This is a genomic window from Methylobacterium guangdongense (genome assembly GCF_038442355.1).
In the GTDB taxonomy this organism is placed as follows: domain Bacteria; phylum Pseudomonadota; class Alphaproteobacteria; order Rhizobiales; family Beijerinckiaceae; genus Methylobacterium; species Methylobacterium guangdongense.
The window spans coordinates 111,524-221,495 of sequence record NZ_JBBXMX010000008.1; the positions used below are offsets into that span (position 1 = coordinate 111,524).

109 protein-coding genes and 2 pseudogenes (1 of these 111 only partly in view) are annotated in these 109,972 nt (G+C 71.3%); 43 read left to right on the forward strand and 68 right to left on the reverse strand.

Translation table 11 applies throughout. The features are described 5' to 3' along the window. Positions 1 to 103 precede the first annotated feature (103 nt). Positions 104 to 667, forward strand: a complete 564-nt coding sequence (locus AAHG09_RS16685; protein WP_342108573.1) for a hypothetical protein — start codon at positions 104 to 106, stop codon at positions 665 to 667. Beyond that, entirely contained in the window at positions 664 to 1,125 is a 462-nt protein-coding gene (locus AAHG09_RS16690) for a hypothetical protein (RefSeq protein WP_342108574.1), read from the forward strand. The genes AAHG09_RS16685 and AAHG09_RS16690 overlap by 4 nt, the downstream gene beginning before the upstream one ends. 150 nt (positions 1,126 to 1,275) lie before the next feature. Here AAHG09_RS16690 and AAHG09_RS16695 read toward each other — a convergent pair whose 3' ends face one another. The 4 genes from AAHG09_RS16695 to AAHG09_RS16710 all read right to left on the reverse strand — a co-directional run bounded on the left by AAHG09_RS16695 (position 1,276) and on the right by AAHG09_RS16710 (position 4,372). Further along, on the reverse strand, positions 1,276 to 2,133 hold the full coding sequence (locus AAHG09_RS16695; RefSeq protein ID WP_342108740.1) for an alpha/beta fold hydrolase: 858 nt from the start codon (positions 2,131 to 2,133) through the stop codon (positions 1,276 to 1,278). Positions 2,134 to 2,218: 85 nt separating this feature from the next. Further along, complete coding sequence (gene dapD, locus AAHG09_RS16700) at positions 2,219 to 3,094, reverse strand: 2,3,4,5-tetrahydropyridine-2,6-dicarboxylate N-succinyltransferase (protein WP_342108575.1); 876 nt, start codon at positions 3,092 to 3,094, stop codon at positions 2,219 to 2,221. A 35-nt stretch (positions 3,095 to 3,129) separates the two neighbouring features. Beyond that, the gene (locus AAHG09_RS16705; protein ID WP_342108576.1) at positions 3,130 to 3,621 is read right to left on the reverse strand and encodes a cyclic nucleotide-binding domain-containing protein; all 492 of its coding nucleotides are present in this window, start codon (positions 3,619 to 3,621) and stop codon (positions 3,130 to 3,132) included. Positions 3,622 to 3,685: 64 nt separating this feature from the next. Beyond that, positions 3,686 to 4,372, reverse strand: coding sequence for a response regulator transcription factor (locus tag AAHG09_RS16710; protein WP_342108577.1), 687 nt, complete (start codon positions 4,370 to 4,372; stop codon positions 3,686 to 3,688). 444 nt (positions 4,373 to 4,816) lie between these two features. On the opposite strand from AAHG09_RS16710, the gene AAHG09_RS16715 reads away from it, so the two are divergent. The 4 genes from AAHG09_RS16715 (at position 4,817) to AAHG09_RS16730 (ending at position 9,042) form a co-directional block, all read left to right on the forward strand. Beyond that, on the forward strand, positions 4,817 to 5,344 hold the full coding sequence (locus tag AAHG09_RS16715; protein WP_342108741.1) for a L,D-transpeptidase family protein: 528 nt from the start codon (positions 4,817 to 4,819) through the stop codon (positions 5,342 to 5,344). 358 nt (positions 5,345 to 5,702) lie between these two features. Continuing rightward, positions 5,703 to 6,644 carry a glycosyltransferase family 8 protein gene (locus AAHG09_RS16720; protein WP_342108578.1) on the forward strand — a complete coding sequence of 314 codons (942 nt, stop codon included), beginning with the start codon at positions 5,703 to 5,705 and terminating at the stop codon, positions 6,642 to 6,644. 76 nt (positions 6,645 to 6,720) lie between these two features. Beyond that, entirely contained in the window at positions 6,721 to 8,049 is a 1,329-nt protein-coding gene (locus AAHG09_RS16725) for a UDP-glucose dehydrogenase family protein (RefSeq protein WP_342108579.1), read from the forward strand. Positions 8,050 to 8,094: 45 nt separating this feature from the next. Continuing rightward, positions 8,095 to 9,042, forward strand: a complete 948-nt coding sequence (locus AAHG09_RS16730) for a UDP-glucuronic acid decarboxylase family protein (RefSeq protein ID WP_342108580.1) — start codon at positions 8,095 to 8,097, stop codon at positions 9,040 to 9,042. 103 nt (positions 9,043 to 9,145) lie between these two features. On the opposite strand, the gene AAHG09_RS16735 is transcribed toward AAHG09_RS16730, so the two are convergent. Further along, complete coding sequence (locus AAHG09_RS16735) at positions 9,146 to 9,853, reverse strand: YggS family pyridoxal phosphate-dependent enzyme (RefSeq protein ID WP_342108742.1); 708 nt, start codon at positions 9,851 to 9,853, stop codon at positions 9,146 to 9,148. A 221-nt stretch (positions 9,854 to 10,074) separates the two neighbouring features. Here AAHG09_RS16735 and leuS point away from each other — a divergent pair, with 221 nt between their 5' ends. Beyond that, positions 10,075 to 12,657: a leucine--tRNA ligase gene (gene leuS, locus AAHG09_RS16740; protein ID WP_342108581.1), complete on the forward strand. Its 2,583-nt coding sequence runs from the start codon at positions 10,075 to 10,077 to the stop codon at positions 12,655 to 12,657. A 271-nt stretch (positions 12,658 to 12,928) separates the two neighbouring features. Continuing rightward, positions 12,929 to 13,126: a DUF2283 domain-containing protein gene (locus AAHG09_RS16745; RefSeq protein WP_342108582.1), complete on the forward strand. Its 198-nt coding sequence runs from the start codon at positions 12,929 to 12,931 to the stop codon at positions 13,124 to 13,126. Between the two features lie 6 nt (positions 13,127 to 13,132). Here the strand turns inward: AAHG09_RS16745 and AAHG09_RS16750 are convergent, their stop codons facing one another. Genes AAHG09_RS16750 through AAHG09_RS16760 form a run of 3 tightly spaced genes read right to left on the reverse strand, consistent with a single transcriptional unit; the run spans position 13,133 to position 15,638 of the window. Further along, on the reverse strand, positions 13,133 to 13,918 hold the full coding sequence (locus AAHG09_RS16750) for an ABC transporter substrate-binding protein (protein ID WP_342108583.1): 786 nt from the start codon (positions 13,916 to 13,918) through the stop codon (positions 13,133 to 13,135). Continuing rightward, positions 13,918 to 14,676, reverse strand: a complete 759-nt coding sequence (locus AAHG09_RS16755) for a TerC family protein (RefSeq protein ID WP_342108584.1) — start codon at positions 14,674 to 14,676, stop codon at positions 13,918 to 13,920. The genes AAHG09_RS16750 and AAHG09_RS16755 overlap by 1 nt, the downstream gene beginning before the upstream one ends. Then, positions 14,673 to 15,638 (reverse strand): lipid kinase, encoded by a 966-nt coding sequence (locus AAHG09_RS16760; RefSeq protein WP_342108585.1) that lies wholly within the window; start codon positions 15,636 to 15,638, stop codon positions 14,673 to 14,675. The genes AAHG09_RS16755 and AAHG09_RS16760 overlap by 4 nt, the downstream gene beginning before the upstream one ends. A 294-nt stretch (positions 15,639 to 15,932) precedes the next feature. Here AAHG09_RS16760 and AAHG09_RS16765 point away from each other — a divergent pair, with 294 nt between their 5' ends. From AAHG09_RS16765 to AAHG09_RS16775, 3 genes are all read left to right on the forward strand, one after another. Next, positions 15,933 to 16,835, forward strand: coding sequence for a hypothetical protein (locus AAHG09_RS16765; protein ID WP_342108586.1), 903 nt, complete (start codon positions 15,933 to 15,935; stop codon positions 16,833 to 16,835). A 148-nt stretch (positions 16,836 to 16,983) separates the two neighbouring features. Beyond that, positions 16,984 to 18,252, forward strand: coding sequence for a nuclease (locus tag AAHG09_RS16770; RefSeq protein ID WP_342108587.1), 1,269 nt, complete (start codon positions 16,984 to 16,986; stop codon positions 18,250 to 18,252). Positions 18,253 to 18,254: 2 nt separating this feature from the next. Next, the gene (locus AAHG09_RS16775) at positions 18,255 to 19,295 is read left to right on the forward strand and encodes an aldose epimerase family protein (protein ID WP_342108588.1); all 1,041 of its coding nucleotides are present in this window, start codon (positions 18,255 to 18,257) and stop codon (positions 19,293 to 19,295) included. A gap of 43 nt (positions 19,296 to 19,338) precedes the next feature. On the opposite strand, the gene AAHG09_RS16780 is transcribed toward AAHG09_RS16775, so the two are convergent. The 6 genes from AAHG09_RS16780 to AAHG09_RS16805 all read right to left on the reverse strand — a co-directional run bounded on the left by AAHG09_RS16780 (position 19,339) and on the right by AAHG09_RS16805 (position 25,424). Next, positions 19,339 to 20,079: an NADH dehydrogenase ubiquinone Fe-S protein 4 gene (locus AAHG09_RS16780; protein WP_342108589.1), complete on the reverse strand. Its 741-nt coding sequence runs from the start codon at positions 20,077 to 20,079 to the stop codon at positions 19,339 to 19,341. Positions 20,080 to 20,204: 125 nt separating this feature from the next. Beyond that, the gene (locus tag AAHG09_RS16785) at positions 20,205 to 20,549 is read right to left on the reverse strand and encodes a hypothetical protein (protein WP_342108590.1); all 345 of its coding nucleotides are present in this window, start codon (positions 20,547 to 20,549) and stop codon (positions 20,205 to 20,207) included. Between the two features lie 14 nt (positions 20,550 to 20,563). After that, complete coding sequence (locus tag AAHG09_RS16790) at positions 20,564 to 20,992, reverse strand: hypothetical protein (RefSeq protein ID WP_342108591.1); 429 nt, start codon at positions 20,990 to 20,992, stop codon at positions 20,564 to 20,566. Positions 20,993 to 21,107: 115 nt separating this feature from the next. Beyond that, positions 21,108 to 21,644, reverse strand: coding sequence for an Hsp20/alpha crystallin family protein (locus tag AAHG09_RS16795; RefSeq protein WP_342108592.1), 537 nt, complete (start codon positions 21,642 to 21,644; stop codon positions 21,108 to 21,110). A gap of 138 nt (positions 21,645 to 21,782) precedes the next feature. Continuing rightward, complete coding sequence (locus AAHG09_RS16800) at positions 21,783 to 22,271, reverse strand: Hsp20 family protein (protein ID WP_342108593.1); 489 nt, start codon at positions 22,269 to 22,271, stop codon at positions 21,783 to 21,785. 501 nt (positions 22,272 to 22,772) lie between these two features. Beyond that, positions 22,773 to 25,424, reverse strand: a complete 2,652-nt coding sequence (locus AAHG09_RS16805) for a DNA translocase FtsK (protein ID WP_342108743.1) — start codon at positions 25,422 to 25,424, stop codon at positions 22,773 to 22,775. Between the two features lie 168 nt (positions 25,425 to 25,592). Here AAHG09_RS16805 and mtnA point away from each other — a divergent pair, with 168 nt between their 5' ends. Further along, a complete protein-coding gene (gene mtnA / locus AAHG09_RS16810) occupies positions 25,593 to 26,696 on the forward strand; it encodes an S-methyl-5-thioribose-1-phosphate isomerase (RefSeq protein WP_342108594.1) in 1,104 nt (367 codons plus the stop codon). A 6-nt stretch (positions 26,697 to 26,702) separates the two neighbouring features. On the opposite strand, the gene AAHG09_RS16815 is transcribed toward mtnA, so the two are convergent. Genes AAHG09_RS16815 through pth form a run of 6 tightly spaced genes read right to left on the reverse strand, consistent with a single transcriptional unit; the run spans position 26,703 to position 31,249 of the window. After that, positions 26,703 to 27,746, reverse strand: coding sequence for an aldo/keto reductase (locus AAHG09_RS16815; RefSeq protein ID WP_342108595.1), 1,044 nt, complete (start codon positions 27,744 to 27,746; stop codon positions 26,703 to 26,705). A gap of 58 nt (positions 27,747 to 27,804) precedes the next feature. Continuing rightward, positions 27,805 to 28,794 carry a MaoC/PaaZ C-terminal domain-containing protein gene (locus AAHG09_RS16820; RefSeq protein ID WP_342108596.1) on the reverse strand — a complete coding sequence of 330 codons (990 nt, stop codon included), beginning with the start codon at positions 28,792 to 28,794 and terminating at the stop codon, positions 27,805 to 27,807. A 21-nt stretch (positions 28,795 to 28,815) separates the two neighbouring features. After that, a complete protein-coding gene (gene ychF / locus AAHG09_RS16825) occupies positions 28,816 to 29,913 on the reverse strand; it encodes a redox-regulated ATPase YchF (RefSeq protein WP_342108597.1) in 1,098 nt (365 codons plus the stop codon). Positions 29,914 to 29,922: 9 nt separating this feature from the next. Further along, entirely contained in the window at positions 29,923 to 30,372 is a 450-nt protein-coding gene (locus AAHG09_RS16830; protein ID WP_342108598.1) for a PIN domain-containing protein, read from the reverse strand. Then, complete coding sequence (locus AAHG09_RS16835; protein ID WP_342108599.1) at positions 30,362 to 30,595, reverse strand: hypothetical protein; 234 nt, start codon at positions 30,593 to 30,595, stop codon at positions 30,362 to 30,364. The genes AAHG09_RS16830 and AAHG09_RS16835 overlap by 11 nt, the downstream gene beginning before the upstream one ends. 45 nt (positions 30,596 to 30,640) lie before the next feature. After that, complete coding sequence (gene pth, locus AAHG09_RS16840; protein ID WP_342108600.1) at positions 30,641 to 31,249, reverse strand: aminoacyl-tRNA hydrolase; 609 nt, start codon at positions 31,247 to 31,249, stop codon at positions 30,641 to 30,643. A gap of 271 nt (positions 31,250 to 31,520) precedes the next feature. On the opposite strand from pth, the gene AAHG09_RS16845 reads away from it, so the two are divergent. Further along, on the forward strand, positions 31,521 to 31,748 hold the full coding sequence (locus AAHG09_RS16845) for a hypothetical protein (protein WP_342108601.1): 228 nt from the start codon (positions 31,521 to 31,523) through the stop codon (positions 31,746 to 31,748). Positions 31,749 to 31,868: 120 nt separating this feature from the next. Here the strand turns inward: AAHG09_RS16845 and AAHG09_RS16850 are convergent, their stop codons facing one another. Further along, a complete protein-coding gene (locus AAHG09_RS16850) occupies positions 31,869 to 34,061 on the reverse strand; it encodes an FUSC family protein (RefSeq protein WP_342108602.1) in 2,193 nt (730 codons plus the stop codon). Positions 34,062 to 34,652: 591 nt separating this feature from the next. Between AAHG09_RS16850 and AAHG09_RS16855 the strand changes: the two genes are divergently transcribed. From AAHG09_RS16855 to AAHG09_RS16895, 9 genes and pseudogenes are all read left to right on the forward strand, one after another. Then, positions 34,653 to 34,817, forward strand: a complete 165-nt coding sequence (locus AAHG09_RS16855; RefSeq protein ID WP_342108603.1) for a hypothetical protein — start codon at positions 34,653 to 34,655, stop codon at positions 34,815 to 34,817. A gap of 47 nt (positions 34,818 to 34,864) precedes the next feature. Then, positions 34,865 to 35,131, forward strand: coding sequence for a hypothetical protein (locus tag AAHG09_RS16860; protein ID WP_342108604.1), 267 nt, complete (start codon positions 34,865 to 34,867; stop codon positions 35,129 to 35,131). Between the two features lie 194 nt (positions 35,132 to 35,325). Next, a pseudogene (locus AAHG09_RS31950) lies at positions 35,326 to 35,598 on the forward strand (class I SAM-dependent methyltransferase); the annotation flags it as partial. A gap of 62 nt (positions 35,599 to 35,660) precedes the next feature. Then, positions 35,661 to 36,014: a hypothetical protein gene (locus AAHG09_RS16870; protein WP_342108606.1), complete on the forward strand. Its 354-nt coding sequence runs from the start codon at positions 35,661 to 35,663 to the stop codon at positions 36,012 to 36,014. 175 nt (positions 36,015 to 36,189) lie between these two features. Continuing rightward, on the forward strand, positions 36,190 to 37,593 hold the full coding sequence (locus AAHG09_RS16875; protein WP_342108607.1) for an ethanolamine ammonia-lyase subunit EutB: 1,404 nt from the start codon (positions 36,190 to 36,192) through the stop codon (positions 37,591 to 37,593). Continuing rightward, complete coding sequence (gene eutC, locus AAHG09_RS16880; protein ID WP_342108608.1) at positions 37,590 to 38,372, forward strand: ethanolamine ammonia-lyase subunit EutC; 783 nt, start codon at positions 37,590 to 37,592, stop codon at positions 38,370 to 38,372. Before AAHG09_RS16875 ends, eutC begins: the two co-directional genes overlap by 4 nt. Before the next feature lie 285 nt (positions 38,373 to 38,657). Beyond that, positions 38,658 to 38,918 carry a hypothetical protein gene (locus AAHG09_RS16885; protein WP_342108609.1) on the forward strand — a complete coding sequence of 87 codons (261 nt, stop codon included), beginning with the start codon at positions 38,658 to 38,660 and terminating at the stop codon, positions 38,916 to 38,918. Between the two features lie 61 nt (positions 38,919 to 38,979). Continuing rightward, positions 38,980 to 39,168, forward strand: a complete 189-nt coding sequence (locus tag AAHG09_RS16890; protein ID WP_342108610.1) for a hypothetical protein — start codon at positions 38,980 to 38,982, stop codon at positions 39,166 to 39,168. Positions 39,169 to 39,248: 80 nt separating this feature from the next. After that, positions 39,249 to 39,884: a class I SAM-dependent methyltransferase gene (locus tag AAHG09_RS16895; RefSeq protein WP_342108611.1), complete on the forward strand. Its 636-nt coding sequence runs from the start codon at positions 39,249 to 39,251 to the stop codon at positions 39,882 to 39,884. Between the two features lie 20 nt (positions 39,885 to 39,904). Here AAHG09_RS16895 and AAHG09_RS16900 read toward each other — a convergent pair whose 3' ends face one another. Beyond that, entirely contained in the window at positions 39,905 to 41,281 is a 1,377-nt protein-coding gene (locus tag AAHG09_RS16900) for a cytochrome P450 (protein WP_342108612.1), read from the reverse strand. A 186-nt stretch (positions 41,282 to 41,467) separates the two neighbouring features. On the opposite strand from AAHG09_RS16900, the gene AAHG09_RS31955 reads away from it, so the two are divergent. From AAHG09_RS31955 to AAHG09_RS16915, 4 genes are all read left to right on the forward strand, one after another. Beyond that, positions 41,468 to 41,866 carry a lysozyme inhibitor LprI family protein gene (locus AAHG09_RS31955; protein WP_412760051.1) on the forward strand — a complete coding sequence of 133 codons (399 nt, stop codon included), beginning with the start codon at positions 41,468 to 41,470 and terminating at the stop codon, positions 41,864 to 41,866. A 273-nt stretch (positions 41,867 to 42,139) separates the two neighbouring features. Beyond that, a complete protein-coding gene (locus tag AAHG09_RS16905) occupies positions 42,140 to 42,409 on the forward strand; it encodes a hypothetical protein (protein WP_342108744.1) in 270 nt (89 codons plus the stop codon). Positions 42,410 to 42,618: 209 nt separating this feature from the next. Then, entirely contained in the window at positions 42,619 to 43,269 is a 651-nt protein-coding gene (locus AAHG09_RS16910; RefSeq protein ID WP_342108613.1) for an NAD(P)-dependent oxidoreductase, read from the forward strand. A 27-nt stretch (positions 43,270 to 43,296) separates the two neighbouring features. After that, positions 43,297 to 43,902, forward strand: a complete 606-nt coding sequence (locus tag AAHG09_RS16915; RefSeq protein WP_342108614.1) for an SOUL family heme-binding protein — start codon at positions 43,297 to 43,299, stop codon at positions 43,900 to 43,902. 207 nt (positions 43,903 to 44,109) lie between these two features. On the opposite strand, the gene AAHG09_RS16920 is transcribed toward AAHG09_RS16915, so the two are convergent. The 9 genes from AAHG09_RS16920 to AAHG09_RS16960 all read right to left on the reverse strand — a co-directional run bounded on the left by AAHG09_RS16920 (position 44,110) and on the right by AAHG09_RS16960 (position 53,940). Continuing rightward, a complete protein-coding gene (locus AAHG09_RS16920; protein ID WP_342108615.1) occupies positions 44,110 to 45,399 on the reverse strand; it encodes a D-serine ammonia-lyase in 1,290 nt (429 codons plus the stop codon). A gap of 97 nt (positions 45,400 to 45,496) precedes the next feature. Then, positions 45,497 to 46,780, reverse strand: coding sequence for a TRAP transporter large permease (locus tag AAHG09_RS16925; RefSeq protein ID WP_342108616.1), 1,284 nt, complete (start codon positions 46,778 to 46,780; stop codon positions 45,497 to 45,499). Continuing rightward, positions 46,777 to 47,364, reverse strand: coding sequence for a TRAP transporter small permease (locus tag AAHG09_RS16930; protein ID WP_342108617.1), 588 nt, complete (start codon positions 47,362 to 47,364; stop codon positions 46,777 to 46,779). Before AAHG09_RS16930 ends, AAHG09_RS16925 begins: the two co-directional genes overlap by 4 nt. Before the next feature lie 28 nt (positions 47,365 to 47,392). Continuing rightward, entirely contained in the window at positions 47,393 to 48,394 is a 1,002-nt protein-coding gene (locus AAHG09_RS16935; protein WP_342108618.1) for a TRAP transporter substrate-binding protein, read from the reverse strand. Positions 48,395 to 48,522: 128 nt separating this feature from the next. After that, positions 48,523 to 49,320 (reverse strand): enoyl-CoA hydratase/isomerase family protein, encoded by a 798-nt coding sequence (locus AAHG09_RS16940; protein WP_342108619.1) that lies wholly within the window; start codon positions 49,318 to 49,320, stop codon positions 48,523 to 48,525. Further along, entirely contained in the window at positions 49,317 to 50,573 is a 1,257-nt protein-coding gene (locus AAHG09_RS16945) for a CaiB/BaiF CoA transferase family protein (protein ID WP_342108620.1), read from the reverse strand. Before AAHG09_RS16945 ends, AAHG09_RS16940 begins: the two co-directional genes overlap by 4 nt. A gap of 14 nt (positions 50,574 to 50,587) precedes the next feature. Then, entirely contained in the window at positions 50,588 to 51,730 is a 1,143-nt protein-coding gene (locus tag AAHG09_RS16950; protein WP_342108621.1) for an acyl-CoA dehydrogenase family protein, read from the reverse strand. Further along, on the reverse strand, positions 51,727 to 52,878 hold the full coding sequence (locus AAHG09_RS16955; protein ID WP_342108622.1) for an acyl-CoA dehydrogenase family protein: 1,152 nt from the start codon (positions 52,876 to 52,878) through the stop codon (positions 51,727 to 51,729). The genes AAHG09_RS16950 and AAHG09_RS16955 overlap by 4 nt, the downstream gene beginning before the upstream one ends. 51 nt (positions 52,879 to 52,929) lie before the next feature. Next, on the reverse strand, positions 52,930 to 53,940 hold the full coding sequence (locus tag AAHG09_RS16960; protein WP_342108623.1) for an ABC transporter substrate-binding protein: 1,011 nt from the start codon (positions 53,938 to 53,940) through the stop codon (positions 52,930 to 52,932). A 314-nt stretch (positions 53,941 to 54,254) separates the two neighbouring features. On the opposite strand from AAHG09_RS16960, the gene AAHG09_RS16965 reads away from it, so the two are divergent. Next, the gene (locus AAHG09_RS16965) at positions 54,255 to 55,091 is read left to right on the forward strand and encodes an IclR family transcriptional regulator (RefSeq protein ID WP_342108624.1); all 837 of its coding nucleotides are present in this window, start codon (positions 54,255 to 54,257) and stop codon (positions 55,089 to 55,091) included. 162 nt (positions 55,092 to 55,253) lie between these two features. On the opposite strand, the gene AAHG09_RS16970 is transcribed toward AAHG09_RS16965, so the two are convergent. Both AAHG09_RS16970 and AAHG09_RS16975 read right to left on the reverse strand, forming a co-directional pair. After that, positions 55,254 to 55,511, reverse strand: a complete 258-nt coding sequence (locus tag AAHG09_RS16970) for a hypothetical protein (RefSeq protein ID WP_342108625.1) — start codon at positions 55,509 to 55,511, stop codon at positions 55,254 to 55,256. Positions 55,512 to 55,847: 336 nt separating this feature from the next. Next, a complete protein-coding gene (locus AAHG09_RS16975; protein ID WP_342108626.1) occupies positions 55,848 to 57,287 on the reverse strand; it encodes a phosphatase PAP2 family protein in 1,440 nt (479 codons plus the stop codon). Positions 57,288 to 57,529: 242 nt separating this feature from the next. Between AAHG09_RS16975 and AAHG09_RS16980 the strand changes: the two genes are divergently transcribed. Further along, a complete protein-coding gene (locus AAHG09_RS16980) occupies positions 57,530 to 58,171 on the forward strand; it encodes a DUF47 domain-containing protein (protein ID WP_342108627.1) in 642 nt (213 codons plus the stop codon). A gap of 17 nt (positions 58,172 to 58,188) precedes the next feature. Next, entirely contained in the window at positions 58,189 to 59,178 is a 990-nt protein-coding gene (locus tag AAHG09_RS16985) for an inorganic phosphate transporter (protein WP_342108628.1), read from the forward strand. A gap of 330 nt (positions 59,179 to 59,508) precedes the next feature. On the opposite strand, the gene AAHG09_RS16990 is transcribed toward AAHG09_RS16985, so the two are convergent. Genes AAHG09_RS16990 through ugpB form a run of 4 tightly spaced genes read right to left on the reverse strand, consistent with a single transcriptional unit; the run spans position 59,509 to position 63,656 of the window. Further along, positions 59,509 to 60,570, reverse strand: a complete 1,062-nt coding sequence (locus tag AAHG09_RS16990; protein WP_342108629.1) for an ABC transporter ATP-binding protein — start codon at positions 60,568 to 60,570, stop codon at positions 59,509 to 59,511. After that, positions 60,570 to 61,406, reverse strand: coding sequence for a sn-glycerol-3-phosphate ABC transporter permease UgpE (ugpE, locus tag AAHG09_RS16995; RefSeq protein ID WP_243999974.1), 837 nt, complete (start codon positions 61,404 to 61,406; stop codon positions 60,570 to 60,572). The genes AAHG09_RS16990 and ugpE overlap by 1 nt, the downstream gene beginning before the upstream one ends. Then, positions 61,403 to 62,284: an ABC transporter permease subunit gene (locus AAHG09_RS17000; RefSeq protein ID WP_342108630.1), complete on the reverse strand. Its 882-nt coding sequence runs from the start codon at positions 62,282 to 62,284 to the stop codon at positions 61,403 to 61,405. The genes ugpE and AAHG09_RS17000 overlap by 4 nt, the downstream gene beginning before the upstream one ends. A gap of 28 nt (positions 62,285 to 62,312) precedes the next feature. Further along, positions 62,313 to 63,656: a sn-glycerol-3-phosphate ABC transporter substrate-binding protein UgpB gene (gene ugpB / locus AAHG09_RS17005; RefSeq protein ID WP_342108631.1), complete on the reverse strand. Its 1,344-nt coding sequence runs from the start codon at positions 63,654 to 63,656 to the stop codon at positions 62,313 to 62,315. Between the two features lie 475 nt (positions 63,657 to 64,131). Between ugpB and AAHG09_RS17010 the strand changes: the two genes are divergently transcribed. Beyond that, positions 64,132 to 64,392, forward strand: coding sequence for a hypothetical protein (locus AAHG09_RS17010; RefSeq protein WP_342108632.1), 261 nt, complete (start codon positions 64,132 to 64,134; stop codon positions 64,390 to 64,392). Between the two features lie 23 nt (positions 64,393 to 64,415). Here the strand turns inward: AAHG09_RS17010 and AAHG09_RS17015 are convergent, their stop codons facing one another. From AAHG09_RS17015 to AAHG09_RS17035, 5 genes are read right to left on the reverse strand one after another with little or no spacing between them, the layout of a single operon-like run. Then, positions 64,416 to 65,165: an aspartate/glutamate racemase family protein gene (locus tag AAHG09_RS17015; RefSeq protein WP_342108633.1), complete on the reverse strand. Its 750-nt coding sequence runs from the start codon at positions 65,163 to 65,165 to the stop codon at positions 64,416 to 64,418. A 6-nt stretch (positions 65,166 to 65,171) separates the two neighbouring features. After that, the gene (locus tag AAHG09_RS17020; protein ID WP_342108634.1) at positions 65,172 to 66,713 is read right to left on the reverse strand and encodes an amidohydrolase family protein; all 1,542 of its coding nucleotides are present in this window, start codon (positions 66,711 to 66,713) and stop codon (positions 65,172 to 65,174) included. Positions 66,714 to 66,741: 28 nt separating this feature from the next. Continuing rightward, on the reverse strand, positions 66,742 to 67,548 hold the full coding sequence (locus AAHG09_RS17025) for an ABC transporter ATP-binding protein (protein WP_342108635.1): 807 nt from the start codon (positions 67,546 to 67,548) through the stop codon (positions 66,742 to 66,744). After that, a complete protein-coding gene (locus AAHG09_RS17030; protein ID WP_342108636.1) occupies positions 67,538 to 68,464 on the reverse strand; it encodes an ABC transporter permease in 927 nt (308 codons plus the stop codon). The genes AAHG09_RS17025 and AAHG09_RS17030 overlap by 11 nt, the downstream gene beginning before the upstream one ends. Before the next feature lie 4 nt (positions 68,465 to 68,468). Continuing rightward, entirely contained in the window at positions 68,469 to 69,533 is a 1,065-nt protein-coding gene (locus AAHG09_RS17035) for an ABC transporter substrate-binding protein (protein WP_342108637.1), read from the reverse strand. Between the two features lie 487 nt (positions 69,534 to 70,020). On the opposite strand from AAHG09_RS17035, the gene AAHG09_RS17040 reads away from it, so the two are divergent. The 6 genes from AAHG09_RS17040 to AAHG09_RS17065 are packed head-to-tail and all read left to right on the forward strand — an operon-like array spanning position 70,021 to position 76,347. Continuing rightward, on the forward strand, positions 70,021 to 71,247 hold the full coding sequence (locus AAHG09_RS17040) for a transporter substrate-binding protein (RefSeq protein ID WP_342108638.1): 1,227 nt from the start codon (positions 70,021 to 70,023) through the stop codon (positions 71,245 to 71,247). Continuing rightward, entirely contained in the window at positions 71,240 to 72,859 is a 1,620-nt protein-coding gene (urtB, locus tag AAHG09_RS17045) for an urea ABC transporter permease subunit UrtB (protein ID WP_342108639.1), read from the forward strand. Before AAHG09_RS17040 ends, urtB begins: the two co-directional genes overlap by 8 nt. Beyond that, entirely contained in the window at positions 72,856 to 73,956 is a 1,101-nt protein-coding gene (gene urtC, locus AAHG09_RS17050; RefSeq protein ID WP_342108640.1) for an urea ABC transporter permease subunit UrtC, read from the forward strand. The genes urtB and urtC overlap by 4 nt, the downstream gene beginning before the upstream one ends. Further along, a complete protein-coding gene (locus tag AAHG09_RS17055) occupies positions 73,953 to 74,663 on the forward strand; it encodes an ATP-binding cassette domain-containing protein (RefSeq protein ID WP_342108641.1) in 711 nt (236 codons plus the stop codon). Before urtC ends, AAHG09_RS17055 begins: the two co-directional genes overlap by 4 nt. Next, positions 74,660 to 75,373 (forward strand): urea ABC transporter ATP-binding subunit UrtE, encoded by a 714-nt coding sequence (gene urtE, locus AAHG09_RS17060; protein WP_342108642.1) that lies wholly within the window; start codon positions 74,660 to 74,662, stop codon positions 75,371 to 75,373. Before AAHG09_RS17055 ends, urtE begins: the two co-directional genes overlap by 4 nt. 20 nt (positions 75,374 to 75,393) lie before the next feature. Continuing rightward, positions 75,394 to 76,347, forward strand: a complete 954-nt coding sequence (locus tag AAHG09_RS17065; protein WP_342108643.1) for an acetamidase/formamidase family protein — start codon at positions 75,394 to 75,396, stop codon at positions 76,345 to 76,347. Positions 76,348 to 76,392: 45 nt separating this feature from the next. On the opposite strand, the gene AAHG09_RS17070 is transcribed toward AAHG09_RS17065, so the two are convergent. From AAHG09_RS17070 to AAHG09_RS17110, 9 genes are all read right to left on the reverse strand, one after another. Continuing rightward, the gene (locus AAHG09_RS17070) at positions 76,393 to 76,755 is read right to left on the reverse strand and encodes a transposase (RefSeq protein WP_342108644.1); all 363 of its coding nucleotides are present in this window, start codon (positions 76,753 to 76,755) and stop codon (positions 76,393 to 76,395) included. 279 nt (positions 76,756 to 77,034) lie between these two features. After that, positions 77,035 to 78,720 carry a thiol reductant ABC exporter subunit CydC gene (cydC, locus tag AAHG09_RS17075; RefSeq protein ID WP_342108645.1) on the reverse strand — a complete coding sequence of 562 codons (1,686 nt, stop codon included), beginning with the start codon at positions 78,718 to 78,720 and terminating at the stop codon, positions 77,035 to 77,037. Then, a complete protein-coding gene (gene cydD, locus AAHG09_RS17080; protein ID WP_342108646.1) occupies positions 78,717 to 80,471 on the reverse strand; it encodes a thiol reductant ABC exporter subunit CydD in 1,755 nt (584 codons plus the stop codon). Before cydD ends, cydC begins: the two co-directional genes overlap by 4 nt. Further along, complete coding sequence (locus tag AAHG09_RS17085; RefSeq protein ID WP_342108647.1) at positions 80,468 to 80,737, reverse strand: hypothetical protein; 270 nt, start codon at positions 80,735 to 80,737, stop codon at positions 80,468 to 80,470. The genes cydD and AAHG09_RS17085 overlap by 4 nt, the downstream gene beginning before the upstream one ends. Next, positions 80,730 to 81,776 carry a cytochrome d ubiquinol oxidase subunit II gene (locus AAHG09_RS17090; RefSeq protein ID WP_342108648.1) on the reverse strand — a complete coding sequence of 349 codons (1,047 nt, stop codon included), beginning with the start codon at positions 81,774 to 81,776 and terminating at the stop codon, positions 80,730 to 80,732. Before AAHG09_RS17090 ends, AAHG09_RS17085 begins: the two co-directional genes overlap by 8 nt. A 4-nt stretch (positions 81,777 to 81,780) precedes the next feature. Beyond that, entirely contained in the window at positions 81,781 to 83,253 is a 1,473-nt protein-coding gene (locus AAHG09_RS17095; protein ID WP_342108649.1) for a cytochrome ubiquinol oxidase subunit I, read from the reverse strand. A gap of 147 nt (positions 83,254 to 83,400) precedes the next feature. Continuing rightward, positions 83,401 to 84,651 carry an NAD(P)/FAD-dependent oxidoreductase gene (locus AAHG09_RS17100; protein WP_342108650.1) on the reverse strand — a complete coding sequence of 417 codons (1,251 nt, stop codon included), beginning with the start codon at positions 84,649 to 84,651 and terminating at the stop codon, positions 83,401 to 83,403. After that, the gene (locus AAHG09_RS17105) at positions 84,648 to 85,523 is read right to left on the reverse strand and encodes an SDR family oxidoreductase (protein WP_342108651.1); all 876 of its coding nucleotides are present in this window, start codon (positions 85,521 to 85,523) and stop codon (positions 84,648 to 84,650) included. Before AAHG09_RS17105 ends, AAHG09_RS17100 begins: the two co-directional genes overlap by 4 nt. Positions 85,524 to 85,604: 81 nt before the next feature. After that, a complete protein-coding gene (locus AAHG09_RS17110; protein ID WP_342108652.1) occupies positions 85,605 to 86,015 on the reverse strand; it encodes a trehalase-like domain-containing protein in 411 nt (136 codons plus the stop codon). A 453-nt stretch (positions 86,016 to 86,468) separates the two neighbouring features. Here AAHG09_RS17110 and AAHG09_RS17115 point away from each other — a divergent pair, with 453 nt between their 5' ends. After that, positions 86,469 to 86,924 carry a DoxX family membrane protein gene (locus tag AAHG09_RS17115; protein ID WP_342108653.1) on the forward strand — a complete coding sequence of 152 codons (456 nt, stop codon included), beginning with the start codon at positions 86,469 to 86,471 and terminating at the stop codon, positions 86,922 to 86,924. A gap of 195 nt (positions 86,925 to 87,119) precedes the next feature. Here the strand turns inward: AAHG09_RS17115 and AAHG09_RS17120 are convergent, their stop codons facing one another. The 5 genes from AAHG09_RS17120 to solA form a co-directional block, all read right to left on the reverse strand. Then, a complete protein-coding gene (locus AAHG09_RS17120) occupies positions 87,120 to 87,896 on the reverse strand; it encodes an amino acid ABC transporter ATP-binding protein (RefSeq protein ID WP_342108654.1) in 777 nt (258 codons plus the stop codon). Positions 87,897 to 87,900: 4 nt separating this feature from the next. Then, on the reverse strand, positions 87,901 to 88,746 hold the full coding sequence (locus AAHG09_RS17125; protein WP_342108655.1) for an amino acid ABC transporter permease: 846 nt from the start codon (positions 88,744 to 88,746) through the stop codon (positions 87,901 to 87,903). After that, entirely contained in the window at positions 88,743 to 89,492 is a 750-nt protein-coding gene (locus tag AAHG09_RS17130) for an amino acid ABC transporter permease (RefSeq protein ID WP_342108656.1), read from the reverse strand. The genes AAHG09_RS17125 and AAHG09_RS17130 overlap by 4 nt, the downstream gene beginning before the upstream one ends. 37 nt (positions 89,493 to 89,529) lie before the next feature. Next, positions 89,530 to 90,372 (reverse strand): transporter substrate-binding domain-containing protein, encoded by an 843-nt coding sequence (locus AAHG09_RS17135; RefSeq protein WP_342108657.1) that lies wholly within the window; start codon positions 90,370 to 90,372, stop codon positions 89,530 to 89,532. A gap of 71 nt (positions 90,373 to 90,443) precedes the next feature. Continuing rightward, positions 90,444 to 91,607 (reverse strand): N-methyl-L-tryptophan oxidase, encoded by a 1,164-nt coding sequence (solA, locus tag AAHG09_RS17140; RefSeq protein ID WP_342108658.1) that lies wholly within the window; start codon positions 91,605 to 91,607, stop codon positions 90,444 to 90,446. 203 nt (positions 91,608 to 91,810) lie between these two features. Between solA and AAHG09_RS17145 the strand changes: the two genes are divergently transcribed. After that, positions 91,811 to 92,776 carry a GlxA family transcriptional regulator gene (locus AAHG09_RS17145; RefSeq protein ID WP_342108659.1) on the forward strand — a complete coding sequence of 322 codons (966 nt, stop codon included), beginning with the start codon at positions 91,811 to 91,813 and terminating at the stop codon, positions 92,774 to 92,776. A gap of 354 nt (positions 92,777 to 93,130) precedes the next feature. Here the strand turns inward: AAHG09_RS17145 and AAHG09_RS17150 are convergent, their stop codons facing one another. The 7 genes from AAHG09_RS17150 to AAHG09_RS17180 all read right to left on the reverse strand — a co-directional run bounded on the left by AAHG09_RS17150 (position 93,131) and on the right by AAHG09_RS17180 (position 100,595). Further along, positions 93,131 to 93,490: a hypothetical protein gene (locus AAHG09_RS17150; RefSeq protein WP_342108660.1), complete on the reverse strand. Its 360-nt coding sequence runs from the start codon at positions 93,488 to 93,490 to the stop codon at positions 93,131 to 93,133. Between the two features lie 232 nt (positions 93,491 to 93,722). Further along, complete coding sequence (locus tag AAHG09_RS17155) at positions 93,723 to 94,391, reverse strand: class I SAM-dependent methyltransferase (protein ID WP_342108661.1); 669 nt, start codon at positions 94,389 to 94,391, stop codon at positions 93,723 to 93,725. A 66-nt stretch (positions 94,392 to 94,457) separates the two neighbouring features. Then, positions 94,458 to 95,516: a glycosyltransferase gene (locus AAHG09_RS17160; protein WP_342108662.1), complete on the reverse strand. Its 1,059-nt coding sequence runs from the start codon at positions 95,514 to 95,516 to the stop codon at positions 94,458 to 94,460. Beyond that, on the reverse strand, positions 95,513 to 96,436 hold the full coding sequence (locus AAHG09_RS17165; protein ID WP_342108663.1) for a glycosyltransferase family 2 protein: 924 nt from the start codon (positions 96,434 to 96,436) through the stop codon (positions 95,513 to 95,515). The genes AAHG09_RS17160 and AAHG09_RS17165 overlap by 4 nt, the downstream gene beginning before the upstream one ends. Before the next feature lie 41 nt (positions 96,437 to 96,477). After that, complete coding sequence (locus AAHG09_RS17170; RefSeq protein WP_342108664.1) at positions 96,478 to 97,623, reverse strand: glycosyltransferase; 1,146 nt, start codon at positions 97,621 to 97,623, stop codon at positions 96,478 to 96,480. Between the two features lie 22 nt (positions 97,624 to 97,645). Continuing rightward, complete coding sequence (locus tag AAHG09_RS17175) at positions 97,646 to 98,554, reverse strand: glycosyltransferase family 2 protein (protein WP_342108665.1); 909 nt, start codon at positions 98,552 to 98,554, stop codon at positions 97,646 to 97,648. Then, on the reverse strand, positions 98,544 to 100,595 hold the full coding sequence (locus AAHG09_RS17180; protein WP_342108666.1) for an HAD-IIB family hydrolase: 2,052 nt from the start codon (positions 100,593 to 100,595) through the stop codon (positions 98,544 to 98,546). The genes AAHG09_RS17175 and AAHG09_RS17180 overlap by 11 nt, the downstream gene beginning before the upstream one ends. Positions 100,596 to 100,688: 93 nt before the next feature. On the opposite strand from AAHG09_RS17180, the gene AAHG09_RS17185 reads away from it, so the two are divergent. Together AAHG09_RS17185 and AAHG09_RS17190 are read left to right on the forward strand one after the other, a co-directional pair. Next, positions 100,689 to 101,729, forward strand: coding sequence for a glycosyltransferase family 4 protein (locus tag AAHG09_RS17185; protein WP_342108667.1), 1,041 nt, complete (start codon positions 100,689 to 100,691; stop codon positions 101,727 to 101,729). Beyond that, the gene (locus tag AAHG09_RS17190; protein WP_342108668.1) at positions 101,729 to 102,937 is read left to right on the forward strand and encodes a glycosyltransferase family 4 protein; all 1,209 of its coding nucleotides are present in this window, start codon (positions 101,729 to 101,731) and stop codon (positions 102,935 to 102,937) included. Before AAHG09_RS17185 ends, AAHG09_RS17190 begins: the two co-directional genes overlap by 1 nt. Here the strand turns inward: AAHG09_RS17190 and AAHG09_RS17195 are convergent. Further along, positions 102,925 to 103,908: a glycosyltransferase family protein gene (locus AAHG09_RS17195; protein WP_342108669.1), complete on the reverse strand. Its 984-nt coding sequence runs from the start codon at positions 103,906 to 103,908 to the stop codon at positions 102,925 to 102,927. The genes AAHG09_RS17190 and AAHG09_RS17195 overlap by 13 nt on opposite strands. A 91-nt stretch (positions 103,909 to 103,999) precedes the next feature. Here AAHG09_RS17195 and AAHG09_RS17200 point away from each other — a divergent pair, with 91 nt between their 5' ends. From AAHG09_RS17200 to AAHG09_RS17210, 3 genes and pseudogenes are all read left to right on the forward strand, one after another. After that, positions 104,000 to 104,644, forward strand: coding sequence for a hypothetical protein (locus AAHG09_RS17200; RefSeq protein ID WP_342108670.1), 645 nt, complete (start codon positions 104,000 to 104,002; stop codon positions 104,642 to 104,644). 4 nt (positions 104,645 to 104,648) lie between these two features. Further along, on the forward strand, positions 104,649 to 105,293 hold the full coding sequence (locus tag AAHG09_RS17205; protein WP_342108671.1) for a hypothetical protein: 645 nt from the start codon (positions 104,649 to 104,651) through the stop codon (positions 105,291 to 105,293). A 179-nt stretch (positions 105,294 to 105,472) separates the two neighbouring features. Next, positions 105,473 to 105,559: pseudogene (locus AAHG09_RS17210) on the forward strand (VIT1/CCC1 transporter family protein); the annotation flags it as partial. A gap of 10 nt (positions 105,560 to 105,569) precedes the next feature. Here the strand turns inward: AAHG09_RS17210 and AAHG09_RS17215 are convergent. The 4 genes from AAHG09_RS17215 to AAHG09_RS17230 all read right to left on the reverse strand — a co-directional run. Next, positions 105,570 to 106,685: an alpha/beta fold hydrolase gene (locus AAHG09_RS17215; protein WP_342108672.1), complete on the reverse strand. Its 1,116-nt coding sequence runs from the start codon at positions 106,683 to 106,685 to the stop codon at positions 105,570 to 105,572. A 95-nt stretch (positions 106,686 to 106,780) separates the two neighbouring features. Next, positions 106,781 to 108,187, reverse strand: a complete 1,407-nt coding sequence (locus AAHG09_RS17220) for an MFS transporter (RefSeq protein WP_342108673.1) — start codon at positions 108,185 to 108,187, stop codon at positions 106,781 to 106,783. A gap of 81 nt (positions 108,188 to 108,268) precedes the next feature. Then, on the reverse strand, positions 108,269 to 109,792 hold the full coding sequence (locus tag AAHG09_RS17225; protein WP_342108674.1) for an aldehyde dehydrogenase: 1,524 nt from the start codon (positions 109,790 to 109,792) through the stop codon (positions 108,269 to 108,271). A 59-nt stretch (positions 109,793 to 109,851) separates the two neighbouring features. Next, positions 109,852 to 109,972, reverse strand: partial view of a GntR family transcriptional regulator gene (locus AAHG09_RS17230; protein ID WP_342108675.1) — the final stretch only. Its footprint extends 512 nt past the window's final position; only the last 121 of its 633 coding nucleotides appear in the window; the start codon falls outside the window, past its right edge; it ends in the stop codon at positions 109,852 to 109,854.

The following is a 109,972-nucleotide window of genomic DNA, read 5'->3' on the forward strand; positions in this document are numbered from 1 at the left end:
GTCCGTGCATAGGCGGAGGATCGTGTCCAGGGGCGGGATTCCCGCTGTTGACCCCGGCGGCCGAAGGCGCGAACCCTGCGCGAACCGTTTCCGGCACCCCCCGATGGCTCAGCAGCTCGACCGCGCCCGACTCCTCGAAGCCCTGGAGGCGCTGGGCGCAGACTTGGCCGACCATGGACGGTTCGTCGAACTCGCCATCTACGGCGGCGGGGCTCTGATGCTGCAATTCGCGTGGCGCCGGTCCACCGAAGATGTCGATGCCGTGGTGCGGGCCGGCTACGACGAGGCCGCCCTCGCCCCGTCGGTCCGGCGCGTCGCCGAGCGGATGGGCTTCGAGCGGGACTGGCTCAACGACGCGGTCGGCATGTTCACGCCGCTGGACGAGGACGAAACCCTGTTCGCGTTGGCCGGCACCTACCCGACGGGCGGCACGCCCGGTCTTCGGACCGTCCTCGCGACACCGTCCTATCTCCGCGCGATGAAGCTCCATGCGCTCGAAAGCCTCGACCGGGGCGACCGGGACCTGACCGATGCCCGGGCCCTGGCGGCCCACCTGGACATCGGCGACGTCGAGACCCTCGATCGGCTCTACCGCTCGATCTACGGCGAGGCACCGCCGCCGGGGGCCCGAGCCCGCTTCCGAAGCGTCGTGGGAGCAGGCCCGTGAGGCCCCGCAGCCTGTCCGACGTGGTCGCACGGGCGCGCCTCGACGGCGACTGGGAGCACCACCTGCGCGATTTCCTCGACGCCTTCTACGCGGCCGATGGCGACACGGCCCGGCAGGCGACCTTCGTCGCGCAGGATCCGGACCGGCTCGGGGTGCCCGAGGCCGATGCCTTCCTGGGCGGGGTCGGCGAGCATCTGGCCCGGCGCTGGGGCCTGCCGATCCCGGCCTGGGTCCGCGCCGGGGACCGCTATCTGACCAAGGCGCTGTTCGTTCCCGATGAGCGCGCGCTACGGGGCTACCTGATCTGCGTCAGCCCGGTGGCGTTCCGGACCCGGCTGATCTTCACGGGACCCGACCCGCTCCAGCGCGCCCGGTTCCCCTATCGTCGCGGCGTGATCACGATGCCGCCCGAGCATCCCCCGGGCGCCCTCCCCCGAGAAGCGGCAGAGCCTGTCTGACCCGAGCCCCCATCGATCCCGGTTTCGAAAGGTCGAGACCTTTCGCGGGTCCAGGGCGCGGGTCCAGGGCAGAGCCCTGGGGTCGTCCTCAGGGGCTCCGCCCCTGAACCCCGCCCAAGGGCTCGCCCCTGGGAAACCCCGGATATCCGATCAGGCAGGCTTCCGGATCGCGGCCGCGACGGCGTCCGGGTGCTCCTCGTGCGGGCTGAGCGCCCCGGGGATCGCGGCGCCCGTCACCCGGCCGGAGGCGATGAGCGCGTCCATCTCGGCGCCCGAGCGGCGCGGGGCGCCTTCCGGGCGCAGCACCAGGACCGGCGGCAGGTCGTTCGCGAACAGCTCCAGGAACGCCGCGCGGCTGCCCACCGGGTCGAGGCCGCCGGTGACGAAGGCCGCGGTGCCGAACCGGCCGTTGCGCTGGCGGGTGATGGCGTGCTTCTCGCGGATCAGGGCCGGCGTCACCCGGGCGGCATCGCCGTAGACGTGGGCGCGCATCATCCGGCCGATGATCGGCGGGCTGATGTTGATCCGGTAGAGCGCCTCGCCGAGGAGCGGCGCCTCCACGGCCCGGCGGATCCGCGGGAACCAGTGGGCGCGGCCCGGCATCGCGGTGGGCAGCGGCCCCCGCCAGGTCGGCGCCACCAGCACCAGCCGGCCGAAGGTTCTGGGATGGCGTCGCGCTGCCGCGACCAGATAGCCGGCGGCGTGGCCGGCCGCGACCCCGAGGGCGTAGGGGCCCGGGGCGGCCGCGAGCAGCGCGTCCAGGAAGGCGTGGAACGTCTCCGGGGCCAGCGGCACCCGTGCCCGTTCCCGGGCGCCGAAGCCCGGCCAGTCGGGGATGCGGCAGCGGTAGTCGGCCCCGAGCGCGCGGGCGAGGGCCTGCATCTCGGCCCGGGCCGAGATGGTCGAGAGGGCCGGGAGCAGCAGCGCCTCGGGCCCCTGCCCGATCACGTCGCAGGGCGTGGGCGCGGCCCGGCCCGCCACGGTGAGGTTCAGCGCCTGCGTGTCCATCCGGCGGTCCACCGATCGGGGATCCCAAGGGGCGGTGCCCTTGGGTGGGTCGCCAGGGCAAAGCCCTGGCTGATGGCACCGCGCCTCAGGTGCGCAGCAGCTCGTTGATGGCGGTCTTCGACCGGGTGCCGGCATCGACGCGCTTGACGATCACCGCGCAGTACAGGCCCGGGCCGGGCGAACCGTCCGGCAGGGCCTTGCCGGGCATCGTGCCCGAGACCACCACCGAGTAGGGCGGCACGCGGCCATACATCACCTCGCCGGTGGTGCGGTCCACGATCTTGGTCGAGGCGCCGATATAGACGCCCATCGACAGGACGCTGCCCTGGCCGACGATCACGCCCTCGGCCACCTCGGCGCGGGCGCCGATGAAGCAATCGTCCTCGATGATCACCGGGTTGGCCTGGAGCGGCTCCAGCACGCCCGCGATGCCGGCGCCGCCGGAGATGTGGCAGTTCTTGCCCACCTGCGCGCAGGAGCCGATCGTCACCCAGGTGTCGACCATGGTGCCCTCGCCCACATGGGCGCCGAGGTTGACGAAGCTCGGCATCAGCACGGCGCCCGGCGCGATGTAGGAGCCGCGGCGCACGAAGCAGCCCGGCACGGCGCGCAGGCCCGCGGCGCGGAACTCGGCCTCGCCCCAGCCTGCGAACTTGGAGGCGACCTTGTCCCACCAGGGCGCGCCGCCGGGGCCGCCCGCGATGGTCGCCATGTCGTTGAGGCGGAAGGAGAGCAGCACCGCCTTCTTCAGCCACTGGTTGACGACCCAATCTTGGTTGCCGGATTTCTCGGCGACCCGGGCCTTGCCGGAATCGAGCAGGTCGAGCGCCGCCTCGACGGCCTCGCGCACCGCGCCCTGCGTGGCGGTCGAGATCGTGGCGCGGTCCTCCCAGGCGGCTTCGATGGTCTGGGCGAGATCGGAATGGGCGTGGTCGGAAAGGGGCTTGCCGGCCTGGGACATGGAGATCGAAACACTCTCGTGGCGGGTGCCCGTGCTTACAAGCGGTCACCGGGGCTGTCACCTGAGGAGATGCCGTCGATCACGTCGAGGAGCGCGCGCACCTGATCGAGATCGGCCACCAGATCCGCGAGGTCGTCCGCCAGCGTGTCGTGCACGGCCTGCGCGGCCTCCGGGAATTCCTCCAGCACGCGGCGCATCAGGCTCGGGGTGATGCGCATGACCTCGGTGGCGCTCTCGGCCCGCGCCACGGTCGGGCGCGTCCCGCGCACGAACAGGGCGAGCCGCCCGATCAGGGCGGAGCGGCCGGCCCGCACCGGCTCGGTCCGGGCGTCCCGGGGGTCGAGCCGGATCGTGCCCGACAGCACCACGAAGCCGCCATCGGCCGGGTCGCCGCGGGCAAACAGCAGGTCGCCATCCGCGAGCTCGCGGCGCTCGGCCGCGAAGGTCAGCAGGCGCAGGGCATCCCGGTCGAGGAAGCCGAACAGGGGCGCGGCGGCGAGGATCGCGATATCGTCGTCGAGCCCCAAGAACGCCTCACCACCCTGCGCATACGCGAACCGATTGGTCGCCTATACGTAAAACGTCTTTTGGTCAGGGCAGCAACTTGTATCCGCCGCCCTCCGTCACGAGGATCGCGGCGGTGGCGGGGTTCGGCTCGATCTTCTGGCGCAGCCGGTAGATATGCGTCTCCAGCGTGTGGGTGGTGACGTGGGCGTTGTAGCCCCAGACCTCCGCGAGCAGCGTATCGCGGTTCACCACGGCCCGGCCGGCCCGGTAGAGGAAGCGCAGGATCGCGGTCTCCTTCTCGGTGAGCTTGAGCTTCGAGCCGCGCTCGCCGACCAGCAGCTTGGCGCCGGGCCGGAACGTGTAGGGGCCGATCTGGAACACCGCGTCCTCGGAGGCCTCGTGGCTGCGCAGGTGGGCGCGGATCCGGGCCAGGAGGATGCCGAACTTGAACGGCTTGGTGACGTAGTCGTTGGCGCCGGCCTCCAGCCCCTCGACATGGTCGGCCTCGGAATCCTGGGCGGTGAGCATGATCACGGGCCCGCGATAGCCGCCGGCGCGCATCCGGCGCACGGCCTCGCGCCCGTCGAGGTCGGGCAGGCCGACATCCATCACGGCGAGGTCGATGCGCTCCGTGGCCACCCGCCGGATCGCGTCCGCGGCGTTCGCCTCGGTGAAGACCGTGAACTCGTCGCAGAGATCGAGCTGCTCGGTGAGGGTGTCGCGCAGGATCGCGTCGTCGTCGCAGATCAGCAGGCGGTAGGCATTCGGCATCGTCCGGGCCCCAGGACAGGCCGCCGGCGGGGGAGGGTGATCCTCCCGGGGGGCAGCACGCAAGACTAACGGTTCTCGGCAGGATCACGGCGATTCTGCGGAGGCTTTCGTTTCCACACCAGATGCGCCGTCGAGGCGCAGGACGCCCCGGCGAACGGGCTGGTTGCGGCGCCGGGCCGCGCGGCGGGACTCCGAAGGTGCCCGCCCGCGCTGGCGAGGGGCCGCGTTCCTCCCGAGTCCCGGTTGGCATCCCGGGTTCCAGCCAAGAGTAGAGCACACTTTGTGGCCGGAAATTGCCTTGTGCGCAATTTTCATCCAGCCGGCTGCGGATATCGGGCATAAGGCGCGCCGGTTCGGCCCGGCCGGCGTGGCGTTGAGGGGAGGGCGGAGATGCGGCGACGGGCCGAGAACGGCGTGCGCATGACCGTGGACATGACCGTGCGCATGACCGTGCGCGAGATCCGCGTGCGGGCGGTGATCGGCGACCGGTGCCGGGGCCACCTGCTGGTCGGCCCCGCGGTGATCCGTTGCGCGCTCGGCGCCGGCGGCATCGTCGTCGACAAGCGGGAGGGCGACGGCGGCTCGCCCCGCGGACGGTTCCGGCTGCGGGGCGGCGCCTACCGGCCCGACCATCTCGGGCTCCGCCCGCGCACGGCGCTGCCGCTCCGGCCGTCGCGGCCCGGCGACGGCTGGTGCGACGACCGCCGGGATCGCCGCTACAACCGCCCGATCCGCCTGCCGGCGCCCGGCATCAGCGCCGAGACGCTCTGGCGGGACGACGGGCTCTACGACGTGGTGATCGACCTCGATTACAACCGCGGCCCGATCCGGAAGGGGCGGGGCTCGGCGATCTTCCTGCACCTCGCCCGGGACGGCTACCGCCCCACGGAGGGCTGCGTCGCGCTCGCCCGGGCCGATCTGATGCGGCTGCTGCGGCGGCTCGGGCCGCGGACGCACCTGCGGATCGGGTGAGCGCGGCTCTCGGGGCTTCGCGGACGAGGCGTAGGCCGATCGGAATAAAAGCCGGTCTCTCTGAATATGGATTTCGAATCATCAGAAGGACGACGTAGAGCCTCGGCGGCTTCGGTCCACGCTGGGCATGCGGTGTTGGATTTTACTGACATTCGATTAGGCAGTCGGTCGAAAGGTCGAATTTAGACTTTCTCGTCCTGCGCTTTGATTCGAGAACCATTTCGTCGCGTGCGCAGAAAATGCTTCCGAACTATAGCTATTCGAGTAAATTTATCCGATCAATATTTTATTTACGTTCAAGAATTCCGCATGATAATCAGTTAATAACTAATAATTTCGGTCATCGCGGGAGGCGGCAATGCAGGAAAATTGCGTTTGCTACGCTGTCGACTCAAATTACCTGTTTCCGGCAACCTTGAGCGCCCTTCAGGTCCGGAGCAAGACGCCGCGAGATTGCGCGGATGTCGCCATCGTGTGCTTCGACGCGCCGAACACGAACACCCGACGGGCCGCGGATATATCCGAATCCCATGGGATTAAGTTCATCTCCGTGCCCCAAGCCGAGCTCGAGGGCGTGCCCCTGGCCTATGCCAGGTTGTTTCTCGACAAGGCCCTGCCGACGCAATACAAAAACCTCGTCTACATTGATGGCGATACACAGGTCCCCAATTCTCTCGAAGACCTGTTCGGCCCCAGTTTGGCGCACTACGACTTCATGGCGGCGCGTGATGCCATGACGTTGATCGTCAACGACAACACGCGATTGGCAAAAAAGATTAAAAGATATTTTCAGTCCCTCGACATCAATGATTCTGATCACGAGAGGTATTTTAATTCCGGTGTCATGAAACTGAAGAGAAGTGTCATCGGTGATCTGCGTTCGGAGATCAAAATCCTGCTCGACCGGAAGGCGAACGATTTTACGTTCTTCGACCAGGATGCGCTGAATATAATACTGTCCGGCAACAAGAACCTGATGTCGATGAAGTGGAATTTTCCCACGTTCCTCATGAACTACAGCCACTTCCGCGAGGTGCCGGCTCATCTGCTGCACTTCTGCTCGAATCCGCGTCCCTGGCATGGGCCCTTCCGCCCGTGGGGAGAGGCATATTTTCAAGTCTATACCGAATTCGCCAAATCGTTTCCCAACACCAATCACAGGACGCAGCCGCTCACGGGCCTGCGAAAGGTAAAATACATCTTGCAGACTCAGTACAAGAGCCTCGTTGAGCCGTATCTCTGGGACAATGCTTATTCGCGCGCCAAGCGCGTGGAGCAGGAGCGGGATACGATCATCTGACACGGATGATCCACATGGGCGTTCGGGAAATATTCGATCGTCTACGTCTTGTCGGCCAAGGTCCCAGGAGGAACGCATGCGTCTCGCCGTGATCGGATCGGGCTATGTCGGTCTGGTGACCGGGGTTTGCCTCGCGGATTTCGGCCATTCGGTCGTCTGCGTCGACAAGGATCCCGCGAAGATCGCGGCCCTCAACGCGGGCCGGATGCCGATCTACGAGCCGGGCCTGAGCGACCTCGTCGCCGAGAACGTCGCCCAAGGCCGGCTGGCCTTCGTGACGGAACTCGGCCCGGTGGTGGCGCAGGCGGAGGCCGTCTTCATCGCGGTCGGCACGCCCTCGCGCCGCGGGGACGGCTTCGCCGACATGACCTATGTCCGCGAGGCCGCGCAGGAGATCGGCCGATCCTTGAAGGGCTTCACCGTCATCGTGACCAAGTCCACCGTCCCGGTGGGGGAGGGCGATGTGGTCGAGCGGATCGTGCGCGAGATCGCCCCCGGGGCGGATTTCGCCGTGGTGTCGAACCCGGAATTCCTGCGCGAGGGCGCCGCCATCTCCGATTTCAAGCGGCCCGACCGGATCGTCATCGGCGTGGACGATCCCCGCGCCGAGGCGGTGATGCGCGAGATCTACCGCCCCCTGTACCTCAACGCGGCGCCGATCCTCGTGATGGGGCGGCGGACGGCCGAACTGACCAAGTATGCCGCCAACGCGTTCCTGGCGACCAAGATCACATTCATCAACGAGATCGCCGAACTGTGCGAGTCCGTCGGCGCGGACGTGCAGGCCGTGGCGCGGGGGATCGGCCTCGACGGACGGATCGGGTCGAAATTCCTCCACGCGGGTCCGGGCTACGGCGGATCCTGCTTCCCGAAGGACACCCTGGCGCTGGTGAAGACCGCGCAGGACCACGAGGTGCCGCTGCGGATCGTCGAGACCGTGGTGGCGGTCAACGACAGCCGCAAGCGCGCGATGGCCCGCAAGGTGATCCGCGCCTGCGGCGGGTCGGTGCGGGGCAAGACGGTGGCCATGCTCGGCCTTACCTTCAAGCCGGATACCGACGACATGCGCGAGGCCCCGTCGCTGGCGATCGCCACCGGCCTCCAGGACGCGGGGGCGAAGGTGCGCGCCTACGATCCGGAGGGCCTGGAACAGGCCCGCCCGCTGATGCCGGGCGTGGACTTCGCCGCCGACGCCTATGCCTGCGCGGAGGGCGCCGACGCGGTGGTGATCGTGACCGAGTGGAATGCCTTCCGGGCCCTCGATCTCGCCCGGCTGCGCGCGATCATGGCAACACCGGTCCTGATCGATTTACGGAACATCTACGAACCGGAAACGGCGCGTCGCCACGGGTTTTGCTACACGAGTGTCGGTCGACCGGGGGACGGTCCGGCCCTCAGCGCGTGAGGCAGCCGCACCCGGACGGGGCGTTGGGCGGAGGAGGGCTCGGGATTGCGCTACGACGATACGAAGAAGATCCTTGTGACGGGCGGTGCCGGCTTCCTCGGCTCGCACCTCTGCGAGCGGCTGCTCGCCGACGGCCACGAAGTCCTGTGCGTCGACAACTTCTACACGGGCACGCGGCGCAACATCGCGCATCTGCTGGGCAATCCGCGCTTCGAGATCCTGCGCCACGACGTGACGTTCCCGCTCTACGTCGAGGTCGACGAGATCTACAACCTCGCCTGTCCGGCCTCCCCGGTGCATTACCAGTTCGATCCGGTCCAGACGACGAAGACGAGCGTCATCGGCGCGATCAACATGCTGGGCTTGGCCAAGCGCCTGCGCATCAAGGTGTTCCAGGCCTCCACGTCGGAGGTCTACGGCGACCCGGAGGTGCATCCGCAGGTCGAGGAATACGTCGGCCACGTCAATCCGATCGGCTTCCGCTCGTGCTACGACGAGGGCAAGCGCTGCGCGGAGACCCTGTTCTTCGATTACCGGCGCCAGCACAACCTGCCGATCAAGGTCGTGCGCATCTTCAACACCTACGGCCCGCGCATGCACCCGAACGACGGCCGCGTCGTGTCGAACCTGATCATGCAGGCGCTCCGGGGCGACGAGATCACGCTCTACGGCGACGGGGAGCAGACGCGCTCGTTCTGCTACGTGAGCGACCTGATCGAGGGCTTCGTCCGCCTGATGGACAGCGGGCCGGAGGTGACGGGACCGATCAACATCGGCAATCCGAACGAGTTCACCATCCGGGATCTCGCCCACATGGTGATCGAGCTGACGGATTCGCGCTCGCGGATCACCCATCGTCCCCTGCCGCCGGACGATCCGCGGCAGCGCCGGCCCGATATCGGGAAGGCGAAGGCCCTCCTGGATTGGGAGCCGACCGTGCAGCTCCGCGAGGGCCTGGAGCGGACGATCGCGTATTTCCGCACGACGCTTTAGGGCGGATCGGACAAGGACGGGTTCCCCAAGGGCGAGCCCTTGGGCGGGTTCTTAGGGCAGAGCCCTGAGAGCGGACGAAGTCCGGCAACGGGGCCGGGCGCCGCTACCCTTTCGGCTTGCGCGCCCCGAAAATGGCGGTCCCGACCCGGACATGGGTGGCGCCGAGCTGGATCGCCGCCGGGAAGTCAGCGCTCATGCCCATGGAGAGGATCGGCAGGTTGTGCTCCTTGGCGAGCCGGGCCAGCAGCGCGAAATGGGCCGAGGGCGGGTCCTCCGCCGGGGGGATGCACATCAACCCCTGGATCGCCAGCCCGTGCGTGTCGCGGCACGCGGCGAGCAGGGGGGCGAGCTGGTCCGGCAGGACGCCGCCCTTCTGCGGCTCGGCGCCGGTATTGACCTGAACCAGCAGCTTCGGGGTCCGGCCGGACCGGTGAATCTCCTTGGCGAGCGCGGCGGCGAGCGACAGCCGGTCCAGGGCGTGGATCACGTCGAACAAGGCCACCGCCTCGCGGGCCTTGTTGGATTGCAGCGGCCCGACGAGGTGCAGCTCCACATCCCGATAACGGCCGCGCAAAGCCGGCCATTTGGCCGTGGATTCCTGCACGTAGTTCTCGCCGAACACCCGCTGCCCCGCCTCGAGCGCCGGCAGGATGCCCTCGGCCGGCACGGTCTTGGAGATGGCCACGAGCTGGACCCCGGCCGGATCGCGCGCGTTGTCCTCGGCCGCCTGGGCGATGGCCGCCCGCACCTCGGCGAGGCCGGCCGCCACGTCGGCCTGCCCGACCGGAGGTTTTTCCGTTCGGTGCCCCATCCCGTCCGCCGCGGGGGCTTCCGAATCGGTGGTCGCGTCGTCCATCACGTGCCTGTCCTGTCGCTGCCGGGCGCCGGTCCGGACCTATGCGCTCGCGCGCCCCGCGCAAGCCCGAATCGCGCGCCGCGTTGACCGGCTCCGGCGCAGATATGCTATCGCGGCGCGACTGTGCCGTCGTCAGTCCGCAGACTTGCCGACGCGCCCCTGACCCCGCCGGATCCATGACCAGCAGCACCGCCCAACCCGTCGAGCGTTACAACGCCAAGGATGCCGAGCCGCGCTGGCAGGAGGCCTGGGCCGAGCAGCGCCTGTTCGAGACCGACAATTCCGATTCGCGCCCGAAATACTACGTGCTGGAGATGTTCCCCTACCCGTCGGGGCGCATCCACATGGGCCATGTCCGCAACTACGCGATGGGCGACGTGGTGGCCCGCTACAAGCGCGCCCGCGGCTTCAACGTGCTGCACCCGATGGGCTGGGACGCCTTCGGGTTGCCGGCCGAGAACGCCGCCATGGAGCGCAAGGTCAACCCGCGGGACTGGACCTACGCCAACATCGCCTCCATGCGCGACCAGCTGAAGGCCATGGGCCTGTCGCTCGACTGGAGCCGGGAGATCGCGACCTGCGATCCCGACTACTACAAGCACCAGCAGCGCATGTTCCTGGACTTCCTGGGCAAGGGCCTCGTCACCCGCCGCACCGCCAAGGTGAACTGGGACCCGGTGGACCACACGGTCCTGGCCAACGAGCAGGTGATCGACGGGCGCGGCTGGCGCTCCGGCGCGCTGGTGGAGAGCCGCGAGCTGACCCAGTGGTTCTTCAAGATCACCGATTTCGCCGAGGATCTGCTGACCGCCCTCGACGGGCTGGACCGCTGGCCGGAAAAAGTCCGGCTGATGCAGAAGAACTGGATCGGCCGCTCGGAGGGGCTGGAGGTCCGGTTCGCCCTGGCCCGGCCGGTGGCGGGCACCGCCGATTCAGTGACCGTCTACACGACCCGGCCCGACACGCTGTTCGGCGCCAAGTTCCTGGCGATCGCCGCGGACCATCCCCTCGCCGCCGCTCTGGCCGCGGACCGGCCGGACCTGCAGACCTTCATCGAGGAGTGCCGCCGCACCGGCACCGCGCAGGCCGCGATCGACACCGCCGAGAAGCACGGCTTCGACACCGGCCTCACCGTGCGCCATCCCCTCGACCCGTCCTGGGAGCTGCCGGTCTACGTGGCGAATTTCGTGCTGATGGAATACGGCACCGGCGCGGTGTTCGGCTGCCCGGCGCACGACCAGCGCGACCTCGATTTCGCCAACAAGTACGGGCTCGGCAACACGCCGGTGGTCTGCCCGGAGGGGCAGGACCCGGCGAGCTTCGTGATCACCGACACCGCCTATGTCGAGGACGGGCGGATGATCCATTCCCGCTTCCTCGACGGGCTGAGCACGGACGAAGCCTTCGAGGCCGTGGCCCGGCGGCTCGAAGGGGAGGGGGTCGCGACCCGCAAGGTGCAGTTCCGCCTGCGCGACTGGGGCGTCTCGCGCCAGCGCTACTGGGGCTGCCCGATCCCGATCATCCACTGCGAGTCCTGCGGCCCGGTGGCCGTGCCGGTGGCCGACCTGCCGGTGAAGCTCCCCGAGGAGGTCTCCTTCGACCAGCCCGGCAACCCGCTGGAGCGCGACACCGCGTGGCGGAACGTCCCGTGCCCGCAATGCGGCGCCCCGGCCCGGCGCGAGACCGACACGATGGACACCTTCGTCGACTCGTCCTGGTACTACGCCCGCTTCACCGCTCCCTGGCTCGCCGACGCCCCGACGGACCGCGCCGTGGTCGATCACTGGCTGGCGGTGGACCAGTATATCGGCGGCATCGAGCACGCGATCCTGCATCTACTCTACGCCCGGTTCTTCATGCGGGCGATGCGCGAGACCGGCTGGGCCGGGGTCGCGGAGCCCTTCGCCGGCCTGTTCACGCAGGGCATGGTGGTCCACGAGACCTACAAAGATTCCGCCGGCGCCTGGGTGCCCCCGGCCGAGATCCGCTTCGCCACCGAAGAGGGCGAGCGCCGCGCGTTTCACGTGAAAACTCAGGCGCCGATCGCGATCGGCCCGATCGAGAAGATGTCGAAGTCGAAGAAGAACGTGGTCGACCCCGACGACATCATCGCGAGCTACGGGGCCGACACGGCGCGCTGGTTCATGCTGTCCGATTCGCCGCCCGAGCGCGACGTGATCTGGACCGAGGAGGGCGTGCAGGGCGCGGCGCGGTTCGTCCAGAAGGTCTGGCGGCTGGTGAACGCCGCCGGGCAGGCGACCGGCGACGGCGCGGCGGACCTCGCCCTGCGCAAGGCCGCCCACCGGGCGCTGGCCTCGGTGCAGGACGATATCGAGCGCCTGCGCTTCAACCGCTGCGTGGCCCACATCTACACCCTGGCCAACGCCTTGGAGGACGGGTTGCGCGGCCCGGTCTCGCCGGCAGCCGCCGAGGAGGCGGCCGGGATCCTGGTGCAGCTCATCGCCCCGATGATGCCGCATCTGGCGGAGGCGTGCTGGGCGGTTCTGGGCCGCCCGGGGCTCGTCGCGCAGGCGCCCTGGCCGGAGGCGGAGGCCGGTCTTCTGGTCGAGGACGAGATCACCCTGCCGGTCCAGATCAACGGCAAGAAGCGGGCGGATGTCACCGTGAAGCGAGACGCCGACGCCAAGGCCGTGGAGGCCGCGGCCCTGGCGCTGGAGGCGGTCCAGACGATCCTGGAAGGGCGGGCGCCTCGCAAGGTGATCGTGGTGCCGGGGCGGATCGTGAATCTGGTGGTGTGAGGCGTCGGGCGGCCCGATCCCGCCCGCGATCAATCCCACCCACCCCCTCATCCTGAGGTGCTGCGCAGCAGCCTCGAAGGAGGCTCCAGGGATCGCGCGGCCGGCTGGAGGGCTCCTTCGAGGCCTCCGCTACGCTCCGGCACCTCAAGATGAGGGAGCGGATGGGATAAGCGGACTGAAGGCGATGATAGCCGTGCTGCCTACGTAATAGTGCTGGGGTCGCCGGGGACCATCATCACGCTCTTCCTCGATCGTGGCTGGAGGCGCAAACATGAAAGTCAGATACGATCCGGAAGCTGACGCCCTCTACCTGCGCTTGGCCGATACGTCGATCAGCGAGAGTGAGGAGGTGCGTCCCGGTATCATCCTCGATTTCGATGCGGAGGGCCGCGTCGTCGCCATCGAGATCCTAGACACCAAGGCGCATCTCTCGGCCGGTGTGGACCTCGCGCGTTTAAGCGCGGCGTAAGGCCAGTTAAGGCGCCGCCAGCCCCGGATCCTGCCCGCTGACCTCCAGGCCGCGGCGCACGAGACCGTCGCGCTTGGCCTGCGCCAGGAAGTCAGCGAGGTAGGCGGCCCCCGCCGGGCGGCCGACCGGCAGGCCCATCGCCTGCGGGATCTCCATGAAGTGCCCCGGCAGCAGCCGCACCTCCGGATGCGCCGCCGCGTAGACGGCCAGCGGCTGCGCCACCCCGGCCGCCGCCTCCAGCCCGTCCTGCGCAAAGGCCGTGATCGCCTCGGCGGAGGTCGGCGCCCGCACCAGGGTCGCGTGTTTGAGGCTCCGGCTCAGAAAGAGGTCGTAGGCACTGCCGCGCCCCACCGAGACCCGCACGCCGTCGCGGTCGACCGCCTCCGGGGACCGGATCGGGGACGACTCGGGCACGAGGTAGCTGCCGGCGATCAGCACGTAGGGGGCCGTGAAGGCGATGCCCTCGGCCCGCTTCGGGTCGATCGCCAGGAAGCAGATGTCCCAGGTGCCTGACCCCGCCGAGCCCGAGACTGCACCGGCCCCCGGGAAGGTCACGAACGCCACGGGCACGCCGAGCCGTGCGGCGAGCGCCCGGGCGAGATCCACCGAGACCCCCGCCGGGCCGCCCGGACCCGCCTGCGCCAGCACCGGGTTGCCGAGGTTGATCGCCGCCCGGAGCGTGCCGGTGGGGGCGAGGTCGTGCAGGACCGCTGGATCGGGAACCACGGGCTTCGTCTCCGCGTGCGCGAGCGCCGGGGCGAGAAGCCAGCAGAGCGCCGCGAGGATCCGCATCAGGCCCGCTCCACGCGGCCGGGCACCGCCCCTTGAGCGCCCCGCCGCCGCCGCCGGGCCAGCATGTTGAGGCCCTCCACGCCCGCCGAGAACGCCATGGCGGTGTAGATGTAACCCTTCGGCACGTGCGCCCCGAAGCCCTCGGCGATCAGCACCATGCCGATCATGATCAGGAAGCCGAGCGCCAGCATCACCACGGTGGGGTTGCGGGCGATGAAGGCCGAGAGCGGCTCCGCGGCGATCAGCATCACCGCCACCGCGATGATCACCGCCACCATCATCACCGGCACGTGCTCGGTCATGCCGACCGCCGTGATGATCGAGTCGATCGAGAACACGAGGTCGAGGAGCAGGATCTGGCCGATCGCCGCGCCGAAGCCCAGGCTGCCGCCGGCCTCCTGGGTCTCCGGATCGGGATCCACGCTGTGGTGAATCTCCTTGGTGGCCTTCCAGAGCAGGAACAGGCCGCCGCCGATCAGGATCAGGTCGCGCCAGGAGAAATCCTGGCCGAACATCGAGAAGACCGGCTCGGTCAGGTGGACGATGAACGCCACCGTGCCGAGGAGACCGAGGCGCAGGATCAGCGCCAGCCCGATGCCGATGCGCCGGGCCCGGGTCTGCTGCTCGGCCGGCAGCTTGTTGGTCAGGATCGAGATGAAGATCAGGTTGTCGACACCGAGCACCACCTCCATCACCACGAGGGTGGCGAGGGCGGCCCAGACGGCGGGCTGGCTGGCGAGCTGGATCAGGTCGGTCACGGGTCAGGTGCCTCGCTGGTCGGGAACAGGCGGCTGCCGAGGGAACTGCCCAGCGCTGCCAGGTCGAACGAACTCGGGCCCCGCACCGGCTCCGGCGCGAAGACCTGCAGGATCTTCGGGACAACCTTGAAATGGGCGGGCGTGTGCGTGGTCAATTCGCCGTCGGTGTTCACCGGACGGGGTCGGCGGGTCGAGATCCGCAGGTTCTGGGTTTCGAAGGCGCGCACGTCGGCGGCCCGTCCGTGCGTGCCCCGCCGGAGGGCGGGCAGCAGCGCGATCAGCCGCCACCAATGGTTGATCTCCAGGCTGTAGAAATCGAGCTTGCCGTCATCCACGGCGGCGCGCTCCGCCACCGTCATGCCGCCGCCGTAGTGCCGGCCGTTGCCCACCGAGACCTGGATGGTGGTGACCTTCTCGACCACGCCGTCGTGCTCGATCGTGACCGTGAACGGCCGGACCCGGCGCAGCACCCGGATCGCCGCCACCGCGTAGCCCAGCACGCCGAACGTCTTCTTCGATTCCGCCGTCAGCTCGCCCGCGAGTTCCGCCGAGAAGCCGATGCTCGCCACGTTGAAATAGTAGTGCCCGTTGACCCAGCCGAGATCCACCGGCCGCGCCTGCGCGGTCGGGATGAAGCGGGCCGCCTCCAGGGGATCGAGCGGCAGGTTGAGGGAGCGGGCGAGGTCGTTGGCGGTGCCGAGCGGCAGGATCGCGAGCGGCAGGCCGGTCTCCACCAGGGCCGGGGCCGCGAAGTTCATGGTGCCGTCGCCGCCGCCGAGGATCACGAGATCGACCGCGCCGGCTTGGCTGCGGATCTCGTCGCGGCAATCGGCGTCCGGCGGCGGCTCCACGGGCTCGATGCCGCCCGCGCGCAGAATGCGTCGGACCTCGTCGAGGTCGAGGCCGCCATTGCGGGCCTTGGCGTTGCAGATCAGCAGGGCCCGGCGCTGTACGTCGCTCATCGGGGGCTCCCGGATCGCGGGGTCGGGCAGGCCTCGGTTTCAGGTCGGACCACGGGACCCTCGGTGCGCAGTGGGGGAGCGGGCGGAACGGAACCCGGGAACAGCCAAAGCCAAGGCTGTCCCCGACTTGGTACCCAAACGCACGAACGCAACCCCATCATCCCCGCAATCCAGGGCTGGTCGCCGCCGCAGGATCAGGCAGGATGTCAGCCGCACCCGAGCCCCGCGTGGAACTCCCCACCCGTGCGGGCGCGTTCTCTCCAGATGTCCGCCCCGGCCGCCAGGAAGGCACCGATGTCCGCCACCCGCCCCGTCCGCCCGCAAACGCTCGCCCTCGGCCTGCTCCTGCCCCTCGCCCTCGCGGGCACCGCCGCGGCCCAGCAGCCGGCTGCGGGGAGCCGGGGCGGCTGGGTCGACCCGCCGTCGCGGGCCGCCGCGCCCACCGCCGGGGCCGCGAAGGAGACGATGAAAGAGCCGATGAAGGCCGCGGTTCCCCAGAACCAGGAGACGGTCGCCGCGAAGGCCCAGCCCGAGGCGCCGCGTGAGGCAGCCCCGGTCCGTCAGGCCGCCAAGCCGGAACCGGGTGAGGATGCCCTGCCGAAGGCCTCCGCGACGCGGGCGCCGGGTCCGAAGCGGGCGGCCGCCCTGGAGCGTCCGGCCGGGCGGGACAGCCTGCGCCACCGGGAACACCGCGAAGCCCGGCACGAAATCCACCGCCCGCACCGCCTCGCCGAGACGCCGGCCTCGGTCGCCCCGGCCCCGGCGGCTTCCGCCGAGCGCGCCGCCGCCGCCCGGGCGCTGACGGCGAGCTACCTCGCCACCGTCTCGGGGCCCGACGACACCATGGTGGGGGCGGCGACCCGGTACTACGCATCGCGCGTGCGCTTCTACGGCCGGCCGATCACCACGGCGGGGCTCGTCGCCGAGAAGCGCAGCTTCGTGCAGCGCTGGCCCGAGCGGCGCTACGAGCCGCGGGCGATGCGCACCGCCTGCGATGCCGAGACCTGTACGATCCGCACGCTGGTGGATTTCCGGACCGCCAATCCGGGGCGGGGCGCCGTCTCCAGCGGCGAGGCCGAGCTGATCCTGGAGGTGGGCTTTGCCGGCACGCGCCCCTACATCCTGGGTGAGACCGGCCGTGTCCTGCGGCGGAGCATCCAGGCCGGGACCCTGGCCGCCTCGCCCGGCAAGGCGTAAGGAGCCTCGCGCCGTCGTCCCCCTGCGCCGCGTGCGGCGGATGGCCGGGGGGACGAATCCCGGCGATCGAACGTTGTGTGAGGCGCTCCCGCGCGGGCCCGGGCAGGCAGGCTCCGGGCTGCGCCTGGGTGGTGCCGGGATCGGGTGAATGACGTCTTCAACATCGGTGGGGCAACAGGAGGCGGAACCGTCCCGTCCGGCCCTCGACGATCCCGGCCGCCACGCCCTGCGCGCGGCGATCCGGGATGTGCTCGCCCAGGCCCGCCCGCGCCCCGTGGCGGTGCGGACCCTCGAACTCCTGGCCGAGGCCGCCTGCGTGCCCGACGCGGGCGGGACCGGCATCCGGGTGCTCGACCGGCAGGGCGCCGTGCGTCTCCGGGACGACTCCGACGCGCCGATGGATCTGGCGGATCTCGTCGCGGACCTGCGCGCGCGGCATCCCGCCCTGTTCCTGCCCCCCGAACCCGAGGTCGAGCCGGACCCGCCCGTCGCCGACGAGGCCCGGGAATCCGCGCTGCTGAGCGGTGCCTACGAGATGAAGGCCGCCACCGCGCGCTTCGTCGGCACGCAGTCCGAGCGGGCGCGCTCCCTGGCGGAACGCTCCTCCGAGCAGGGGCGGGTCATGGCCCAGAACGCCGCCGGCCGGTTCGCGACGTTGCGGACGCACCTGCGCGACCGGTTCGCCCGCCCGACCGAGGCGGGGGGCGGGACGGCCCCTGGAGCGGTCTCCGGAGGGGATCCGGCCACGGCCTGGAACAGCGGGCCCGGCCGGTTCGGAGAGTCGCTCCGGGACGGTCTGAGCCGCCTGCGCGACCGGTTCGGTGCCGGCGGTGTCGCGGATGAGGGAACCCAGCGGCAGCGCCGCCTGCTCCTGGGCGCAGCCGCCGGCACCCTGGCGGCGGTGATCGTCGCCGGGCTTGTCCTGCAGGCCAGCGGTCCCGACGCACCGCGCCGCGCCGCTCCGGCGACACCCCGGACGGAGGCTCCGAACGGCACCGCGCCGAACGCCGCAGCCCCGAGCGCACCATCCGCCGCGCCCGATACGGTCACGCCGCCCCCCGAGACGGCCGGCGATCCCGAGCCCGACACGCCGCTGCCGCCGAACGCGGTGGCGGGGCAGGCCCAGGTGATCGACACCGCCACCCTCAAGGTCGGCGGCAAGGTGGTGCACCTGTTCGGCGTCGAATGGGTACGGGGCGGCCAGGCGGAGGAGCTGGCCCGCTACATCGGCAGCCGGCCGGTGACCTGCCAGCCCGCCCCCGGCAGCGCCACCATGAACTGCCTCGTGGACGGGCGCGACCTCTCCGAGGTGGTGCTGTTCAACGGCGGCGGCCGCGCCTCCCCGGAGGCGAGCCCCGAACTGGTCGCGGCCGAGGATCACGCCCGGAGCGAGCGGCTCGGCGTGTGGAAGCGCTAGGCGTGCCGGCCGAATTCTTCGGACGGACCGCCGAGGGTCATCCGGTCGCCCGACACCTCTTGAGCCGGGGCGCCTTGAGCGTCGCGATCATCGAGTTCGGCGCCGCCGTCACGGCGATCGCGGTGCCCGACCGGGACGGCCGCGTGGCCAACGTGGTCCTCGGCCTCGCGACGCTCGCGGGCTACGAGACCGTGAGCCCGAGCTTCGGCGCGATCGTCGGCCGCTACGCCAACCGCATCGCGAACGGGCGCTTCAGCCTCGACGGACACAGCTACCAGCTGCCGGTGAACGAGGGGCCCAATACCCTGCACGGCGGCCCGAAGAATTTCGGCACGCAGCTGTGGCGGGCCGAATCCTCGGAGGCGACGCGCCTCGTCCTGACCCGCCGCTCGCCGGACGGGGAGGAGGGGTTTCCGGGCAATCTCGACGTCCGCGTCACCTACAGCCTGCCGGCAGACGGCGTGCTGCGCATCGACTTTGCCGCCGTCACCGACCGGCCCACGATCCTGAACCTCACCAACCACAGCTACTTCAACCTCGCCGGGGAGGGGGCCGGCAGCGTCCTCGGCCACGCGGTGCAGGTCGAGGCCGACGCCTTCGCGCCGACGGACGCGACCCAGATCCCGACCGGCGTATTGCAATCGGTCGCCGGGACGCCGTTCGATTTCCGCACTCCCCGGACCCTGGAGGAGCGGATCCGCACCGGGGATCCGCAGCTCGCTTACGCCAAGGGCTACGACCACACCTTCGCGCTGCGCGGCCCCGCCGGGACCCTGCGGCCGGCGGCGACCTGCATCGATCCCGGCAGCGGGCGCCGGCTCGACGTCCGGACCACGCAGCCGGCGTTGCAGCTCTACAGCGGCAACAACCTCGATGGCACGCTGATCGGCCCGTCGGGCCGGATCTACCGCTCCGGCGACGGGGTCTGCTTCGAGACGCAAGCCTTCCCCGACGCCCCGAACCACCCGAATTTCCCCTCCGCGGTGCTGCGGCCGGGCGAGACCTTTGCAGCCGCCACGGAGTTCCGGTTCTCGGTGGTATGAGGCCTCGCTGGCCGCTTCGATCCGGCTGCAGAAGCCCCTGGCCTCATGCGGCCATGCGATCGGGCTCCCATGATTCGAGATCCCCTGACACGGGCACCGCGGCGGCCGGCGCGGCCGGGTGGGGGTGCCACGTCTCGCCAAGCGCCAGCAACGCGGTTTTCACGGCGTCGAGCTGCGACGGCTCGCCCTCGGCCATGCCCTCGGCGGCCGCCACCTCCTTCAGGTGCTCGTCCCAGGCCCAGCGCCGCAGGATCTCCCGCTTGCAGCCGGGCAGCAGCCGGGGATGGTCGAGCACGTGCCTGGGCGTGGCGAACACCGCCGCGGGGTTGACCAACGCGCGGTCCAGATCCGGGAGCGCGGGCGCAGTCCTGCGGCCCCCCGAAGAACGCCGGACCGGCGGGTACGGGGGCCGCGGCCGCGGGCCGGGCCGCCAGGACGGGATCGTCGGCTTGACCGGCGTCGGCCCGGTGACCCCGGTCTCGGGCTCGGCCGTGTAGGCCAGCCCCTGGCGCTCGGCATAGGCGATCGCCTGCGCCCGGGTGGGGAAGACGAGCTGGATCTGTGTGGCGAGGGGATCGTCGCCCGCCGTCCAGCCCATCAGGGGCTCGATCTCGGGCGGCGTCTCGCGCTCGACAGTGAGGAGCCACGTCCCCGTCCGGGCGCGGCCCGCTGTGTCGACCGGGCGCCCGCGGCGCCGGATCCGGGCCGTGCGGCCGGCGAGCCAGCGCGGCGGCACCGCCACGGGCGGGGTGTTGTGGCCGATTCCGATCGTCCGTTCCTCCATGGTGACCTCCCGATAGATCTCGGCATTTCAATCGGGATCGGAGCGCCGGGGCCCCGATCCCGCCGCGTCCCGGGGGGCCTGTGGCACCCGCCGGGACGCGGCGCATGGGCCTCCCTCACTGCGGGTCAGGCCCCGAGGAGCCCGAGCCGCGCGGCCGCCTGGACGCCAAAGCTCGCCGCGAAGGACAGCAGCGCGGCGTCCCAGGCCGTCAGGGTCGGGGACGCGGCAGGCTCGACGCCCCGGACCAGGGCGATGCCGAGCCACGCGAAGCCCGACAGGCTCAGGAGCCCGGCCGCGACCCAGGGGAGGGCGGCGGGCGGGCAGGGCGCCGCCAGGGCGAGGCACATCACGGCGGTCAGCAGCCAGCTGACCAGCACGGATTCGGTGGCCGCGCCCGCGGGGTCGCGGGCGCGGTGCCGCCGCCGGCGCCAGAGGTCGCTCCGGTGATTCCTCAGGTCGAACGTCGTCATGGTTCCCTCCCGGCTCAGTTCAGGACGGAGCCCGGCGCGCCCCGCCCGCGGTTCCAGCGGCGGGTGAAGGCTGCCGGGAACAGCGGCCGGCGCGGTGCGGCGGGTTCCGGAGACGCCGCGTCGAGGGCCTGGAGCGCCTCCAGGATCTCATCGATCGGCACGGGCTCGGCCCGGCAGCCCGGCAGGCAGCGCAGGGTCGGGCAGGACTCGACCGCCCGGGCGTCGGAGGCCCAGGAGGCCAGCACCGCCCGCTTCTCGGCCTGGGACAGGCCCGGATAGGACAGCACCTCGTGGGGGTGCCGGAAGACGTCGCCCGGGGCCACGAAGGCCTCGAACGGGTCGACCGCCGGTGGCCGGAGATGGGCCGACGCCACCGGGCCCAGATGATCGATACCGGTCTCGACCGGACCGGCCTTATGGGAATGGGTGTCGATCTGCTGCATGAAACCCTCCTCGGAATCCTCCGCGTGCGGGTAAGGGCGGGGGCGGCCGGCGCGCCCTGTCGATGCGCGCCGGCCGCCAGGTCATGCGGTCCGTCTCACGGCAGTCCGGCGGCGCTCAGTGCTTGGCCGCCGACGCGCCGCTGCCGTTGATCGCGATGCGGCGCCGACGCTCCGGCGCATCGGCCGAGCGCGGCAGCGTCACGGTCAGCACGCCGTTGCGGAAGGTCGCCTCGGCCTTGTCCTCCTGCACCGCGAAGGGCAGGGCGATCGACCGCTCGAAGCGGCCGTAGCTGCGCTCGGAATAGCCGCGCTTCGTGTCGGTGGTCTCGGCGCGCTTCTCGCCCTTCAGGGTGAGCACGCCGTCCTCGATCAGGAGCTCGACATCCTTCTCCTCCAGGCCGGGCAGCTCGGCGGAGACGCGCAGGGCGCCGCCATCCGCCTCCACCACCTCGACGTTCGGCCAGCCGAAGCTCCGGACCGCCGGATTCGCGCCCGCCAGGCTCGGCACGCCGAACCCGTTGAAGACATCGTCGAACAGGCGGTTCACCTCCCGGTGCAGCGCCAGGAACGGGCTCGTCGGCTCGTTCGACAGGCTGGCCGGCGCCGGGGCGCTGGTGCTGCGGTTCCAGGGAATCAGATCTCTCACGCTCATGGTCCAATCTCCTTCGCAAGACGTGTCGTTGCGGGAGCGGGCCCCCGGGTCCGGGGACCCGCAAGAGAGTGTCGTCTGAGACAGCGTCCGCCGGCCCCGGCGGAGCGCGGGCCGGCGGATGCGGGATCAGGCCGCCAATCAGGCTGCCTTGGCCTCGCGTTCGCGGCTGATCTGCGCCGGTGCGTTGTCCTGGCCGGAGATCGCCGAAACGCCGCCGATCGCGATGCGGCGGGGCTTCAGGGCCTCCGGCACCTCGCGCTTCAGCGCGACGGTGAGCAGGCCGTTCTCCAGGCTCGCACCCACCACCTTCACGTGCTCGGCGAGATTGAACGTCTGCCGGAAGGTCCGGGCCGCGATGCCGCGGTGGAGATAGTGCTTCTCGCCCTCCTGGGCGGCCTTCTGGCCGGCGACCAGGAGCGTGGTGTCCTGCTGGGTCAGCTCGATCTCGTCGGCCGTGAAGCCCGCCACCGCCATGGTGATGCGGTACTGGTCGTCGGCGACCTTCTCGATGTTGTAGGGCGGCCAAGCCGTGGACGGCTCGACCCGCTCGGCCTGATTGAGCAGATCCAACAGGCGGTCGAACCCGACGGACGACCGGAACAGGGGCGAAACGTCGTACGTCCTCATAACCACATCCTCCACTGAGCAACGTGACTACAAGCGACGCCGGACACCTGGTCCGGCGCCCTCACGCGAGCCCGTTTCGGGCCTCGCACGCGCGTAACGTGCGGATGGCTGGCGGGTTCCACAAGGCGACGAAATTTTTTGTGGCCTGGGCGGAGAGGTCCAAATTAAACGATCGGACGCGCGCGTCTCCCGACCCCGCAGAGGCTACGCGATCGCACATCAGGAGTGGCGACGCAGGCTCAGGACCCAGCGCGGGTCCCCTCTCCCGTGCGGGAGAGGGACAGGGTGAGGGTTGAGAACTGTCCGGAGGAATCTCGGCCTGGATGCGCGTGCACGGCGCGATCAATTTTGTGGGTTCTCGTCCCTCACCCCAACCCTCTCCCGCACGGGAGAGGGGGCGGGTTGTGCTCCGTGATAAACGCCGGTGTCCAACGAAGATCTGAAAGAATCGCAGCCTGCATAGGGGAGGGGGGTGTCGCGGACACGAACTGCCCCCGCTCCTCAGACGACCGCGTCCTCCACCAGGATCTCGCGCTTGCCGGCGTGATTGGCCGGGCCGACGATGCCCTCGACCTCCATCCGCTCCATGATCGAGGCGGCGCGGTTGTAGCCGATCTGAAGCCGGCGCTGGATGTAGCTGGTCGAAGCCTTCTGGTCGCGCAGCACCACCTGCACGGCCTGCTCGTAGAGGTCGCCGCCGGCCTCGCCGAACGAGCCCTGGTCGAACACCGCGCCGTCGAGTTCGAGTTCCGCCGCGCCGGCCTTGCCCTTGGCGCCCTTCTCGGGCGCGCCGTCCTCGTCATCCGCCGTGACGGCGTCGAGATAGGCGGGCCGGCCCTGGCGCTTCAGGTGCGCCACCACGGTCTCGACCTCGCTGTCCGAGCAGAACGGCCCGTGCACCCGCGTCGTGCGCCCGCCCCCGGCCATGAACAGCATGTCGCCCTGGCCCAGAAGCTGCTCCGCGCCCATCTCGCCGAGAATGGTCCGCGAGTCGATCTTGCTCGTCACCTGGAAGCTGATCCGGGTCGGGAAGTTCGCCTTGATGGTGCCGGTGATCACGTCCACCGACGGGCGCTGCGTGGCCATGATCAGGTGGATGCCCGCCGCCCGCGCCATCTGGGCGAGCCGCTGGATCGCCCCCTCGATGTCCTTGCCGGCCACCATCATCAGGTCGGCCATCTCGTCGACCACGATCACGATGTACGGCAGAGGCGCGAGGTCCATCGCCTCGTCCTCGTAGATCGCCTCGCCGGTGTGGCGGTCGAAGCCGGTCTGGACGGTCCGGGTCAGCACCTCGCCGCGCTCGGCCGCCTCGGCGACGCGGGCGTTGTAGCCGTCGATGTTCCGGACGGCGATCTTGGCCATCTTCTTGTAGCGCTCCTCCATCTCGCGCACCGCCCACTTGAGGGCGATCACCGCCTTCTTGGGATCCGTCACCACGGGGGAGAGGAGGTGCGGGATGCCGTCATAGACCGACAGCTCCAGCATCTTGGGATCGACCATGATCAGGCGGCATTCCTCCGGCTTCAACCGGTAGAGCAGGCTGAGGATCATGGTGTTGATCGCCACCGACTTGCCCGAGCCGGTGGTGCCGGCCACCAGCAGGTGCGGCATGCGGGCGAGGTCGGCGATGATCGGCTCGCCGCCGATGTTCTTGCCCAGACACAGGGCGAGCTTGTGCTTGCTCTCGGCGAAATCCGTCGAGGCCAGCAGCTCGCGCAAGTACACCGTCTCGCGCTTGGCGTTCGGCAGCTCGATGCCGATGGCGTTCCGGCCGGGCACGACGGCGACGCGGGCCGAGACCGCCGACATCGACCGGGCGATGTCGTCGGCCAGCGCGATCACCCGGCTGGACTTGGTGCCGGGGGCGGGCTCCAGCTCGTAGAGTGTGACGACCGGGCCGGGCCGCACCGCCAGAATGTCGCCGCGCACGCCGAAATCGCCGAGCGTCGCCTCCAGCAGGGTGGCGTTCTGCTCCAGGGCATCGGCCGAGATCAGGCTCGCCTGGGACGGGCCGCGCGGCGCCGCCAGCAGGTCGAGAGCCGGCAAAGCGTAATCCTCGGGCCGGAGCGGGGGCGCCGGCGCGCGGCGGGCCGGCACCGGCGCGGCGGCCGGCGGGGCGACCCGGGAGGCGGTCGGCTCGGGCTGGGGCGGCTGGGGACGCTGCGGCGCGCGGGGAGGCTGCGGGCGCTGCGCCGGCTCGAACCCGTCCTCGTGCGGCATCGCTGCGGCGTCGGGCTCGTCCTCGGCGAGGGGCGCATCCGTCGCGTCGAAGACGGGCTCGCGCCGGCCCGGCCCGGGCTGGGCGCCACCGGGCAGATGGTCGGCCCAGGGCAGGTCCGCATCCGTGAACGCGCGCCGGGCCGCGAGGGCCGGCGAGGCGCCGTCGAAGGGCTCGGCCCGGCCGGCGCGCCATCCGGCGATCCGGTCGGCCAGAGCGAGGCGCAGCCGCATCAGGCCCTGCGCCAGGGCGCCGACGCCGACGAGGCCGAGGCCCGGCTCGTCGGCGTCCTCGCGCTCGTCGCGGCGCCGGACCGGGGCGGACCGCACGGGATAGGGTTCGTCGTGGAACGAATCCTCCTCGACCGCGCCGAAGCGGCACGCCCCGGTGAGGCTGAGGATCGCCACCGCGGCATAGCCGAACCCGACGAGATGGGCGGCGGCCGACGAGACCGCCCCGACGATCACCCGGGCCATCGACAGCAGCCCGTCGCCCGCCACGCCCCCGAGGCCGGTGGGCAGCGGCCAGCGGGTCGTCGGCGGCAGGGCGCTCGCCACCGCGCTCGCCGCGCAGAAGCCGATGATCCAGAGCGCGATGCGCATGCCGCCGTCGGGCAGCTCGCGCTCGCGCATCAGCCGCACGCCCCAGAGGGCCGGGGGCAGCACGAAGGCGAGCGAGCCGAGGCCGAGGATCTGCATGCAGAGATCGGCCAGCACGGCGCCGGGCTGGCCGAGCACGTTGTGGGCGGCATGGTCGGTGGCGTGGTTCAGGCTCGGGTCGTCGATCGACCACGTGGCCAGAGCCACGGTCAGCGCGACCGCGCCGGTGAACAGCACGAGCCCGCCGAGCTCCGTCAGGCGCTTGCCCAGGAACGGGCGGACGCTGTCGACGAAGGTATCGTAGGGCGATGCGGGACGGCGAAGCGAGCGCATGCGGGACCGGACGCGGAACGGGAACTTACCCCTGAGGCTAGGCATGGGCGCCTTAACGAGCCGCTAAGGTTGAGGAAGCCTGACCGGCCGCCGGCCGCGCGTCCCCAGGCCGCGTCCGCCCCGCGCCGGAGGGTGCAAACCGCGTCCCGCTGTGGCACAGGAACGGCCATGAACATCGACGGCCAGCCCTACCGCACGATCTTCCCGGACCCCGATGGGGTGAGCGTCCAGGTGATCGACCAGACGCGCCTGCCCTTCGCGTTCGAGCTGAAGCGCCTCGCCACGCTGGACGACGCCGCCGTGGCGATCCGCACCATGGTGGTGCGCGGCGCGCCCCTGATCGGGGTCACCGCAGCCTACGGGCTCGCGCTCGCCATGCGGGCGGATGCCTCCCAGGACGGGCTCGACCGGGCGGTGGCCACGCTGGCCGCCACGCGGCCGACCGCGGTCAACCTGCGCTGGGCGCTGGACCGGGTCGCCGCGAACCTGCGGCAGGTGGCGCCCGACGCGCGCTTCGCCCACGCCTTCGCGGAGGCGGGCCGCATCGCCGAGGAGGATGTCGCGAGCTGCCGGGCGATCGGCGCCCATGGCGGCCGGATCATCGCCGACCTGCACAAGGCCAAGGGCGGCGACAGGCCCGTCACCGTGCTGACCCATTGCAATGCCGGCTGGCTCGCCGCGGTGGATTGGGGCACGGCGCTGGCGCCGGTCTACGCGGCCCACGCGCAGGGCGTGCCGGTCCACGTGCTGGTCGACGAGACGAGGCCCCGCAGCCAGGGGGCGGCGCTGACCGCCTTCGAGCTGAACGGCCACGGCGTGCCCCACACGGTGATCGCCGACAATGCCGGCGGCCACCTGATGCAGCACGGGCAGGTCGACCTGTGCATCGTCGGCTCGGACCGGACCACGGCGCGGGGCGACGTCTGTAACAAGATCGGCACCTACCTGAAGGCGCTCGCCGCCCACGACACCGGCGTGCCGTTCTACGCGGCGCTGCCGTTCTCGACGATCGACTGGACGCTGCAGGACGGCGTGAAGGAAATCCCGATCGAGGAGCGCGACGGGCGCGAGGTCACCCACATGACCGGGCGGCTGCCTGACGGCGGCTTCGCCACGATCGAGGTGGTCTCGCCCGGCAGCCCCGTGGCCAACCCGGCCTTCGACGTGACGCCGGCGCGGCTGGTGACCGGGATCATCACCGAGCGCGGCGTGTGCGACGCGACCGCGGAGGGGCTGTACGGGCTGTATCCGGAGCGACGCAAGGTGGCGTGAGCCGCCTCACCGCACCCCGGGCCGGCCCGATTCCGCGAGCTGCTGCGCCCGGGCGCCCTGGCGCTCGAACATCCAGCCCGGATACTCGGCCGGCAGCGCGCTCACCGCGTCCAGGGTGTCGAGCTCGTCGCCGGTGAGGCTGAGCTCGGTCGCCGCGATGTTGTCCTCGAGCTGGTCGAGGCGCTTGGCGCCGACGATGACGCTGGTCACCGCCTTGCGGTGCAGGAGCCACGCGAGCGCCACCTGGGCCACCGAGACCCCGCGCGCCTCCGCCACGGTCCGCATCGCGTCGATGCAGGCCTCGGCCCGGGGCCGGTCGACCGGCGGGAAGTCGAAGCTCGCGCGCCGGCCCTCTCCGGAGCCGTCGGCATACTTGCCGCTGAGCAGGCCGCCGGCGAGCGGGCTCCAGACCAGGAGGCCGAGCCCCTCGGAGCGCAGCATCGGGACGATCTCCCGCTCCAGGTCGCGGCCGGCGATGGAGTAGTAGGCCTGCAGGGTCTCGAAGCGGGCGAGCCCGGCCCGCTCGCTGATCCCCAGCGCCTTGACGATCTGCCACGCGGCCCAGTTCGAGACGCCGACATAGCGCACGTGGCCGTGCTGCACGAGGATGTCGAGGGCGCGCACCTGCTCCTCGATCGGCGTCGCCGGGTCGAAGCCGTGAATCTGGTAGAGGTCGATGTGGTCGAGCTGGAGCCGCTTGAGGCTCGCCTTGCAGGCGTCGATCAGGTGCAGGCGCGAGGCACCCTTCGCGTTGGCGCCCGGGCCCGTCGGTCCGTAGCCCTTGGTGGCGACGACCACGCTGTCGCGCGGGACCTTGAGGTCGCGCAGGGCCTGTCCGGTGATCGTCTCGGAGAGCCCTTCCGCGTAGACATCGGCCGTGTCGATGAAGTTGATCCCGGCCTCGATCGCCCGTCCGACGAGGCGCCCGGCCTCCGCCTGGTCGAGGGCGCCGATCTGACGCCACATCCCGGCACCGCCCCCGAAGGTCATGGTGCCGAGGCAGAGTTCCGAGACGAACAGCCCCGTGTTGCCGAGCTTCTTCTGGTACATGCGCGTCCGATCCGATCCCGCTCCGACGCGACAACGCGCGAAGTGCGGCGCGGTGCGCTCAGGGCTCCCAGCGGTGAAACACGGCGCTGTCGAAGGCGAAGACCGGCTCGCCGCGCTGGTTCACCCCGGTGTTGCGGGCGAAGGCCAGCCCCCAGCCGGGCCGTGAGGCCGAGGCGCGCTTGTCGGTGAGCTTGGCGCTGAACCGCACCGTATCGCCCGCGTAGACGGGCTTGAGCCAGCGCAGGTTCTTGAACCCGGGGGAGGGGCCCGCCTCCGGCACGGGTCCGCGGGCGGCCGTGTAGGCCTCGTCGCGGGCGCGGGTGGTGAGCAGCCGGTTCATGTAGGCGGCGGCGGTGTGCCAGCCTGAGGCGCACAAACCCCCGAAATGGCTGCGCTTGGCGGCCTCGGGGTCGAGGTGGAAGGCCTGCGGGTCGTAGGCCCGCGCGAACGCGACGATCGCCGCGGCGCTGAACGGGTAGGGGCCAAGGTCGCGGGTCGAGCCGATCTCGGCATCCCGCAGGAACGGCAGGATCTCGGCATCCTCCGGCTCCGTCACGGGTCCGGGCTCGCCGAGCACGACGGGCCGTGGCGGCAGGGGATCGGTGCCGCGCCGGGCCAGCATGAAGGTGAAGCGCTGGGTCAGCACCGTCTCACCGCGCTGGTTGCCGAGGGCGACCTCCGCGGTGACGAAGCCGAGCCCCGGCTTCGAGGCCGAATCCCGCAGGCCGAGCACCCGGAAGGTCAGCGTCAGGGCATCGTTCGGCAGCACCGGCGCGAGCCAGCGCAATTCGTCGATCCCCGGCGCGCCGAGCGACGAGCCGCCCCGGAACGGCCCCTGCTGGAGCAGCCGCATGCCGAGCGCCGCCGTATGCCAGCCCGAGCCGATCAGGCGGCCCGCGAAGGTCCCCTCGGCCGCCGCCTCGTCGAGGTGGAAGGGCTGGAAGTCGAACGCCTGCGCGTAGCCCACGATGGCGTCGCGGGTCACCGTCAGCGGCTCGCCGACGATCACGTCGCCGACGGAGAAATCTTCGAGGGCGGGATCGGGCATGGCGGGCGCGTCCAGGGAGGATCAGTTGGCGAAGCGGAAATGCAGCACGTCGCCGTCCTGCACCACGTAGTCCTTGCCCTCGAGCCGCAGCTTGCCAGCATCCCGGGCCCCGGACTCGCCGTTGAGCGTCGTGTAGTCCTTGAACGCGATGGTCTCGGCCCGGATGAAGCCCTTCTCGAAATCCGAGTGGATCACGCCCGCCGCCCCCGGGGCGCGGGTGCCCTTGGTGATCGTCCAGGCGCGGGCCTCCTTGGGGCCGACCGTGAAGTAGGTGACGAGGCCGAGGAGATCGTAGCCGGCGCGGATCACCCGGTTAAGGCCGGGCTCGGCGAGCCCCACCGCCTCCAGGAACTCGGCCTGGTCGGCCTCCGGCATCACGGCGATCTCGCTCTCGATCTTGGCCGAGACCACCACCGCCACGGCGCCCTCCGCCTTGGCGCGGGCGAAGACCGCGTCCGAATAGCTGTTGCCCTTGTCGGCGTCGCCCTCGTCGACGTTGCAGACGTAGAGGACGGGCTTGGCCGTCATCAGGCCGAGCGACTGGAACAGCTTCTCCTCGTCGGGCTTGCGCTCCACGAGGCGGGCGGGCTTGCCCTCGCGCAGGAGCGGGAGCGCCCGGTTGACCAGGTCGAGGCTCTCCTTGGCCTCCTTGTCGGAGCCCTTGGCCTTCTTCTCCAGGGCCACGGCCCGGCGCTCCAGGCTGTCGAGGTCGGCGAGCATCAGCTCGGTCTCGATCGTCTCGATATCGGCGGCCGGATCGACCTTGCCCTCCACGTGGGTGACGTCGCCGTCCGTGAAGCAGCGGACCACGTGGGCGATGGCGTCGACCTCGCGGATATTGGCCAGGAACTGGTTGCCCAGGCCCTCACCCTTGGAGGCGCCGCGCACGAGGCCGGCGATGTCCACGAAGGTCAGCCGCGTCGGGATGATCTCCTTCGACGACGCGATCCGGGCGAGATCCGTCAGCCGCGGGTCCGGCACCGCCACCTCGCCGACATTCGGCTCGATGGTGCAGAACGGGTAATTGGCCGCCTGGGCCGCCGCCGTCTGCGTCAGCGCGTTGAAGAGGGTCGACTTGCCGACGTTCGGCAGGCCGACGATGCCGCATTTGAAGCCCATGGATCGGTCCTAGTGTTCGGTCACGACGGCCTCGGGGCCGACCATGAAGGGGTTGAGGATGGTGGTGCCGCGGACCGTGCGGTCGTGCTGGTAATCCTCCGAGAGAAGATAACGGCACCCGGCGCGCATCGCAGCGGCGAGAATGATGCAATCCCACCACTGGAAGGCGGTCTCGGTCCGGATCGACCAAGCTCGCGTGATGAGTTCGAGATCCGTCGCGCCCTGGGAGAAGGGTTGCAACTCCAGTGTCATCCGCCGCATCTCCGCGCTGTCGACGGCGACCTTCCCGCGCAGGACCGCATTGTGGATCTCGCCGAGCACCTGCGGGCTCACGACCAAGGCCTCGCGGGCCGCGAGCGTCGCCAGCCAATGCGTGGCCGTCCGTTGCTTGTCCGGAAAACGATCGTCGCGGGCATACAGGAAGACGTTCGTATCGACGAAGACCAGATCAGTCGTCATCGTACAGCTGGTCTCGGGTCGGAGCCTTGCCGTTCTCGTCCAGAACGTGGAGGGGCGGTCCGGCCAGGAAGCGCTCGAGCGCCTCAAGCTGCGTGAGTGGCCGGCCGACCCGCTGCTCGACCGCCTCGGCGATGAAGCGCGACAGGCTCTTGCCGTCGCGCGCGGCCGCAACCCGCGCCCGCTGAAGCAGGGCCTCGTTCATCGTCACGGTGACGTTCTTCATGGCGGCCTCCGGGGCCGATCCATATCGTGTCCCCGTGTTTTCGTGTCAATTTTTCGCGCCCAGCGTCTTCACGTCGTCCCAGCCGCGGCCCGCCATGGCGAGGTGGACCTTGTTCTGGAAGCTCGCATCCTCGCCCGCCGCCAGCAGCGCGGCGTGGTCGGCCACGGCCCGGCCGATATCCTCGACCCAGGGCTGCTCGGCCTTGCCGAAATCGTTGAGCACGTACGCGTGCACCAGCGCCTTGTCGCCGGGATGGCCGATGCCGAGCCGGACCCGGCGATACTCGTTGCCGCATTGCGCCGTGATCGAGCGCAGCCCGTTATGGCCGGCATTGCCGCCGCCGAGCTTCACCCGCAGCTTGGCGGGGGCGAGGTCGAGCTCGTCGTGGAGCACGATCACGTCGCCGAGCGGGATCTTGTAGAAGCGCTGCGCCTCCGAGACCGCACGGCCCGACTCGTTCATGAAGGTCGAGGGCTTCAGGAGGATCGCCCGCTCGGTGCCGAGAACCACCTCGGCGGCCTCGCCCTGGAAGCGGTGGCGGAACGGGCTCGCCCGGTGCTGACGGGCGATCGCGTCGACGGCCAGGAAGCCGATATTGTGCCGGTTGCCCGCATAGCGCGCGCCCGGATTTCCGAGGCCGACGATCAACTTCATGTCCAAGGCTTCCGGCAGGATCCGTTCGGCGCGGTCTGTGGCATGCTTCCGCGCAGACCGCACCCCCGGTCCGCATATCGGCCCCGTGCGCCAGCACACAGCAGCATTCGAACGCGAGGCCGAGTATTCCGGTTGTGAAGTCACAGTCGGCCAAGCCAAGCCGAGCGATCAAGACCGCTGGTCCGTTCATCACGGCGACGATCTTCCTCACCCGACACGATGGGCCGGATGACATCCCACTGAAGTCAACCGAACACGTTCGGAGATCATCATGACGATCCGCATGCTCGCCGCCGCCGCCCTGGTCGCCGCGGTTGCCACGCCGGCCCTCGCGCAGGGCCTGGATTCGCGGCATTCCCCCTATCCCGCCTCGGCCTATTCGGGCTGGATCGGCAACGCCCCGGTGGCGCAGGCCCCCGCGGCCAGCGGCGGGCCCCTCGCCTACCGCTACGCCGGCCCGCATGCCGGCGGCCCGGCGAACGCCCTGCCGCGGTATTGAGGCGAACAGGATCCGGGTTTTCAAAGGGCTGAAGCCCTTTGGCGGGTTGTCAGGGCGGAGCCCTGACTGCCTTCGGGCGCAGCCCGACACCAGGGCTCTGCCCTGGACCCGCGGAAGGGCTTAACTTTTTAAAACCAGGACGGGCGCTTCCCCGCGGATCTCCCCCGGCCGCAGGGTCCCGACCAGCAGATCCACCTGGCTCACGAGCCGGGTGAGCGATTGCGCCCGGTTGCGGTCGGGCCGCTCCGGCAGGGGCCGGTCCTCGCCCAGGGCCGCCAGGGTCGCGGCGATCCAGGCCCGCCACGGCTCCGCCTCCGGGTCCACGGCCTCGGGGGCGTGCCGCAGCACGGTGAGCCGGGCGCTGATCCGGCGCAGGGTCGCGTCCGCCACCAGGGCGGATTCCACCTCCGGATGGTGGCCCGCCCGGGGCTGCTGCAGGGCCCGCGACAGGGCCGCCTCCAGGTCGTTGAGGGCGAGGCCGGTCGCGCGGGTGCTCGCCTGGATCGTGGCCTCCCGGTCCGGCCCGGCGCTCGCCCCGAGTTTCGCCCCCAGTACGGCCTCCGCGAAGGCCGCGTGGGCCTTGAGTGCGCGCCGCAACTCCTGGCGGACCTGATCGGGCTCCCAGATCGGCCAGAGCACGAGGCAGCTCGCCACCGCGATCACGCCGCCCAGCACCGTGAAGCCGCCCCGCATGGCGACGATCTCCCAGGAGCTGTGGCCGGGCTCGAGCAACTCCACCAGCAGCACCACGAGGGGCGTCAGGCAGGCGACGAAGAAGCCGTAGGAGATCTGGCGGGCCGCGAAGCCCACGATCGACAGCACGAGGATCAGCCCGGCCTCGGCGAGCGGGGTGGTGGCGTAGTAGGCCAGCACCGCGCCGATGAGGCCGCCCAGCACCGTGCCGCCGATCCGCTCCAGGGCCCGCTGCCACGTCGCCGCGTAGAACGGCTGCATGGTCAGCACCACGGTCATCACCAGCCAGTGCGTGAAGGCGCCCGCATAGGTCAGCGTCGCGGCGAGCGCCGGGGCCGCGACGGTGCTGGCCCGGAGCGCATGGCGCAGGTTCGGCGACGCGAAGGTGAAGTTCTGCCGCAGGGGGCCGACATAGCGGGTCCAGCGGTCCAGGCGGCCGCCCTCGGTCAGCGTGCCGCCGGGACGATAGCCCTCCGGGGTCGACAGCTTGGCGCCGATCCGCACGCGCCCGACGATCCGGTCGGCCAGCCCCGCCAGGGTCGGATCCTCGCCCAGGCCCTCGGCCGTCCGGGCGATCGAGTGCTCCAGGCGGGCGAGGTCGAGGGCGACATCGTCGCGGATCGCCCGCGCGATGGTCACCAGCAGGGGGCGCAGGCGGCGCAGGAAGAGTTTGGCCAGCGCCCGGCGGCGCGCATCGGGCCGGCTGTCGATCAGCTCGCCCACGGCGATCAACGCCGAAAAGATCTGCTCGGCGCTCTCCAGGCGCAGCAGCGCCTGGGCGGTGCGATCCGAGACGCGCTCCCGGGAGCGGGCGAGGTCGAGGATCATGGTCCGCGCGGTCTCGATGCTCGTGCGCACGCCGCGCCGGTGGCCGCGGGCGTGGCCGTCGAAGGCCTCGGTGTCGGGCTCCGGCAGGGCGACGAGCCGTTCGAGGTCGCCGCAGAGCCGCGCGAGGTCGCGCCAGACCTCCGCCACCGCCCGGTGGGCCGGCCGGTACGGGTGCAGCCGCCAGATCACCAGGGCCAGGAACGTCGCCCAGAGGCCGCCGGCCGCGAACATCACCACGGTGGTGCCCGCCTGTGCCAGGGTCAGCGGCCGGTCGAGGGCGATGCACAGCACCACCACCAGCACGTTGCCGGCGGCCTGCGCCTGCACGCTCCAGACGCGGGCATACGAGCAGGCGAAGATCAGCGCGCAGGCCACCGGGACGACCACCGGCAGCCCCAACGGCTGGATCAGGCCGAGCCCGGCCCAGAGCAGGCCGCCGAGGAACGAGAAGGCGGTGAGCACCCGCAGGCGCGCCCGCATCGGCCCGCCCGTGTCGCAGAAGCAGGCGAGGTTGGCGGCGAGCGCCATGGTCAGCAGCGGCGACCATTGCAGCCAGATGTTGATCAGGATGACGACGCCGAACGCGAAGGCGGCGCGCACGCCCTCCACGAGGCGCACGTTCCGCAGGTCGAGGCCGGTCGGCAGGCGCCGCAGGTCGGCGCCGGGCCGGTTCAGGCTGCCCCGGCCGGCGGCGATCCGGCGCCGGTCGCGTGCCGGCGCCGTGGGGCGGGAGAGTGTGGGACCCGGGGCGGACAAGCTCGGTCTCCGGACGCGGGCGTGACCGCCCGGCATGAACCTGCGCCCGGCCTGTCCGGATCCGCCCGGCCGCGCAAGCCCTTTCGTGCGCCGGGGCCGGCCTTCCCGCGCCGCTAGGGTGCGGGCGACCATCCGGGGCGGGATGGTCACGCCTGCGATGTTCCGAGCCGACGCGCTGAAGGCGACGGGAACCAACGACCGGGTTGGTCTGGCGTCATGCGGGCCCGTTTTCCGGGGCGCGCCGCCCGGCGCCTGTCCGTCATGGCGGTGGATCTCTGAGCGGGCACTCTCGCGGCCGGGTCAACCATTTGACCCGGCGCCGGTTGAGTCCTCAGGAGCACCGACACCCGGCATGCAGGAAAGGCACCGTGTCCTCGTCGCCAGCCCATCATCTGGAGCCGGATCGCGACGGGGCGATCGCAGCACACCGGGAGCCGGCGTCGCACGGCGCCGTGGCGGCTGAGGCCGCCGGACCTCGGTGGCCGCCTGGGCGCCGGCGCGGCATTGCCCAATGCGGCCCGGAGGCTCAAGATTCGGCCGGACTTCCGTCCGGGCACCCTGAGAAATTCCGGATTTGCCTCGCTCGACCGGCGCACCCGATGTCGTGATCGTCGATCCAGGAACGCGATGGTTTGGTTCAGTATCTTCTGGTTGATCTGCCTCACTGTCGTTCTGATAGAGGTGCTGCGCGCACCGACGCTCCCGCCCGACATCGACGCCGCCGATCCCGACGCCCCCCGCGATCCGCACCCGGCCGATCACGATGGCGAGCGCCACGATCCGCAGCCCTGACGTCGCCTCCGCGCAGCCCCGGAGGCCTGCGCCCACGACGGCGCCTCATGGCCCTTTACGGTGCGATCGGGGTGCTGTTGTTCCTCGTTGCCGCCGCCATTGCCTGCGCCCACAACCAGCTTATCCCCAAGCCCTTCGACCACGCCTTCTTTCTTCTCGGCTGCACCTTCGTGCTGGATAACTCAATCTCGCCCAATATGTTCGCGCCCGCTGGCTCGTTCTACTTCCTGGTCATCTTCGGGCTGTGGTTGGCGCAGGAAGCCAAGCCGGGAGATCTCCGGCTCGGCCGTTTACGGTCCGCCGGCAAGACGTGAGATCTTTGCGACCCTCCGCGGAAAAATCGGGATCTCTTCGGAGAAGCATGTCTATGGACGGGAAGTGGTCAGCGAATTTCCAGCCATGGGCCTTGCCCCGTCTTCCGGGGGAGTCGGACGAGGCTCTGACGGCGCGACGCAATCGCGCCTATTTCGAGTGGCAGGCCGGCAGTATCGCCGAATTCTGGCGGCGCATGGGTGAGCCTGTCGATCTCGCGTCCCTGAAGATCCTGGATTTCGGCTGTGGGCATGGCGCGCTTTCGGTCGATGCCGTGAAACGCGGTGCGGCCTCCGTCCTCGCGATCGATGTCGATCAGGAGCGCGTCGCATTCGGTGCGAGCCACGTTCGGGAAAATTTCCCGGATGCCAAAGACAAAATCACCTTCGTGTGTGACGATGTTTCCAACATTGTCGATCAGTATCGAAATCATTTTGATGTCGTGATCTGCAAGGACACGCTGGAGCACATCATAGACATCGACAAAGTGCTTCACGATGTCCTTGCGATGATCAAGCCCGGGGGCGCCTCGTGGTGGGGACGAGCCCGCTCTACTTCAGTCCGTTCGGCGATCACGGACGTTTCGTCGGGCGGTCCGTCCCGTGGATCAGCGTTCTGCCGGAGAGGCTGCTGTTCCCGCTGTCGCGGGCGCTGCTGAACAAGAACATACAGAGCGCGGCGGATGTCGGACTCAACAAGATCACGCCGATCGAGATTCGGGGGCTGATCGACAGCAACGCGCTGATCGTCGAACGTTTGCACTACAATGCCGGCGATAAGCCGATGTTGAAGATTTTCGATAAGTTGAGAAAATTTCGCGCCCTGGAGCGATATTTCACCGTCAGCGTCTATGCCGTTCTTCAGACGCCTGTGATGTATCTTTGAGCGATCGGTCCGGTTCAATCGGGTGAAGGCCCCCGATCCCGTCGGACGCTCATGGCCGCCTCGCAGGTCCCGGCGCGTTGTCCCGGGGCCAGGGGCGCCCGGCGCTCGTACGGCCGCCTTCGCAATCCAGCCGGACCGGTATACCTGACGGGGAACAGCTCGCCCGGAGCCGGCCATGGCATACGCGACGACGATCGAAGGCACGCGCTTCACCTTCCCCGACCTGCGCCGTTTGCTCGCCAAGGCGACGCCGGAGCGCTCCGGCGATCAGCTCGCCGGGCTCTGCGCCGAGGGGCCGGTGGAACGCCTCGCCGCGCAGATCGCGCTCGCCGACCTGCCGCTGAAGGCGTTCCTGGCGGAGGAGCTGATCCCTTCGGACGAAGACGAGGTCTCGGATCTCATCGCGCGCCGGCACGACGCGCAAGCTTTCGCGCCGGTGGCGTCGCTGACGGTGGGCGCGTTCCGCGAATGGCTGCTCGCGCCGGCGGCCGATGCGGCGGCGCTCGCGGCCCTCGCCCCCGGTCTGACGCCCGAGATGGTGGCGGCCGTCTCCAAGATCTGCCGGCTGCAGGATCTCGTGGCGATCGCCGCCAAGCGGCCGGTGGTGACGCGCTTCCGCTCCACGATCGGCCTGCCCGGCCGCCTCGCCACCCGCAACCAGCCGAACCATCCGACCGATTCCTCGGCCGGCATCCTGATCTCGGCCCTCGACGGGCTGCTGATGGGCTCGGGCGATGCGGTGATCGGCGTGAACCCGGCGACCGATTCGCTGCCGGACTACATCCGCATCGTCGAGCTCTTGGAGACCCTGCGCCTGCGCCTGAACGTGCCGACCCAGCATTGCTGCCTGGGCCACGTCACGGTGGCGATCGACGCCATGGCGAAGGGCGCGCCGGTGGATCTCGTGTTCCAGTCGGTGGCGGGCTCGCAGAAGGCCAATGCCGGCTTCGGCGTGGACCTCGCCGTCCTGCGCGAGGCCTCCGAGGCCGCCCGCGCGCTCGGCCGCTGCCCGGAGGGCGGGCAGGTCATGTATTTCGAGACCGGCCAGGGCTCGGCCCTCTCGGCCGACGCCCATTGGGGCGTCGACCAGCAGACCATGGAGGCGCGCGCCTACGCGGTGGCGCGGGAGTTCGATCCGCTCCTCGTCAACACGGTCGTGGGCTTCATCGGGCCGGAATACCTCTACAACGGCAAGCAGATCATCCGGGCCGGGCTGGAGGACCATTTCTGCGGCAAGCTGCTCGGCCTGCCGATGGGGGTGGACGTCTGCTACACCAACCACGCCGATGCCGATGGCGAGGACATGGACGCCCTGCTGACCCTGCTCTGCGCGGCGGGCGTCAACTTCGTCATCACCGTGCCGGGGGCGGACGACGTGATGCTGAACTACCAGTCCCTCTCCCACCACGATGCGGTCTTCGCCCGCGAGACCCTGGGCCGCCCGCCGGCCCCGGAATTCGAGGCGTGGCTGCGCGATGTCCGTATCACCGACGCGCAGGGCCGCCTCGCCAACGCGCCGGGCGAATTGCCCCCGGCGCTGGCCGCGGCGTCGCGCCTCCTGCCCGGGCGGGCGGCATGAGCGCGCCCGCCGAGCCGAAGCGCGCCGGCGCCCCGTCGCTGCGCGATCTGCGCGCGCTGACCCAGGCCCGCATCGCGCTGGGCGCCCACGGCGCCGGCCTGCCGACCCGGGCGGCGCTGGCCTTCGGGCTCGACCATGCCCGGGCCCGCGAGGCGGTCTGGACGCCCCTCGACGCAGGCGCAATCCGCGAGGCCCTGCGGGCCGAAGGGCTCGACTCGGTCGAACTCCGTGCCAACGTGGCCGACCGGGCCGAGTACCTGCGCCGGCCGGACCGGGGCCGGACTCTGCATCCGGAATCGGAGGAGGCGCTCGGCGGGCTCGGCCAGGGCTTCGATGTCGCCGTGGTGATCGCCGATGGGCTCTCGGCCACGGCGGTCGCCCTCAACGCGGTGCCGACCGCCGCCGCGCTCGCCGCGCGGGTGGCCCAAGCCGGCTGGAGCCTCGCCCCCGTGGCGGTCGTGCAGCAGGGTCGGGTGGCGATCGGCGATCCCATCGGTGCCCGGCTCAAGGCGCGCTGCGTCGTGGTGCTGATCGGCGAGCGGCCGGGCCTATCGGCCTCCGACAGCCTCGGCTGCTACATCACCTGCGCGCCGGAACCGGGATTGCCGGATTCCCGGCGCAACTGCATCTCGAACATCCGGCAGGACGGGCTCGCGGTCGAGGCGGCCGCCGACCAGATGGAGGCCCTGCTGCGGGCCATGATGGCGCAGGGCACCAGCGGGGTCGGCCTGCGCCGGGAGAGCCTCGCGGGTCCGCAGGCGATCCTCCCGGAGGCATAGGGCGCCGTCTCGCGCAGGGGGCGGATCGAGTCACGGTTTCGAAAGGGCGAGCCCTTTCGCGGGTCCAGGGCGGAGCCCTGGTGCCGGACTTCGTCCGGTATCGGGCTTCGCCCGCTCTCAGGGTTCCACCCTGAGCACCCGCCAAAGGGCTTCAGCCCTTTGGTAACCCGGTCTTCCGGCCTGCTGGCCGCGTCACCGCCTTCCGGTCGAGCCGCGGGGCACGAGGCTGCCGCTGAGGACCACCTTGCGGACCGGCTGGCCCGGACGCTCGGGATCCCGGCCCTGGTGGCGGGCGGCCCCGGGCTGCTGGCGCTCGCCAGCGGCATGACGGCGATCCTCGACGGCAGCACCGGCCGCCGCTACTGCGATCCGAGCCCGGGCGACATCGCCTCCGCGGAGGCGTGGCGCGCGCGGCAGCGCCGGCAGGCCGAGGACGAGGCGCGCGAGCGCGCGCTGCCCGCCCGGACCCGGCCCGGGACCCGGCGGTCGATCGGGCCGCCGCACCAGACGTCGCCAGCTCGACGCCATCGGGGGGATCCGGCATGACAGATTTGGCGAGGCGCGCCGCGCTGGCGCTCGGGTTGGGGCTCGCGTTGGCGCAGCCCGAATGGGCACAGGACGTCGGGACGCCGGCGGCGCCGACACGCTGGGCCAGACCGCGCCGCCGTCGACCCTGCCGCCCGGCACCGTCGACCTCGGCGACGTCCTGAGCCTGCTGGCGACCTATACGGGGCAGGGGGCCGTCAACCCGGAGCGCGTCAACGACGGCCCTAGGCGTTTGCCGGGGCGCCGTTAGACTCGTTCCCAGCCTGCGCATGCGCGCACCGGCCGTCGAGCGAGGCCGGCGCGCGTTCGGCTTAGCGAGTAGGATGGCCGATGACTCGGACTCTGCCGGACTTTCCGCCGGACGCCTTCGCGAAGTACGACCGCGATCCGGATCCCCTGTTCTACGCCCAGCCGCGCTTCGTCACCCATATCGATGACGGCGCCATCGCCGCGGTGACCGACCTGTATCGGGAGGTCGTGCCGCCCGGCGGCGACCTTCTCGACCTGATGTCGAGCTGGATCAGCCACCTGCCGGAGGATGTCGCCTATGCCGGCGTCATCGGTCACGGCCTGAACGCGGCGGAACTCGCCGCCAACCCGCGCCTGACCCGGTTCTTCGTTCAGGATCTCAACGCCGAGCCGCGCTTGCCCCTCGACGGGGCCTGTCTCGACGCGGCCCTGATCTGCGTCTCGGTGCAGTACCTGCAACAGCCCGTGGCGGTCCTGTCGGAGATCGCGCGCGTGCTGCGCCCCGGCGCGCCGGTGGTGATCAGCTTCTCGAATCGCCGCTTCCCGACCAAGGCGGTGGCCATCTGGAACGCCCTCGACGGCACAGGGCATGCCCAGCTCGTCGACCTGTACCTGCAGCGCGCCGGCTTCGCCCGCACCGAACGCCGGATCCTCAAGCCCGAGGGCGGCCCCGGCGATCCCATGACGGCGGTGATCGGCTGGACCGCCGCGGCTTAGAGGAACCGGGCCGCGCCGCGTCACGCGGCCCGGAGCAGGCGGAAGGTCGGGGACCGGTCCGGCCGGGTCGCGAACGAGCCGACCGGCAGCACCGGCGGGCCATCGTCGAGGACGAGGTCGTTGTCCCGCAGCAGCCGTGCCAGGACCAGCACCGCCTCCGACGTGGCCAGCTGCGCCCCGATGCACACGCGCGGTCCCGTGCCGAACGGCAGGAAGCCCTGGCGATCCGGCTTCCCGGGACCGAGGAAGCGCCCGGGGTCGAAGCGCTCGGGCGCAGCCCAGAGGCGCGGGTCGGTGTGCAGCAGGGTGAACGGCATCAGCACGATCGCCCCGCGCCGGACGGGGACGCCGCACAGCGCATGGTCCGCCACCGCCTGGCGTGCCGTCATGTAGGCCGGCGGGTAGAGCCGCAGCGCCTCGTCCACCACGGCGCGCGTGAGCGGCAGGGCGCCGACGGCCGCCCCGGCCCCGCCCGGCGACAGGTCCACCCGCCGCGCCTCCCGCCGGACGGCGTCGCGCCAGTCGGGCGCGTTGGCCAGCAGGTAGCAGGCCCAGAACAGCGTCAGGCCGGTCGTCTCGTGCCCGGCGAAGATCATCGTCGACACCTCGTCGGCCAGGAGATCCGCCTCCCGGTCCCCGTAGGCCTCCGACAGGAGATCGAAGAGGTCGCGCGGCGCCCCCGGGGCCTGCGCGGCCCGGCGCTGGGCGATGATCGCCAGGATCAGCGCCCGCCAGCGCCGGCGGAAGCCTGCGCGGCGGATCGTGGTGGGCGTCGGCACCCAGCGCGGCAGGATGAAGTCGCTGGTCCGCGGCCGCCCGATGCCGCCGGCGTAGGATTGCAGCAGGCCGCGCAGCTGCGGCCCGAAGACGTCGGTCTCCAGCGAGAACATGCTCGTGCAGGCGACGGCGAGGCTGAGATCCTGCATCACGGCGAGCAGGTCCACGGGCGCCCCGCGGGACGCCTCCAGCGGCCCGAGGGCAGCCTCGGTACAGGCCGCCATGTGTGGTGCGAGCAGGGTCACGGTGCGGGGCGTGAAGGCCGGGGCCAGGATCCGGCGCTGCCGGCGCCACGCCTGCCCCTCGCTGGCGGCCACGCCGCGCCCGATCAGGGGCCGGAAGATGCGGTCGCCGGCGGCGATGCGCCGGTAGAGCTCCGGGCGCGTCGCCAGCACGTCGCGTATCGCCTGCGGGCCGGCCGCTATGACGACGTCGCGGCCGGGCATCGGCAGCACGACCACCGCCTGTGCGCGGCACCGGGGCGGGAAGGCCGAATAGGCGTTGCGGCGCAGGCCGGCCAGGACGCCGAGGGCGCCCACGCGGTCCGGGGCCGGCGGCGGCATGGGCGGGATGAAGGCGGCTGGTCCGGGCCTGTCGGGCGCCGCCATGATGGTCTCCATCGGACTGTCCTCATCGCGGGCGGTGGCGGCCCTGCGCGTCCCCATAGATACCGATGCGCCGCCGTTTTGCGCGGGATCGGTTGACGCGTACGCACAGGGCGATCCCCTCGACTGCATCGGCAGGCCCAAGAAAACGCGGCACCGGGCCGCCGCCAAGGCCCGTGCCGGAGGGATCGAGCATGACGCGTGCCGGCCTCACCGCCCTGCTGCTCGGGTCCACGACCGCGACCGCCGAGGTCCCGGCACTCTGCGCGACCGCGCCCGACCAGGCGGAGGGGACGCTGTGCGCCAAGGCGCAAGCTGGATGCGGCCGAGGCCGGCCTCGCCCGGGCGCGCGACGCCCTGTGGGCCAAGCTCGATCCGATCGGGCGGCGCAACCTGGATCTGGCGCTGCAGGCGTGGCGCCGGTTCCGCGATCGCGAATGCGACCTTGAGACCGGCTCCGATGCCGAACACCCGGACAGGAACGGCACGATCCTGCCCATGCGCGTCGGGGATTGTGCCGCGGCCCTGACCGAGCGTCGGATCCGCGACCTGACGGACCAGCTGGCTTGCCCCGGCGGGGACCTGTCGTGCCCGCAGTGAGCCGCCGGGGCGAGTGGGTCAGCGCCATGGTCGGGGTGTCTCGGGCGACGTGCCGGGGCTCGCGGCACCGATTTCCGACAGGCTTGGTGCCGTTCAAGAAATATTCATCTCGGCGGGGCGGCGGCGGGCGACGGGATTTCACTGTTCGCGAAAGAACAAGCGGGCGGACGGCTGAATTTTTACGAAAATATCGGCCGGCACCTCTTCCGAGGAGCGCGCGCGTACTTACATCCTGCTCGCGGCGATAAGGCCGCGTTGGGAAAGATTACGATGATGAAGCGCGTCGCTGTGGCCGCTGTTGCGGCGAGTGCCCTTCTGGCCGCCGGTCAGGCTGCCGAGGCGAAGGGCTGCATCAAGGGTGCCATCGTGGGCGGCATCGCTGGGCACTATGCCGGGCATGGCGTGCTCGGCGCCGTCGGCGGCTGCGCCGCCGGCCGGGCCCTGGCCAACCGGCAGGCCCAGCGTCAGCAGGCTGCGCCGCCCGTGAACACCAACGGGACCGCGCGGCCCAGCCGGGGCGCCGGCGGCTACGTCAGCTACTGACATGATGCGGGCGCCGCGCGAAGGCGCGGCGCCCGTTCCGCGCCAAGCGCATGCCAAGCTGTAGGCCACCGGAAGACGCGGAAGTGTCGATCGCGTGAGCGCGCCGGCCACTCGCGCGAGCTTGGCCCCCAGGCAAGCAGCCGCATGGCGCGCAACCCGATGCGCCCAATCTACCTGTGTCCCTAAGGCTTCGTGCGTCCGGGGTTCACATGGCTCACGTCCTCGTCATCGGTGCCAGCCAGGGCATCGGTCTGGAAACGGTGCGGGCGGCCCTCGCTGCGGGGCATCGGGTGCGGGCCTTCGCGCGCTCGGCCGACAGGATCGCCCTGTCGGCGCCGAATCTGGAGCGCTACCCCGGCGATGCCCTGAGCCGGCACGACGTCGAGGCCGCGCTCGACGGCGTCGACGTGGTGGTCCAGGCACTCGGCGTGCCCATGCGGGATCTGCTCGGGCCGGTCCGCCTGTTCTCGGACGCGACCGGTATCCTCATCCCCGCCATGGAGGCGGCCGGTGTCCGGCGCCTGATCGCGGTGACCGGGTTCGGCGCTGGCGACAGCCGCGACGCGATCAGCCCGTTGCAGCGCCTGCCGTTCCGGCTGGTCTTCGGGCGCGCCTACGACGACAAGGACGCCCAGGAGATGCGCATCCGCCGCAGCACCCTGGATTGGACCCTGGTCCGTCCCGGAGTGCTCACCGGCGGGCAGGCGACCGGGCGCTATCGTGTCCTCGACGCGCCGTCCTCGTGGCGCAACGGGCTGATCGCGCGGGTGGATGTCGCGCAGTTCATCGTCGGGCAGATCGCGACGCCGGATCGGGTCGGCAAAGCTGTCGTCCTGATCGAGCGGGCGCTCCCGCTCTGAGGCCGGCTCGTCGAGGCAACCTGGATCATGGCCCTGGTGCTCTACTACCTCGTCACCCTGCTCGAATCCGTGCTCGGGATCTTCGGCGTGCGCGCGCTCTACGAGCAGCCCGCCTACACGGTGGTGCAGCGCCTGGACCATAACGTCGAGATCCGCGCCTACGCGCCACGGCTCGCGGTCGAGACCGACGCGCGGGGCCAGGGCGACGGCGCGGCGTTCGGGCGCCTGTTCCGCTACATCACCGGCGCCAACCGGGCCACCGGCCGCATCGCCATGACGGCCCCCGTCGAGACCGGCGGCCAGCGGGTCGCCATGACGGTGCCGGTGGAGCAGGATCCGGGCGGTACGATGCGCTTCTTCCTGCCGCGCACGGTCGCCGAGGCCGGGGCACCCGAGCCGACCGAGCCGGGCGTCCGCCTCGTCGAGGTGCCGGCGGAGCGCATCGCGGCGGTTCGCTTCTCCGGCCGGGTCACGCCCGAGCGGCGGGCGGCGCAGGAGGCCATCCTGCTGCGCACGCTGGCGGAGGCGGGCCTCACCGCGCATGGGCCGCCGATCTTCATGGGGTACGACCCGCCCTTCGCCATCCCGTTCCTGCGCCGGAACGAGGTGGCGGTCCGGCTGGAGCATGCGTGACGGGGCCCTGCCGTCATCGACCCCTTCCACCTGCCGGCTCGAGCCGCCTCAGTCATCGGCACGTCGACAAGCGGTGCCGCCAGGGGGGACTGCTGTTGCCGACCGGCCGACCGGATCGGGATGGCGCCCGCCCGCGGTGACGGATCCCCTTGAACGCGCGCCTCGCGGACCATCGCGGGCGTTTACCCATTTTTCACGTGAAAACCGTCAGGCCTGCGCCAGGGCCGCGGCGAACTCCGCATCCGGTAAATGCGCGCCGCCCGTTGTCCAGACCACGTGGGTGGCGGACCCGGCCTCCGCCGGCATCCCCGCGGCCAGGAAGCGGCTGAGCGCGGCGAAGCCGGAGGCCGCGGAGGGTTCGAGGCGCATCCCGGCGCCCGTCCAGAGGGCCTTCAGCCAGTGGAACAGGTCCGCGTCGGGCACCGTCACCACCGCGTCGATGAGCGGGCCGACGGTCCGGGCGACCAGCAGGGAGGCGCTCGCGACCGCGAGGCCATCGGCCGCCGTCCGGTTGTCGAGCCCGGCCTCGTAGACGCTGACCGGACGGTCGAGGCCCGCAGCGAGCTGCACCAGCATGCAGGGGGCGGCCACCGGCTCCACGAAGACCGGCCGCACCGCATCGCCGAACAGCAGCGTCAGGCCGAAGGCCACGCCCCCCGGCGCGCCGCCGACGCCGCAGGGCAGATAGACGAAGAGCGGATGCGCCCCATCGACCGCGATCCCGGCCGAAGCGAGCTGGCGCTGCAGGTCGAGGGCCGCCGCCGCGTAGCCGAGGAACAGGTCGACCGAATCCTCGTCGTCGACGAAGTGGGCGTCGGCGCGGTCCCGGAAGGCGTCCCGGGCCGTGGCGACCGCGAGGCCGTAATCCCCAGGATGCTCGACGACCCGGGCCCCGAGTTCGCGGAGGCGCTGCTTCTTCCAGGCCTTGGCATCGTGCGACATGTGCACCTCGACCTGGAAGCCGAGGGCGCGGCCCATCACGCCGACGCTGAAGCCGAGATTGCCGGTGCTGCCGACCGCGATCGTGTGCCGGGCGAAGAGTTCGCGGAAGGGTCCGGATGCGAACGCCGCGTAGGACAGGCCGGGCCGCAGCAGCCCCGCCGCCCCGGCCAGCGTCTCGGCATAGGCCAGGACCTCGTAGACCCCGCCCCGCGCCTTGATGCAGCCGGTGACCGGCAGATCGTGGTCGGCCTTGACCCAGACGGAGCCGGGCGCACCGCCGCGCAGGGTCCGGGCGAGATCGGGTCCGACCGGCAGCAGGGGCGAGTCGATCCGGCCCTCGTCCGTCCCATCGAACAGCGCGGCCAGGAGCGGCGCGAAGCGGCGCCAGCGCGCCTCGGCACCGCGCATATCGGCCTCGGAGAACGCCGACGCGGCCAGCACCGATGCGGCGTCCCGGCGATGCGGGTTGCGCCAGATCGTGGGCTCGGCCCGTCGCACCGGCGCCGGGATCGGCCCCTCACCGGAGGTCATACGCGGCTGGGCCGTGACGTCCATGGCATCCTCGGGTGCATTGGCGTGGGGCGGGCGCAATCCGGCCTAGCTGAACGTTTTCCGCCGCCATGTCACCGGCAAAACGGCCGCTCGGCGCGCCTCACATCGCCCCGAGCGCCCGCGGCAGCCACAGGGACAGGGCGGGCCAGTAGGTCACCAAAACCAGGAAGGCCAGCATCGTCAGCAGCCAGGGCAGCACCGCGACGGTCAATTCGGAGATGCCCATATGGGCGATCCCGCTCGCCACGTAGAGGTTGAGCCCGACCGGCGGGTGGCACAGGCCGACCTCCATGTTGACCGCCATGATGATCCCGAAATGGATCGGGTCGATCCCGAGCTTGATGGCGATCGGGAACAGGATCGGCGCCATGATCAGCAGGATCGAGGAGGGCTCCATCACGTTGCCGGCGATCAGCAGGATGATGTTGACCACCAGCAGAAAGACCAGCGGGCTGAAGTTCATGGCGATCAGCCACGCCGCCATCGTCTGCGGGATGTTCTCCGAGGTCATCAGGAACGAGAACAGCACCGCGTTGGTGATGATGTAGAGCAGCATCGCGCTCATGTTGGCGGAGGCGAGGAGCACCCGGGGCACGTCCGACAGCTTCAGGTCGCGGTAGACGAACACCGCGATGACGAAGGCATAGACCGCCGCGGTCGCGGCCGCCTCGGTCGGGGTGAAGATGCCGGCGTAGATGCCGCCGATCACCATCACCACGAGGAACAGCCCCCAGGCGCTCTCGCGGAACGCGCGCAGGCGCTCGGCCCAGGAGGCCCTGGGCATGCGCGGATAGCCCCGGCGCTTGGCGATCACGAAGGTGACGCCGGCCAGCATCGCCGACAGGACGAGGCCGGGCATCACGCCGGCCAAGAACAGGTTGCCGATCGAGGAATTCGTCGACACCCCGTAGAGGACGAGGATGATCGAGGGCGGCACGAGGATGCCGAGCGCCCCCGAGGTGGTGATCACCCCGGCGCCGAAGCGCTTCGGGTAGCCCTCCGCCACCATGGCGGGCAGGATGATCGAGCCGATCGCCACCACGGTGGCCACGCTCGACCCCGACACGGCGGCGAACAGCGCGCAGGCGACGACGCCCGCGAGGCCGAGGCCGCCCGGCCAGTGCCCGACCAGCGAGGTCGTGAAGGCGATCATCCGGCGCGCCACGCCGCCCTGGGCCAGGAAGTTGCCGGCCAGGATGAAGAACGGGATCGCCATGATCGAGAAATTCTCGATCCCGGTGAACAGCTTGAGCGCGACGCTCTCGATCGGCACCTGCGTCAGGGTGAACAGGAAGGTCAGCACCGTCAGGCCGAGCGCGATCGAGATCGGCATGCCGGTGAGCATCAGGGCGATGAGCAGCCCGAAGATGATCAGGCCGCTCATGCGGGGCCTCCCTCGCGACCGAGCTGCACCGGATCGACCCCCTCGACGATCGGGACGCCGTCGACATGGGCGTGGTCCCGGGCGGGGAGGTGCCCGGTCCTCCAGTAGCCCCAGGCGACCTGCAGGAAGCGGAAGCACATCAGGTAGGAGCCGAGCGGGATCGCGAGGTAGACGATCCAGCTCGGGATCTCCATGTCGGGCGTGGTCTGGTCGGTGTGGCCGATGCGCCAGACGAAATTGGCGCCGAGCGTCCCGACGATCCCGGTGAACAGGGCGCCCGCCGCGAGGCTGACCAGGACCATGACCCGGCGTGCGCCCGGCGGCAGGCGGTTGACCAGCACGTCGACGCCGACATGGATGCCGGTGCGCACGCCGTAGGCCGCGCCGAACTTCGCGACCCAGATGAACATGTAGATGCACAGTTCCTGCGACCAGCCGAAGTCGATCCGGTCGGTGTAGTCCTGCAGCGCCGGGATGCCGGAGAGGAACCGGTGCACCACCGTGGCGAAGGTGATGACGGTCGCGGCCGCCATCAGCGTTCCGATCAGCACCTCTTCGAGCCGATCGAGGAGTTTCAGAAACATGGTCGGTCCGGGCGCTGCCGCGGCGGGATCAGTTGTTCGGCGCCGCCTCGGCTTCCTTGTTGAGCGCCGTGACCAGATCCTTGCCGACGCGGGAGGCCATCTCGCGCTGGACCGGCGCCAGGGCCTTGCGCCACGCGGCGTTCTCCGCCTCGGTCGGCGTGTAGACCTCGGTCTTGCCGGTGGTGCGGATGTCGGCGAGCGCCTGCGCGTTCTGCTTGTCGGCGATCTCGTGCTCGTAGGCGGTCGCGTCCTTGATGGCGCCCTCGAGCGTCGTGCGGATGTCGGCCGGCAGCCCGTCCCAGAAGCCCTTGTTCACGATCACCGCGTAGCCGATGTAGCCGTGATAGGTCAGCGTGGCGTGCTTCTGCACCTCGTTGAGCTTCTGGGTCGTCACGTTCGAGGGCGGGTTCTCCTGGCCGTCGACCACGCCGGTCTGCAGCGCCTGATAGAGTTCGGAGAAGGCCAGCACCTGGGGCAGCGCGCCGAGCTGCTTGAACTGCGCCTCCAGCACCTTCGAGGACTGGATCCGGAACTTCAGGCCCTTCACGTCCTCGGGGGCGTGCATCGGCTTGTTGGCGGTGAGGATCTTGAAGCCGTTGTCCCAGTAGCCGAGGCCCTTGATCCCCTTCGATTCGAGCTTCTTGAACAGGCCCTGGCCGATCGGCCCGTCCTGCACGCGCCGCAGCACCTGCTCGTTGGGGAAGATGTAGGGCAGGTCGAAGGCCTCGAACTCCTTCACGCCGAGGGGGCCGAACTTGCTCGTGGACGGCGCCAGCATCTGCACGGCACCGAGCTGGAGCATCTCCACCTCTTCCTTGTCCTTGTAGAGCGTGCTGTTCGGGTAGATCTCGACCTTGACCGCGCCCTTGGTGCGCTCCTCGGCGAGCTGCTTGAACCGCTCGGCGCCCTGGCCCTTGGGCGTGTCGGTGGTGGTGACGTGGCTGAACTTGATGACGATCGGCGTCTGCGCCGCAGCCGGCGCCGCGAGGGCGAGCGCGCACACGAGCGCACCGAGAATCCGAGCCGTCATCGCGTCCTCCCAGACTTGAACTCCGCGTCGCTGCGCGGATTGAATTTTGGATAGACTTGCAGGTGAGCGCCGCGACGACAAGCACGAAAGTGTGATGACCGGGGGACGATGGCGTTCGCGCCGATGGTTCAGCCCTTGTCGCGCCCGCCGATGAAGGCCTGCACGGCCTCCCGGTGCTCGGGCGTCGCGGTGACGACGGCGTAGTGCGAGGAGATCAGGTCGAGGTTGGTGCGCAGGTCGTTGCGCATCCCCTGGTAGACCGCCCGCTTGATCAGGCTCAGCGTCAGCGGCGGCGCCTTGGCAATCTTGCGCGCCAGCGCCGCCACGGCCGGCATCAGGTCCGCGTCGGCGTGGACGCCGTTGACGAGGCCGATCCGCAGGGCCTCGTCGGCGTCGACGAAATCGCCGGTGAAGAACAGCTCCAGCGCCTTCGCGGTCCCGACGAGGCGGGGCAGGAAATGGGCGCCGCCGGCACCCGGGACGAGGCCGACCTGCACGTAGGTCTCGGCGAAGCGGGCGCTCCTGGCGGCGAAGCGCAGGTCGCACATCAGGGCGAGGTCGAGGCCCGCGCCGGTGGCGACCCCGTTCAGGGCGGCGATCACCGGCTTGTCGAGATCCTCCAGCGTCAGCGGGATGCGCTGGATCCGCCCATAGAGCTCCTCCTTGCGCCGGGCCGGCGGCTGGTCGAGGCGTTCGCCCATCTCGACGATGTCGCCGCCGCTGCAGAAGGCCGAGCCCGCCCCGGTCACCACCACGACGCGGATCGCCGCGTCGGTGCGGCAGCGCTGCAGGGCCGCCGTCCAGGCCTCGATCATCGGGAAGGTGAAGGCGTTCTTCCGCTCGGGCCGGTTCAGCGTGATCGTCGCCACGCCGTCGGCGACGGAGAACAGCAGATCCTCGCCGGCGTCTCGGGTCTCGGTGCTCATCGGGCGGCCTCCAGGGGCGCGGTGTCGGGCTTGTCCGGCGCGTCGATCAGGGCGGCGATCTCGGCCGGGTCGAGCCCGGCCTCGGCCAGGACCTCGGCGGTGTGCTCGCCGTGCCGGGGGGCGTGGCGGCGGATCGCGAAGCGGCTGCCGCTGAATGAGACCGGCCGGCGCATGGTGCGGTAGCGCCCCTCGCTCGGGTGCTCGGCGCTGCCGAAGAAGCCCACCGCCTTCAGGTGCGCGTCCTCCGGCAGGTCCTCCAGGCCGAGGACCGGCATGCACGGGATGCTCACCGAATCGCAGAACGCCACCCATTCGGCGGTGGTCCGGCGCGGCGCCTCCTCCTCCACCAGCGCGTAGAGGATCTCGATGTTCTCGACCCGCACGGCGAGGGGCGCGAAGCGCGGGTCGTCCACGAATTCGAGCCGGCCGGTATGGATGAAGAAGTCGCGCCAGTTCCGGTCCGAGTAGGGCAGGATGCAGGCGTGGCCGTCGCGGGTCCGGTAGGGCTTGCGCCGCGGGCTCAGGACCCGGTTGAAGCCCGGCGGGCCGAGCGGCGGCTCGAAGGCATAGCCGACCATGTGCTCGACGAAGTTGAACTCCACCATGGTCTCGAACATCGGCACCTCGACCGCCTGCCCGCCGCCGCCGGCCCGGCGCTCGTAGAGGGCGGCGAGGATCGCGCAGGCGATGGCCTGTCCGGCGATCTTGTCGCACAGCACCGTGGGCAGGTAGCCGGGCTGGCCGGTGGCGGCGGCCTGGAGCGCCGCGAGGCCGGAGCCCGCCTGGATCAGGTCGTCGTAGGCCGCCTTGTGGGCATAGGGACCGTCGGCCCCGAACCCGTAGGCGCCGCAGAAGACGATGTCGGGCTTGAGCGCGCGCACGCGCGCGTAGCCGTAGCCCAGGCGCAGGATCGCGTCGGGCCGCATGGAGTGCACGAAGACGTCGGCCGTGGCGATCAGCCGGTCGAGGGCGGCCCGCGCCGCGGCGCGCTTCAGGTCGAGGCGGACGCTGCGCTTGTTGCGGTTGAGGTGCAGGAAGTTGCCGCCCATCCCGGCGCCCCGGGCCGGCCGGTAATGCCGGAAGGAATCGCCCTCCGGCGTCTCGATCTTGATCACGTCGGCGCCGAGATCGGCCAGGATATGGGTTGCCGAGGGCCCCATGATCACGCTGGTCAGGTCGACCACCCGCACGCCCGCGAGGGGCCCAGGCTTGTTCGTCTCAGGGGGGTGAGTCTCGGCGGAAGGATCCGGCACGCCTGTCTCTCCTGTCAGCCGGCGCCGCCGCGCAGGCGGACCAGCATCGGCCAGAGGGCCGCGCCGCCGCCCGCGCAGACCGCGCGCCCGATCCGTTCCTGCCAGAGGGCGTCGGATCCGAACTCGTCGCGCCAGGACCACAGCCGCCGGGTCGCGCGGTGGAGCGGGTGCTCCTGGGTGAAGCCCATCGCCCCGTGGATCTGATGGCCGATCGCCGCGACATGGCCCGCCGCCTCGCCGCAGCGGGCCTTGGCGATCGCGGTGGCGAGGCCGAAGCGCGGGTCGCCCCAGCAGGCGGCGGCAAGGTCGGCGGAGGCGGTCGCCGCCGCGACGTGGCCCGCGGCCTCGGCCAGCATGTGCTGGATCGCCTGGAACTTGGCGAGCGGCCGGCCGAATTGCTGCCGCTCCTGCGCATGATCGAGGGCGGAGGCGAGGCAGGTCTCCAGGGCACCCACGATCTGCTGCGCCCGCACCCAGGCGCCGACGGCCTCGACGGACGGCACGCCCGCTCCGGTGGCCCAGTCCGGCGCGGCCCGGACGTCGTCGGCCGGGACGATGCAGCCGGTCAGGTCGAGGGTGTCGCGGGGCTCGCCGGCGAGGTTGCGGTGCGTGCCGCAGAGCGTGCCGGGCGCGGCGAGCCGCACGAGCTGCGGGGCGCCGGCTGCGTCGACGGCGTCGAGGAGGAGGGTCGCGGCCGAACCGCCCCAGGGCACCTGCGCGACCCGTCCGTCCAGGACGAAGCCGTCGGCGTGCGGCGCGAGCCGCAGCGGGCTACCGCCCGGGACCAGCGACAGGGCGTCCTCGCCCACCTGTCCCCCCGCGGCAGCCCAGAGCGCCGCGCCCGCGACGGTCTCGGGCAGCGGCAGGGGCAGGGCGGCCCGGCCGCAACGCCGGATCAGCCGGGCGGCGGTCGGGGCGGCGAGGCCGATCCCGCCCTCCGCCTCGGGCACCAGCGCCAGCGGCAGGCCGCCCTCGGCGAGCGCCGCCCAGAGATCCGCCGGCCAGAGATCTGCCGCCCTTGCGGCCGTGTCCGCGGCCCCGTCGCAGGCCGCCAGCAGCGCCGGCGTGAGGTGCTGGGCGAGCAGCCGATCGACCTGATCGAGGACGATCCCGTCGACCGCGTCGCCGGCCTCCGCCGCGTGGTCCGTCCGGCTCATCGCAGTCCCAGCCCCCGGGCGATGACGCCGCGCAGGACCTCGCGGGTCCCGCCGCGCAGGGTGAAGGACGGCGCCCGCAGGGTCACGCCGCCCAACGCCTCGCGGAAGGCGTCGCCCTGCGCGGTGAGGCTCGGCTCGACCGGCACGAGCCGCCGGGCGATCTCCGGCACCGCGCGCTCGAAGCCGTTGCCGACATCCTTGACGAGCGCCGCCTCGACGCCCGGCACGACGCCCTGGTCGAGGAGGCGGGCCACCGCGGCCGACATGCCCAGCAGCGCGGTGAGCTCGGCCACCATCCGCCCGGTCTCGACCGCCTGGAACCGGTCCGGCTCCGGCCCGATCCGGTCGACGAGTTCGACGAGCAGCCGGTAATCCGACAGGAAGCGGTCGGGCCCCGAGCGCTCGAAGGCGAGTTCCTCCGTGACGAGGCCCCAGCCTGCACCCTCCGCGCCGACCATCATCGCGTCGGGGACGCGGTAATCGGTGAAGAACACCTCGTTGAACTCGTGATGGCCCGACAGGTCGAGGATCGGCCGCACCGTCACCCCGGGGGCCGCCATGTCGATGATGAACTGGGTCAGCCCGCCGTGCCGGTCCGGCCCGGGCTCGCCCGTCCGGACCAGGGCCAGCAGGTAGTCGACCTGATGGGCGTTCGTCGTCCAGATCTTGGAGCCGTTGATCACCCAATCGTCGCCGTCGCGCACCGCCCGGGTCCGCACGGCGGCGAGGTCCGAGCCGGAATTCGGCTCGCTCATGCCGATGCCGAAGGCGCAGTCGCCCCGGCAGATCCGCGGCAGGATCGCCCGCTTGGCCGCCTCGGTGCCGTGCCGCAGGATCTGCGGGCCCGACTGGCGGTCGGCGATCCAGTGTGCGCCGCAGGGCGCGCCGGCCGCCAGCATCTCCTCGGTGACGACGAAGCGGACGAGGCCGGAGCGGGCGTGGCCGCCATAGGCCTCCGGCAGGGTCAGCCCGATGAAGCCCGCCGCCCCTGCACGCCGGCTGAAGGCGGCGTCGAAGGTCGTCCATGAGGTCCGGTGCGGCACGAAATGCCCAGCCGCCCGTTCCGTGTCGAGGAAGGCGCGGACGGCTGCGCGGGCGGCCTCGGTCTCGGGCGGAAGCGGCTCGGCGCTGAAGCGGAAGCTGTGCATCGGAACTCCGTAAGCGGCGGGATCGTGCGGGGGACGCCGGACCCGCGCCGCTCAGCTCCCGTCGCGGCCCTGCAGGCCGGGGAAGAAGATCTCCTGCCAGTCGCTCGGCACCTTCCGCAGGAAGCCCTGCGTCGCCATCGCCTTGGCGAGGTTGACCATGCCCTTCGGCGCCACGTCGTAGACGATGGACCCGTCCGTCAGGATCGCCTCGACCTGTGCCCGATCGATCTGCACCTGCTCGGACGCGAGGTAGATCGATGCCGCCCGCTTGGGGTCGCTGCGGATCAGCGCCACCGCATCCTCCATCCCGGCGCGGATCGCCTGCGCGACCTTCGGATTCGCGTCGATGAAGCCCTGCTTGGCGTTCAGGGTGGCGGCGGTGATGTCGCCGCTGCCGATCAGGCCGGTCGAGGTCATGATCGCCCGGATCTTGGGATCGGCCTGCAAAACCTGCGTGAAGGGCGGCGTCGCGAAGTAGCCGGCGATCCCCTGTCCAGCGCGCATCGCCGCGGTGGCGTCCGGATGGGGCAGGTTCACCATCAGCGCGTCGGCCTTGGCGGCGTCGCCGAGCTGCCGGGCCGCCGCGACCCGGAGCAGGATCGCCTGGGGCGAGTTGAAGGCCGGCACCGCGACCTTGTCGCCGAAGGTGAAATCCTTCAGCGCGGCGACCCCGTCCTTGCCGGTGAACAGGGTGTAGACGACCGAGCTCAGGGCGGTGAGGCTCTTGATCTGCTGGCGCCCGCGGGTCTTGTCCCAGGCGATCAGGGCCCCGGCCGAGCCGAGGGTGCCGAGCTCGACGCTGTCGGAGAGCAGCGCGTCGTTCATCGCGGTGGAGCCGCTGAAGCGGGTCAGCGTCACGGTCAGGCCGTCGAGTCCGGCTTCCTTCGCGCGCTTGTCGAACAGCCCTTCGCTCTGCGCGATCATCACCGGCAGGTAGACGAGGCCGTATTGCAGGCCGATGCGGACGGAGGTCGCCTCGGCCTTCACCGCCCCGCCGAGGGCCGGGAGCATCAGGGCGACGGCGAAGAGGCGCGCGGCGACGGCCGCGAGGCGGATCGGCATCGGCATTCCTCCCGTACAGGGCCGCGCTTGCCGCGCGGTCTCCTGGTGCCGGCCGGTCAGGCGAGGCCGGCACCGGGGCGAGTAGGGCAGAGCGCAGACCCGGCTTCAACCGTCATCGCGCATCTGCTGAAGAATATCACATGTGTGATAGGGTGAGCGGATCGCGCCGGATCTATACTGCCGCCGGCCGGCAGGGGCTCGCGCCGCACGTCAAGGAGGAGTCACGCCGGCGATGGGCCGCGATCACCATGGATCTGCGCGCGGACGAACAGGGTCGTTTCGGGCCGTGCGGTTTTCGGGACGGGACGTCCAGCATGCGTGAGCGCATCGGAGAGCGGGACGCCCCGTGGACGGACCTCACGGTCGGGGCCGATCCGGCCGGCGCCGATCTGAGCTTCGTGAAATCCGCCGGACGGGTGCTCCAGATCCTGGAGCTGTTCGACGAGATCCAGCGAGAGGCCCGGGTCTCCGAGATCGCCGGGCGGCTGAACCTCCCGCAATCCTCGACCTCCATGCTCCTGAAGAGCCTCGTGCGCCTCGGCTACCTCGATTACGACCCGGCGAGCCGCAGCTTCCTGCCGTCGCCCCGGGTGGCGCTCCTCGGCGCGTGGCTCGACAAGGGACCGGTGCGCGACGGCAGCCTCGTGCGCATGCTCGAGCACCTGTCGGAGCGCACCGGCGGCACGGTGATCCTTGCCGCGCGCAACGCGATCTTCTCGCAGTACGTCCACGTCCTGCAGGCGCGCACCGCCATGCGCTTCCACGTCCCGCCCGGGACGCGCCGCCTCGTCGTCTGGTCGGCGACCGGCACGGCGCTGCTCGCCGACAGCCCGGAGGCCGAGATCGGCCCGCTGGTCCGCCGCACCAACGCGGAGGCGCCACCCGAGCAGCCGCCGATCGCGCTCGCGGCAGTCCTGGCCAACCTCGCGCGGCTGCGGCGGGACGGGCATTTCTTCTCCCGCGGCCTCGTCACGCCGGGCGCCGGCTCGATCGCGGTCCCGCTGCCCAGGCGCATCGACGGCAAAGGCCGGCCGCTGGCGGTCGCCGTGTCCGGCCTGCTCGACGCCTTCGCGCGGCGGGAGGGGGAGATCGCCGCGATGATCCACGACGCGGTGGCGCGGTTCCTGCCCGAGGATCCCGCGCGGCCCTGAGGCCGGCGGCCGTCACGATCGCCGCACCCTCCGAAGCCCGCGCACGGCCGACGCCCCAGCGGAGCCGTCGTCACCGGGCTGCACCGCATGACGGGGACGCGGCAGGCACGTCGAGCGTGATGCCCCCGTGGGTGACCGCAATGCGTGTGACCGCGCGCGCGGTCACACGAGCCGGATCTCGCCGGGCTTGAGGCCGAGTTGCCGGGCGAGATCACGCGACAGGGCGCCAACCACCTCGACATCCGTGTCGTCCGTCGCCAGGGCGCGGACCTCGGTCAGGGCGGTCTCGACCGACGCGGCCAGCACGGCGTAGACGCGGACGGTCGCACGCTTCTGGTGCACGGCGATCAGGTACGCCGTGCGCTTTTCCTTCCGTCCGGGCGGTCCGGTGTCAGCGCCGTCCAGCGCGAACTTGGGCATCAAGCGTCTTCGTCATCGGGCTTCACCGCCGTCGCGGAGAGGATGCCCGCCGTCATCGGCGTCGGGGCCGCCCGCGCGACCGACATCCCAGCGGGTCCGGGCACGTCCGTTCTGGCCGCGGCCGGTCCGACGTGGCCGAGCGCCCGGGCCAGCGATGCGCGCGCAGCGGATTTCATTAGCCACCTTCGTTTCCAACGGCGTCTGACAACGAGCGGCTCGGCCAGCCGTTGCGGCGGATCCCGTGTGGACGTGACGAACGCCGATCCCTGACACCCCTCACGCCGATGATGCCGCTGGTCTTTGGCGGCCGGGACCAGACGCGCGGTGCGGGCCGGATCACCGGGTCCGCATTGTCGGCGATGCGCCTTCCGCCCCGGTCTTCGCTCGGGTGGCGGCCAGGGCCGCCGCGCGGCCCCCGGCCGCGTAGAGGTTGAGGCGCGCGTACACGCCGAAGCCTGAGCCGTCGTCCAGGAAGCCGCCGCCGGGGCCCTGGGTCTCGGTCAGGATGGCGTTGGCTTCGGCCAGCGTGAGCGCGGGAAACGCCGCGGTCAGGAGATGGCCGGCCTCCGGCGCGAGCGTGCCGACATCGTCCTTCGTGTCGGCCGTGTTCCGATGCACGACGGGCAGGCCGTAGGTCTGCGTGGCATTGTAGAGGGCCTCGTTGGCCGCCGGGTCCTTGAAGCGCCCGGTATCGGCCGCGGCGCAGGCCGCAACGGTGTCGCCGCAGGCGCCGCTGAGGGCGGCGGCGAGATCGGCCCGGGCCGCCTGGAGCGCCGCCGGATAGTCCGTGATGACGATCTCCTTGGTCGCTCCGTGGCTCATCCCGTTGAGGACGGCGGGGTTCTCGCGGGTCTGTCCCACATAGGCGGGATCGTTGGCCAGCAGATGGGCGACGGCGTGCAGGGCCGTGGCCCGGCCCCCGATCACATCCATCGCGTAGTGCGCCCCGACGACGATGCGGTTGTTGCCGTATTCGGCGGCTCGGGCGATCATCTGCTGGTACCGGTCGGGCACCAGGATCGCGAGGACCACCGCCTCGGTGTAGCCGTAGGTGGTGTGGCCGCTCGGGTACGAGGGGCTGTCGAACAGGTTCTGGTTGGGGCCGCGCAGCCAATCGAGGCTGTGCGAGGGGCGGCCGAAATAGTCCGCGCCGCGATAGGCGATCAGATGCGGCTCGGTCTGGAACGGGCGGGAATTGCCGAAGCTGTCGGCGCCCTGGCTGCCGGCCGGGCGTCCATAGGCCTTGCCGAACACATCGGTGACGCCGCCCTTGGCGGTGAGGATTGCGGTTGCCGCCTCGGAGACCGGAGTCTTGCCGTTCGTCGTCGCGTTGGCGAAGAAATATTTGCCCGCGTTCGAGTCCGATTTGGCGATGTTGTTCGTGTATCCGATGAAGTCGGCGACCGATTGGGATATGCTCGTGAAGGTCTTGGGGTCCTTGTACTGCGCCTTCTCCTGATAGGCGGCCGCGAGTTTCGATCCGAGGCCATCGGCCAGCTGGGTGGCATTGCCGTCGGTGATGAAGCAGTCGCGCAGCGCGAGCTTCTGCTGCTCCGGGAACGCCAGGAGGAGGGGCTGCCGGAGGGCGCCGCTCTGAATGTCGCCCGTGACCTTCAGGTTCGCGTCCAGGGCCGCCTGGCCCTCGGGCGCGTTGGGCAGCGCGGCAACCGGCGCGAGGCCGGTCAGGGCGGTGAGGTTGGGCGGAGATTGCGCCTGCGCGCCCAGCGGGACCAGCGTGAGGGCGACGATCAGAACGTGTCGGGCAAGTCTGCTCATGGGGTGAGCATAGCGTCGTTGTCTCGCCGGCGAATAGGGTCGCCTGCACGCCATCCGCCGATCTCCGGTTGATTGCGACGCGATCGGTGGAAATCGCACGCCGCATCGGCGTCCGAACCCTAGCCGGCTGCAGATCCGCCCTTACGTTGGCTGTCTGAGACCGCGAAAACGGATTGTCGTTGCGGGCGGCCGAGAACGAACACGGTCGCAGGGGCGATCACACCGCAACACCGGGGCTTCGCATGCTGGGTTGGTTTCGCGCGCTCATGCCGAAGGAGGATCGCTTCTTCGACCTGTTCGAGCGCCATGCCGCCACGCTCGTGGACGGCGCGGCCGCGCTGCGGGCGCTCCTCGACGGGACGCAGGAGGTGGCGCTGGCCTGCCGCGCGATCGCCGAGCATGAGGACAAGGCCGACGTGATCACCCGGGACGCCCTGCTGGCGGTCCGCAGAACCTTCATCACGCCCTTCGACCGCGGCGACATCCAGGCCCTGGTGACCGCCCTCGACGACGCCATCGACCAGATGCTCAAGACCGCCAAGGCCGTCCAGCTGTTCGAGGTGACGACCTTCGAGCCGGCGATGCGCGAGATGGGCGGCGTGATCCAGGAGGCGGCCTCCGTGGTCGCCGAAGCCCTCCCGAAATTGCGGTCGCTGGGCGAGAACGCCACCGACCTGAACACCCTCACCGAGCGCGTCATCCAGCTGGAGGGCCGTGCCGACGACCTGCACAATGCCGGTCTGAAGGCGCTGTTCAAGGCCTCCCGGCAGGAGCCGATGGCCTTCCTGGTCGGGTCCGAACTCTACGACAGCCTGGAGAAGGTCATGGATCGGTTCGAGGACGTGGCGAACCAGATCAGCAGCATCCTCGTCGAGCACGTCTGAGCCGACGGGTCGCGCGCGTGACGCTCCTGATCCTCCTCATCGCCGTCGCCCTGCTGTTCGACTTCCTGAACGGGCTGCACGACGCCGCGAACTCGATCGCCACCATCGTGTCCACCCGGGTGCTGGCGCCCCGCTACGCCGTGTTCTGGGCGGCGTTCTTCAACTTCGTGGCCTTCCTGGTCTTCGGGCTGCACGTCGCCGGCACGGTGGGGTCCGGGATCATCGACGTCACGGTCGTGAACGACCGGGTGATCCTGGGCGCCCTCGGCGGCGCGATCACCTGGAACCTGCTCACGTGGTATGCCGGCATCCCGTCCTCCAGCTCCCACGCCCTGATCGGCGGTCTCCTGGGGGCCGGCATCGCGAAGGCCGGGTTCGGCGCCATCGTCTGGCCGGGCGTGATCACCACGAGCGCCGCCATCGTGCTGTCCCCGGCGCTGGGCTTCGCGCTCGCGCTGCTGCTCGTGCTCGGCGTGTCGTGGATCTTCGTGCGCTCCACGCCGATGGCCGTGGACGGGCTGTTCCGCAACCTGCAATTCGTGTCGGCCTCGCTCTACTCGCTGGGGCACGGCGGCAACGACGCGCAGAAGACCATGGGCATCATCGCGGTGCTGCTCTACGCCCACGGCGCGGAAAGCGGCGGGTTCCACGTGCCGCTGTGGGTGGTGCTGTCCTGCCAGACCGCGATGGCGCTCGGCACGCTGCTGGGCGGCTGGCGCATCGTGCACACGATGGGTTCGAAGATCACGCGGCTGACGCCCATGCAGGGCTTCTGCGCCGAGACCGGCGGTGCCCTGACCCTGTTCGCCGCCACGGCGTTCGGGATCCCGGTCTCGACCACGCACACGATCACCGGGGCGATCGTCGGCGTCGGCGCGGCGCGGCGGGTCTCGGCGGTCCGCTGGAACGTCGCCCAGGGCATCGTGGTCGCCTGGGTGGTCACGATGCCGGCCGCCGCCCTCGTCGCGGCCCTGATCTACGGCGTCGCCGGCCTCGTGTTGCCCTAGCGGGTTTCGCAAAAGTGGCCGCCGGGTTTGCGACGAAAACCTGCGATCAACCAAGGACCTAAGCGGATGAAGCGGGTCTGCCCACAGGATACGACAGCATCCCGCGGCACGTCATCGAGCGATCCCACCCGATCCCCTCATCCTGAGGTGCCGAAGCGCAGCGCAGGCCTCGAAGGAGCCCTCCAAGGATCGCGCGGCTGGCTGGAGCCCTCCTTCGAGGCTCGCTGCGCGCGCACCTCAGGATGAGGTGGAGGGTTGGACGGCTGGGAGGCTTCCGGTCCTGTGTGGTGTACCGTGGGTCTGCCAACGCAAATCTGCTTCGGCTGGCCCTCAGGTCTCCATCCGCAGGCCGGTCGCCTGGTCGAAGACGTGGAGATGCGCGGCGGGGAACGCGACCCGGATGGTGTCGCCCACCGGAGCGCCGTTCGCGAGCTTGAGCGTCAGCGCCGCGTCGCCCGGACGGCCGGCATGGACCAGCATCTCGGACCCGAGCAGTTCCACCACCTCGACCGGCCACGCCATGCCCGACGCGTCGGGCACGACATGTTCCGGGCGGATGCCCAGGACCACGGGGAACCCGTCGGGACGGTCGAACCGCCGGGTTCCGAGGTCGATGTCGGTGCCCGCGACCGTCACCATCGTGCCGTTCCGCCCGAGCCGGCCGGGCAGCAGGTTCATCGCGGGCGAGCCGATGAACCCCGCCACGTAGGTGTCGGCGGGGCGCTCGAAGACCTCGGTCGGCGTCGCCAGTTGCACCGGCACGCCCTGGTGCATCACGAGCAGCCGGTCGCCCAGCGTCATCGCCTCGACCTGATCGTGCGTGACGTAGAGGCTCGTGACCTTCAGCCGGCGCTGGAGGCGGCGGATCTCGCCGCGCATCTGCACCCGCAGCTTGGCGTCGAGATTCGACAGGGGCTCGTCGAACAGGAACAGCTTCGGATCGCGGACGATGGCGCGTCCCATGGCGACCCGCTGGCGCTGGCCGCCGGACAGCTGACGCGGCTTGCGCGCGAGCAGCGCCTCCAGGCCCAGCAGGGACGAGGCCGCATCGACCTTGGCGCGGATCTCGGCCCGGGGCAGGCCGCGGATCTTCAGCCCGTACGCCATGTTGTCGAACACGCTCATGTGCGGATAGAGCGCGTAGTTCTGGAACACCATGGCGATGTCGCGCGCCGACGGGTCGAGATCCGTGACGTCGCGCCCGTCGATCAGGACGCGCCCGGTGGTGGGCGTCTCCAAGCCCGCCACGATGCGCAGCAGGGTGGATTTTCCGCAGCCCGACGCGCCGACGATCACCAGCATCTCGCCGTCCGCCAGGGCGAGGTCGACCCCCTTCAGGATCTCGGTGCTGCCGAAGCTCTTGCGCAGGCCGTCGAGTTCCAGGCCCGCCATCACTTGTCGCCCTCCGTCAGGCCCTTCACGAACCACCGCTGCATCAGGAGCACCACCGCCACCGGGGGGATCAGCGCCAGCACCGCCGTCGCCATGACCTTGTTCCATTCGGTGGCGGTGTCGACGCCGATCATCTTCACGATGCTGATCACCACCGTGTCGAGCTTGGGATCGGTCGCGACGAGCAGCGGCCACAGGTACTGGTTCCAGCCGTAGACGAACAGGATCACGAACAGGGCCGCGATGTTGGCGCCCGAGACCGGGATCAGGATGTCCCGCAGGAAGCGCAGGGGGCCGGCCCCGTCGATCCGCGCCGCCTCGACGAGCTCGTCCGGGACGGCGAGGAAGGTCTGACGGAACAGCAGCGTCGCCGTCGCGGAGGCGATCAGGGGAATCGTCAGCCCCGTGAAGCTGTTGATCAGATCGAGCGACGACATGACCTGGAAGGTCGGGATCAGCCGCACCTCGACCGGCAGCATCAGGGTCAGGAAGATCAGCCAGAAGGCCGCCATGCGGAACGGGAAGCGGAAGAAGGTGACCGCGTAGGCCGAGGGCAGCGACAGGGCGATCTTGCCGAACGCGATGGCGAGCGCCATCCCGGCCGAGACCAGCAGCGCCCGCCAGACCGGCCCGGCCCCGGCCGACCCGTCCATCAGCACGTCGCGGTAGACCCCGAGGCCGGAGAGGTTCGGGACGAGCGAGACCTCGCCGCGGGCGATCACGGCCGAATCCTGGGTCGAGCCGGCGATCGCGATCCAGATCGGCAGGGCGAAGAGCAGGATCGCCAGGATCAGGACGGCGTGGGGAATGAGATTCAGCGCTCTCCGGGACATCAGGTGACGGCCTTCCGCCCGAGGAACCGGAACTGCAGGGCGCAGAGGACGATGACGCCGGCCATCAGCACCACGGACTGCGCCGAGGACGCGCCGACATTCGCGTTGACGACGCCGTCGAGATAGACCTTGAGGACGAGCGTCTGGGTCGACTGGCCCGGCCCGCCGCCGTTCACCGCGTAGACCGTCGCGAAGGTGTCGAAGGCCGCGTAGACGAGATCGACGACGAGCAGGAAGTAGACCGTCGGCATCAGCAGCGGCAGGATGATGGTGCGGAACCGGCGCAGGCCCCGGGCGCCGTCGATCCGGGCCGCCTCGATGATCGTCTTGGGGATGGCCTGGAGGCCCGCCAGGAAGAAGATGAAGTTGTAGCTGATCTGCTTCCAGGCGGCGGCCAGGATTACCAGCGCCATGGCCTGGGTGCCGTCGAGCTTGTAGTCCCAGGCGATCCCGATCCGGTTCAGCCACGCGCCGACGAGGCCGATCTGCGGGTGGAACATCAGCACCCACAGCACCGCCGCCATGGCGGGCGCCACCGCGTAGGGCCAGATCAGCATCGTGCGGTAGAAGGCGCGGCCGCGGATCTCGGTATCGGCCAGGACGGCGAGCACCAGCGCCACGCCCATCGAGAGAGCGGTCACGCAGGCGCAGAACACCACCGTCCGCCCGATCGCCGCGAGGTAGAGCGGATCCGCGAACAGGTCGGTGAAGTTGTCAAGCCCGACGAATTCCGTGCTGGTGCCGAAGGCGTCCTCGCGCTCCAGGCTCGACCGGATCGCCTGGACGGCCGGCCACAGGAAGAACACCACCGTCAGCACCAGCTGCGGCAGGATCAGCAGGGCCGGCAGCAGCCGGCCCGGGAACAGCGTCCGTCGTTCCATGCTCGGGGAAGCCTTCCGGTCCGCCGCGTCAGCCGCGCGCGGATTTCTGGAAGTCGCGCAGCACGCGGTTGCCGCGCGCGGTGGCGCTGTCCATCGCGGCCTGCGCGGTCTGCTGGCCCTGGAGCGCCTTCTCGATCTCCTCGTAGAGGATCGCGCGGATCTCCGGCAGGCGACCGAGGCGCAGGCCGCGCGAGTTCGGGGTCAGCTCCCCGCGGGAGAGCTGCCGCGCCGGCACGTCGGTGCCGGGGTTCTTGTCGAAATAGCCCGCCTGCTTGGTGGCCTCGTAGCCCGCGAGCGTCACCGGGACGTAGCCGGTGTTCTGGGCGTAGAGGGCGACCTGCTCGGGCTTCGCGATGAAGGCGTAGAAGGCCGCGACGCCCTTGTACTCGGCCTCGGTGCGCTTCGGCGCCGTCATCGCCCAGAGGCTGGCGCCGCCGATGATCGAGTTGTTCGGCCGCGGGTTCAGGGCCGGCTCGGTCGGCAGGAAGGCTTCGGCGTAGCGGAACTTGGCGTTCTTGACGATGTCGGCACGGCCCGAGGACGAGCCGAACCCGATCGCGGCCTGGCCGGAATAGAAGACCGCGTCCGGCGCGCCGTCGCGGCCGGTATACTTGAAGGCGCCGTCCTTCGACAGGTCGAGGAAGCGCTGGAGCTGGTCGACGAAGGGCTTCGTGTTGATGAGTAGTTCCGCGCCGAGCCCGTCATAGCCGTCGTTCTCGGTGGCGTAGGCGAGGTTCTGGATCGCGGCGTATTCCTCGAACTGGATCCAGGTCATCCAGGCCGACGTGCTCGCGATCGGCGTGGGCGCCTTCGACGCGAGGGTGCGGGCCGCCTTGGCGTAGTCGTCGTAGGTGGCCGGCGGCGTGTCGGGATCGAGCCCCGCCTTCTCGAAGGCGTCGCGGTTGTACCACATCACCGCGGTCGAGGAGTTGAACGGCATCGAGGCGAGCTTGCCGTCCGGCAGGCTGTAATAGCCGCGCACGCCGGGGATGTAGGCCTTGGGATCGAGGTCGAATCCGGTCTCCTCCGCGAGCTTCCAGGCCTGCTTGATGGCGGGGCCGGCCTGCAGCATCGTGCCCGTGCCGACCTCGAAGATCTGGACGATGTGCGGCGCCTTGCCGGCCCGGTAGGCGGCGATCGCCGCCGTCAGCGTCTCCGGGTAGGAGCCCTTGTAGACCGCCTCCAGCGTGACCTCGGATTGGCTCGCGTTGAAGGCGCGCGTCAGCCGCTCGACCTCCTCGCCGTTCGCGCCCGACATCGCGTGCCAGAGCACGATGGGGGTCCTGTCGCCGGCCGCGGTGGAGATTGACGGGCGAAGCGCAGTCCACGCGGCGAGACCGCCGACGCCGGCCAACAGGACGCGACGATCCATCCAAAATCCTCCCACTGGCGGAATCGACGACCCGTTGACGTCGGGCTTGCGACGAGATCCCGCGAAAGCATCGGTATCCGAGGACACGATGCTCTTTCTTCCATCATGCACGGACGTGACGGTGGAATAAAGCAGCCGGCGAAAGGACGCACTAGCCCGACCCCCACCGTGAAACTTTTATCCCCGTCCTGAAACGGCGAGGAACGACCCCGCGGCCAGCGCCGCGCTGCTGGCCGATGCCCGCGTCGCCGCGATCGTCTGGAACGGCACGGCGGGCGCGTGGCTCGGCTTCAGCGAACGATACGGCCCTGTCCGCGGCGATCACGCAGCGGACCGGCGTGCCGGCCGCGACCTCGGCGCTGGCCTTCCGCGACCTGTTCCAGCGGCGCGGGATCCGGCGTGTCGGGCTGGTGACGCCCTACACGGGGAACGTCCAGGCGCGGATCCAGGCGAACTGGCAGGCCGACGGACTCGCTTGCTCGGCCGAGCGGCATCTCGGCCTGTCGGAGAATTTTTCCTTCGCGGCGGCCTCGGCGCCCGCGCCGTCGCCGCCGCCGAGGCCGCCGCCATCGTCTGCACCAACCTCGCGGGCGCCGCCCTGGCGCCCGCCCTGGAGGCGGAGCTCGGGATCCCGGTCTACGATTCCGTCGCCGTCAGCCTCTGGAAGGCGATGGACCTCGCCGGGCTGGATCCTGCGGCGATCACCGGCTGGGGCAGCGTGTTCGCGGGCGCCTGACGCGGCGCCTGACGCGGCGTCTGTCAGGCGTCGTCCCGCTCGATCCAGCGCCGCAGGGCCGGGGCGAGGCCGGTGGCGGGCTTGGCCGGCGGCCGGGCGAAGCGGCCTGCCCGCGCGGGCCGCGCGCCGAGCCGGACCAGGGCCTGCGCCTGGCCGAGGGCGGCTGCCAGCGGATCGACCAGCGGCACCGGCACCGCATCGCCGATCCGGGCGGCGAGGCCGGTGAGGGGAGCCCCGGCCAGGATCACCGCGTCGGCCCCGTCCTCGGTGACGGCCCGGTTGGCCAGGGCGACGATCTCGGCCTCCAGCTCGTGCTGCACCTCTGTGACCGAGCGGAAGCCCGCCGCCACCGCGCGGACGCAGGCGCACCGGGCCGACAGGCCGGCGAGGGCGACCGCGTCCTCGTACCAGGGTAACAGCGTGCCCGAGAAGGTCACGATGCCGAAACGCTGGCCGAGCTGGCAGGCGGTAAGCATCGCCGCCTCGGCCATGCCGACCACCGGCAGGTCGAACAGCTCCCGCGCCGCGGTCAGCCCGGGATCGCCGAAGGCCGCGATGATGGCGGCGTCGAAGCCGGCCTGATGCTCGGCCAGGGTCTCCAGCACGGCGGCGCCCGCGAGCTGCGCCTCCGCGCGGCTCGCGATGTAGGGCAGGCCCCGGGCGGCCGTGAGCGCCGTGAGCACCGCGTCGGGGGCGAGCGCCGCGGCGGCGGCGGCCTCCATCCGCGCCGTCATGGCGGCCGAGGTGTTCGGGTTGAGGAGGAGGAGCCGCACGTCTGCTCAGACGCGCGAGCTCGGGCGGTAGAACGGCTCGTGCCGCGACGGGTCGATGTAGTCGGCGTAGAAGCGTTTCGCGTGCGGCAGCAGCGCCTTGGAGAGCTGGCGGCGCTCGACCTCGTCGTCCGAGAGCGCCCGCGACAGGTCGTCGTGCAGCGCCTTCAGGGCGGCGTCCCGGTCGACCCGGGTGAAGCGCCCGTCGGCGTAGAGCACCTCGCCCTCGCACAGCACCGTGGTGACGCCGCCGGTCTTGGCCCGCTGGATCACCGCGTCGAGGAGCGGCGTCTCCGGGTCGAGATACGGGTAGGCGATCTGGTCCCAGTCGATCAGGACCATGTCGGCGCCCTTGCCGACCTCGATCGTGCCCAGGCTGTCGCCGTAGGGCGTGGTGCGGGCGCCGCCGACGGTCGCCATCCGCAGCACCTGCGCCATGCTCGGCACCTCGGCCTCGTCCATGCCGGGCACCCGGTGGGCGCGCAGCACGAGGCGCATCTCCTGCAGCATGTCGCGGTCGTCGTTGATGCCGGCCTCGTCGAGGCCGATCGCCGTGTTGATGCCCTTCGCCTCGAACCGGTTGAGCGCCGCCACGCCGGAGCGCAGCCGGAAGTTCGAGGAACAGTTGTGGCAGATGCAGGTGCCGGTCGCCGCGACCCGGTCGATGTCGGATTCGTTGAGCCAGACCCCGTGGCCGAGGGTCAGGCGGGGGCCGAGCATGCCGAACCGGTCGAGGTACTCGACCGCGGTGCCGCCGCCGCGCTTCTCCGCATAGGCCTTCTGGTAGGCGGTCTCCACGAGGTGCATGTGCATCGGCACGTCGTAGGATTCCGACAGGCCGGCCAAGCCTTCGAGGGCCGCGTCCGAGCACCAGTGCAGGTTGGCGGGCGCAAGCTGGATCTTGGCCCGGCTGGCGCCCTCCTGGCCGCTGTGCAGGCTGCGGAACAGGGAGAAATTGTCCTCCAGGGACATCTGGAAGCGCTCGAACCAGCGCTTCATCGGGTCCTGCAGCGGGGCCGGCAGGCTCGCCACGAAGTCCCTGTCGGCCTGGTAGACGAGGCGGTTCTGGTCGCGGACCGCGAAGCAGTACGAGACCCGCATGCCGATGTCGCGATAGGCGCGCAGCACCTCGTTGGAGCGTGCCTCGACCTCCTCCAGGCTGCCGGGCATCCAGCCGTGGATATGCTGGACCGTGGTGATCCCGGAGCCGACCATCTCGAAGGCCGAGTACAGGGTGTCGAGGTAGAGGTTCAGGTTGCGCGCCACCATCCGGGTGACGAACCACAGTTCCAGCGGCATGTCGGGGGAGCCGAGCTGCACCGGCGTCAGGCCGACATGGTGGTGGCCGTTGACGAAGCCCGGCAGCAGGATCTCGCGGCCCGAGCCGATCACCGGGGCGTCGGGGTAGCGGGCGTGCAGGTCCGCGTAGGTGCCGACCGCCGCGATGAGCCCGTCCTTCTGGAGCACCGCGCCGTCGGCGATCTCCTCCCAGCGGTCGTGGTCGAGGGTGCGGGTGATCATCCGCCGGCTGCGGATCAGCGATGTGGCCATGGTTGGGTCCATCTTGATTGGGAAAGGGTCAGACGAGCGCTTCCTGCTCGGCGAAGGCCCGGTCGACCTCGTCGCGCAGGAGTTCCGTCAGTTGCCGCCGCATCGCCTCGGCCTCGGGCGAGAACGGGTCGCGTGGGCGGGGCAGGTCGTTGCGGACGATCGTCTTGATCCGCCCCGGTCGCGCGGTGAACACCACCACCCGGTCGGCGAGCGCCACCGCCTCGTCGATGTGGTGGGTCACGAACAGCACCGAGGCGCCGCTGTCGCGCCAGACGTCGAGCAGGAAGTCCTGCATCTTCTGGCGGGTCTGAACGTCGAGCGCCGCGAAGGGCTCGTCCATCAGCAGGACCTTGGGGCGCATGGCGAGCGCCCGCGCTACGGCCACGCGCTGGCGCATGCCGCCCGACAATTCGTCCGGCCGCTTGTCGAAGGCCTCGGCGAGGCCGACCCGCTGGAGCGCCGCCCGGGCGACGCTCCGGCGCTCGGCCTCCGGCACGCCCTTCAGCGACAGGCCGAAGCTGACATTCTGCCAGACGCTGAGCCAGGGCAGCAGCGAGGTCTCCTGGAAGATCAGGCTGCGCTCCGGCGACGGCCCGGTGACGGTCTCGCCGAAGGCCAGGAGTTCGCCCCCGGAGGCGGGTTCGAGCCCGGCGATCAGGTAGAGCAGCGTGCTCTTCCCGCAGCCCGAGGGGCCGAGGAACACCACGAACTCGCCGGGCCGCACGGTGAGGTCGATGTCGCGCAGGGCCTCGTGGGCGCGGGCGGTGCCGGCCGCCCAGACCTTGGCGACGCCGCGGCACGAGACGGCGTCGTCGGAGCTGAGATCAAAGGCCAAGGGCGGCCCCCGTGTCGCGCGGAAGCCAGTACAGCAGCCGCCGCTGGACCACCCGGAACAGCAGGTCGAAGGCGAAGCCGAGCAGGCCGATCAGCGTGAGGGTGAAGAACACGAGCGACGGGTTGAAGGTGTTGCGCGCCAGCATGATCACCTGGCCGAGCCCGTAGCCGACGCCGGTCGCCTCGGCGACGAGCACCACCATCCAGGCGCCGAACAGGTTGAGGCGCAGCACCGCGAGGAGCCCCGGCAGGATCGCCGGCACGATCACCCGGGCGTAGATCTGCCGCTTCGACGCGCCCATGGTCCGGGCGACGTTGATGTAGTTCCGGTTGACCCCGTCGATCTGCTGGATGGTCGAGAGCACCATCGTGAAGAACAAGGCGATGAATACCATGAAGATTGCCGGGGCGTTGCCGATCCCGAACATGAAGATCGCCACCGGCAGCCACGCGATCGGCGAGACCGGCGCCAGGAGCGTGATCGTCGGCAGGGTCAGCCGCTCGACCAGCACGACGTAGCGGATCGCCACGCCGACCAGGATCGACAGGGTGGCGGCCAGGGCCAGGCCCGCCAGCACCCGGCCCGTGGAGGCGAGCACGGTGATCAGCACCGCCATGGCGGGGCTCGGCCCGGCATTCATCCCGGTGCCGATCTGCCAGCGCTGCGCGGTGTTGAAGAAGCGCGCCTGCTCGGCGAGGTTGCCGAGGAAGATGTGCGGCGGCGGCAGCAGCTTGGCATCGGCGATGCCGAACGCCCAGAGCAGCTCCCAGAGGCCGGCGAAGCAGCCGACCGAGACCAGCATCCAGCCGGTCCGCTGCAGGAGCGGGACGAACCCTTCGGGCAGCGCGAGGCGCTGACCGAAGGGCGCGCGCGGCCGGACGTGCGGGACGGCGGCGCGGGCGAGATCGACGGCCATCCGCTCAGGCCGACTTCAGCTTGAGCTTGCCGTAGAGATCCGGGTTCTCGGCGATGACCTGTTCCAGAAGGGTCCAGTCGATCGCGTCGCGGCCGGGCTTCTTCTTGATGTAGCCCATCTCGGCGACGGAATCGGTCCGGTCGAGGATGAACTGCGTCTGGTTGCGGGCGTCCACCACCGAGGGCTGCCGGCCCATGGCGAGCTGGGCGTTGCTCATCGAGGTCTTGTAGTAGGAGCCGACGAGCTTGTTCAGGGCGGCCTGGGGGTCGCCCTCGGCCAGGGCCTGCGCCTTCATCATGCCCTTGATCAGGGCCTTCACGGCGCCCGGGTTCTTGGCGATCAGCTCGTTGCGGACCGCCAGCACGCAGTCGGTGTAGCCCTTGCCGTAGATGTCGGTGCCGTCGGAGAGCTTCACCGCGCCCTTCACGTCGGTGAGGAGCGCCGTGCCGTAGGGCTCAATCGTCGCGATGATGTCGAGCGCCCCGGCGCGGAACGCCTCCACGGCCTCCGGGGTCGAGCCCATGTAGCGGACCGTGATGTCCTTGAAGGCGACGCCGTTCTTCTTCAGCCAGTCGTAGGGCAGCACCTCCAGCGTATCGAGCTGGAAGGTGCCGAGCGTCTTGCCCTTGAGCTTCTCCGGGCTGTCGAGGCCGGGCTGGGCCACGAGCACGCAGCCCTCGATGCCGCCGCCGGCCACGATCTTCACCGGGGCGCCCGCGTCGTAGAGCGCCATGAAGCTCGTATAGGGCATCACGCCGGCATCGACCTGGCCCATGCCGAGGAAGGTGACCTGATCCGAGAAGGTCGGGGTATTCACGAAGTCGATCGTCAGCCCGTCATCCTTGGCGAGCTGCATCGCCTCGGCCAGGAAGAAGTTCAGGTTGCAGAAGCCGGTGCCGTGGGTCGCCCGGATGTCGGTGGCGGCCGCGGCCCGGCCGATCATGCCGGGTCCCACCGCGAAGGTGAGGGCGGCGGCGGTGCCGCCGAGGAAGCGCCTGCGGCTGGGCTTGAACCGCGAGAAGGCGGGCGTGAAATCGGGAACGCGATAATCGCCGTGACGGTCGCACATATCGGCTCTCCTCGGGAGGCGGATGTCGGGTCTTGCGGGCGGTGCGCGCCGGTTCCGGCCGAGCGCGCGGAGATGTCTGGCTTGGGGCCGTGTCAGGTCGGTCGATGAGATCCGGCCATCCGGCACCTCATGGTCTCGACGGCACGCCAACCTGGAGCTGTCGCCAGGGGGCGACGCTGCGCTGGTGGGATGCTCACAAGAAGCGTGCCAGAAGGGCCGCGATGTCCGGTTGAGCCGCATCCGGCGACGTGGCCCCGCCAGCGCGTCACCGTCTTCCTCGCTGGAAGACAGTCGCTCGCTCGGGATCCGGCGGATGGACGCGTATCCGGAACGTCAATTTTGACGTTCCCGGCTGAGACCCGCCCCGCGGGCGCGCAGATGCCGCCAATATGCGCAAGGGCGTCGCCGACCTGCAGTCTCTTTGACCTTCCCGTCCCCCGGACGGCAGCCGACAATCGACCCGTCGTTCACAGGAGCTTCGGGTCTGATGACGCATCTCACGCGGCGCAGCTTCGTCGGCACGGCGGCGCTGCTGGCAGCCCCGGCCCTCATCCGCCCGGCCTTCGCGGCCGACACCGTCAAGCTCGGCTGCCTGTTCTCGTCGTTGGGCACGATGGCCAATCTCGAGGGCCGGCTGAACCACGTGGTTCGCATGGCCGCCGACGCGATCAATGGACGTGGCGGCGTCAACGGCCGCCAGATCGAGGTCGTGACCTCCGATCCCGCCTCCGACTGGCCGCTCTACGCCCAGGTCGGCCGCCAGATGCTCCAGCAGGAGAAGGTCGCGGCCCTGTTCGGCTGCTGGACCTCCGTGTCGCGCAAGTCGGTGCTGCCGGTGGTCGAGCAGAATGACGGGCTGCTGTTCTACCCGCTCCATTTCGAGGGCGACGAGAACTCCAAGAACGTCGTCTACGTGAACTCGCCGCCCGCGAGCTCGGTGCTGCCGGCGGTCGACTACCTGATGGGCCCGGACGGGGTCGGGGCGAAGCGGTTCTTCATGATCGGCTCGGACTACGTCTGGCCGCGCACGATCAACAAGCAGCTCAAGGGCTACTGGAAGGGCAAGGGCATCCCCGAGAGCGCGTGGCGCGAGGAATACGTGCCGTTCGGCTTCTCGAACTTCCAGACGCTGGTGAATCAGGTCCGCAGCTTCGCCAGCCAGCCGGGCGGTCAGGCGATCGTGGTGCTCACCGTGGTCGGCTCCTCGATCCCCGACTTCCTGCGCGAATTCGCCAACCAGGGCATCAGCGCCACCGACGTGCCGATCCTCGGCCTCGACATGGTGGAGGCCGATCTCGAAGGTCTCGATACCGGGAAGCTCGTCGGCCACCTGAACTGCTGGGCCTATCTCCAGGCCGCCAAGGGCGAGCGGAATCAGAAGTTCCTCGCCGACTGGGCGGCCTACGTGAAGGCCAAGAACGTCCCGTTCAGCGCCGACACGGTGATCGACCCGATGGTCTCGGCCTATGACAGCGTCAACCTCTGGGCGCTCGCCGCCGCCAAGGCCGGCTCCTTCGCGGTGCCGGAGGTGCGCAAGGCCTTCGCGGGGCTCAGCTTCGACGACCCGTCGGGCTACACGCTGACCATGACGGGGGAGAACAATTACGTCTCCCGCGGCGTGTTCATCGGCTCGGTCAACGAGAAGCGTGGCTTCGACGTGCTCTGGCAATCCCCGGACGCCCCGAAGCCGGTCCCGTTCAGCCCCTATGGCTGATCCGCTCCGCGCGCTCCTGGCCCTCTGCTGTCTGGCGCTGCTGACGGTCTCGGCCGCCGCCGCGCCCCTCGACCGGGCGGCCTTCGCGGCGGATCTGTGCGGGGACGGCGCCGCGCAGGTCCGCGGGGCCGAGGGGCTCGTGCAGGCCGCCGGGGATCTGCCGGCCGACGACCTCGCCTTCGCGGGTGGGCTCCTCGGCGCGCTGGCCGAGCGCCGCCTGTCTTGCCCGGCGGACGGCGCGGTCCTGCTCGACCGCCCGGGCGCACCGGAGGGTCGTGACGCGCGCACCGGCGCGGTGCGGCCGGCCGCCGAGGCGCGCGCGCCGATCCTCGGCCTGCGCCAGCGGGCCGCCGTCGAGACCGCGCGCGGCACCGTCGCCCTGCTGACCGGCCCGGATCCGGCCGCCCGCAGCGCCGGGCTGGCGGTGCTCGAGCGGCGCATCGCCACCGTTCCGGCTTCCGTGCTCGACCGGGCGCGGGACGCGGAGACCGATGCCGCGCTGAAGGCGACCATCGCCGGCCTCGCCCAGGCGGCCGCCCTGTCGTCGCCCGATCCGGCCCGGCGCCGGGTGGCGATCGCCGCCGTGGCCGCGAGCCCGTCCGGGGCCGCTGAGGCGCGCCTCGCCGCGCTCAAGAGCGATCCCGCCTACGCCGCCGACCCGGCCTTCCGGGCGGCGCTGGATGCGGGGCTCGCCAAGGTCTCCCGGGCGGTGGCGATCGGCGACGGGCTCGCGGTCGTCTACAACGGCCTGAGCTTCGCCAGCATCCTGTTCATGGCGGCGGCCGGGCTCGCGATCATCTTCGGGCTGATGGGCGTGATCAACCTCGCCCAGGGCGAGTTCATCATGCTCGGCGCCTACGCCACCTACGGCGTGCAGGAGGCCTTCCGCCGCCTCGCCCCCGGCCTGCTCGACCTCTACCTGCTCGCCGCCATCCCGGTCGCCTTCGGGGCGGTCGCCCTGGTGGGGATCACGGTCGAGGCGCTGATCCTGCGCCACCTCTACCGACGGCCGCTCATGAGCCTGCTGGCCACCTGGGCGGTGAGCTTGTTCCTGGTGAACCTCGTGCGCGTGACGGTCGGCACCCAGAACCTGCAATTCGTCATGCCGGCCTATGTCAGCGGCGGCGTTCCCCTCTACGCCGACTTCGTGATGACGTGGAACCGGCTGTTCGCCATCGCCTTCGCGGCGGCGACCCTCGTCCTGACGCTCCTGATCCTGCGCCGCACGCCGCTCGGCCTCGACATCCGCGCCGTCACCCAGAACCGCGACATGGCGGCCTGCCTCGGCCTGCCGACCCGCCGGGTCGACCGCCTCGCCTTCGGGCTGGGCTCGGGGCTCGCGGGGCTCGCCGGGGTGGCGCTCTGCCCGATCTACAGCGTCAATCCCGGCATGGGCTCGGGCTTCATCGTCGACAGCTTCATGGTCGTGGTGCTGGGCGGCGTCGGCAGCCTCCTCGGGACCCTGGTGGCGGCCCTCGGGGTCGGGGGCGCCAACGTGCTGATCGAGCCGATCTCCGGCGCGGTCGCCGCCAAGGTGATCGTGCTGGTCGGCATCATCCTGTTCCTGCAGCGCCGGCCCGAGGGGCTGTTCGCCGTGCGGCGGCGGCGATGAGCGGCGCCGCGCAGACCGCCCTGGCCGCCCCCGCCGGACCGGCGCGGCGCGCCGTGCGCGATCCCCTGGTGGCCGCGCTCGTCGGGCTCTGCCTCGCCGCCGCCGCGGGGCTCCTCGTGGCGCCCCCCGCGCCGTATCTCGTCAACGCGCTCGGCCAGCTCGCCGCCTTCGCGATCCTGGCCGTCTCCCTCGATCTGGTCTGGGGCTATCTCGGAATCCTCAGCCTGGGGCACGGGCTGTTCTTCGCCATCGGCGGCTATGTCTGCGCCATGCACCTGCTGGCCCACGGCGTCGCCGCGACCGGCGTGCTGCCGGACTTCGTGCAGTTCATGGGCTGGACGCGCCTGCCGGCCTACTGGGCCGGGCTCGACCACGCGGCCTACGCCTTCGTCCTCGCCCTGGCGGTCGCCGGCCTCGTCGCCTTCGTGTTCGGGCTCGCCTCGTTCCGCTCGCGGGTGAACGGCGTCTACTTCTCGATCATCAGCCAGGCGCTCGTCTACGTCGCGATGCTGCTGATGTACCGCAACGACACCGGGCTCGGCGGCAACAACGGCATGACCGGCTTCCCGCTGCTGTTCGGCTGGCCGATGGGCTCCCCCGGCGTGGTGACGGGGCTCGCGGTCGCCGCCCTGCTGACGCTGGCGGCGGTGCTCGCCGGCACGCGGCTCCTCGTCGGCAGCGCGGTCGGGCGGCGGATGCTCGCCTGCCGCGACGACGAGACCCGCCTACGCACGCTGGGCTACAGCACCACCCGGCTCAAGCTCGGGATCTGGTGCCTCTCGGCCATGATCGCGGCGCTCGCCGGCATCCTCTACGTGCCGCAGGTCGGCATCATCAACCCGCGGGTGCTGGCCCCCGACCTGTCCATCGAGATCGCCGTCTGGGTGGCGATCGGCGGGCTCGGGCGGCTCGGCGGGGCGGTGATCGGCGCGATCCTGGTCAACGGCCTGAAGTTCTGGCTCAGCGCCGCGATGCCGGAGGCGTGGCCGTTCATCCTGTCCGGGCTGGTGCTCGTCGTGGTGCTGGTCCTGCCGAACGGCCTCCTCGACCTCGTGGACTGGCGCCCGCGCCCGACCTGGCTGCGGGGCGCCCGATGACCGCCCTCGTGGTCGAGGCCCTCACCGTCGCCTTCGGCCGGTTCACGGCCCTCGACGCCGTCTCGCTCGCCGTCGATCCCGGCGAGGTGCGGGCGGTGATCGGCCCGAACGGCGCCGGCAAGACCACGCTGCTCGACGTGATCTCAGGCGTCACCAAGCCGGTTTCCGGCCGGGTGATGCTCGGCGACCGCGTCGATCTCACCCAGCGCTCCGAGGCGGAGATCGCGAAGGCCGGCGTGCGGCGCAAATTCCAGAAGCCCAGCGTCTTCCCGGCGCTCACCGTGCACGAGAACCTGGAGATCGGCTGCGGACCCGCCCTCCCGGCCAGGGACCGCCCCGCCCGCATCGCCGCGGTCCTCGGCGAGATCGGCCTCGGCCCCCGGGCCGCGGTGCCGGCCGGCCGCCTCGCCCACGGCGAGAAGCAGTGGCTGGAGATCGGCATGGTGCTGGCCGCCGAGCCGGCGCTGCTCCTCCTCGACGAGCCCGTGGCCGGGCTCTCCGACGCCGAGACCGCCCAGACCGCCGCGCTGATCCGCGCCTTACGCCGGCCCGACCGGGCGATCCTGGTGATCGAGCACGACATGGCCTTCGTCGAGGCCATCGCCGACCGGGTGACGGTGCTGCACGAGGGCCGGACCCTCTACGAGGGCAGCATGGCGGGGGCGCGGGCCGATGCCCGGGTGATCGAGGTGTTCCTCGGCCGATGACGCCCGCTTCGCCGCCCGCACGCCTCGCCGTCGAGGGGCTCGACCAGCATTACGGCAGCGCGCAGGTGCTGCGCGGCATCGCCCTCGACGTCGAGCCGGGGGCCTGCCTCGCCGTGCTCGGCCGCAACGGCGCCGGCAAGACCACGCTGCTGCGCTGCCTCACCGGCCTGATCCCGGAAAGCCGCGGCCGGATCGCCCTCGACGCGACGGACCTGACGCGCCTGTCGCCCGACCGGCGCGCCCGCTCGGGTCTCGCCTACGTGCCGCAGGGCCGCGAGATCTTCTCGGATCTCACCGTCGCCGAGAACCTGCGGGTCGCGGCCCGGGCGCATGGGCTGGAGCGCACCGGGGCGGTCGACGAGGCGGTCGCCCTGTTCCCGGCGCTGCGCGGCCTCTGGCACCGGCCGGGCGGCAACCTCTCGGGCGGCCAGCAGCAGCAGCTCGCCATCGCCCGGGCGCTGGCGACGCGGCCCCGCGCGCTCCTGCTCGACGAGCCGACCGAGGGCATCCAGCCCTCGATCGTCGCCGCCATCGAGGCGGTGATCGCCGGGCTCAAGGGCCGGATCACCGTGCTCCTCGTGGAGCAGTACCTCGACTTCGCCCTCCGGGTCGCCGACACCGTGGTGGTGCTGTCGCGCGGCAGCGTCGTCGCGCGCGGCGATCCCGGGGCGCTGAGCCACGAAGCCCTCACCCGTCACATCGCCGTCTGACATCCGTAGAAGGAGCCGCCGTGTCGACCCATCACGAGATCCCCGCCACGCCCGAGACGATGGTGCTCGGCTATTTCGACGCCGCCCTGCCGCCGGTGCTGACGGTGCAGTCGGGCGACACCGTCACCCTGCATTCGCATCCGGCGGGCGGGCGCGAGTCGATCCACCCCGATCCGGCCCGGGTGCCGGCCGACCTGCTCCACGCCCTCGACACGCTGCAGCGCGGCCCCGGCCCGCACTTCGTCACCGGCCCGGTCCACGTGGCGGGCGCCGAGCCCGGCGACATGCTGCAGGTCGACATCCTCGATCTGAAGTTCCGCCTCGACTGGGGCTTCGTGGCGATCCTGCCGCTGCTCGGCACCCTGCCGGACGAGTTCACCGAGTATGAGACGATCCACGCCGACATCGACACCGCAAGCGGCGTCTGCCGCCTGCCCTGGGGCACGGAGCTGCCGCTCGACCCGTTCTTCGGCATCCTGGGCACCGCCCCGCCGGCCGCCTGGGGCCGGGTCGGCACGCCGGTGCCCCGGGCCTTCGGCGGCAACATGGACAACAAGGAGATGCGGGTCGGCACGACCCTCTACCTGCCGGTGTTCAACCCCGGCGGCGGCTTCTACGCGGGCGACGGCCACGGCGTGCAGGGCGACGGCGAGGTCTGCATCACCGCCCTGGAGACCGGGCTGACCGGCACGTTCCGGCTCACCGTCCGCAAGGATCTCCCGGGCGCGTGGCCCTTCGCCGAGACGCCCACCGACCTGATGTCGATCGGCCTGCACGAGAGCCTCGACGAGGCGATGCGCCAGGCCGTGCGCGAGATGGTGCGCCTCGTCTGCGCCCGCACCAGCCTCACCCGCAACCAGGCCTACATGCTGTGCTCGCTCGCCGGGAACCTGCGGATCACCCAGACGGTGGACGGCAACAAGGGCGTGCACATGCTGATGCCGAAGGCCGCCCTCGCATCCGCGTCGGCCTGAGGCCCGGCACACGCGGCGGATAGGGGCCGCGCCGAACCCGGCGCCTCAGTTCGCGCTTCGTCCGAAGGCGAACCGGCCGACGCAGGCCTCGGCGCCGCGATGGCGTGGTGCCGGGCGCAGGCCTGCGGGCCCGGTCTGGGCCGGCCGCGCGCGCTCCGCCCGTACGGGTTGCCCGAGCAGGGCGGCCCGGAGCCGCTGGACCTCCGCCCGGAGGCCGGCATTCTCCCGCTCGACGCGATCGAGCCGGGCCACGCCGGCGGGCTTCAATCCGCCGAGCCGTCGCCGCCAGCGATAGAAGGTGCCGAGCGAGACATGGGCGCTCGCGCAGATCGCGGCGATCGGTATGCCCCGCGCGGCCTCGTCCAGCAGGAAGGCGATCTCCTCGTCCGTGTGCAGGGATCGACGCATGAAGGGTCTCCCGGTTCGGCAGCCGCGGGGGCACTTTTCGGCCGGAGGGCGAGCAAGAAGCGGACCGGCGACGATCGGCCGACCGAGAGGCCCGCGTGCTCGGCGGGCGGCCATCGGCTGCACCCCGTCGCGCTCCCGTTCAACGGGCTGCGGCCGGCGCCCCCTCCGGTGCGCCGGCCGCCTTGAGACCCGATCAGGCTTCCATCATTGGCCGGCCTTGGCACCCATGGCCGTGCCGGTGGCCTGCGGGGACGGGGGCCCACGGGGGCGCAACGCGTCCTAGCGGACCGTCAGGCCGGGCGGCGCGCCGCACGCTTTTCCGTCGGACAGGCGGATCACGGCGTCCAGGTCCCGCAAGGCCGCCCGCCGATGCGTGATCAGCACCGTCGTCCGCCCGACCATCAGGGCCTTCAGCCCATCGAGCACAGCCTGCTCGGAGCCCGCGTCGAGGCCCTCGGTCGGTTCGTCGAGGAGCAGGATCGGCGCGTCCCTGAGGAAGGCGCGGGCGATCGCCAGACGCCGGGCCTGGCCGCCCGACAGCAAGGCGCCGTTCTCGCCGATCATCGTGTCGAGCCCGGCCTCGAACGCCGCGATGGCGTCGCCGAGATGCGCCCGGTGAAGCGCGTCATGGAGCTCGGCGGTGCTCGCGTCCGGGCGGGCGACCCGGAGGTTGTCGCGGATGCTGGCGTTGAACAGGTGCGTGTGCTGGGCGACGACGCTGAACAGCCCGCGCACCGCGTCGCCGTCGAGGTCCCGCAGCGGCACGCCGCCGATCGTGACGCTGCCCGCCTGATAGTCCCAGAAGCGGAGCAGCACGTTGAACAGGCTCGTCTTGCCGGCGCCGCTCGCCCCGACGAGGCCGAGCCGGCCGCCCTCCGGCAGGTCGAGGTCGAGGCCGTCCAGCGCCCAGGGCGCCGTCTCGGCGTACCGCATCCGGAGCCCGCGGATCGCGATATCGAAGCGCGCGGGCAACGGCGCGCCCTGCCGCGGCTCGGCGATGGCCGGCGCCGCATCGACCAGCGCGAAGATGCGCCGGGCGGCCGCCAGCGTCTCGCCGAGGGCCTGGAACGCCGCCGGCAGGGGCGCCACGGCCTCGAAGGCGGCGAGCACGAGGAAGGCCGCCATGGCCAGCTCCGGGCCGGTCAGCGTCGCCGCGCGCAGGGCCGGCACCATGAGGCAGAGCGCCCCGGCCAGCGTCAGCGTCGCAGTCGCGCCCGACAGGCCGCCGCCGAGGATGCCGAGCCGGGCCTGGCGGCGCTGGGCCGCGGTCAGGGCTTGCCCGCGGGCGCGGATCGCGGCGGCGCGGTCCGCCACGCCGCCGCAGACCGTGAGATCGCCCAGGCCGCGGAGCAGGTCGGTCATGTCGCCGCGCAGGTCGGCGCGGATCGCGACGGCGCGGCGTCCGGGCGCGCGGCCCAGGCGCTCGGCCGCCACCGGGATGCACAGCCCGGCGACGGTCAGGCCGAGCGCCAGCGCGAGCGCGGCCGGCGGATCGTAGAGGGCGAGGAACGCGACCAGGAGCAGCCCGCTCAGCGCGGCCGCGACGGTCGGCGCCAGCACGCGCAGGTAGAAGTTCTCCAGGCTGTCGACATCGCTGCGCAGCCGGCTCAGGAGGTCGCCGCCGCGGTGCGTCTGCAACCGGGCCGGCGCCAGCGGCTCCAGGCGCCGGTAGAGCCAGACCCGCAGGGTCGCCAGCAGATGGAACGTCGCCGCGTGGGTGACCAGACGCTCGAGATACCGGCCGCCGGTCCGGAGCAGGGCGAGGCCGCGGATCGCCGCCGCGGGCGCGAAATACTCGATCGGGGCGAGCCCCAGGCCGGCCAGCGCCATCGCGGTGATGAACCAGCCGGCCAGGGCCAGGAGCCCGACATTGGCCAGGACCACGCCGACGTTGAGCGCGATGCCCGCCAGGAGCAGGGGGAGATGCGGCCGGCAGAGGGCGAGCAGGCGCCATGCGGTCCTCACGGCAGCACCTCCGCATGGTGCGGGTGGGCCGGCGGAGCCGCGGCGTCCGTTGCAGCGCCGGGGCGGGCGACCGGCACGAGTCGGCCGTCCGTCAACTGGAAGACGGCGTCGGCGCCGCGGACCGACGGGGTGTCATGCGCGATCACCAGCACGGCGCAGTCTGCGCAAAGCGCCCGGACGCTGTCGGCGATCAGGGCCGCGTTGGCGGCGTCGAGACCGGTAGCCGGCTCGTCGAGCACGAGGAGATCCGCCCCGCGCAGGAAGGCCCGCGCCAGGGCGATGCGCTGGATCTCGCCGCCGGACAGACCCTGCCCCCGATCGCCCACGACGGTGTCGTAGCCCTGGGGAAGGCCCGCGATCAGCCCCGCGGCGCCGGCCCGCGCGACGGCCTGCCGGATCGCGGCTGCGTCCGCATCGGGGCGACCGAGCCGGATGTTGTCGCGGATCGTGCCGTGGAACAGGGTCGGGCGCTGCGGCAGCCACGCGATCCGCGCCCGCCAGGATTCCGGGCGGATGTCGGCGAGGTCGAGGCCGTCGACGGTGACGCGCCCCGAATCGGGGGCGAGGAAGCCGAGCAGGAGATCGGCCAGCGTCGTCTTGCCCGCGCCCGACGCGCCGACGATGGCGACGCAGCGCCCGCGCGCCAGAGCGAGGTCGACGCCGCGCAGGATCGGCGCCGCCCCATGGCCGAACCAGACCTGCTCGAACCGCACCGCGCGGACCGGCCCCGGCAGGTCCCGCGTGCCGGCGGGGGCCGGTGGCGGTGGCGTCTCCAGGAGCGCCAGGATCGCCTCCGCGGCGGCGACCGCCTCCATGCGCGCATGGTATTGCGTCCCCAGGGCGCGCAGCAAGCGGTAGAAGTCCGGCGCGATCATCAGCACCGCCAAGCCCGGAAGCAGGCGCATCTCGCCGTAGTAGAGCCGGAAGCCGATATAGACGGCGACCATGGCGATCGAGACCGTCGCGAAGAACTCCAGCACCAGCGACGAGAGGAAGGCGACGCGCAGCACCGCCATCGTGGCGCGCCGGTAGGTGTCGGACAGAACCGCCACCGCCTCGGCCTCGGCGCGGCTCGCGCCGAACAGCTTGAGCGTCGTCAGCCCCTCGACGGCGTCGAACAGGTGGCTGCCCAGATGCGCGAGCCGCCGCCACTGCGCTTGGTTCAGGGCCTCCGTCCCTTTGCCGATGAGGATCATGAACAGCGGCACGAGGGGCGCCGACAGCGCCATGATCAGGCCCGACACCCAGTCGGTCGGGATGACGAAGGCCAGGATGGCCAGCGGGATCAGGGCGGCGAGGGCCGCCTGGGGCAGGTAGCCCGAGCAATAGCGCCCGACGCTCTCCGTGGCGTCGAGCCAGGTTCCCACGACCTCCCCGGCGCGGCGCGTGCGCGCCCAGGTGGGGCCGAGCGCGGCGGCGTGCGCGACGAGCCGCTCGCGCAGCAAGTCCCGCATCCGCGCGCCGGCCTCGAAGGCGGCCCGCTCCGCGACGACGGAGGCGGCCAGGCGGAGCCCGACGGTGAGCAGCAACAGGTACAGGGACGGCGCGATCTCGGTGAGGCCGCGGCGGTCGAGCGCCAGCGCGTCCACGATCCGCGCGAGCAGCCAGCATTGCCCGATCAGCGCGACGCCGCCCGCCAGACCCGCGGCGACCGAAAGGCGGAGCGGGACGCGGGCGCAGCGCGATTCCCCGCGCAGCCAGCCATCGAGGCGCCGCTTGGCCGTTTGCGGGATCGGGGGTGCATGCCTCATGCCCGGTGCCGCTCCGCCTCGCGGCGCAGCCGGCGCCACTCCCCCCGGGCCAGCAGGGCGAACAGGCCGAGGGTGAGCCCGAACATCCCGGCCGCCGCCCCGTAGAGGTGCGGCGCGAGACCGAAGATCGCGCCGACGAGGGCGACGCCGAGCCCGGGGCCGACGAGGAACAGGCCGAGCATCCGGAGATTCCAGAAGACCTGTCCGAGGATCCGCAGCCGGTCGGCGCCGCGCGGATCGGTCGAGCCCGGCGACCGCTCACCCATGGTAGGAGGCGAGCTTCGCGACGCGCGCCCGGAAAACCCAGATCTGGTACCAGTTGTACATCAGGGTCACGGGGAACAGGAACGCCAGCGTCAGGTAGAAGCGCAGGAGCGTGATCTCCCGGCTTGCCCCGGAGTCGATCGTCCAGGTGCCCGGCACGATGGCGGGCCAGAGGGTCGCGATCAGGCCGGCCGCCATGATCACGATGGTGGCGTCGAGCCACAGCAGGGCGGCGAGGTTCCGGTCGCGCCGGTTGGCCCGGCGCATCAGGAAGGTCGTGCCGATCGCGGCCAACGGGATCAGCGCCCAGAGCCAGACATCGGGCCCGAACCACGTCTGCCGCGCCCACGGGAAGGTCACCATCATGAGGACCACCGAGATCGGCACGGCGCCCAGTGCGAGGTAGAAGACGATCTCGGTCCAGGCCGCGGCGCGCTGGCGCACGCGCTCCTGCGGCTCGAAGCGGGCCCGCACGAACAGCCCGCCGGCGAGCGAGACCACGACCACCGCGGCGATGCCGGTCCACACGCTGAAGAGGCTGATGAACCGGAAGGCGCCGCCGACATAGGTCGGCACGGTGTCGGGGGTGTCGGTGAGCGGGAAGCCGTGCAGCACGGCGCCGACCGCCATCCCGCCGAAGAACGTCACGACGAGGCTCGACAGGCCGAAGGCCCGGTCGGTGAGCGGCTTCCAGCGCGGCTCGGCGAGGTGGCGGAATTCGAGCGCCACCGCGCGGGTCAGGATGCCCCACAGGATGAAGACGAACGGGACGAGCAGGTAGCTCAGCACCGAGCCGTAGACGAACGGGAAGGACCCGAACAGGACGCCGCCGGCGACCACGAGCCAGGTCTCGTTCGCGTCCCAGGTCCCGGCCATGGCCTGCATGATCGCGCCGCGCTCGTCGGCGTCGGGGACGAACAGCGAGAAGATCCCGGCCCCGAGATCCGCCCCGTCGAGGACGACGTAGAGCACGAGGCAGAAGGCGGCGGCGACCCACCAGCCGGTGGCGAGGACGTGCTGGATGTGCGTGAGCGGACCCATGATCTCACCTCGCCCCGGACGCGGGGATGCCGCCGGGCGCGGCCGGCCATTCGGCCTTGGGGGTCTCCCGCACAGGGGCGCCTCCGGCCCGCCCGGGCTCCGGATCCGCCCCGCCGAAGACCGGGATCGGCGCGTCCAGGTCCGGCCCCTGGCGGACGAGCTTGGCGAGGTACCACCAGACGGCGCCCCAGACCGTCAGCTCGAACGCCATGTAGCCGCCGAGCCAGAGGATCTCCTCGGTAACGCTCATGCGGCTCACGCCCTCGGCGGTGCGCATGATCTTGAACACCACCCAGGGCTGGCGTCCGACCTCCCGGGTCCACCAGCCGACCCAGATGCCGAGATACGGCAGGGCCGCCGCCGCCACGGCGGCGCGCAGGAACCAGACGGTGCCGGCCCCGCGCGCGTCGAGCCTGCGGCGATAGACCAGCCAGGCCCCCCAGAACGCGACCAGGACCATCCCGAGGCCGCAGGCGACCATGACGCGGAAGCCGTAGAACGGGATCAGCATCGGCGGCCGCTCATCGGCGGGGAATGCGTTCAGCCCGGTGACCTTGCCGCTCCACGTGTGGGTCTCGAGCAGGCTCAGCACGTGCGGGATCTCGATCGACCAGACGGTGCCGTCGTTCTGCGCGTTGGGCCAGGCGAGCAGCTTCCAGCTGGTGTTGACGCTGCCGTCCGGGTTGTAGGTGTCGTAATGGCCCTCCATCGCGGCGAGCACGGTGGGCTGGTGCCGGGCCACCGTGAGGCCGAGCGCGTCGCCGAGCCAGACCTGCAGCGGTGCCACGACGACGAGCGCGAGGATCACCAGGCGCAGGGCGCGCCGGAACATGGCGACGTGGCGTCCCTTGAGGATGTACCAGGCCGCGATCGCGCCCACGAGGGCGAGCGCCAGCTCATAGGAGGCGACCAGCATGTGCGGGAAGGCGTAGAGCACGTCCGGATTGAGCAGCGCCTTCGCCATGCTCGTGACGTGGAAGACGCCGTTGCGCAATTCGACGCCGGTCGGCGTCTGCATCCACGAATTCGCGTCGAGGATCCACATCGCCGACAGGGCCGACGACAGCGCGACGTTGAAGGTCGCGAACAGGTGCATCTTGCGGCCGATCTTGCCCCAGCCGAAGATCATCAGCCCGATGAACCCCGCCTCGTACATGAAGGCGGTGATCGTCTCGTAGCCGAGGACCTGACCGAAGAACGGGCCGGCCGCCTGCGAGAACGGCCCGTACAGGATGCCGAACGCCATCTCCATGGTGACGCCGGTCGCCACGCCCGCCGCGAAATTGACGATCAGCAGCCGCTCGAAGAACCGCGTGAGCCGATACCAGTATTCGTCATCGGTGCGCAGCCACAGCGCCTCGCCGACGAACAGCATGCCGGCCAGCCCGATGGTCAGGGGCGGGTACAGGATATGGAACGTCGTGATCCAGGCGAAATCCAGCCGGGCGAGCAGGACGGGGAGCGTGTTCTCAAGCATCGGACGTCCTGTGTCCCGGCCTCATCGTCTCGTGCCGGCCGCCAATCGATAGGGGGCCGCGGCGTGCCCAAGGTCGCGGACCCTGGAACGCGCCGGACAAGACTGGTCTCACCAAACGTGGCACCGAGCCGGCATCCCGCCCGGCCGTCAGAGCAACCGCGATCCCGCCGCGCCGTCGAGCGTGTCGGCCATCCATGTCAGCAGGCCGCGCCGGACGCCGAGCACCTCGAACTGGTGCCGCCGGTACAGCAGGGCGTGCAGCGTGCGGGCCGTGAGCCCGCGCAGGGCGCCGCCGAACCGGTAATGCCCGAGCGTACCCCAGCCGTTGTAATCGCCGAGCGCGACGATCGCGCCCCTGTCGCGGTACCGGAAGGCCGGCACGCGCGCCCCCGCCAGCGCACCGTCGAGGTGGTGCGCGAGGTGGATCGCCTGCTCCCGCGCCGCCTGCGCGGTCGCCGGGACGGCCTGGCCCGCCCCGTCCGTGCAGCGTGCGCAATCGCCGAGGGCGAACACCGCGGGGTCGCCGGTCGCGCGCAGGTCGGAGCCGACCTCGATCTGGCCCGTCTTCGAACATGGGAGCCCGAGCCCGTCCAGGACACCGGGGGCCTTCACCCCCGCGGCCCAGACCGGCAGGGTCGCGTCGATCCGGTCGCCGCCCTCGATCGTGAAGCCCTGCGCGTCCGCCGAGACGACCTTCGTCTTCGTGCGGACCGCGACGCCGAGGGCGGCGAGCGTCCGCGTCGCCGAGGCCGAGATCGATGCGGGGAAGTGCGGCAGCAGGCGGTCGCCGGTCTCGATCAGCGTCAGCGTGACCGGCGCGCCCTGGCGCAGGGCCGAGAGGCGGTCGGTCGCCTGCTTGATCTCGGCCGCCAACTCCACGCCGGTCGCGCCGCCGCCCACGATGGCGACCTGCACGGGCTTGCCGGTCGCATGGGCCTCGATGAGCGTGTCGCGGAACCGGGCGTGGAACGCCTCCGCGTCCGCGAGGTCGTCGATCGTGGCGCAGTGTCGGTCGACGCCGGGCGTGCCGAAATCGTTGACCCGGCTGCCGACGGCGAGCACCAGCGCGTCGTAGGCGATCACGACCCGTTCCGGCCGGCCGGCGAGGGGCGCCAGCGTGGCTTCCCGCGCCGTGCGATCGAGCGCGACCAGTTCGCCCGGCGCGAAGCGGTAGCCGTTCTCCGCCGCATGCGCGCGGAAGCCGACCTCCTGCCGGCCGAGGCGGGCCATGCCGGTGGCGAAGGTGTGCAGCATCGGCTTCCAGACGTGCACGAGGTTGCGGTCGGCGAGCGTCACGTCGAGCGCGTTGCGTCGACGGGCCCGGCCGAGCCGTGTGGCCAGCTCGAGGCCGGCGATCCCCCCGCCGAGGATGAGGATGCGGTGGCGCCGGTCGCTCATCCGCCGGTCGCGAAGCCGGGGTAGAGGGTCATGCCGCCGTCGACGAACAGGGTGGCGCCCGTCACGTAGTCGGCGGCGTCGGAGGCCAGCCAGACGGCGGCCTGGGCGATGTCGTCCGGCTCGCCGATGCGCTTGTAGGGGACGAGGGTCATCAGCGCCCTGTAGGCGTCCGGCGTGTTCCAGGCCGCGGTGTTGATCGGCGTGCGGATGGCGCCGGGGCCGATCGCGTTGACGCGCACGAAATGCGGCCCGAGTTCCTGGGCCATGCTCTCCATCAGCATCTTGATGCCGCCCTTGGACGACGCGTAGTTCACGTGGCCCGCCCACGGGACTTCCTGGTGGACGGAACTCATGCAGATGATCTTGCCGGCCGCCTTGGAGACCGACGGGACGACGCCCCGCTTCAGGAACTCGCGTGCCGCGGCGCGCTGGCAGAGGAACTGGCCGGTCAGATTGACGCCGATGACCGTGTTCCACTGCTCCAGGGTCATGTCGACGAAGGCCGAATCCCGCTGCAGGCCCGCGTTGCTCACCGAGATGTGGAGCGTGCCGAACTCGGCGATGGCCTTGGCGTACATCGCCTCGACCTCGTCCTCCCGGCTGACATCCGCCTTCAGGGTGATGGCCCGGCGCCCGAGCTTGGTGATCGTGTGGGCGACCTCCTCGGCGACCTCGGGGTGGGTCACGTAGTTGATCGCGACGTCGGCGCCGGCCCTGGCGAGGCCGATCGCCACCGCCTCGCCGATCCCGGAATTGGCGCCGGTGACGAGGGCGGGCTGCCCCATCAGGACCGGATGATAGGGCGCGTTCGGGAGCCGCGCCGCGTCGGGCAGGGCCTCGCCGTCCGGTTCGGTCGTCTGTTTGTCGGCCATCGGCTCGCGCCTCCTTGATTGCACGTCGCGACGTACGCGCTCGAAAAAACGTGAGGACCTCGCGGCGGCGGACCGCGCCGCTCAGGCGCCCCGCTGTTGCGGCCAGGGCGGCATGTCGCCGTCATCGAAGCGCAGCCGGATCGTGCCATCCATGCGGACGGTGCCGCCGATACCTTCGACGATCCGGATCAGCGCGGAGCCCGGCAGGTCGTCGCGCGGCATGAAGTCGATGACGCGGACCGCGCCGTGCTCGGTCGTGAATTCGGTCTCCAGCGCCAGGGTATCGCCGCGGTAGCGCCGGGTCGTGCCCGTGACGAAGCCCTCCGGTGCGAGGCGCCAATGCCCATGGCTGTCGTCCCCCAGCAGGGCGGCGAAACACACGCCGCTGTCGAAGCGGGGCCAACATAGGAAATCGACAGATCCCGTGCGCGCGATCGGCGCACAAGTCTTTCCGTCGCCTGCTAAAGCGTAGTCAGCGATCGACGCGGGCATTCCGAATTCGTTTGCGCGGGATTGTTGCGTGCTGATTTAGAAACAATCCCTGCCTGGGCAACTGAATTTTTGGTAATACAAGTTTTTGTGATCGATTGCGCTGGATCCGCGGCATTTTTTCTGCACTTGGATATCCCAGATGTCAGTCGAATGGGGCCGGCGCGGAAGCGCCAGCGTCCGGACGCATCGCCCGCTTCGACGCCATTCCCCTGTGAGCGCGTATGCCGGCGGCTCACCCGGGACGGGTCGGACTGTTCGAGCCATCGGCGTGATACGCACCAATTCGGATGTCTGATCGATGGCCGATTTAAAGACATGTGCTCGCCCTGCGGGTGTGAATTCCGTGAGAGCAGCGCAAGTCCTGTCGATCGTGACGGAAGACCTTTCCGTTACGAGGGAACCTCACGGCCGCGGTCCTGCTGGCGGGCGGCCATATGCTCCGGAGACTGCCCCGTGACCTCTGCCGGCCTCGTCGCCCTGATCGTCCGCTACGGTCTCGTCGTTCTCTTCTTTCCCGCGAGCGCGCTCGATAAGATTCTCAACTTCAAGGGGGCGGTCGCGCAGGCCCGTGAGGTGTTTCCCGGCGTGCTCGGCACGCTCACGATCCTCGCAGGCCTCTTCATCGAGATCGTGATGCCCCTGGGCATCCTGACCGGCACCGCGGATCGCCTCGCGGCCCTGATCATGGCCGGATACTGTGCGGCCACGGCCGCGCTGTTCAAACGCTTCTGGCAGCCGGGCGACTTCTTCAAGTCCGGCGACAGCAAGGCGCGGACCCTGTTCTGGGATTTCCTGAAGAACCTGTCGCTCGCCTCGGGCTTCCTCCTGATCACCGTCGGCCTGTCCGGGCACGGACTCGACGCCTTCCTGGCGGACCCGTTCGGATCCTCGCACCCCTACGGCGGCTGAGGTCCGGGCCGACCGGCCACGGGGGCCGTTCCCATCCTCGGCCGAGCCGCCCGTGCAGGCCGCGGCGGTGCCGCGACGGGATCCGCGCCGCGTGCCCGCCGCTGGAAGCGCCGGCACGGCATCGACCCGCGCGGGTGCCGCCCTCCGCGGTCCCGGGACCGTATGGTGACCGCCGAGGGCGACGCGACAGGCGCGTCAGAGCACCTGCGACAGGAACCTGCGCGTGCGCTCGTCCTGCGCGGAGGCGAAGAAGGTTGCGGGCGGCCCGTGCTCGACGATCACGCCGCGGTCCGTGAAGTAGATATGGTCGGCGACGTCGCGGGCGAAGTTCATCTCGTGCGTGACGAGCATGCAGGTCATGCCCTCCTCGGCGAGTTCCCGGATCGTCACCAGCACCTCCTTGACCGTCTCCGGGTCGAGGGCGGCGGTGACCTCGTCGAACAGCATGACGTCGGGCCGCATCGCCAGGGAGCGGGCGATGGCCACGCGCTGCTGCTGGCCGCCGGACAATTCGCCCGGATAGGCGTTCTCCTTGCCGGCGAGCCGCACCTTGGCGAGGAGCGTCCGCGCCCGGGCCTCGACCTCGCGCCTGTCCTGCCCGAGGACGTGGATGGGGGCCATCATCACGTTCTGCAGCGCGGTCTTGTGCGGGAACAGGTTGTACTGCTGGAACACCATGCCGACCTTGCGGCGCAGCGCCAGCTTGTCGAGCCGGGGATCGGTGACGTCGATCCCCTCGACCGTGATCGAGCCCGCCGTGACCGGCACCAGCGCGTTGATGCAGCGGATCAGGGTCGACTTGCCCGAGCCCGAGGGGCCGATGATGCACACCACCTCGCCCTTGCGGACGTCGAAGCTGATCCCCTTCAGCACCGCGAACGTCCCGAAGGACTTGTGCACGTCGGCGAGGCGGACGATCGGCTGATCGGGGGTCCAGCTCGGGGACGGGGTGGCGGCCGTCGGGCGCGTCATGGGCTCAGCGGGTCTCGAAGCGGCGTTCCAGGGCGGCGGTGAACCGGTCGATCGGGTAGCAGTAGAGGAAGAAGCACAGCAGCGCGAAGCCGTAGAGCGGGGCGAACAGCTCGGGGCGGCCGCCCTCGGCGGCGTGCACCTGTGCGGTCAGCGTCAGCATCTCGGTGACCCCGACGATCGACGCCTGCACGGTCGCCATCGCGATCAGCGAATAGACGTTCATCCAGGGCGGCAGCATCCGCTTCGCGCACTGGGGCAGGATGATGCGCCACATCGTCTGCCGACGGGTGAAGGCCAGCGACTCGGCGGCCTCCCACTGGGTGTTGGGCACCGAGCGCACCGCGCCGCGGACGATCTCGGCGACGTTGGCCATGACCGGCAGGCTGAAGCCGAAGGTCGCCTTCACCCAGTCGGGCAGCGGCACGCGGAGGCCGAACACCGTGATCTGGAACGGCACGAGGAACATCACGAAGAACAGCAGCACCAGCCAGGGCACGTTGCGGAACACCTGCGTGACGCACCACGCGAGGCGCGGCAGGATCCACCCCTCCGCCAGCATCGCCAGCCCGAGCCCGATGCCCGCCACCGTGCCGATCGCCATCGCCATCAGCGAGATCGCGACGTTGAAGGCGAAGCCCGTCAGCAGGAGGGGCGCCCACTTGATCACGACCTCCAGCGGCGACAGCGCGGCGGCCCCGCCCTGCGCCCAGGCCGGGAGGGCGACGAGGGCGAGCCCGGCGAGCAGCCAGAGATGGGCCGGGCGCAGGCGCGCCGCCGGGCGGTCCTTCGGGAGCGCGAAGGGCAGGAGGACCGGGAGATCGCTCGGGCGGTTCGGATCCAGAGCGCTCATCGGCCGTAGCCCGGGATGCGCAGGGCGCGCTCCCAGCGGTGCATGATCCAGACGAGCACGCCGACGAGGACCGCGTAGGTCGCGAGCAGCACCAGCATCATCTCCAGGACGTTCTGCGACTCGGACCAGATCTGCTTGACCGCATACAGGGTCTCCGGGACCGCGATCGCGTAGGCCAGCGTCGTGGTCTTCAGGAGGTTGATCAGGTTGTTGTTCAGGGCCGGCAGGCAGACCCGCAGGGCCAGCGGCAGCACGATGTGGCGGTAGGCCTTGAAGCGGGTGTAGCCCAGGGCCTCGGCGGCCTCGACCGTGGTCCGCGGCACCGCCTCGATGCCGGAGCGGAAGATCTCGATGTTGAACGCGCCCGCGAACAGCGACAGCGCGATGATCGCCCACTGGACGTTGGTGAGGATCGGCGCGCGCAGGCCGTCCGCCGAGCGGAGGTCCGGGAGCAGCGTCCCGAGGCCGAAGTAGAAGAAGAAGATCTGCACGAGCGGCGGCGTGTTGCGGAACACCACCACGAAGCCGTTGACCAGCGCCCGCAGGAGGCGCGACGGCCCGCTCTGCAGGAGCGCCCCGACGGCGCCGATGACGAGGCTCAACAGGATCGTGCTGATCCCGAGGAGCAGCGTCATCCGCAGGCCGGCCACGTACCGGTCCCAGTCGTAGGGATCGTAGAAGACCGTGACGTTGAAGCCCGTGGTCTCGTAGAGCTGCTGGAACCACGCCTGGATCGCGGCGATCATCGCGGGCGAGCGCCCGGCTTCATCGTGCAGGCGGGCATCAGTTGGTCGCGTTCTTGTACTTCTCGTGCATCGCCTTCGAGTACGCGGTCGGCTCGATGCCCCACTTCGTCTCCTCGTTGACGATGAGGCCGGTCTTCATCCAGTCCTTGGTGGCGTCCTCGACCGCGGCCTGGAGCGTGGTGTTGCCCTGCGCCACCGCCATCATCCACGGGGCGTCGAGAATGCCCTTGAGCGGCAGCGCGTAGTTGGCCTTCCAGTCGTCGTCGAGCAGCTTACCCTGCAGCATGCTCTGGTCGTAGACGTAGCCGATGCAGTTGCCCTGCTTGAGCGCGAAGAGCGGCTTCTCGGACCCGTCGAAGGCGACGATCTCCGCCCCGTAGGTCCGGGCGACGTCCTTGTTGTACCACGCCCCCGAGGTGGCGCAGAGCGGCTTGCCCTTGAGCTGCGCCCAGTCGGTGATCCCGGACGACTTGGGCAGCAGGACGTTCACGAAGTCGGAATAGTAGTTCGGGTCGATCGCCTGGACGACGCGGCGGCGCTCCGGCTTGTCCGAGAGGGTGGCGATCAGCAGATCGACCTTGCCCTGCTGCAGGAACTCGATCCGGTTGGCCGAGACGACCGGCACGAGTTCGAGCTTCACGCCCAGGCGCTTGGCGAGGTCGGCGGCGAGGTCGGGCTCGAGGCCGATGATCGCGCCGCTCGGGTCGCGGAAGCCGAACGGCTTGTAATCCGCCTTCACGCCGACGATCAGCGTCCCGCGCTTCTTGATCGCGTCGACGCCGTCGGCGGCCGTGGCCCGGCCGGGCAGCGCGGCGGTCGACAACGCCGCGAGCGCGGCCATCGCCCCGGTGGTCAGAAGGGTGCGGATCGTGCGGCGCATCGGATCTTTCCTGCTCGGGTCAACCGATCTTGGCATGGTTTCAAGCAATCCACGAGCCATTAGCCGGCGCATCAACTGAAACGTGCCAAGGCGAAGGGCGTGAGATCGACCGTGCCGCCGCTCCCGGCCAGTTCTGCCGCGACGGCCTCGCCGATGCCGGCCGAGTGCTTGAAGCCGTGCCCCGAGCAGGCGGAGACCACCGTGACCCGGTCCATCGCGGCATGCCGGTCGATGATGAAGCCGCGGTCGGGAGTCACCGTGTAGACGCAGGCCGCGGCCCGGACGACCTCCGGGGTCGCGCCGGCCAGCCGGTCCGCGACGCGCAGCCGGTACATGGCGTCGGATTCGGACGGGTCGACGCGGCGCTCCACCCCGTCGGCACTGGTGGTGGTGTCGTACTGCTCCGTGGCGACCTTGATGGAGCCGTCGAGCGGCGGGAAGCCGTAGAGGTAGTCCGTGTCGCCCGTCCCATACATCCAGATGAAAACCGGCGCCTGCGGCCCGTAGGCGGTCTCGTCCGCCAGGGCGTACCAGTGCAGGAGCTGGCGGCGGACGGCGAGCAGCCGGTCGAACGGGCTCCCGAGCAGCGGGGCCGTCCAGGCGCCCGCGGCCACGACGGCGCGGTCGGCCAGGATGGGGCCGTCCGCCGTCTCGATGCGGACGCCGCCCCCGTCCTGCTGCAGCCCGGTGACCGCGCAATGGGTGCGGATCTCGGCGCCTGCGGCCCCCGCGCGGCCGAGCTGCGCCGCGAGGCAGCGCTCCGGGAACACGTAGCCGCCGCCCGGCTCGTAATAGGCTTTCTCGTCGCCCGCGAGATTGAGGAATTGCGGGAATCGGCGGGCTACCTCCGCACCGGTCAGTACCTCATGGGCGATGCCGGCCCCCTCCGCGGCGCTGATCGAGCGTCCGACGAAGTCCGGCTTGCCGTGATGCGAGGAGACACCGTGGCCCGGCGCCATGACGAGGGCCCCGCAGGCGTTCAGCAGGGTCTCGCCGGTCTCGGCCTCTAGCTCGCGCCAGATGCGGTGCGAGGCGGTGACGAAGGGGACGTAGTCGGCACCCTCGCCGACCGCCTGCCGGGTGATCCGCGTCTCGCCGTGGCTGGACCCGAGCGCGTGGGGCGGCGCGAAGCGATCGAGCCCGATGACCGCCGCGCCCCGTTTCGCCAGCTGGTCGAGCGCGGCGCTGCCCATCGCGCCGAGCCCCAGGACGGCGACGTCGTAGCGGCGGGTCACGGCCGTTGCCCCCGCGGGCTGCCGGGTCGGGGCGCCGCCGCATCGCGGAGCGGGGGCAGATCGGCAGGTCGGAGCATCCGGAGGCGGCCTCGCGCGATACGGGACGATGGCACACAGCATGATGGATACCGGGCGTCATGTTTGACCGTCGCGGACGGTTTCTTGCACAGTTGAGACGTCGGACGACGGAAGGCGCGGGCGGAATGGATGCGGAGATTGCGGATCGGCCGCAGGAGATCGGCTTCCTCCTCGTGCCCGGCTTCGCGCTGATGTCCTTCGCCTCGGGCTGCGAGCCGTTCCGCGCCGCCAACGACCTCGCCGGGCGGCCGCTCTACCGGTTGCGCTATTTCGGCGAGGCGGAGGGGCGGGTCGCCGCCTCGTCGGGCGTGGAAGTCCCCACCGAGGCGCTGCCGCGCCAGCGGGGCCACCTGCACATCCTCTTCGTCTGTGCGGGCGGCGAGCCGACCGGCTGGGACAGGCCCGAGATCCACGCGACGCTGCGGCGGATGGCCCGGCTCGGCGTCCGCATCGGCGGCATCTCGGGCGGCCCCTATCTCATGGCCGCGGCGGGCCTGCTGGTCGACCGCGTCTTCACGCTCCACTGGGAATATGCGGGCGCGACGGTCGAGACCTTCCCGGAGGCGCGCCTGAGCCGGGCGCGCTACGTCGCCGACGGCGATCGCCTGACCTGCGGCGGTGGCGTCGCGCCGCTCGAGATGGCCCACGCCCTGATCGCCGAGCGCATGGGCGAGGCCTTCGCGCGCCGCGTCTCCGACTGGTTCCTGCACACCGCCATCGGCGCCGCCGACGACCCGCAGCGGGCCTCCGCGGTCGAGCGCTACGGAGTTCACCATCCGGCCCTGCTGGCGGTGCTGGAGACGATGGAGAAGACCGTGGAGGCGCCGCTCGGCCGCCTCGCCCTGGCGCGCCTCGCCGCGGTCAGCCCGCGCCACCTGGACCGGCTGTTCCTCGAGAAGCTCGGGCTGAGCGTCTCGGCCCAGTACCGGGCGATCCGCCTCGCCCACGGACGGCGCCTGCTGCGCCAGAGTCCGCTCAGGATCGGGGAGGTCGCGACGGCCTGCGGCTTCGCGAGCGCGGCCCATTTCGCGCGCAGCTACCGGTCCCAGTTCGGTTGCAGCCCGTCCGCGGAGCGTCGGAAGAATCCGTGAACCGCTCCTCCCGTCGCATCGCGAGGCGTGTCCGATGGCACGGGACACGACACAGGATCAGAATCGTCCGTTTGGCCGTCCAACCCATCCCCTTATTCTGAGGTGCCGCACGAAGCGGAGGCCTCGAAGGAGCCCTCCAGAGGGACCTGCGGTTTCTGGAGCCCTCCTTCGAGGCCCGCTCCGCGGTCACCTCAGAATGAGGGGATGGGATCGCCCTGGCGCGACGCGCTGTCGTGTCCTGTGTGACGGCTCTATTGCCGGCAATCAAAACGCTCTGCGGGATGATCCTTCGGGGCACGATGAGGCCCTCGCCCGGAGCGGCCGGACTCGATCCGCGCTCTCAAGGGCGCGGCCTCACCTGTAACGCGGCTGGTGCAGTTCCCGACCCTCGGACGACTGGTCGATCGGGCTCCAGAAGCCGTCCGGCGATGCACTCCGCGGCTGCACGGGAACGTACCCGCCGTCCCAGCTGCGCGCCCGCACGTCGGGTGTCCTGCCGATGCCACCATCGTCGTAGCGGTACATCTCGGCGCGCCCTTCCTGGCCGGGGCGGCGCGTATCGAGGGGGTGCGTCGTCCCGGATGCGCGGCGCGGGGTGCGCTCTACGGCAGCGGGTTTCGCGTCGAAGTAGTCGCGGTAATCCCCGTACGACTCGACCGCCATCGCGTCGACAGTCGATCCGAGCATCATGGCGACCACGAGCCATGTCTTCATCGGTCGCAGCCTTCTTCCTGACCTTCGGCGGCGAACAGATCCGAAACTCAGATCCGCCCGCCAGGATGTGCAGGATCGTAGGTCACCTTTCAGAAGGTGCGGTGACGGTCGGCACAAGCCGGGAGCTTGCCCACGCCGGGCAGCGTGTGCGGCTTTCCACTTCCGACGATCGCTCCGATGCCATGAGGCCTGATCGATGGGGATCGGCGTCGCATGCGACGGTTGGCCAGACCTAATCCGGCTTGATGAACTTGCACTTGCCGCGCAGCGACCACGGCCCCTGAACGCCGGCTTCGGCGCAGAAGGCGTCGACCGCCCGGGTCACACCCGGGAAACGGCCCCCCGTGCTGTCGTAATCGTCGGCGATCAGGAGGCCGCCGGGGCGCAGGATCGGCCACCAAGCGCGCAGGTCCGCCGCGACGGACGCCTCCTCGTGACCGGCATCGAGGTGGATGACGTCGGCGGCGATGCCGCGCAGGCGCAGGAGTTCCGCGGCATTCACGGAGTCGAGCGGCAGCGGCACGATGCGGTCCGTCATGCCTTCGCGCACCACGTTGGCCAGGAAGGTCCGGTAGAGGCTCGGGTAGCCATGCTCGGTGGCGAGTTCGGCGAACAGCGCCGCGTCGGCCCAATGATCGACCGCGCCAAGCCACGTATCGACCGCGATCACGCTGCCGGCGACGTCGTGCTCGGCCATGGTGCGCGCGAGGAACAGGGCGCTGGCCCCCTTCCACGTGCCGATCTCGATGACGACGCGGGGCCGGACCGCGATCACCGCTTCCTCAAGGTAGGGGTGAATGCTGCGCCAGCCCTGAAGGTCGGCCGGGCGTAGGTCCGCCGGGGGATCCGCGAACGGGTCGCGACCGTGCCACAGGGCGGCAATCAGATCCTGTCGGGTCATGGTTCGGCTTTCTGGCGGACGGTGTGGACAAGGATCGGGACGAGCAGGCGTTTGGCGGCAGCGGGGTCAGGTCCGGGCGCGGGCCTGCGCGTAGAGCGCTTCGCAGCGGTCGAGCCAGCGCGCGCGCGTGAACAGGCGCAGGACCCGCTCGTGCGGGACCGTCCGCGGGATCGCGAGCGCCGTCGTGACGGCGGTGGCGAGGGCGGCCTCGTCCCCCGGCGCGGCCAGGGCGCCGGCTTCCCCCACCACCTCCGGCACCGCGCCCCGCGCGAAGCCGGCGACCGGCAGGCCGCAGGCCATCGCCTCGACCGCCGCGAGCCCGAACGGCTCGTCCCAGCAGGGCGTGGTCAGGAAGACGGAGGCGCGGCCGACCTCGGCGGCGAGGGCCGCCCCACTGAGCCGGCCGCCGTAGCGGATCGCGCCGCCGAGCCGGGGCGCGACCTGCGCCGCCCAGTATCCGGGCTCCTCGATCGGGCCGAACAGGGTCAGCGGCAGCCCGGCCCGGCGCGCCGCCGCGATCGCGTGGTGCGCACCCTTGTCGGGCGTGATCCGCGCCGACCAGACCGCGCTGCCGTCGCCCCGCGGCTGGTAGGGCCACGCGGCGGGATCGATGCCGTTGTGGAGGACCGAGGCCTCCGGCGGTGCCCCGTCCGGCCACCACGCGTCGAGATGGGCCCGGGATGGCGCGGTGATCCGGTGTCCCGGGGCGGGGCTCGCCTGCACGAACCAGCGCAGGGCGTCGTAGGGCGGCACGTGCAGCGAGGTGACGGTCGGCGTCGCGGCCGTGCGCCGTTGCTCCAGGGGCAGGCGGCTCAGGCTGTTGTTGTGGAGCACCTCGAAGTCCCCGGCGGCGATCCGGTCGCAGGCGGCGGCGTAGCCGTCGTCGAGATGGACCTTCAGGCCCGCATCGCCCCGGTGCTCCAGGCCGGCATGGCTCCGCTCGTGATGGACCGGGATCACGGGATCCAGGGCGAAGCGCACATCGCTGTCGCCCGAGGCGAACAGCGTGACCGCATGGCCGCGGGCCATGAGGCCGTCCGCGAGGGTCCAGGTGTAGGCTTCGAGGCCGCCCGCGAAGGGCGGGGCGATCGGGTGGCGCAGATGGGCGAGGAGCGCGATCCTCACGCGGTCACCGGCGCGGGCTCGCCCGCCCGGGCCTCGATGGCGCGAATGACCGAGGCCGCGTTCGTATACGGCTGGTGGCTCTGCTGGCCGGTCAGCGCGAGATCGGCGGCGTCGGGGCGGCGCAGGATGCGGATTGGACGGTCGGGCGTGTCGTCGATCAGGCCCATCACCTTGAAGGCGTAGAGCCAGTGGCCCATCGTGCGGTAGCCCCACTTGGCCTCGAACAGTTCGGCGTTGCGCACCACGCTGTCGAGGTGGTGGACCGGCGGCATGTGGTGCGGATGGTACTGGTGATAGGCGCGGGCGCCCTTCATCCAGGCGATCGGGATGCCGCTCTGGTCGAGGATCTTGCCGAAGTCGGTGTCCTCGCCGCCGTAGCCGGTGTAGCGCTCGTCGAAGCCGCCGGTCGCCAGGAAGGTGGCCCGCCGGATCGCGAAGTTAAGCGACCAGAAGCAGCGGTAATCGGTGCAGATCTCGATGCCGGAGGCCGGGGGCCCCCGGCGGTCGGAATGCCGCTCCGCCACGGCCTCCAGGCCGTCATAGTCCCAGGCGCCCGCGGTGGCGCGCTCGGGCAGGTGCAGCACCTCGCCCATCAGCAGCCCGTCGAGCTCGGCGAGCCCCCGGGCGTAATCGGCGACGAGGTCGGGGGCCGGGATGCAGTCGACGTCGAGGAAGACCACGGCGTCGCTGTCCACCGCCGCCACGCCGCGGTTGCGCGCGGCCGCTAGAGGCAACTCGCGGCCCTGCACGAGGATCTGGTGCACCGGGAAGCCGACCTCGGGCAGGTCGTAGGGCGTGTCCTGCATCACCGCGACGATGAAGGCGGCGGGGGCCTGGGTCTGGCGTTCCAGGCCGCGGAGCACGTTGCGCAGATGCGCCGGCCGGCCCTTCGCGAGGGTCACGACGGAGACGGTGGACATGCGGCGGTCGGGCTCCGGTTGAGGCGGGGGAAGGGCGGCGGTCACTCGGCGGCGAGGCCCGGGAGTGCGGCGGGCTCGGCCCCTGCGGGTCCGTGGTCCCAGAGGGCGTCGGTCAGCCCTTCGAGCCAGCCGGCGGCCCGGACGGCGGCGTCGGGGGCGTAGAGGCCGCGCAGGGCGGTGCCGTCGAGGGCGCGGGCGCGGGCGAGGAGGTCGCGCCAGCCCTGGAGATTCCCCGGCCAGGCGGGGGCCTGCACGGCGGCACCGAGGCGGACCAGGGCCTCGGCCTTGCGGGTCTGCTCGGCGAAGTAGCGCCATTCCGGCATGACGATCAGGCGGCCCCCGACCCGGGCGACCTCGTGGACCGTGTTGTCGCCCGCCGAGGCGATCACGATGTCGGCGGCGGCGAGATAATCGGTGACCGACGAGACCCAGCCGAGCTCGCGCAGATTCGAGAAGTCGGTCTCGTGGCCCTCGCGGTGGGTCGGCCCCAGGGTCAGCCACAGGGCGTCGGGTTCGGCGCGGGCCGCGACCGTGAGCGGCGCGTAGGGCGTGCCGCTGCCGCCGCCGCCGGTCACCGCCACGACGATCTCCCGCGTGGGGTCGAGGCCGAGCCTGGCGCGGGCCTCGGCGCGCTCCGGCACCCGGTCGACGCTGGTGCACAGGCCGCCGCTGTAGAAGGTCTTGGCGCGTAAGCTGGCCGGGTAGTCGTCCTGCTCCAAGCGTTCGTCGAAGGGGGCGAGCATCCCGACGCAGGCCTCGTAGGCGCCGACATGGCCGATATCGGAGCGGTCGCCGTGCATGCGGATCTGCACGGCCGGCACGCTGGCGATCCGGGCGAGCAGGGCGATCTCGGCCGAGACGTCGACCACGAACAGCCCGACATCGCGGCTGTCCACGTGGTCGAGGATGGTCCGCATGGTCCGGCGCATCTCGGTCAGGCCCAGGGGGACGCAGTGCATCACCTGCGGCGTCGGCTCGGCGTAGAGGCGCGGGGTCGGCACCGCGGCGCCGATCATGTTGGGCAGCGCCACGATCTCGATGTCGCGGCCGAACCCGTCGAACAGGCGCGGATCGGCGGTCAGCACCGAGACGGGCCGGTCGCGGGCGAATTCGGCGGCCACCGCCATCGTGCGGTTGGCGTGGCCCCGGCCCTGGTGATGGACGAAGAACGCGATCGGCTTCTTCATGGCGGTGGGTTCGGGCTCGATCTCAGGAGAACAGGGCGTCGGGACGCAGGGCGGCGGCGATCTCGGGCCCGGTCGGCGGGCGGATCAGGCGGATCGCAGGGGCGTCGGCGTGCCAGTCGATCAGCCCGGCCGCGCGGAACTGGTCGAGCCAGTAGGTCATGCACCAGCGCCCGTGCCGCGCCCGGAAGCGCCCCGCATTGGCGAGGATCGCCGCGAAATGCTGCAGGGGCGGCACGTGGACCGGGTGGTGCTGGTGGTAGGCGCGGGCGCCCGCCACCCAGAAGACCGGCAGCCCGGAGGCGGCGAGCCGGGCGGCGAGGTCGGTCTCCTCGCCGCCGTAGCCCACGAAGGCCTCGTCCATGCCGCCGACGGCACGCCAGGACGCGGCCGGCAGCGCGAAGGATAGGCCCCAGAGCTGGCCCGCATCGGGCTCAGGCCGCAGGCCGGTTTCCGGCAGGGCGGGCCGGGCCGGATGGATCCGGCCGAGGCGGTCGAGCAGGGTCGGATCGGGATCGCCCGCGGCCGCCCCGGGGGGCAGGTAGAGGACCTCGCCGAGGAACAGCCCCCGGGTGGTCGCGGCAGCCTGCGCGTAGGCGGCGACCAGCCCCGGCGCCGGGATGCAATCCACGTCGAGGAAGACCAGGAGGTCCGCGCTGGCCGCCCCGGCGGCCCGGTTGCGCGCGGCGGCGAGCGGCATCGGCTCGCCCGGGACGTGGAGATGCCGGACCGGGCACCCGGGATCGGGCAGGGCGGGCTCCGGCTCCGGCTGCATCCAGGCGATGATCAGTTCGCGCGGGGGCAGGCTCTGGCGGGCGAGCCCGCGCATCAGGTTGCGCAGGCGGTCGGCCCGGCCGCGGACCAGGGTCAGGACGCTCGGGCCCGGCGCCCCGCGGGGATCGGCCGCCGTCTCGGCCACCGTCTCAGCCGACATGGGCGACCATCCGGCGGAAGTGCGAGACTCCCTCGATGATGCCCCGGGCATGGGTCCGGCGGGCCACGTAGGAATGCTGGAGGGCGGCGTTGCTCGCCAGATCGTCGGAGTAGTTGGCGACGATGATCGCCTGCACCCGGGCGCCCAGCATCTCGATGTCGTTGCCGGAATCGCCGGCGACGAACACGGCGTGTTCCGGCAGGGCGTAGAGGGTCCGGACGTGATCGACCGCGGTGCCCTTCGAGGCCGCCTCCGGCAGGACGTCGAGGTAGCGGCCGTGGCTGTGGATCACCCGGGCCGCGCGTCCCGCCTGGGCCAGGCGCGCGCGGACGCACCGGGCGACCGCCGCATCGGCGAAGTAGCTCAGCTTCAGGGGGCGCTGCTCCAGCGGTCCCTGGGGGGTCAGGCCGTCGAGCCCGTCGAGCGCCGCCAGCACCGCGGCCCGGTCCCAGCCGGTCTCGATGATCCGCCGCCACGCGGCGTCCGCCGTGTAGGTCACGCCGTTGGCGTCGAGGTGGTAGATCTCGGAGCCCACCGAGGTGATCATCACCTGGGGGCGGGGAGAGTCCTGCTGCTCCAGCACCGCCATGGCGCTGTGGAACGACCGGCCGGTGGCGACGCCGAAGGCCAGCCCCGCCTGCCGGCTGCGCCACCGGCGGAAGATCCCCATCGCCGCATCGCAGCCCACCAGCGTGTTGTCGATGTCGCAGACGAGCAGTTGCCGGGGCGCCGGGTCGGGCGGTTCCCCGGCCAGCAGCGCGCGCAGCAGCACGTGGTAGCGGGCGGCGTGCCGGTCCCAGTCGTAGGCCGCCGCCGCCCGGGCGCCCCCGGCCACGCAGCGGGCGTAGAGGGCCGGATCGCCCAGAATCCGCAGGCAGGCCTCGGCGATCGCCCCCGGGGCCCGGGGATCGACCAGAAGCCCGTTGCCGCAGGTCTCCACGATGTCGTTCGGGCCGCCGCTGTCGGTGGCGACCAGCGGCAGGCCGGCGGCGGACGCCTCCAACAGCGTCAGGCCGAAGGGCTCGTTGAGGGCCGGGTTGACGAACAGGCCGCCGCGCGCCCGGGCATGGGCGTAGATCGCCGGCACGTCCTCCGGGCGGTGGGTCTTCGGGTAGGCGACGCGCCCGTAGAGGTCGTAGCGGTCGATCAGGACGAGGAGGTCGCGCATGGTCGCGGCCATGTCGCCGTCGAGGGTGTCGATATCGTCCCGGGTGCCGGCGACGATCACGAGATTGGCGCGGGCCTGGAGCGCCCGGTTCTCGCCATAGGCGCGCACCAGCGCCGCGAGGTTCTTGCGCGCCACCGGACGGGCGAGCGCCAGGATCGCCGGCTTGGCCGGATCGTCGAGGAAACGGTCGATCGCCGCGTCGACCCGGGGATGCGTCTGGGCCGCGGCGAAGCGGGCGAGGTCGCTGCCGGGCGGCAGGACGCGGACGCGCCCGGGATCGTACGTCGTATAGGTGGCGTACTGGACCTCCGCCTCGTCCCGCGAGGACGCGATGACGAGCTGGGCGCGCGCCAGGGCCTCCTCCTCGGCGGCGATCCGGTGGGCGAGGTCGGGGCGGACCGGGGACGCGCCCAGCATCCGCGCCTTCACGCGGCCGAGCGAATGCCCCGTGAACACGAAGGGGATGCCGAGGCGATCCTCCACCAGGGCCGCCACCGTCGCGGCGTCCGCGTAATGCGCGTGGATGAGATCCGGCGCCCGGTCCTGCGCGGCGATCCAGGCGATCAGGTTCTCAGCGAAGGACGCGACCTCGGCGTGCATCGCCTCCTTGGTGCGGTAGTCCGGGGACGCGCTCGCGAGCCGCACGAGCGTGACCTTGTCGGCGACCGGCTCTTCGGGCACGGCGTAGGCGGCGCCGAGGGGGCTGCGGAACAGGCGGGTCGCCATCACGATCCGCGTGAGGTCGCGATCCTGCGCCGAGGCCGCGACCAGGTCGAGCAGGTAGCGGATATGGCCGCCGGTGTCGGCGGTGAGCCCATAGACGACGCCGTCGCCGCGCAGGCAGCCCTGCAGGGCGATGTGCAGGACGAACATCAGGTGCGGGCTGCGGCTTTCGGGCGCCCCTGTATTTTTAACTTATGTAAAGCGCTGGCCGCGCTTCGGTTTAACATATGTAAAGAGGTTGCCGTGCTTCGCGTCGCCCAGATCGCGCCGAACATTTTTCCCGTTCCTCCGGATCATCATGGCGGCACCGAGCGGGTTGTGCACGATCTCAGCACGGCGCTACGAAGCTTGGGCGTAGGATTAACATTGTTTGCCCCCGCGGACAGTGCGACAGACTTACCCCGCGTCGGCGATTACCCGAGTCTCGCGGCTCTGGAGCGTCAATACGGGCGTGTCGCACCGGGGGTGCCGGCCGCCCTGGACGCCCTGCAGCTGGAGGCCCTGCGGCAGCGGCTCGACGCGTTCGACATCATCCATTGCCACGGCGAGTTCACCCATGCGGCGCTGCTAGGGGCGCGTCGCCGGCACAGCCTGACCACCATCCATTGGCGGGTGGACGAACTCGACCGGGCTTTGTTCTTCCAGGGTTTTCCCGACCTGCCGGTGGCGGCGATCTCGGCCGCGCAGGCGGCGGGCATCCCGGATTCCAATCGGGCCGGCATCGTGCATCACGGCATCGACCGGACCCGCTACAGCCTCCGCGCCGTGCCGGACGCCCATGTCGCCTTCGTGGGGCGCATGACCGACCAGAAGCGGCCCGACGTGGCGATCCGCGTCGCCCGCGCCGCTGGCCGGCCGATCCGGCTCGGCGGCACGATCGATGTCGGCAACCCGGATTATTTCGAGACCCGGGTGCGTCCGCTCCTCGGCCCCGATGCGACCTATCTCGGACCCGTCGACGATGCCCGGAAGGGGGAGCTCCTGGGCGGCGCCCAGGCGCTCCTGTTCCCGATCGACTGGCCCGAACCCTTCGGCCTCGTGATGATCGAGGCGATGGCCTGCGGCACCCCGGTGGTCGCCTGGAACCGCGGCTCGGTTCCCGAGATCGTCGAGGACGGGGTGACGGGCTTCATCGTGTCCACTGAAGCCGAGGCGGTCGCGGCGCTGGCCCGGATCGGCCAGCTCGACCGCGCAGCGATCCGCCGCCGGTTCGAGGCGCGCTTCACCGCCGAGCGCATGGCCCGGGACTACCTCGCCCTCTACCATCGCCTGCTGGCCGCCTGATGCGCACCGCCCTCCTGGCCTGGGACTACCCGCCATCGCCGAGCGGGCTCTCGACGGCGGCCCGGGAAATCGCCGAGAGCCTTGCGGAGGCGGGCGCGGAGGTGACGGTGTTCACCCTCGACCGGACCGGACACGATCGGATCGGCGGCGTCGCCGTGTCGGGCCTCGCCCTGGTGCCCGGCGATCCCTTGGCGCGCCTGCGCCTCTGGGGCTCGGCCGGACACCTCGCCGCCCCGCTCGCCTACCGGCGCGCCGTGCTCGCCGCGCACCGCCGGACGCCCTTCGACGTCATCGAGGCGACCAACTGGTACGCCCCGGCCGCCCTGCTCGCCGGCCGGCGGGATCTGCCCCTGGTGACCCGCAGCTCCACGCCGGCCGACTTCACCCGCGACCCGGCCGGCAGCCTGCGCAACCGCCTCGACGGCTGGACGGCCGACCGCCTGGAGCGCCGGCAGGCTCAGGCGAGCGCCGGGCTCATCGCCAACACCGCGGCGCACGCGGCGGTGATCGCCCGTTCCTACGGGCTGACCGGGCGGCAGCCCGCGGCGGTGATCGGTCTCAGCCTGCCCCCCGAGGTCGCCGCGACCGCGGGCGGCGCCCCCTATCCGGAGGCGGCGGAACCCATCCGCCTGCTGTTCGTCGGGCGCGCGGAGGCGCGGAAGGGGTTCGATGCGCTCCTGGGCGCGGTCGCGATCCTCGGCGCCGAGCGGGCCGGGGGCACGCTGCCCGCCTTCCGGCTCGACCTCGTCGGGGTGCCGCCGGACGATCTCCCGGCCGATCTGCCCGATGTGGCGCGGCGGCATATCCAGGCCCGGGGCCGGATCGACGGCCGGGCGCTGGCGGCGGCCTATGCCGAGGCCCATGCGGTGCTGGCGCCCTCGCGCTACGAGAGCTTCGGCCTCGTCTACCAGGAGGCACTCGCCTATGGCCGGCCGGTCGTGGCCTGCGCCGCGGATGCGAGCGCCCGCGCCTTCGTGGGCGTGCCCGGCGCCGGCCCCCTGGCCGCGGCCGCGACCGGGCCGGCCCTCGCCGACGCCCTGCGTCCGCTCCTCACCGATCCGGACCTGCGCCGCGCCTATCGCGCCCGCGCCCTGGCGGCGGCCGGGCGCTTCAGCCGGGCGAGCCTCGGGCACGAGACCCTGGCGCTCTACGAACGGGCGATCGCGGCGGCCCGGATCCGGGCGGCTCCGGCCCGTCAGTCGGCGTAGGGGCGCAGCAGCGCGGCCTCTTCCTCCGGACGTCCGCGCCCGGGATCGAGCGCCTCGTAGCGCCGCGACCGGCTCCGGACATGGGCCGCGCTCAGGCGATGCGCGATACACCCGTGCAGGGCGATGAGGCTCCCGGGCCAGCCTGCGTCGAGAACCGGGCGCTCATGGACGCGCCCGGCATAGCGCAGACGGGTGCGGTTCAACCGGTACTGGACATCCGGGAAGACGTCCGAGAGGATTCCGTCGACCCGGTTCGCCCGGGCGAGGCCGATCGAGACGACGTCCTCCGCTTCGGCGAGGGCCGCCAGGGCGGGCAGCAGGCGGCCGGTTTCCGGGTCGAGCGCCTCGTCGGCGTCGAGCTGGAGCATCCAGCCGTGGCGGGCGAGACCCTGCAGGGCATTGCGCTGCGCGGCGAAATCCCCGTCGAGGGGCCGGGCGGCCACGCACACCGCCCCCGCGGCGAAGCCCGCGACCACGACCGGCTCCGCCGGCCGCACCGGCCCGTCGATCAGGATCGCGACATCGTCCGTCCAGCCGGCCTGCGCCGGCAGCGATGCCAGGACCGCGTCCCGGTCCGCCGGGCGGCAGAGGAGGCCGAGGGAGACCGGGCTTCCCCCGGCGGCCGCGAGGGAAAACAGTTCGGCTTCGGCCGCCCGGGTGCCGTGGGGGTGCCGGAGCTCTTCGCGGCCGGTCGCGTCGCGGGGACGGGCGCCGAGCCGCCACCGGGTCGCGGCACTGCGCAGGGTGTAGAGGTCGAGGCCGTAGGGGGCCTCCCGGTCGGGCGCGAAGACGGGGCCGGCGAGGCTTCGGGCCAGATGCGCGCGGCAGGCCTCCGGATCCCCGTTCTCCGCGAGCAGGACCCCGCAGGCCTGGCAGACCAGCGGGAAGGCGCGCTGCGCCCCACACGGATAGGACAGGGTCCGGTCGCTCGGTCCGATCATGGCGGCCGCACAGACGAAACACCGGCGCATGATCCCGTCTCCCGCGCCCGCGATCCGGCAGGGGCCTGGATGCGCCGGGCCCGCGCCTTACCTTCGCGGTTCCCATAAACCCCTGCCGCACGTGATCCCGGACGTCGACCCCCTCTCCGCCGGACGCGCCGGCCTGCCCGCCGACGGGTCCCTCGCCATCGTGGGCAACGCGCCCGGGGCGGGTGCGTGCGGCGCCGCGATCGATGCGGCGGACAGCGTGGTCCGCTTCAACAACGCGCCGGGCTTCGGCGGCGGCACCGGCCACCGCGTCACGCATCTCGCCCTGGTCAACCGCGGCGGCCAGACGCGGGAATGGCTGGCGGACCGGCGCTTCCTCGAGCGCCCGGTGGTCCGCGCCGCACGGGCCTTCATCCTGCCCTTCCCGATGCTGCCGGCGGAGCACAACGTCCCCGAGCCGATCTGCTGGACCCGCGAGCTGCTGGCGCTGCTGCGGCCGCTGGGCCGCCCGGTCCATCTCCTGCCGGAGGCGCTGCATCAGCAGGCCCGCACGCTGCTCGACACCGGCGCGGCGGGACCCCCGAACCCGAGCACCGGCTTCCTCGTGACGCTCGCGCTGCTGCTCGGCCGCCCGGCGGGGGCCCGGCCGGCGCAGGCCTACGGCTTCGGTTTCGCCGGCTGGCCCGGGCATCCCTGGGCGGCCGAGCGCGCGTGGTTCGCCCAGGCCGAGGCGGCCGGACGCCTCGACGTGCATCCGCCATCCCCGACCGAGCGATGAACGCATGACCACCCTGATCACCGTCCTGAAGGGCGGCGGGCGCTACGACGCGACCTGGGTCGCCCGCCTCGCGGGCGGCATCCGCCGCCATGCGCCGGCGTTCGACCGGATCCTCTGCCTAACGGATCTGCCGGTGGCGGTTCCGGGCGTGGAGACGATCCCGCTGCGGCACGCCTGGCCCGCCTGGTGGGCCAAGATGGAGGCGTTCCGCCCCGGTCTCAGCACGGGGCCGACACTCCTGTGCGACCTCGATACGGTGCTGACCGGCCCGGCCGATGCCCTGGCCGAGCCCGGCCTCGCCGCGATGGAGGACTATTTCCACGCGGGACGCCTCTCCAGCGCGCTGCTGCGCTGGTCCGGGGACGAGCTCGGTGCGCTCTACACGACCTTCGCGGCCGACCCGGACCGCTGGATGCGTCCGGGGTCCTGCGGTCCCGTGCCGAATGCGGTGCACGGCGACCAGGTCGTCATCGATCATCTGCTGCGCCGGAGCGGCCGGCAACCGGATTTCATCCAGCGCCTCCATCCGGGCCTGCTCGATTTCTACGATCCCCGGCGCGACCGCCATGGCCCGGTCGTGATCTTCATCGGCGCGTCGAAGCCCGACACGGCCACAGGCGCCGTCCACGCGGCCTGGATGGGTCGCTGACGGCGTCGGCGGAGGGGCTGCCACGGGAGAGCGGGACCCGACGCCGTCTCTGCGCCTCCGTTCCGGCCCTGCCCCCCATGGGGTGACCGTCGAACGTCGGAGGCCATTCCGTTCGGCGCGCCGCGGCTTCCCCGGCGATCCCGCGCAGGCCAGGCCGGGATGGCACACCGCAAGCGTAAATTCGGCCCCGCATCGGCCGGGTCGGCTGGCTGCGCGCCGCCGTGCTCGGCGCCAAGGACGGCCTCGTCTCCGCCGCCAGCCTGATCGCGCCCTGTCTCAGCGGCCGCGCCGCGCGACCGTGTCGAGGAAATCCCGGACGGTCCGGTTCATGAACGCCACGTCCGCCGCCTTGGTCGCCGTTGCGGTCGTGTGGCCCTGCACGGACGGCACGGCGACGACGCTGGCCTGCGGGATGAAGGCGCCGGCCTCGCGTGCCTCCTCGACGGGATTGTACAGATCGAGGTTGCCGCCGGTGAGGATCAGCGTCTGGGCCCCGATCGCGGCGAGCGCCTTCCGGACGTCGCCGCCGTATCCGGGGGTCTGGCCGATGTCGTGGCGGTCATACGCCCAGGTCTGCGCGATCCAGTCATTGGCGTCGAAGCCGGCCTTGAGCACCGCCTCCTCCTGCGCGCGCATCCAGGGCAGGATGTCGAGCGGCTGCGGGGCGATCCCGCGCAGGGCCTCCGGCGTCCGCGCGGCCAGCACCTGCAGGATGTCGGCACGCAGCCGCCAGCCCTGCTCCGGCTGCCTCTCGTAGGCGCCGTCCTTGAAGGCGGGATCGAGCATCAGCGCCTTGCGGGTGGCCTCGTTGACGGCGATCGACCAGGGCGCGGTGCGCGCCATCGGGGTCAGCGCCACCAGGGCGTCCATGAAGCCCGGATGGCTGACGCCCCATTGCAGCGCCTGCATGCCGCCCATCGAGGCGCCCGCCACCGCAACGACGTGGGTGATCCCGAGCCGGTCCAGGAGCCGCTTCTGGCTCTCGACCATGTCGCGGATGGTGAAGTGGGGAAAGGCGGTGCCGTGCTGGCTCGCGCTGTTGCTTGGGCTCGTGGTCAGCCCGTTGCCGATCGCGTCAGTGGCGATGACGAAGTATCGGTCCGTGTCGAGGGCCTTGCCGGGGCCGATGAGAAAGTCGATCCGGTGATGATTGCCGCCGATCGCGGTGGTCATCAGGATCACATTGGACTTGTCGGCGTTCAGCGTCCCGTGGGTCACGTAGGAGATCGCGAAGTCGCGGATCGTCTCGCCGCTCTCCAGCGGCAGGTCGCCGAGCGACTCCAGCCGGTGCGGCGGCGCGTTCGGACCGTGCGCGGCGGACGGCGACAGGCCGGCGACCAGCAGGGCGGCGGCCAGGGCCCATCCCAACGGCCGGCGGTGTGGTGTGCGCATCGGGAGTCTCGCCTTCGAACGTGTTGTTGCGTCCCGCGGGCCGAACCCCGCGCCGTCCCGGAATTCCGGGCGGGCGCGGGACCGGTGATGTGGGCTCAGGCGATCGGGCGGGGCACGGTGCCGCGTGCGCCGGAACCCGCGCCGCCCTCGGCCGGCGTGAGGCCGGGCTCCAGGCTCTCCAGGCTCTGGCGGCGCGGCTCGACGCCGAAGACGGCGACCGCCACGATCTGCAGGGCCAGGAGCCCGATCATCAGGCCGGTCACGCCCGCGATGCCGTAGGCCTCGAACAGGCTCACGACCAGGAAGGGCGTCACGATCGTCGCCCCGCGCCCGACCGTGTTGCACAGGCCCGACGCCCGCAGCCGCACCTCGGTGGGGAACAATTCGGGGATGTAGATCCCGAACAGGAGCGCCACCAGCACGTAGATCGGCACGGTCAGCCCGAAGCCGACGAGCGGCAGCAGGACCGGATCCTGGGTCAGGGGATAGAGGATCCCGAACAGGATGGCGGCCGCCGAGGCGCCGATGATCGTCGGCTTGCGGCCCCACCGGTCGGCGGTCAGCGCGCCGATGGCGCTGCCCACCGGCGCCCCGAGGCCCATCAGCAGCGCGTAGCCGAAGGAGGTCGCCACCGAGAGGCCCTGCCGGATGAAGAAGGTCGGCAGCCACGTCACGAAGCCGTAGAGCAGCGTGTTGATCACCACGAGGCACAGGCAGCCCAGCAGCAGCCGCGACAGCAGCGGCGGCCGGAACAGGGCGGAAAGCCCGAGCTGCGGCACGGGCGCCATCGCGGCGGCGGGCGGCAGGGGCGCCCCCCGGCTCGCCTCGGCCTCGATCGTGCGCATCAGCGCCTCGGCCTCGGCGTGGCGCCCCACGGCCTCGAGCCAGCGCGGCGATTCCGGCAGGCTCTTCCGGGCGTACCAGACGGCCAGAGCCCCGATGCCGCCGAGCGCGAACATCGCCCGCCAGCCGAACGCCGGAATGATGAGGTATCCGACCAGGGAGGCCGCCGGCAGGCCGGTGACCACGAACACCGCCATCAGGCCGAGGAAGCGCCCCCGCGCCCGCGCCGGCACGAATTCGGTCATGGTCGAGTAGCCGACCACGTTCTCGGCCCCCAGGCCGACGCCCATGATGAACCGCAGGACGATCAGGACCGTCATGTTCGGCGCGAAGGCCGCGCCGATGGCGGCGAGCCCGAAGACCAGCAGATTGGCCTGATAGGTGAAGCGCCGTCCGTAGCGGTCCCCGAAGAAGCCCGTGAGGAACGAGCCCGCCATCATGCCCACGAAGGTCGCCGAGACGAACCACGCGTTCTGCGGCAGGGTCGAGAAGCCACTCTTCAGGGTCGAGCCCAGCACGGTGGCGGCGATGTAGATGTCGAAGCCGTCGAAGAACATGCCGATCCCGATCAGCCACATGATGCGGCGATGGAACGGACCGATCGGCAGGCGGTCGAGGCGGCCTCCGGCGTTGACCGCCGGGTTCACGGACGCGGGCATGGGCGTTTCCTTCCGGGGGAGGGGCCGGCGCGGAAGGGGTCCGTCTCGCGCGGACCTCGCATCCCCCCGCGCCGTGGTTCGTCAGTTCAGGCGGCGCTGTCCGGCCGTGTCGCGGTACCAGTCGAAGGGCCCGTCGCCGGTGGCGACCATGACGCTCTTCACGTCGAAATGGTCGTTGAAGCTCTCGATGCCGCATTCGCGGCCCAGCCCGCTGTCGCCGACGCCGCCCCAGGGCGAGGCCGGGTCGAGGCGGTGGTGGTCGTTGATCCAGACGATGCCGGCCTTGACGGCGTGCGCGACCCGGTGGGCGCGGGCGACATCCCGGGTGCGCACCGCCGCGGCGAGGCCGAAGGGCGAGTCGTTGGCGAGCCGGAGCGCGTCGGCCTCGTCCTCGAAGCGGGTGACGCTGGTGAACGGCCCGAACACCTCCTCCTGGAAGATGCGCATGTCGGCCCGCACGTCGGCGAAGACCGTCGGCTCGACGAAGTAGCCGCCCTCGAAGCCCGGCACCTGCGCGGCGCGCCCGCCCGCCACCGCGCGGGCGCCCTCGTCGCGGCCGTAGCCGGCATAGGCGAGGACGCGGTCGCGCTGGCGCTCGGAGATCACCGGACCGAGCTGCGTCGCCGGGTCGAAGGGGTCGCCCAGGCGGATCGCGGCGGTCTTGGCGGCGAGCCGCTCCACGAACTCGTCGTAGATCGAGGCCTGGACGAGGTGGCGGCTGCCGCACACGCAGGTCTGGCCGGCGCCGATGAAGGCCCCGAAGGCCGCGTAGTTCACCGCCCGCTCGACGTCGAAATCGTCGAACACCATCACGGGCGTCTTGCCGCCGAGCTCCATGGTCTGGTGCGCGAAGACCTTCGCGGCCGCCGAACCCGCGATCCGTCCGGCCTCGGTGCCGCCGGTGAGCACGAGCTTGTTGATGTCGCGATGCTCGGCGAGCGCCTTGCCGGTGGAGGCGCCCAGGCCCAGCACGATGTTGAACACCCCCGGCGGCAGGCCGGCCTCGGAGAAGATCTGCGCGAGCTTCAGGGTCGTCAGCGGCGTGTACTCGGAGGGCTTGACCACCGTGGTGCAGCCGGTGGCGAGCACCACCGCCAGCGACTTGCACAGGATCATCAGCGGGTGGTTGAACGGCGTGCAGTTCGCCACCACCCCGATCGGCGTCCTGCGGGTGTAGTTGAGGTAGTTGCCCTCCACCGGGATCACGTCGTCGCGGCGCGCCAGCGCCACGCCCGCGAAGTAGCGGAAGAAGTCCGGCAGCCGGGAGAGCTGCGCCCGGGTCTCGTTGACCGGCCGGCCGTTGTTGGTGGTCTCCAGCCGATAGAGCGTGTCGAGGTTGGCCTCGAAGGCGTCGGCGAGCCGGTTCACGAGGCGTGCCCGGGCCCGGATGTCCATGCCGCCCCACTCCTTGCCCTCGAAGGCGGCGCGGGCCGCGCGCATCGCCCGGTCGACATCGGCGGGACCGGAATTGGGGATCCGGGCGATCACCGCGCCGGTGGCGGGGTTGCGCACGTCGATCAGCGCGCCGTCGCCGGCCTCGACCTCGCGCCCGTCGATGAAGTTGCCCCGTGTCTCGACCGAGGGTGCCGGCGCGTGCAGGGTCATGGCGTCTCTCCCGTATCGTTTCGGACCGCGTCCCGGGCTTCGCGCCGGGGCGGTGCTGCTCAGAGGACGATCGCGCTGCGCTCCAGCGCGGTCAGGATGCGTCGCTCGGCCTGGCCGACATGCTCGCGCACGAGGCGCCGCGCACCGCGGCCGTCGCGGCGCTGGAGCGCGTCGATGATG

Excerpts from the sequence above, each read along its gene's own strand:
- AAHG09_RS16685 (WP_342108573.1), top strand. The coding sequence starts at position 104 with ATGGCTCAGCAGCTCGACCGCGCCCGACTCCTCGAAGCCCTGGAGGCG.
- AAHG09_RS16695 (WP_342108740.1), bottom strand. The coding sequence starts at position 2,133 with ATGGACACGCAGGCGCTGAACCTCACCGTGGCGGGCCGGGCCGCGCCC.
- dapD (WP_342108575.1), bottom strand. The coding sequence starts at position 3,094 with ATGTCCCAGGCCGGCAAGCCCCTTTCCGACCACGCCCATTCCGATCTC.
- AAHG09_RS16710 (WP_342108577.1), bottom strand. The coding sequence starts at position 4,372 with ATGCCGAATGCCTACCGCCTGCTGATCTGCGACGACGACGCGATCCTG.
- AAHG09_RS16715 (WP_342108741.1), top strand. The coding sequence starts at position 4,817 with ATGACCGTGCGCGAGATCCGCGTGCGGGCGGTGATCGGCGACCGGTGC.
- AAHG09_RS16720 (WP_342108578.1), top strand. The coding sequence starts at position 5,703 with ATGCAGGAAAATTGCGTTTGCTACGCTGTCGACTCAAATTACCTGTTT.
- AAHG09_RS16725 (WP_342108579.1), top strand. The coding sequence starts at position 6,721 with ATGCGTCTCGCCGTGATCGGATCGGGCTATGTCGGTCTGGTGACCGGG.
- AAHG09_RS16735 (WP_342108742.1), bottom strand. The coding sequence starts at position 9,853 with ATGGGGCACCGAACGGAAAAACCTCCGGTCGGGCAGGCCGACGTGGCG.
- leuS (WP_342108581.1), top strand. The coding sequence starts at position 10,075 with ATGACCAGCAGCACCGCCCAACCCGTCGAGCGTTACAACGCCAAGGAT.
- AAHG09_RS16745 (WP_342108582.1), top strand. The coding sequence starts at position 12,929 with ATGAAAGTCAGATACGATCCGGAAGCTGACGCCCTCTACCTGCGCTTG.
- AAHG09_RS16750 (WP_342108583.1), bottom strand. The coding sequence starts at position 13,918 with ATGCGGATCCTCGCGGCGCTCTGCTGGCTTCTCGCCCCGGCGCTCGCG.
- AAHG09_RS16760 (WP_342108585.1), bottom strand. The coding sequence starts at position 15,638 with ATGAGCGACGTACAGCGCCGGGCCCTGCTGATCTGCAACGCCAAGGCC.
- AAHG09_RS16765 (WP_342108586.1), top strand. The coding sequence starts at position 15,933 with ATGTCCGCCACCCGCCCCGTCCGCCCGCAAACGCTCGCCCTCGGCCTG.
- AAHG09_RS16770 (WP_342108587.1), top strand. The coding sequence starts at position 16,984 with ATGACGTCTTCAACATCGGTGGGGCAACAGGAGGCGGAACCGTCCCGT.
- AAHG09_RS16780 (WP_342108589.1), bottom strand. The coding sequence starts at position 20,079 with ATGGAGGAACGGACGATCGGAATCGGCCACAACACCCCGCCCGTGGCG.
- AAHG09_RS16785 (WP_342108590.1), bottom strand. The coding sequence starts at position 20,549 with ATGACGACGTTCGACCTGAGGAATCACCGGAGCGACCTCTGGCGCCGG.
- AAHG09_RS16790 (WP_342108591.1), bottom strand. The coding sequence starts at position 20,992 with ATGCAGCAGATCGACACCCATTCCCATAAGGCCGGTCCGGTCGAGACC.
- AAHG09_RS16795 (WP_342108592.1), bottom strand. The coding sequence starts at position 21,644 with ATGAGCGTGAGAGATCTGATTCCCTGGAACCGCAGCACCAGCGCCCCG.
- AAHG09_RS16800 (WP_342108593.1), bottom strand. The coding sequence starts at position 22,271 with ATGAGGACGTACGACGTTTCGCCCCTGTTCCGGTCGTCCGTCGGGTTC.
- AAHG09_RS16805 (WP_342108743.1), bottom strand. The coding sequence starts at position 25,424 with ATGCGCTCGCTTCGCCGTCCCGCATCGCCCTACGATACCTTCGTCGAC.
- mtnA (WP_342108594.1), top strand. The coding sequence starts at position 25,593 with ATGAACATCGACGGCCAGCCCTACCGCACGATCTTCCCGGACCCCGAT.
- AAHG09_RS16815 (WP_342108595.1), bottom strand. The coding sequence starts at position 27,746 with ATGTACCAGAAGAAGCTCGGCAACACGGGGCTGTTCGTCTCGGAACTC.
- AAHG09_RS16820 (WP_342108596.1), bottom strand. The coding sequence starts at position 28,794 with ATGCCCGATCCCGCCCTCGAAGATTTCTCCGTCGGCGACGTGATCGTC.
- ychF (WP_342108597.1), bottom strand. The coding sequence starts at position 29,913 with ATGGGCTTCAAATGCGGCATCGTCGGCCTGCCGAACGTCGGCAAGTCG.
- AAHG09_RS16830 (WP_342108598.1), bottom strand. The coding sequence starts at position 30,372 with ATGACGACTGATCTGGTCTTCGTCGATACGAACGTCTTCCTGTATGCC.
- AAHG09_RS16835 (WP_342108599.1), bottom strand. The coding sequence starts at position 30,595 with ATGAAGAACGTCACCGTGACGATGAACGAGGCCCTGCTTCAGCGGGCG.
- pth (WP_342108600.1), bottom strand. The coding sequence starts at position 31,249 with ATGAAGTTGATCGTCGGCCTCGGAAATCCGGGCGCGCGCTATGCGGGC.
- AAHG09_RS16845 (WP_342108601.1), top strand. The coding sequence starts at position 31,521 with ATGACGATCCGCATGCTCGCCGCCGCCGCCCTGGTCGCCGCGGTTGCC.
- AAHG09_RS16850 (WP_342108602.1), bottom strand. The coding sequence starts at position 34,061 with ATGCCGGGCGGTCACGCCCGCGTCCGGAGACCGAGCTTGTCCGCCCCG.
- AAHG09_RS16855 (WP_342108603.1), top strand. The coding sequence starts at position 34,653 with ATGGTTTGGTTCAGTATCTTCTGGTTGATCTGCCTCACTGTCGTTCTG.
- AAHG09_RS16860 (WP_342108604.1), top strand. The coding sequence starts at position 34,865 with ATGGCCCTTTACGGTGCGATCGGGGTGCTGTTGTTCCTCGTTGCCGCC.
- AAHG09_RS16875 (WP_342108607.1), top strand. The coding sequence starts at position 36,190 with ATGGCATACGCGACGACGATCGAAGGCACGCGCTTCACCTTCCCCGAC.
- eutC (WP_342108608.1), top strand. The coding sequence starts at position 37,590 with ATGAGCGCGCCCGCCGAGCCGAAGCGCGCCGGCGCCCCGTCGCTGCGC.
- AAHG09_RS16890 (WP_342108610.1), top strand. The coding sequence starts at position 38,980 with ATGGGCACAGGACGTCGGGACGCCGGCGGCGCCGACACGCTGGGCCAG.
- AAHG09_RS16895 (WP_342108611.1), top strand. The coding sequence starts at position 39,249 with ATGACTCGGACTCTGCCGGACTTTCCGCCGGACGCCTTCGCGAAGTAC.
- AAHG09_RS16900 (WP_342108612.1), bottom strand. The coding sequence starts at position 41,281 with ATGGAGACCATCATGGCGGCGCCCGACAGGCCCGGACCAGCCGCCTTC.
- AAHG09_RS16905 (WP_342108744.1), top strand. The coding sequence starts at position 42,140 with ATGAAGCGCGTCGCTGTGGCCGCTGTTGCGGCGAGTGCCCTTCTGGCC.
- AAHG09_RS16910 (WP_342108613.1), top strand. The coding sequence starts at position 42,619 with ATGGCTCACGTCCTCGTCATCGGTGCCAGCCAGGGCATCGGTCTGGAA.
- AAHG09_RS16915 (WP_342108614.1), top strand. The coding sequence starts at position 43,297 with ATGGCCCTGGTGCTCTACTACCTCGTCACCCTGCTCGAATCCGTGCTC.
- AAHG09_RS16920 (WP_342108615.1), bottom strand. The coding sequence starts at position 45,399 with ATGGACGTCACGGCCCAGCCGCGTATGACCTCCGGTGAGGGGCCGATC.
- AAHG09_RS16925 (WP_342108616.1), bottom strand. The coding sequence starts at position 46,780 with ATGAGCGGCCTGATCATCTTCGGGCTGCTCATCGCCCTGATGCTCACC.
- AAHG09_RS16930 (WP_342108617.1), bottom strand. The coding sequence starts at position 47,364 with ATGTTTCTGAAACTCCTCGATCGGCTCGAAGAGGTGCTGATCGGAACG.
- AAHG09_RS16935 (WP_342108618.1), bottom strand. The coding sequence starts at position 48,394 with ATGACGGCTCGGATTCTCGGTGCGCTCGTGTGCGCGCTCGCCCTCGCG.
- AAHG09_RS16940 (WP_342108619.1), bottom strand. The coding sequence starts at position 49,320 with ATGAGCACCGAGACCCGAGACGCCGGCGAGGATCTGCTGTTCTCCGTC.
- AAHG09_RS16950 (WP_342108621.1), bottom strand. The coding sequence starts at position 51,730 with ATGAGCCGGACGGACCACGCGGCGGAGGCCGGCGACGCGGTCGACGGG.
- AAHG09_RS16955 (WP_342108622.1), bottom strand. The coding sequence starts at position 52,878 with ATGCACAGCTTCCGCTTCAGCGCCGAGCCGCTTCCGCCCGAGACCGAG.
- AAHG09_RS16960 (WP_342108623.1), bottom strand. The coding sequence starts at position 53,940 with ATGCCGATCCGCCTCGCGGCCGTCGCCGCGCGCCTCTTCGCCGTCGCC.
- AAHG09_RS16965 (WP_342108624.1), top strand. The coding sequence starts at position 54,255 with ATGCGTGAGCGCATCGGAGAGCGGGACGCCCCGTGGACGGACCTCACG.
- AAHG09_RS16970 (WP_342108625.1), bottom strand. The coding sequence starts at position 55,511 with ATGCCCAAGTTCGCGCTGGACGGCGCTGACACCGGACCGCCCGGACGG.
- AAHG09_RS16975 (WP_342108626.1), bottom strand. The coding sequence starts at position 57,287 with ATGAGCAGACTTGCCCGACACGTTCTGATCGTCGCCCTCACGCTGGTC.
- AAHG09_RS16980 (WP_342108627.1), top strand. The coding sequence starts at position 57,530 with ATGCTGGGTTGGTTTCGCGCGCTCATGCCGAAGGAGGATCGCTTCTTC.
- AAHG09_RS16990 (WP_342108629.1), bottom strand. The coding sequence starts at position 60,570 with ATGGCGGGCCTGGAACTCGACGGCCTGCGCAAGAGCTTCGGCAGCACC.
- AAHG09_RS17000 (WP_342108630.1), bottom strand. The coding sequence starts at position 62,284 with ATGGAACGACGGACGCTGTTCCCGGGCCGGCTGCTGCCGGCCCTGCTG.
- ugpB (WP_342108631.1), bottom strand. The coding sequence starts at position 63,656 with ATGGATCGTCGCGTCCTGTTGGCCGGCGTCGGCGGTCTCGCCGCGTGG.
- AAHG09_RS17020 (WP_342108634.1), bottom strand. The coding sequence starts at position 66,713 with ATGGCCACATCGCTGATCCGCAGCCGGCGGATGATCACCCGCACCCTC.
- AAHG09_RS17030 (WP_342108636.1), bottom strand. The coding sequence starts at position 68,464 with ATGGCCGTCGATCTCGCCCGCGCCGCCGTCCCGCACGTCCGGCCGCGC.
- AAHG09_RS17035 (WP_342108637.1), bottom strand. The coding sequence starts at position 69,533 with ATGTGCGACCGTCACGGCGATTATCGCGTTCCCGATTTCACGCCCGCC.
- AAHG09_RS17040 (WP_342108638.1), top strand. The coding sequence starts at position 70,021 with ATGACGCATCTCACGCGGCGCAGCTTCGTCGGCACGGCGGCGCTGCTG.
- urtB (WP_342108639.1), top strand. The coding sequence starts at position 71,240 with ATGGCTGATCCGCTCCGCGCGCTCCTGGCCCTCTGCTGTCTGGCGCTG.
- urtC (WP_342108640.1), top strand. The coding sequence starts at position 72,856 with ATGAGCGGCGCCGCGCAGACCGCCCTGGCCGCCCCCGCCGGACCGGCG.
- AAHG09_RS17055 (WP_342108641.1), top strand. The coding sequence starts at position 73,953 with ATGACCGCCCTCGTGGTCGAGGCCCTCACCGTCGCCTTCGGCCGGTTC.
- urtE (WP_342108642.1), top strand. The coding sequence starts at position 74,660 with ATGACGCCCGCTTCGCCGCCCGCACGCCTCGCCGTCGAGGGGCTCGAC.
- AAHG09_RS17070 (WP_342108644.1), bottom strand. The coding sequence starts at position 76,755 with ATGCGTCGATCCCTGCACACGGACGAGGAGATCGCCTTCCTGCTGGAC.
- cydD (WP_342108646.1), bottom strand. The coding sequence starts at position 80,471 with ATGAGGCATGCACCCCCGATCCCGCAAACGGCCAAGCGGCGCCTCGAT.
- AAHG09_RS17085 (WP_342108647.1), bottom strand. The coding sequence starts at position 80,737 with ATGGGTGAGCGGTCGCCGGGCTCGACCGATCCGCGCGGCGCCGACCGG.
- AAHG09_RS17090 (WP_342108648.1), bottom strand. The coding sequence starts at position 81,776 with ATGGGTCCGCTCACGCACATCCAGCACGTCCTCGCCACCGGCTGGTGG.
- AAHG09_RS17095 (WP_342108649.1), bottom strand. The coding sequence starts at position 83,253 with ATGCTTGAGAACACGCTCCCCGTCCTGCTCGCCCGGCTGGATTTCGCC.
- AAHG09_RS17100 (WP_342108650.1), bottom strand. The coding sequence starts at position 84,651 with ATGAGCGACCGGCGCCACCGCATCCTCATCCTCGGCGGGGGGATCGCC.
- AAHG09_RS17105 (WP_342108651.1), bottom strand. The coding sequence starts at position 85,523 with ATGGCCGACAAACAGACGACCGAACCGGACGGCGAGGCCCTGCCCGAC.
- AAHG09_RS17110 (WP_342108652.1), bottom strand. The coding sequence starts at position 86,015 with ATGCCCGCGTCGATCGCTGACTACGCTTTAGCAGGCGACGGAAAGACT.
- AAHG09_RS17120 (WP_342108654.1), bottom strand. The coding sequence starts at position 87,896 with ATGACGCGCCCGACGGCCGCCACCCCGTCCCCGAGCTGGACCCCCGAT.
- AAHG09_RS17125 (WP_342108655.1), bottom strand. The coding sequence starts at position 88,746 with ATGAGCGCTCTGGATCCGAACCGCCCGAGCGATCTCCCGGTCCTCCTG.
- AAHG09_RS17130 (WP_342108656.1), bottom strand. The coding sequence starts at position 89,492 with ATGATCGCCGCGATCCAGGCGTGGTTCCAGCAGCTCTACGAGACCACG.
- AAHG09_RS17135 (WP_342108657.1), bottom strand. The coding sequence starts at position 90,372 with ATGCGCCGCACGATCCGCACCCTTCTGACCACCGGGGCGATGGCCGCG.
- AAHG09_RS17145 (WP_342108659.1), top strand. The coding sequence starts at position 91,811 with ATGGATGCGGAGATTGCGGATCGGCCGCAGGAGATCGGCTTCCTCCTC.
- AAHG09_RS17150 (WP_342108660.1), bottom strand. The coding sequence starts at position 93,490 with ATGAAGACATGGCTCGTGGTCGCCATGATGCTCGGATCGACTGTCGAC.
- AAHG09_RS17155 (WP_342108661.1), bottom strand. The coding sequence starts at position 94,391 with ATGACCCGACAGGATCTGATTGCCGCCCTGTGGCACGGTCGCGACCCG.
- AAHG09_RS17165 (WP_342108663.1), bottom strand. The coding sequence starts at position 96,436 with ATGTCCACCGTCTCCGTCGTGACCCTCGCGAAGGGCCGGCCGGCGCAT.
- AAHG09_RS17170 (WP_342108664.1), bottom strand. The coding sequence starts at position 97,623 with ATGAAGAAGCCGATCGCGTTCTTCGTCCATCACCAGGGCCGGGGCCAC.
- AAHG09_RS17175 (WP_342108665.1), bottom strand. The coding sequence starts at position 98,554 with ATGTCGGCTGAGACGGTGGCCGAGACGGCGGCCGATCCCCGCGGGGCG.
- AAHG09_RS17180 (WP_342108666.1), bottom strand. The coding sequence starts at position 100,595 with ATGTTCGTCCTGCACATCGCCCTGCAGGGCTGCCTGCGCGGCGACGGC.
- AAHG09_RS17190 (WP_342108668.1), top strand. The coding sequence starts at position 101,729 with ATGCGCACCGCCCTCCTGGCCTGGGACTACCCGCCATCGCCGAGCGGG.
- AAHG09_RS17195 (WP_342108669.1), bottom strand. The coding sequence starts at position 103,908 with ATGCGCCGGTGTTTCGTCTGTGCGGCCGCCATGATCGGACCGAGCGAC.
- AAHG09_RS17205 (WP_342108671.1), top strand. The coding sequence starts at position 104,649 with ATGACCACCCTGATCACCGTCCTGAAGGGCGGCGGGCGCTACGACGCG.
- AAHG09_RS17215 (WP_342108672.1), bottom strand. The coding sequence starts at position 106,685 with ATGCGCACACCACACCGCCGGCCGTTGGGATGGGCCCTGGCCGCCGCC.
- AAHG09_RS17220 (WP_342108673.1), bottom strand. The coding sequence starts at position 108,187 with ATGCCCGCGTCCGTGAACCCGGCGGTCAACGCCGGAGGCCGCCTCGAC.
- AAHG09_RS17225 (WP_342108674.1), bottom strand. The coding sequence starts at position 109,792 with ATGACCCTGCACGCGCCGGCACCCTCGGTCGAGACACGGGGCAACTTC.